Consider the following 115,343-nt stretch of genomic DNA (forward strand, 5'->3'; position numbering starts at 1 on the left):
GTAGGAAAAGAACCGGGCTGCATCAGAGACCGTGCAGAGATCACCACCGTAGACGGCCGTAACACCGATAGAAGCAAGCCGCAGACGGGCGAGCAGGTAGATATTTGCCAGGAAGCGCTCAGGATGGGTCGGGCTGGGGACAAACGCCGAATCCGCCCCAGCATCGCTTTGCAAAAATGCTGCCCTCACCTCCGGCCCGACCTCGAATGCATCCGGACCAATGGCTGGTCCAAGCCATGCCATGAGCTCTGCCGGCGGGCAGCCCATCGCCGCAACCGTTTGCTCGATCACCCCGGCGCACAGTCCCCGCCAGCCCGCATGCGCGGCGGCAACACAGGTACCGGCACGATCACACAGCAGTACCGGCAGACAATCCGCGGTGAGGATGCTGCAAACCAAACCTGGCTCCGCAGTGACACTGGCATCGGCAGACACACCGGCCGGTACCGGCAACCGAACGACCTGGGTACCATGAACCTGCCGTAGCCAGCCAAAGGCCGTTTCAGGCAGCCCCAGCTCCGTCGCCAGTCGCGTCCGATTAATGGCGACATCAGCGGCCTTGTCGGCCACATGATCCCCCAGATTCAACGACGCCCAGGGAGTCTCACTCACACCACCCTGGCGGGTGGTGCATCCCGCATGGACATGGGGCGGCGCAGGCCAGTCAGGGCGGATCAGCGGGAGATTACAGGGCATCCCGCTCCAGCGCCTCCCGATGCTGCCTCAGCGCCGCCAGCAGTCCGGTGAAATCCGCGGGCAGGTCGGTTTCCCAGCTCAGTACCTCGCCTGTCGCCGGGTGCTCCAGGGTCAACCGGCGAGCGTGCAGCGCCTGGCGCTGAAAGGCCGCCAGTACGTCCCGTAATTCCTCTGTGGTGCCTGGAGGCAGTCGCATACGACCGCCGTAAAGCGGGTCTCCCACCAGAGGGTGTTTGATGTGTGCCATGTGCACGCGAATCTGGTGAGTTCGGCCACTCTCCAGCTGGCAGCGCACGTGGGTGTGGGCAGCAAAGCGTTCCACCAGGCGATAGTGGGTGACTGCGGGCTTGCCGGCTTTTACCACCGCCATTTTCTTGCGGTCACGGGGGTGACGACCAATGGGCGCATCGACGGTGCCGCCACCGGTAATCGTGCCGACCATCACCGCCTCGTACTCTCGCCCCATGGTGCGATCCTGCAACTGCTCCACCAGAGAGGTATGCGCAATCAGGCTGCGAGCCACCACCATAATGCCCGAGGTATCCTTGTCGAGCCGGTGCACAATTCCGGCCCGGGGCAGCTTGTCGACCTCGGGAGCGTAATGCAGCAGTGCATTGACCAGAGTGCCATCGGCATGGCCCGCTGCCGGGTGCACCACCAGCCCCGCCGGCTTGTTGATGACCAGCAGGTGTTCGTCTTCGTAGACCACATCCAGCTCAATGGATTCCGCCTGCCAGCTGACCTGGACCTCAGGCTCGGCGTCCAGTTCCAGCCGGTCGTCCAGCATGACCTTGTCCCTTGGCTTGCAGGCCCGTCCATTCACGGTGAGCTGACCGGATTTGATCCAGCTCTGCAGACGGGAGCGGGAATGCTCAGGCATAAGCTCGGCGGCGACCTGGTCCAGACGCCGGTCACTGAGCTCGGGCGGGACGGTGTGAGATTCGGTGATGCGGTTTTCTGCGGTCATTCAGGACTCGATTCGATGGATTGGCATAGGAGGGTTACATTACGTCTTGGTCACGGAGACCGAGGACCGGCCAGGCCCCTGCACAAGACGTGGCAACCCCGTTACAATGGCCAACCTCGCGAGGTTGTGCAAGCAGCACCCCGCAAGGAGACCCGGCGACCCGACCGGCAGGACGGGCGTTGGCCAGTCAATCATTATACGGGATTCCGGCATGAGAACAGTTGTTCGCGCCCTTCTTCTTACCATTCTGGCGGTGATGCTCAGTGCCTGCGCCACCAATTCCAAAGAAGCTCAGGTGCTGCCGGAGGAAACTTATTACGACAATGCCCGTAGCGCCATGAACTCGGGCAACTTCACCGAGGCGGAGCGCAACCTCGACTTTCTGGAAACTTACTATCCCTTCGGCCGCTACGCCGAGCAGGCGCAGCTGGACCTGATCTACGCCCGCTACCAGAACCTGGACCTGGAAGGGTCCCGAGCCGCCGCTGATCGCTTCCTGCGCCTGAATCCCCAAAGCGATCACGCCGACTACGCGCTGTACATGCGCGGCCTGGCCTCCTACAACCTGGACCTGGGGCTGGCCGGTCGCTATTTCCCAATTGATGTCAGCGCCCGGGACCCCGGCGAGCAGCGCCAGGCCTTTCGCGACTTTTCCACCCTGATCAACCGCTACCCGGACAGCGAGTACGCCGCCGATGCCCGTCAGCGGATGATCGCCATCCGCAACCGGCTGGCGGAGCTGGAACTGGAGGCTGCCCGCTACTACATCACCCGGGAGGCCTATCTGGCGGCCAATAACCGCGCCCGCTACGTGCTGGAGAACTTCTCCACCACACCCGCGCTGGAAGACGCCCTGATCATCATGGCAGAAACCTTCCGCTTTATGGGACTGGACGATGCGTCCAGCGACGCCATCCAGCTGTTGGCCATCAATTTCCCCGACAGCGAAGCCTTCTCCGCCGACATGAAGTTCCAGCCCAGCCTGCTGAAACGGCAGAATCGCTCACTGCTGAACGTGGTAACCTTCGGTTTACTGGGTGGCGACTAACGCCTGAACGCGGTGGGAAGGGCTGGCCGGGCCCTCTTGCTGGCTTTACAGAGAAGAAACCACAGGCGGGCCTTTCCCGCCTGTCGGGTCAACGCAGCAGACTTAACGCAGTCGACTCGCCAAACGGACCGTCATTTCCCGATCTTCCATTTGTTGGTGATGGGATAACGCCGATCCTTGCCAAAGCCCCGCTCGGTAATCCGTACGCCAATGGGCGCCTGCCGGCGCTTGTATTCGTTGATGTCCACCAGCCGCGCGACCCGCTCCACATCCGCCCGCTCAAAGCCCGCGGCCACAATGGCGTCAGCGCTGTAATCCCGCTCTACGTAGAGGTTGAGAATACGGTCGAGTACATCGTAGTCCGGCAGGCTGTCCTCGTCTTTCTGATCCGGCGCCAGCTCCGCTGACGGGGGCCGGGTGATGACCCGCTCCGGGATGACGGCTGACACGGTATTGCGGTAACGGGCCAGACGGAAGACCAGGGTCTTCGGTACGTCCTTGAGTACGTCAAAGCCACCCGCCATATCGCCGTACAGGGTGGAATAGCCAACCGCCATTTCACTCTTGTTCCCGGTGGTGAGTACCAACGCACCGAACTTGTTGGACAGCGACATCAGCAACACGCCCCGCAGCCGGGCCTGCAGATTCTCCTCCGTGGTGTCCGGCGACGTGCCCTCGAAGGGCGCTGCCAGGGTCGCCATAAAGCTGTCGTACATCGGCTCGATGGAGAACACATCGTAGTGCACGTTGAGGGCCTGGGCCTGAGATTCGGCATCCTCCAGACTCATGCTGGAGGTATAACGAAATGGCATCATCACCGCCCGCACCCGCTCCGGCCCCAGGGCATCGACAGCCACCGCCAGGGTCACCGCGGAATCGATACCGCCAGACAGGCCCAGCACCACCGACTTGAAGCCGTTCTTGTTCACGTAGTCCCTCACCCCCAGCACCAGCGCCTGGTAGACGTTCTGCTCCAGTGATGGCTCCGGCAGGGCCGGTTGGGACAGGGGCTGGCAATGGTGCTCCACCAGGAACGTCACCGGATAAAGCCCTTCGGTAAACTGCGGCGCTTCCATCGCCTGCTCGCCCGAGTGGTCGAATACCATCGAGCCGCCATCAAACACCAGTTCATCCTGCCCACCCACCAGGTTGACGTACACAATGCTGACCTGGTTTTCACGGGCTTTACGCTCAAGCAGGGCCTTGCGACGGGCCTGCTTGTCAATGTCATAAGGCGACGCATTGAGGTTGAGGATCAGCTTGGCACCGGCGGCGGCGGCATCTTCAACCGGACCATCGCGCCAGACGTCTTCACAGACAGTGACCCCCACCGGAATGCCTTTGATGGCGGTCAGGCAGATCTCGCCGCCGGCGGCGAAGTAACGTTTCTCGTCAAACACCTGGTAGTTGGGCGGACACTGCTTGTAATAGCGACCGCGAACCTCGCCGTCAGCAATCACCAACGCGGCGTTGTACAGCAACCCGCCTTCCCGCCACGGCGTTCCGATGACAATTGCAGCAGGCAGGTCCGCCGCCAGCAGTGTTTCCAGAGCCTCATCCAGACGAAGGTCCAGACTGGGCCGCAACAGCAGGTCTTCCGGTGGATAACCGGTGAGGCACAACTCAGGAAACACCACCACATCCGCGCCATGGTCCTGAACTGCCCGCCGGGTGGACTCGATCACCAACCGGGTATTCCCGGGGATGTCTCCCACCAGGAAATCAATTTGCGCCATCACCACGTTGAGGGTGCCGGCCTGACCTGCGGCGGATTCCTGCTCGCGGGACTGGGACATTGGAGTGCTCCTGTAACTTGTTGCCGATTAACGGCTATTATACCCCGCAGCTTGCACCAATTTCCTCACGACCACGAATATCATGATGACTGTCGAACAGCCCCTGACCGAGCCTGGCAACCCTGGCCAACGCCACCTCACAGCCAACAGCGTGAAACTGTTCCGGGTATTCAATCACTACCGGCTGGCCATCAGCGTACTGCTGGTGGGTCTGATGTTCCTCGATCCCTCGGAGTTCGGCACCCAGTTCCAGATGCCCGGCTACTACCAGGTCGGCGTTTTCAGCTACCTGTCGCTGAATGTGTTCCTGGCCCTGGTACTTCTGGCCGGATTTCGCCCCCATCCCCGGCACGTCATCCTGTCCATTCTGCTGGATATCCTGTTCATGCATGCCTTCCTGCTGTTCTCGTCGGGCATTTCCAGCGGGCTCGCCAATCTGGTGATCGTTTCCGTGGCAGCGGGCAACATCATGACTCCGAGCCGCATCGGCATCCTGTATGCAGCGCTCGCCACGATCTGCTCACTCGTGATGTCGACATGGTCGGTCCTTACCCTTGATGCCAATCCCGATAGCATCGTACGCGCCGGCATTCTCGGCGTCGTCTATTTCGCCGTTGCCCTTATCCTGCAGAACATCACCCTGCGGCTGACCCGTAGCGAGGCACTGGCCACCTCCCGTGCCCACAGCCTTCAGGAAATGGAGCACATCAACCAGCAGATCATCCAGCGCATGCGTACCGGGATACTGGTGGTCGATCGCTTCGGGCAGATCCGCCTGGCCAATGCCGCGGCGGAGGAGCTGCTGTTCGGCGTCACCGGCCAGCAGGACAAAGCCCCCTCCCCCAGGGGGAAAACGCTCCCCGTTCCGCTGCGGCAGCGCCTGGAACGCTGGCTCAACGACCCGGGCGCGCGGTCAGAGCCGTTCCAGGCCAGCGCGACATCGCCGCTGCTGCAGGCCAACTTCACTCAGCTCGACAAGCAACAGGGTGAGCATGTGCTGATTTTTGTCGAGGACATCAGCAAACTCACCCAGCAGGCCCAGCAAATGAAGCTGGCGTCCCTGGGGCGGCTCACCGCCGGCATAGCCCATGAAATCCGCAATCCTCTGGGCGCCATCAGCCATGCGGCGCAGTTGATGGCGGAGAGCAAGGAGCTCGATACTGGCGACCGCAAGATGCTGGACATCATCCAGCGCCATTCCCGGCGGGTAAACGGCATCGTCGAGAACGTGCTGGATCTCTCCCGCCGACGCCAGGCCAACAGTGAGCTGATTGAGATCAAAGACTGGCTCTCGACGTTCATGGAAGACTATCGACAAACGGTGGACAAAGACGGCGGAGAGCCTGCCAAGATCCAGATTGACGTGGACGACGCGCTCCCCCCCGCCCGGTTTGATCCCAGTCAGATCGAACAGGTGCTGGTCAACCTTTGCGACAACGGCCTGCGGTACTCCCAACGACACACCGGTCACCGGTCGCTGTTGCTGCACGCCGGCAAGACCGCAGACGGCGAACGCAGTTATCTGGACATCTGCGATGACGGGCCCGGCATCAGCGACGAACACCGCAGCTCCATCTTTGAGCCATTCTTCACAACCGATAAGAGTGGCACCGGGTTGGGCCTTTATCTGGCCCGGGAACTGTGCGAGGCTAACCAAGCCCACCTGTCGCTGCTGGATAGGGAGCCTCCCGGCTGCTGTTTCCGGATCACCTTTTCCCATCACCGGCGACTGATTTAGTGGTCCCTGCGGCGCCCTGAAGCCATTCGCCGCAACAACCAAAGCAGGCATCAACCAAACAGACACGGGCATCAAGAGACTCAATGACCAATCAGACGGCCCTTATCGTCGACGACGAACCGGATATTCGCGAACTGCTGGAAATCACCCTGTCCCGCATGGGGATCACTACCTGGACCGCCGAAAATGTGACCTCGGCGAGGGCGTTGCTGGAGCAACACCAGCCCCAACTCTGTCTGACCGACATGAATCTGCCAGACGGCGACGGTATCGAATTGGTGCGCTGGATTCAGCAACACTCTCCCTGCACCCCCGTTGCCGTCATCACCGCCTACGGCAGCATGGACACTGCCATCGAAGCGCTCAAGGCTGGCGCCTTTGATTTCGTCTCCAAGCCGGTGGAACTGCCCCGGTTGCGCGACCTGGTGAACAGCGCCCTCAAACTCTCGTCCTCGGCACCAGCCGAGGAATCCAGCCAGGACGACCCGGGCCTGATCCTCGGGCAGTCGCAACGCATCCAGCGACTGCGAAGCCAGGTCCGCAAGCTTGCCCGCAGCCAGGCACCGGTGTTCATCAGCGGTGAATCCGGCAGCGGTAAGGAGCTGGTGGCCCGCATGATTCACCTGCAAGGGCCTCGCAGCGAAGGCCCCTTCATTGCGGTGAACTGTGGCGCCATTCCCTCGGAGCTGATGGAGAGTGAGTTCTTCGGTCACAAGAAAGGCAGCTTCACTGGCGCCATCGACAACAAGGATGGCCTGTTCCGTTCTGCCCAGGGTGGCACGCTTTTTCTGGATGAAGTCGCAGACCTGCCCCTGCCCATGCAGGTCAAGCTGTTGCGGGCCATTCAGGAAAAAGCGGTGCGACCAGTGGGCGATACCCGCGAAGTGCCGGTAGATATCCGGGTGTTAAGCGCAACCCATAAAAACCTGCCGGAGCTGGTTGCCGAGGGCAGTTTCCGTCAGGACCTGTTCTATCGTATCAATGTGATCGAACTGGCGGTTCCGCCCCTGCGGGAACGGGCCGAAGACATCGAGTTGCTGGCACGGCACATCCTCGAACGTATCGCGCGGGATTATGAGTGCCCGCCGGCCACTCTGACCAATAACGCCATCGCCAGCTTGCAGAAATACCACTTCCCCGGCAATGTCCGGGAACTGGAGAATATCCTGGAGCGGGCCTACACCCTGTGCGAAGACGATCGCATTGACGCACCGGACCTTCATTTCGGCAATGGCGCCGAGGCGCCGGCGTTTCAGCCGCATTCAGCGTCTCAAGACACCGAGACACCGACAGCCCCGGACCTGCCGGAAGGCGAGATGGATCTGGAGGGGTTCCTCGAATCTGTCGAGAAACAGGCCATCGAAAAGGCCCTGGAAGCCACCCGCTGGAACAAGACCGCCGCGGCCAAGCGCCTGGGGATCAGTTTTCGGGCGTTGCGGTACAAGCTTAAGAAGTTGGGGATGGATTAGCCCCTCATCGCGCGTCGGAAGGCGCCTATCACCGAGCATAAGACAAGGATGTCATTATGAATACTGGATATCACCAAGGATTAACTCTTGTTGAGCTACTATTAGTTGTATCTATTCTCTCTATTACACTTGGCATTGGCATTCCATCAATCACACAATTGATAGAGAAAACTCACCGGCAGGATTCCCTTTACCAATTACTCAACGGCCTGAGCTTTGCGAGAACCGAAGCCATAACCCGAGGCACTGTTGTAACACTCTGCCCACTGGATAACAAAAACCAGTGCTCCAATAACTGGAACCAACCGATCACTGTATTCTCAGACCCATTGAAAAAACGAGAGCTTAGCGATGCAGACGCAATTCTTCGCATTATCGAGCCGCCAAAATCTGGAAAACTTTATGGCAGGACGGGTATTAGGCGACACTTCGGGTTTCGCCCTACAGGTATGGCACGCGAAAGTATTGGCCATTTACTCTGGTGCCCAAACGATCGGCTTGCGGAAAAAGCCTTTCAGATCAGGATCAACATGGGCGGGCGCCCGTTAATTGCGGAGGACGCTGACGGGGATGGCATCGTTGAAGACACCTATGGGCAAAATATTCGCTGCCCATAGGTTTCCACTAGCAAGGTAGCCTAAGATTAATCATCCCAGTTAACCCAGTTGGTGCCATCTCGCTGCCATTCGCGAACACCATTGGAAAATAGACGAAGATTTCCATCTCCAGCTTGAGCGCCTTTAGGCGTGGCCACAAGGGTGTAGCTATTTCGGGTAGCTGCACCTATCGTTAAGTCGTAGAACTTCGTCGAACCCTCTAGGGGCGCCTCTGTCGCAAAAATATCTGGCACCCCCGTGTCGGCACCGTTTCTTGCGGCCCCCAGATAGCTGTTGCGGTTGTCAGTGTAGTATCGTTCCATCGCCACACCAAAGGCTGTGAGCGCCGCCTGCGCATCAGAACGGCGCCCTTTTTCAACAGAGCTCTGATAAGCAGGGAAGGCCACTGCAGCTAGAATGCCTGCAATCGCAACGACAATCATAATTTCTATCAGGGTGAAGCCCCGACTCTGAGCGGGCCTGGCTCTTGCCAAGCCCGCAACTGCGTTGTTCAACATAGCACTTTCCCGCGACTAATCAAGGAGTTCGTGCCAACCAAGACGCCGGGTGCTAGCGTTACTAGACCGCAGGTCTGTCAAGATCGGAGTTTTATTCGCGTTACTATCCGGGGCATACAGCAGGTTATCGATGAAAGACAGCCCGGTAATAATACCGTCTCCATGATACATACCCGCCCAGCCTTCGTCGTTAGCATCCAGTATGCCATCATTGTTGACATCAATAACCGGCTTGACACTGGTAGCGCCATCGAACGCCAGCGCAGTCAGGAATGAACTGCCCCCTCCCCCACAGGGGTCACCGCTTGTCGGAATGGTTGATGAAAAGACCACAAAGTCCCCTCGCACCGCTGGAGATACGGCAACACGCTCACCAGATGTTGGCAGGTCAACGTACCATCCAAACGAGGTGTTCCAATCCAACTGCCCACCATCAGTCTTACGAACAGGACGGGCTTCCCCATCAACCGTGACCGTACCGGTAGAAACTGTCCTCTCGGTCAGGTCATCGCGACGCAGTCGATTACCACTGGAATCTGCTGCGGACCCGCGGTCGTTAATGCCATAGAAACTCTGGCTGGGAGGCGTCGCACCCGCTGCTGGGATATCAGAGGCCTCAAGATACCTACCGGTGCCGAAGAACACCAACAGATTCGGCGAACCCAAGTCTTTTTTAACGGTATTGCGAGCAACGTCCGGCTGCGCAGAAATCGGTTGAGCATTCCCCAGACTGTCTTTGGCCACAAACAGCGGATCACCGCCGTAAAGCACGCCCCAGTTTGAACGACCACCAGTCAGGTCGATGGCCCACAAACGGCCTTCGAGATCACCAGCATAAGCCCTGTCAGCAACACCATCACTCTCATCGTTGGACAAGGAATCTTGATAGTCGGCAAGTCGGGCCGGCGATAGACCATCCCCGGATGCCACTTCAATAAACTCATAGTTAGCTGGATCTCCGATATCCACCACAAACAATCCGTTCTTTCCGCTAGGGGCATTATAGCCATTGCTGAAAACCGCACTCCAACGATAATCATCAGCACCCCAATTAATCAATGCAATCTGCACAGCATCCGTCATATTGCCCAGATCGCTATTGCCAGAAAACTCCCACATAACGGTGTTACCCGCATTCGCTGCCGAAAACTGGGATGGATCAGTCACGTCCAGGGCAAATATGCCGGGAGTAGCCCCCCGAGAACCGCCAATTACAATTGAACGCCAAGCACCGTTCACATAAACGTCAGATGTATTTAATGGTAGATCCACATAACTTTGAAAATCCAAGTTTGGATTGGTTAACGCACTCAACCCCTTGTCCGCATCAGAGGAATACAGGAAGCTGGGAACGTAACCTAGGATCTCCTCGCCAGTCTCCGCATTGAACCCATGGAGCATGCCATCGTTAGCGCCGACGTAGACCGCCTTCGCACGGCTCGCTTTGTCGACCTTAAAGGTACTGTAGGGGGAGCCTCCAAACATGCTCTGGTCAGGCCAGATACGATTCGGCTCGCCAACATAGACCGGGGAAGAATTGACTATCGCTCCCAGGCGACTCTTGCGTTCCCGAAACTCCACTCCCTCTGCCTTCTTCACATCATTGCCCACGATAAACGACCAGCGGGCTTTACCCAGCGCTTCGGAACCTCCTGCCTTTAAGTCATCTTTCTGGGCTGCAGTCAGGTTTGCCCAGTCAAATTCAACGCCGCCACTTCCATTATTTGTCAGAATCAAGCGCGGACTGGCCGTAAGATCACGAGCGTCGAGCTTCGTCGCAGCATCCCATTTCAGACTGCTCACCACTCCATCTTTATCAATGGCCTCAGCCCGAAGCGTGCCAGTCCAGATCTGAGACGTAAACTGCGCACTGAAGATGTAGCCACCGCTCTTGAGCGAAGTGGTGTTGAAACTAACATTGGAACCATTACCCAGCTGTTGCTGAACATCTCGCATCGCCTTCTTTAACGACGACACAAGAGCGGTTGTGGATTGGGCATCATAATACTCGCCCTTCCCATTAACCGCAGCGTGATAGAGGTCGTCAATTTGCTCATCTCCCGAACCAGAAAGGGTCAATGAAGACCAGTCTGGCGGTGACTTATGTGCGTCAGCAACGTTAAAGTGGCTGATGCCAGCATACTTCTCCCCCTTCATCCCCAAAGCAACCGTATAAGTGTTCATATGGTGCTCGGTATTACAATCCATTTGAGCGGTTTCAGCACCAGTGCCACACTCTGGCGGCGTACGGACTGCACCATCGGGAATGATTGAACCATTAGTCCGCAAGCCCTGGTAATAATAGTAGGCAATATCCGCAAGCGTATCCGAGTTGCTATCGCCAAACGGCGCCGACGCATTTTGATCCGCATTACCGGCGTCGGTGCTTCCGGGATGCCCGTTAGCAAACCCATCGGTAAAGAGCAGTGCAAAGTTCTTACGACATTCCAGGTTGCCTCCACGCACAGCGGACTTCGCATACTCTTTACCAACATGCTGTAGAGCTTTTCGGGTCGGCGTCCCTCTTCCAATATAACTTCCATCATCGAACAGGGCGTACTGGTCATTGAGAAAACTTCCAATACCACCTGCCGTATTTGCAGAGTACATTCTCGAACTCATGTAATACCGGTCGTTCAACCCCGTAGCTCCCAATCGCAGATCCTCGAGGCCCTCAACTGATTGCGACACTGCGGCTCGAATCGCCTGATGACGGCGTCGATAATACGAGAACCAGTTGGCAAAATTGGTTTGCTGGGAAGCCAGTGAATCTCCGGTCAACTTTTGCACCAGAGCTTCATTTCCAGCCACCAGCTCCAACCTCAGAAGACAGGCACCATCCCGGGCCAAACCCCACTGCCGGTTTTCAAACAGGTTGCCATTCTCATCTCTATAACGGTATTTAGCGTGATCGCTCGTCCAGCTGCTATACCAGTTTTCTGCCAACGTCTTGCACGACAGCGTTTCCTCAACCGTCTCAGGTACGGTGACGATGCCTCGCTTCTTAGTTTGCCAACGACCTTTTATGCAAAGGCTGCGATCCCAACGATGAACACGCCAACCCGACGGGCAGTCCGCATATTCCGTATGCTCAGGAGTAACCTTTTCAACCACACCCAAGTCGGTCTTTAAAAAGACCGTTGCCGGGATATTGTCCGTGCCAACCTCCAGCTCGTCCTTGGCCGTCAAGTCTGCGGTTTCCGAGCTGTTACCAAACCCCGGATCTAGTTTGGCATTGGTAATCGACTGATCGGAAAAGTTTCTGGAACCTGCGGACGTCCAGGGGATGTATTCCGCAGAGGGGTCATAATATTGAAGGTTATAGGAAGGCGAATAAAAGAAATAGGTATTTCGCTGCATGGAATATATCGGGCGATCATGGTACAACCTTTTCCCAGATTTGTAACCAGATTGATATCCTGGATCGAACAAGTAACCCTGATTCCAAGAGCCGGTCATACCACTTTGCTGAGGAACTAGCAGTTCCCAATCCATACTTCCGGAGTCATCGATTGCGAATATCACATTGTGTTCAACCGGCGCATCGATAAATAGTGGTCGGTCGACCACTACCGTCGTAGACCAACCTGCCACGGGCCAGGCCAAAAACAGAGCCACGAGACCACTTTGCAAAACTTGGCGAAAAACGTTTCGAACTGTCATAACTCTTCTCCGCGAAACCGCTCTTACATTATTACTCGGTACGAAGGACATAAGCTTCCACCGCTCGACCGGCCTGTCCCGAGGCGCCCCGACTGAAGGCCACAATCCGATACACCCGTCCGTTCGCCGTGACCTGCTGACTACCGTCTTCAACATCCCCCGTGCCCACACCAAACTTGCCCTGGGTAAGAGACGACGACACCGGAGTCTGCTTAATAAAGAACCTGGGAGCCTCCGCCAATAGAGCCTCACCGGCGCTATCCCTGGGCATCAAGCCTCCCCGCGTTCCGTTCCCGTCCCCCCCACCAGAAGGCGCGACCCAGGTTTGAGGGTTCAATAAGTCAGTGGGTGGAGTGTCCGCTTCACTGTAAAGGCCCTTCGTGTTGTCAAAGGTCGGCAGAGTCGCCCCATTCAGCAAACTCTCGGCATCCCTCAGTGCAGCTTCGGCACCCTCCAGGGCAATCTGGGCGTCTCGCTGGGAAGACACCATCCGCTCTTGGGTTGAGGTTCCCTGCATGCTCGACAGGGCCAGCACAGTCAACACCAGCAATATGACCAGACTGACCAAGAGGGCAGCTCCCCGCTGTTGAGAGGGGGAGTAGGATCGTTTATTAATCATCGGCAGCTCTCTCCTTACGGGGCAGCAGACAGCAGACGATTCCGTATGCTGTAAGTTGATGTGTATACCCTGTAGTAATGGCGATCATCGGCGTTAGCAGGCGTCCAATTATTGCCGCCAGAACAGTCGGTCCATGCCGGAAAGCAGGCATCCTGAAGAGACCCTGCCACCCTGTCCTCAGGGCTTCTCACCAGTAGACTTACCCTTACAGCCTTTACATAGGTCGCTGAGGTATTGTTGATCGTCGCAAGATTGGCCGCATCTACAGCGGTCCAGGAATTGATAACGTTGTCACCCTGCGGGCCGGATCCAACCTGCATCTGCATATCAATAACGTCAGCGACGATCTCCTGACGGTTGATCAGGCCTCCCCCACCTATGCCTTCATAAACCAATGAGCGGCGACCATTATCATCTCGGATATAAAACCGCTCCGAAAACGGAACAAAAATGTCACCAGTGTTGTAAGTATCAGGAAAGCAGTTGGCGGAATTACTGCCATTCGGACAGGAGCCAGAAGTATTCTTGATATTGCCCGGCACGACCGAGCTGCCGGTGTTGTGTTGCAGCTTTAACGATGTTTCATTAACACCCGAGAGCTGAAACACCACACCATTGTTACAGTCGGTCAGTAGGGCCACGCCACCGGTATCCAACAATCCCGCTGGCAAGCGCGAAACATCAATGACGGCGGATGAGGCGTTCATGCCCGTCATACTGATGCCCGGGCTCCTAGCCCCCTTTAACTGAATGACCGCAGTACCTGCTGCGGCATCCGTACCGTCACCAATATCAAACTGGACTGCGTCCGGGCTCGAGAAGTCATGAATGGCAGGATCATAGCCAGCATGACTTTCGTCGAGAACACTATCCACATCGGCGAAGTTCAAGCACCCCCAGTAGTCGGCGCTGCGGATTGTTCGCCCCAGGATATCCTGCGCCAGACGCCCCGATTCCTGTATGCGCCCAATCTCTTCAGCCATTCGAAACGAATCGCTGCTGCTTACAAACAACCGGGCGACACCGAGAGTCAATAGCAGGCCAAGCCCTGACGCAACCACCAGCTCAACCAGCGTTAGGCCGGACTGTTTAGCTATTCCATTCATTATTACAACCTCGTGATTAATGTATAGCTGGAGGTCCCCTCGCCGGCAGCACTACCCGAGGCAGCATCCAGATACATAATCCGCTCCGGCCAGGTTATTGTTACGGTGAACTCTTCACCACCTGAACCCAAACTGGTTTCAAACGTGGCACCGGGAAGGGTATAAGACATCGCTTCACACCATCCCTCAAACCTACCAGTCAGAGACCCACAGGATGCTGTCGTGCCGCCACTTGTCACGAAATCAGCGGGAGCCCCGGTTCTCGCCAACTCGGTCAGCTCCTGCGCGAACAAAGTAGCTTGGGTACGGAGTTCAGCATTGTTTATATTCTGAAGTGACAACAACTGGATAGCAGCAGCCCCCAACAAGCCAATACCAAGTATCAGCACGGCGACCATCACCTCAACCAGAGTAAAACCTTGTTGCTGACTTTGTTGCATGGACGTTGTACAAAATGTCACAACTTACTCTCCTTACGGACACGTTGCGCCGGTGTTGTTATTGACACGCATCTGTCCACCAACGTTAACTCCAATATCAATAGCGTCTGTTCCCGTCTCGCCGCATACCCGATAGTCAAACTGCTGACTTGCCATTCCCCGCCCATTGAATAGTAAATCTGCGGCCGTGGCAGGCGTGATCTGACTCACGGCTATTGTGCCAGGCAGATCGTTGGTGCTACGTAATAGCTGCGTAGCTGTAGCTGTCCCGGCCTTGCAGGCAGTGATCGAAGCCTGAACACAAACCGAATAGCCAGCATTGGTATCACTGGTATCACGTGCATACACAGCCACAGCATTACCTCGCCGGATCGCTTCTGAGCGGGCGAAATTGAGAAGACCAACCATGTCATTAACTGCTGCAGCCCGCTGGTTGGTATCAATCATTCGGCCAAAATTCGGCACGGCGATTGCGGCTGCGATACCAACCAGTACCACAACGACCATCAGCTCGATCAACGTAAACCCATGATGCGCTCTATAACTGCGCATAAGCCAGCTCCCTAGGATATCTATACAGTTAAAGGATAAAGACACATAAAAAAACCGCCAGCTGTCTTCGACAAGTGGCGGCCTGAAGCCGACGAACGGAACACCGGCCTGTATAACGAGAACGCGGTCACACCTCCACCGCATCAATCCGCAACTCTTTGGGCATGGAGAACACGATGTTCTCCTCCCGTCCAGCTACCTCTTCGGGTAGCTCACCGCCCAGATCCTGCAGGCGTTTGACCACATCCTTGACCAACACTTCCGGAGCCGAGGCGCCAGCGGTGACGCCGATGGCCTGCTTGCCCTGAAGCCATGCCGGGTCGATCTGGCCGGCTTCGTCCAGCAGGTAGGCCGGCGTGCCCATGCGTTCGGCCAGTTCCCGCAGGCGGTTGGAGTTGGAGGAATTGGGAGAGCCCACCACCAGCATCAGGTCGCAATCACCCGCCAGCTGTTTGACCGCATCCTGGCGGTTCTGGGTGGCGTAGCAGATGTCGTCCTTGCGAGGCCCTTCAATATCGGGGAAACGGGCCCGCAGGGCGTCGATGACCCGGGCGGTATCGTCCATCGACAAGGTGGTCTGGGTGACGTAGGCCAACCGGGACGGGTCCTGCACCTGCAACTGCGAAACGTCGGCGTCATTCTCGACCAGGTAGATGGCGCCACCGTTGCTGTCGTCGTACTGGCCCATAGTGCCCTCCACTTCGGGGTGGCCGTGGTGGCCGATCAGCACACACTCGCGACCGTCGCGACTGAAGCGCATCACTTCCATGTGGACCTTGGTTACCAGTGGGCAGGTGGCGTCGAAGACTTTCAGGCCACGCTGTTCCGCTTCCCGCTGCACGGCCTGGGAGACGCCATGGGCACTGAAGATGACGAGATGATCATCGGGTACTTCGTCCAGTTCGTCGACGAAGATCGCGCCGCGATTGCGAAGGTTTTCCACCACAAAGCGGTTATGCACTACTTCATGGCGAACATAGATCGGAGCGCCAAACACGTCCAACGCGCGGTTGACGATCTCGATGGCGCGATCAACGCCGGCGCAAAAGCCACGGGGGTTGGCGAGTCGGATCTGCATGCTGGGTTCCTGCAACGGCTGGGATCGGGTTGGCGGCTCAGTGGGTCGGCTGGGCCGGTTCCACATCGAGGATTTCGACCTCGAAGATCAGTGTACGCCCTGCCAGAGGGTGGTTGAAGTCCACCGTGACCTGGTCACCTTCCACCTTGCTCACCACGCCCGGCAGCTCGGACTGGCGGGCATCGGCAAAGGAGATCATGACACCGGGCTCGAGCACCATGTCAGCGCTGAAATCCGAGCGCTGGAACATCTGCACGTTACTGGGGTTATGCTGTCCGAAACCCTTTTCAGGCGGTACCTCGAAGTCACCGCGCTCGCCGGCGCTCATCCCCATCAGGTAGGCCTCGAAGTTCTCCGGCAGATTGTCATCGCCAATCTCCAGACTGGCGGGCTCCTTGTCGAAGGTGGTATCGATCACCTGTCCATCGGTGAACTTCAGGGCGAAATTCAGGGTGACCCGGGTCCCCTTGTCAACGGCAAGGCCTTTCATGATCAGTCTCCACTCGCTCCGGCGTCGTCCGCCGGCTTGCGAAACATATCCAGGATCATCATTGCCGCGCCAATGGTGATGGCGGTGTCCGCCAGGTTGAACGCGGGGAAGTGATAGTCCTGCCAGTAAAAGTGCAGGAAGTCGACGACATAGCCGTGGACCACCCGGTCATAGACGTTCCCCAGGGCGCCCCCAAGGATCAGCGCAATGGCCACCGCAATCCAGGTTTCATCACGCTTGAGGGATTTCAGCCACAACACCAGGCCAACGCTGACCCCCAGGGCCAGTATCACAAAGAACCAGCGCTGCCAGCCCGCAGCATCAGCCAGAAAGCTGAAGGCCGCGCCAGTGTTGTGCAGCAGGGTCAGGTTGAACAGCGGAAACACCGGCACCGGGTCCGCGTAGGTCAGCAGCGAGCTGGCCAGGGCCTTGGTGCCCAGGTCCAGCGCGATGACCAGCACCGCCAGCCAAAGCCAGCGGAGCTGAATGCCCACATCCTCAGACGGGGCCGGTTGGGTCTTGCTACGCTCGGTCATGAGCTGGTCCATCAGGCAAAGGAGCGGGCTTCACCCTGCCCTTCCACGTTAGTGACACAACGACCGCACAGGTCACTGTAACGGTCATCCTGACCCACATCCTCACGATGGTGCCAGCAGCGCTCACACTTGCTGTGCCCGGCCGGTGTAACCTTGACCAGCAGGCCTTCGTGACTGGTCTGCTCCGCGCCAGCGGCGTCAGAGACCGGACGGATGCTGGCTTCCGAGGTAATCAGCACGAAACGCAATTCCTCACCCAGGCGCCCCAGGTCCTCAGCCAATTGGCCGTCACAGAACAGTGTGACCTCGGCACTCAGAGAGCCCTTGATTTCACCACGGCCGCGAGCCTCTTCCAGGCACTTGTTGACCGCTTCCTTGACGCTGTAGATCTCGCGCCAGTAATCGCGCCCCAGCTCGGCGTCTTCCGGCAGCGCCACCAGGCCCTGGTACCAGGTTTCATAGAATACGCTGTCTCCCCGCTCACCCGGCAAGTGCTGCCAGATCTCGTCGGCAGTAAAGCTGAGGATCGGCGCAATCCACCGCACCAGCGCTTCCGCAACGTGATACAACGCGGTTTGACAGGAACGACGGGCGAGGCTGTCCGCCTGGGTGGTGTACTGGCGATCCTTGATGATGTCCAGATAGAAGCCACCCAGGGTTGCTTCACAGAAGTTGTAGACCTTCTGGAACACCCGCAGGAACGCGTAGTTCTCGTAGTCCTCGTGCAGCTCCTGTTGCAGCTGCAGGGCGCGGTCGACCATCCAGCGGTCGAGGGCGATCATATCCTCTGGCGCCACGGCATGCCGGGCGGGCTCAAAACCGGTGAGGTTACTGAGCAGGAACCGGGCCGTATTACGGATGCGACGATAGCCGTCGGCGGTCTGGCGCAGCACGCCCTTGGTGACGGTCATCTCACCGCTGTAATCGGTGGAGGCCACCCACAGGCGCAGGATATCGGCACCCAGTTCGTTCATCACGTCCTGGGGCGAGATGACGTTGCCCAGTGATTTCGACATCTTGCGGCCATCACCGTCCACGGTGAAGCCGTGAGTCAGTACCTGACGATAGGGCGCCACGCCATTCATCGCGATGGACGTCTTGAGAGACGACTGGAACCAGCCCCGATGCTGGTCGGAACCTTCGAGGTACAGGTCCGCCGGGAACTTGCCAAGCTCTTCCCGCTGGCGCAGCACCGATTCGTGGGTCACACCGGAGTCGAACCAGACATCCAGCGTGTCGGTCACTTTCTCGTACTGGTCGGCGTCGGCACCCAGCAGCTTGCCGGCATCCAGCTCATACCAGGCGTCGATGCCACCGGTCTCGACCTCCTTCGCCACCGCCTCGATCAGGTTGGCGGTGTCCGGATGCAGCTCCTGGGTCTGCTTGTGGATAAACAGGGTGATCGGCACCCCCCAGGTACGCTGACGGGAGATACACCAGTCCGGCGACTGCTCGAACATGGCCTCAATCCGGCTCTGCCCCCAGGCCGGAACCCAGCGCACACCTTTGATGGCTTCCAGCGCGTCGGCCCGCAGGTTTTCCTTGTCCATGCTGATGAACCACTGGGGCGTGGCACGGTAGATCAGCGGCGTCTTGGTCCGCCAGCAATGGGGATAGCTGTGGTTGAACTTTTCAGTGAATACCAGCTTGCCTTCACGCTCGATGGCCGCTTTTACCGGGCCATCGGCCTTATAGACGTGAATACCGGCAAATTCGCCGGCGGCATTGGTGTAGGTGCCATCCGCCTGAACCAGGTTGAGGGTGTCGAGGCCATACTGCTGGCCGACCACGAAGTCCTCCATACCGTGGTCCGGAGCGGTGTGCACTGCGCCGGTACCGGCGTCAGTGGAGACGTGATCCCCCATCACCACCGGTACCTGCTTGTCATAGACCGGATGCTTGAGCGGCAGGTTTTCCAGCTCCGAGCCGGTGCACGTAGCCAGGATCTCGTACGCTTCCAGCGACCAGCGGGCCATGATGCCTTCGACCATGCTGGCAGCCAGGATCAGCAGTTCCGGACCGGCGCCCGTGTCCACCTGCACCAGGGCATAGTCGAGGTCGGCGTTGAGCGCCACCGCCTGGTTCGCGGGGATGGTCCAGGGGGTCGTGGTCCAGATCACCACCGACACATCGCCGTCGCCACGATCAGCTCCAAATACCTTCAGGGCGCTGGCCCGATCAACCGCGGTGAAGCGGACGTCGATCTGGGTCGAGGTCTTGTCCTGGTATTCCACTTCGGCTTCCGCCAGTGCCGACTGTCCCACAACACTCCAGTAAACCGGTTTGAAGCCACGGACCAGGTGCCCCTTGGCAACGATCTTGCCAAGCGCCCGGATAATGCCGGCTTCCACCTTCGGGTCCATGGTCAGATAGGGCTTGTCCCACTGTCCCATCACCCCCAGACGAATGAAATCGGTCTTCTGGATCTCGATCTGTTTGGCAGCGTAATCACGGCAGGCCTGGCGGAACGTGGCGTAGTCCACCTTGACACCGGCCTTGCCGATGTCCTGCTCCACCTTGTGCTCAATCGGCAGACCATGACAGTCCCAGCCCGGCACGTAGGGCGCATCGAAGCCCATGAAGCTGCGGGACTTGATGATCATGTCCTTGAGAATCTTGTTGAGCGCATGCCCAATGTGAATGCTGCCATTGGCGTAGGGAGGGCCATCGTGAAGGATGAACTTGTCACGCCCGGCGCGTTGCTCGCGGAGGGTGCCGTAAACATCCAGGTCCTGCCAGCGCTTGAGCATCTCCGGCTCGCGCTTGGCCAGGTTACCGCGCATGGGAAACGCGGTTTCAGGCAGATTCAGGGTATGCTTGTAGTCGCTCATGGTTACCTGTGGCTTGTTACCGGTAAAAGTTACCTTTCGGGGTTCGCCTGCTGTTCCAGCCAGTGGCGGGCATCCAGGAAATCCCAGCTAATCTGGGTCTTGAGATCGTCCACCGAGTCAAACTTGACCTCATCCCGGAGCGGGTGGCAGAAACGGACATCCAGGCGCTGGCCATACAGTGTGCCAGCAAAGTCAAAGAGGTGCACTTCCAGCGACGGCTGACGGCCGTCCACGGTGGGCCTGAGGCCAATATTGGCGACGCCGTCGAAACATTCACCGTCAGCAATACAGGCTTCGACAACGTAGACGCCCCGTAACGGCGGCTGCCGCCGGAGCCGGATATTGGCGGTGGGGGCATTGATCTGACGCCCCAGTTGACGGCCATACACCACCTTGCCGGCAATGCGGTAGCCTCGTCCCAGCAGCTGTTCCGCCAGCGCCAGATTGTTATTGGCAAGCGCCGCCCGCACCGCGGTGCTGCTGACCCGTTCACCATCGACGGTGACGGTCCGGGTATGCTCGACACCAAACCCCTGTGCCTGCCCCACCCGATTCAGCAACGCAAAATCGCCGGCACGGTCACAGCCAAAACGGAAATCGTCCCCGACCACCAGATGCCGTACACCCAGGCCCTGGATCAACACGTCTTCGATGAAGCCCATGGCGGAATAGCTGCGGAACTGCTCATCGAACCCCAGACAAAGCACAATGTCTATGCCAGCTGCCAGCAGGGCTTCGACCTTGTTGCGGAACTCGGTCAATCGGGGCGGCGCATCGCCCGCCTGGAAAAACTCCCGCGGCTGGGGTTCAAACACCATGGCCACGCCCGGCACATTGAGCTGGCGGGCCTGCTCGCGCACCTGATCGATAATGGCCTGATGCCCCAGGTGAACACCGTCGAAGTTGCCGATGGTGGCAACACAGCCGCTCGCCAGGGGTGACGACGCCTGCTGCGACAGCCTGTGCAGGTTGGCCAACCCCCGAATCAGCTGCATCAAATGCCTACTCCCATCTACGTTTTGGTGTGTTCAACGCCGCCAGACAGCCGGTGCTCGCTCACCCAGGAAAAAGTGGTTCGGAGCCGGGCAGTTGTCTGGCGATAAAACGAGCGATTATACCTTACCTGTGGCGGAAATGCCTTACCCGCACCCCGGCCAGAGCAAGGGCAATGAAATACACCACCACCCCGGCCCCAACCAGCACCGCCATCTGACCGGCACGGGCCAGTCCCGGCATCGCCAACCACTCCGAAACCGATGGATTGAGGCACAGAACCAGCACCGCCAGCGTGCCATTGGCCACCAGCAACTGGGCACCGAAGCGCCACCAGCCTGGCTGGCTCACCCAGGCCCCTTCCCGTTTCAAGCCACGCCACAACAGACCGGCATTGAGCCAGGCTGAGAGGGAGGTTGCCAGGGCCAAACCGACGTGAGCCATAGGCATAATCAGCGCCAGGTTGAACACCATATTAGCCACCATGGCAATCACCCCGATCCTGACCGGCGTGCGGGTATCCTGGCGGGCAAAAAAGCCGGGCGCCAAAACCTTGATCAGCATGAACGCCAGCAGCCCGGCGGCGTAGGCGCGCAGACTCGCCCCCGCCATCATCACGTCCCGGTCGGTCACCTCACCGTAGTGGAACAGGGTTGCGATCAGCGGCTCGGCCAACAGCGCCAGCGCCAAAGCTGCAGGCGCCCCGATCAGCAACACCGCGCGCACGGCCCAGTCGAGCGTGGCCGCAAACTGGTCCGCCGATGCCGCGGCATGCTTGCGGGACAGGCTCGGCAGAATCACCGTCGCGATAGCAATGCCGAACACCCCCAAGGGCAACTCCGACAGCCGGTCGGAGTAGTACAGCCAGGACACCGAACCGGTCTGCAGCAATGACGCCAGCACCGTATCCAGCAATAGATTGATCTGGCTTACCGATACCCCAAACAGGGCCGGCGCCATCAACTTCAAAACCCGGCGCACGCCCTCATGGCGGTAGTCGACCCGCGGCCGCGGCAACAACCCCAACCGCATCAGGAACGGCAACTGGAAGAACAGCTGCAGGGCGCCGGCAATGAACACCCCCCACGCCAGGGCCAGGACGGGCGTTTCCATCACTGGCGAGAGAAACACCGCCGCGCAGATCATCGCCAGGTTCAGCAGTACCGGGGTGAAGGCAGGGATCGCAAAACGGTCGTAGCTGTTGAGGATGGCGCCGGCAAAAGCGGTGAGCGAGATCAGCAGCAGGTAGGGAAAGGTGATCCGCAGCATATCGCTGGCCAGGCTGAACTTCACCGGCTCGTCCAGAAACCCCGGCGCAAACACCGCCGTCAGCGCAGGCGCGCCGATGACCGCCACCAGTGTGACGCCCAGCAGCACCAGCCCCAGGGTACCGGACACCGCATTGACCAGGCGGCGAACCTCGGTGATGTCCCGGGTTTCCCGATAGGACGACAGGACCGGCACGAAGGCCTGGGAAAACGCGCCTTCGGCGAACAGACGGCGCAGGAAATTGGGAATCTTGAACGCTACAAAGAAAGCGTCGGCCCCGGTACCGGCACCAAAATAGCGGGCAATGACCATGTCCCGCACCAGCCCCAACACCCGCGACAGCATGGTCATCATACCGACCAGGCCGGAGGATCGCAGCAACCCCGGCGCCGCTGCGCGCTGCTTGTCCTGACTGGAATGCTCCTGATCGGCGCTCATCGCCTGCCCTCTCTTGCCATCGCCGGTCCGCTCACCAGCCCTCCTTCCGGGATCGCTATTGGCAACCCCTGTTCACAGTGGCCGGCGAGTTTATCACAGCACCGCCCGGGCGCACGGTGAATCGGGCGCCAGCCTTGACTTTTGGGGGCATTGGCGGCATAGTTCCGCGTCATTTATTTTGACGCGCTGTTGGTTTGGCGCGCACGCACTATTCACGATCGTTTTCAGCAACGAACAACCGATTTTCAGGAGTTTCACGGTGGCAAATACCCCACAAGCCAAGAAGCGCGCTCGTCAGAACGAGAAGAACCGCAAGCACAACGCCAGCCTGCGTTCCATGGCGCGCACCTACCTCAAGAAAGTAAACGCCCAGATCGAAGCTGGCAGCTACGAAGGCGCCCAGGCGGCCCTGAAGGAAGCCCAGCCGGTCATCGACAGCATGGTCAACAAGGGCATCTTCGCCAAGAACAAGGTAGCCCGCAGCAAGGCTCGACTGAACGCCAAGATCAAGGCTCTGAAAGCCTGATTCGCGTTCAGCGCCCACAAAAAAACCGGCATCTGCCGGTTTTTTTGTGGGCGTCAGACCGCTACGACGGGTCGACACCACACTCGCAACGGTCACCAGCGCTACACGATCACCATATTGTCCCGATGAATCATCTCCTCGTCAGAGATGTAGCCCAGTACGTCAGCAATCCGGTCGCTGGAGCGGCCAGCAATGGCCCGAGCCTCATCGGCATCGTAGTTGATCAGTCCGCGCGCCACTTCCTGCCCACTCTCACTGACGCAGGACACCATCTCACCACGACGAAAACGCCCTGACACGCCTCGCACACCAACCGGCAACAGACTGCGCCCGCCGCGGCACAAGACCTGCACCGCGCCATCATCCAGAATCAGCTGCCCGCGAGTCTTGAGATGGCTGGCCAACCACTGCTTTCTGGCCGCCAACCGCCCCTGCTCCGGCAACAACAACGTGCCCAGCGACTCGCCCGCCGCCAGTCGCGACACCACACCGTCAATGCGACCACCGACGATCACCGTAAACGCCCCGGAACGCGCCGCCAGCCGCGCCGCCCGCACCTTGGTCTGCATACCGCCCCGACCAAGCACGCCCGCGCCGCCAGCCGCCATCGCGTCCAGCTCCGGGTCATCCGCGCGTCGCTCGGACACCAGCCGGGCATCGGCATGCTTGCGGGGATCGCGATCAAACAGACCCTGCTGATCGGTGAGGATGATCAGCCCATCCGCCTCCACCAGGTTCGCCACCAGCGCACCAAGCGTGTCGTTGTCGCCGAAACGGATCTCATCGGTCACCACGGTGTCGTTCTCGTTGACGATTGGCACCACACCGAAATCCAGCAACGCCCGCAGCGTGCTGCGCGCGTTCAGGTAGCGCTTGCGATCCGACAGGTCGTCATGGGTCAGCAGAATCTGGGCGGCGTGACGACCATGGCGACGGAACTGCGCTTCCCAGGTCTGCACCAACCCCATCTGGCCAACCGCTGCCGCAGCCTGCAACTCATGCAGCTGCTGCGGACGGGCACGCCAGCCCAGCCGGCTCATGCCCTCGGCTACCGAGCCGGAGGACACCACCACCACCTCCACGCCCGCAGCGATCAGCTCGGCTACCTGGTCCACCCAGCGCGCAAGGGCCTCGACATCCAACCCTTTACCGTCGTTGGTCAGCAGGGCACTCCCAATCTTGATCACCAGGCGGCGGGCCCGGGACATCTGTGAACGCTCAGTCATGGTGAAACGGTTTACTCCGGCGCATACACCACTTCAACGTCGTAATCGTCGTCGTCAAAGTCGTCGTCATCATCGTCATCGTTCTTTCTGGCCGCCCGGCGGGCTGCCCGCTCGGCCTCTATCCTGGCGCGAGCCTCTTCATCCATCTGCGCCCGGCGCTGACGCTCCTGCTCCGCAACCTCCGGATTCTGGGACTCCTCTTCCGCCCGTGCCTCGATCCAGCGCATCACCGCCTGAGTCAGCGGCTTGGTGCCCTCGCCGCTCAACGCCGAGATCCGGAACACCGGGCCCTGCCAGTCCAGCTCGTCAATGATTGCCTGACAGTGGGCCTCGCGATCCTCCTCAGCCACCATGTCGACCTTGTTGAGCACCAGCCAGCGCTCACGGTTCGACAGGGTTTCGCTGAATTTTTCCAGCTCTGCGGCAATCGCCTGAACACTCTCTGCCGGAGATGAGCCATCGTAAGGCGCCACATCCACCAGATGCAGCAGCAGTCTCGTCCGCACCAGATGCTTCAGGAAACGAATACCCAGACCCGCGCCCTCGGCCGCGCCCTCGATCAAACCGGGGATATCGGCAATCACAAAACTCTGATGCGCCTGAACGCTGACCACACCGAGATTCGGCACCAGGGTCGTGAATGGGTAGTTGGCCACTTTCGGACGCGCCGCAGACACCGAGCGGATGAACGTGGATTTGCCGGCATTGGGCATACCCAGCAGCCCTACATCCGCCAGCACTTTCAACTCCAGGCGCAGGTTACGGGCCTCGCCCTCACTGCCCGGCGTGGTTTGCCGGGGCGCCCGGTTCACCGAGGACTTGAAGCGGGTGTTGCCCAATCCGTGAAAACCACCCTGAGCCACCTTCAGACGCTCACCGGCCCGGGTCAGATCACCCAGCACCTCATGGGTATCCATATCCACCACCGTGGTCCCCACCGGCACCGGCAACACCATGTCCTCGCCCTTGCTGCCGGAGCAGTTACGGCCAGCACCGGGCTCACCGTTCTGAGCCTTGTATTTACGCTGAAAACGGTAGTCGATCAGGGTATTGAGGGCGTCATCAGCCTCCAGATACACCGAACCACCATCGCCGCCGTCGCCACCATCGGGACCACCCTTGGGGACGTACTTTTCCCGCCGGAAACTGAGACAGCCGTGACCGCCCTTGCCAGCCTCCACGATGATGGTGGCTTCATCTACAAACTTCATGACCTAACCCTCGGCGCCAGCGGCGCACAAACTAAAAAGCCCCGCAGCCTCAAAGAAGCAATGCGGGGCTCCGAATCACTCTGATAGCCATGCTACCAAAGCGACTCACGGTTCGACAGAACCTGAGATCGCCGCTGCTTACGCAGCCGGAACGATGCTCACGAACTTGCGGTTCTGCGGACCCTTGGTTTCGAACTTGACCTGACCGTCCGCTTTCGCGAACAGAGTGTGGTCTTTGCCCAGGCCAACGTTGCTGCCGGCGTGGAAACGGGTGCCGCGCTGACGAACGATGATGCTGCCTGCAGAAACAGCTTCACCACCAAAGCGCTTGACACCAAGTCGTTTCGACTCGGAATCGCGACCGTTACGGGTACTACCTGCTGCCTTCTTGTGAGCCATTGTAAGCCTCCTGTGTCCAGGTCAGTTAAGTGCCGTAGGCCTTAACGATTAACCTTTGATGCCTGTGATCTTGACTTCAGTGAACCACTGACGGTGGCCCTGACGCTTCATGTGGTGCTTACGACGACGGAACTTGATGATCTGAACCTTGTCGTGACGACCGTGACTGACAACCTCGGCAGTCACCTTGGCGCCATCAACCACCGGCGCACCCACCTGGACATTGTCGCCGTCGGCAACCAGCAGAACGCGATCGAATTCGACCGTACCACCGGTTTCAACTTCCAGCTTTTCCAGCTTCAGGGTTTCGCCTTCTTTCACACGGTGCTGCTTGCCACCGCTAACAATTACTGCGTACATGGATGATCTCCGCTGTATACCCATCCCTGCTCTTATCCACCTGGTTCTAAGGGAAGCACTTTGGCAACCCTATAGCAGGGAGCGCAGGTTGGGATGAGTTGGGGCGCGAGATTGTACGAAAAGCCACCGCACAATACAAGCATATTTGGCCGTTAAACGCCGTGACTGTCATCCCCCGTCCAGGGTCTCCAGCCGGCCGGGCCGAACCGCCGCCAGCGGCGCAATGGCCGGCCTCGGCCCAAGTTGACACCCACCCCGCCAATACCTAGCATTGCGGCGTCCTGCCCGCTTTCTTACCAACCATGTTCACCGGGCATGTAGCTCACCAATCAGATGGAAACCAGTCCCATGACAGCCCAGAGAATTTACGACACCGTCGCCGACGACTTCAGTGACGTCAATGATCTCATTCTCCGCCGGCTGTCGTCGGACGTACCGCTGGTGGAGAAGATTGCCCAGTACATCATCGAGAGTGGCGGCAAGCGACTACGGCCTCTGCTGGTACTGCTGTCGTCCCGGGCGCTGGGTTACGACCAGCAGGATCACCTCAAGCTGGCGGCGGTGATCGAGTTTCTCCACACCGCCACCCTGCTCCATGACGATGTGGTGGACACCTCCGATCTCCGTCGCGGTCGCTCCACCGCCAACGCCAAATGGGGTAACGCCCCCAGCGTCCTGGTAGGGGATTTCCTCTATGCCCGCGCCTTCGAGATGATGGTGGAGCTCAAGAGCCTGCCGATCATGGACGTGCTGTCCCACGCCACGGCCGTGATCGCCGAGGGCGAGGTTCTGCAGCTGATGAACGTCAAGAACCCGGATGTCAGTGAGGCGCAGTACATGGAGGTAATCCATAATAAGACCGCCATGCTGTTTGAAGCCGCCTCCCACAGCGGCGCTCTGCTGGCCGGAGCCGCCACCGAACAGGAGACTGCGCTGCGTGACTACGGCAAGCATCTGGGGCTGGCATTCCAGCTGGTGGATGATGTGCTGGACTACCGCGGTGACGCCGAAGCCATGGGCAAGAACGTCGGCGATGACCTGGCCGAGGGAAAACCAACGCTGCCACTGATTCACGCCATGGCCAATACCAGCGATGAGGGCCGGCAGTTGATTCGCCAGGCAATCCGCAAGGGCGGTCTCGACGATCTGCCCACGATCCTCGGTCTGGTGAACGACTCCGGAGCGCTGGAGTACACCATGGACAGGGCCCGCCAGGAGGCTGACAGCGCCCGTGCCTGCCTGGCCCAGCTGCCGGACACCCCCCATCGCGAAGCGCTGCTGCTGCTGACCGACATCGCCGTCGCCCGGGTCAGCTGATCGCGGGCACTTTTCTCGCCAGCACCATCCGCGGTCGGTCCGCTCAGCGTGCCGGGAAATCCGGGCCCAGGGCTCGCCGACCGTGCAGGGTGCGCAAGTCGACCGCCGGTCCAAGCGGCACCACCTGGGTCGGATTGATGGTGCGCTGACTGACATAGTAGTGTCGCTTGATCTGCGCCAGGTCCACCGTCTCCGCCACACCCGGCACTTGGTACAGGTCCCGCAGATAGCCTGACAACTGGGGATAGTCGGCAATTCGCTGACGGTTGCATTTGAAGTGGCCGACATATACCGGGTCAAACCGCACCAACGTAGTAAACAGTCGCCAGTCCGCCTCGGTGAGCCGGTTTCCCACCAGATAACGCTGGGCTGATAGCCTCCAGTCCAGCTTATCCAGGGTCTCGAACAGGGCACTGAACGCCTGTTCGTAGGCCGCCTGGGTGGTGGCAAAGCCAGCCCTGTATACGCCATTATTCACCGCGTGATAGACCTGCTCATTTACCGCATCGATTTCCGCCCGCAATGACTCTGGGTAGAAATCCAGGTCCTCACGCACACCCTCAAGACCATCGAAGGCGCTGTTCAGCATGCGGATAATCTCCGCCGATTCATTGCTGACGATGGTCTCTCGCTGACGATCCCAAAGCACCGGCACCGTCACTCTGCCGGTGTAGTCCGAGGCGGCCCGGGTGTAGATCTGGTGCATGTAGCGGGCACCATAGAGATGATCCTGATGAGACGGGTCACGCGGCTGGAACTGCCAGCCGTTTTCCAGCATGTCCGGGTGCACCACCGATACCGAGATGTGGGGCGCCAGTCCCTTGAGCTGGCGGAAGATCAGGGTACGATGGGCCCACGGACACGCCATCGACACATAGAGATGGTAACGCCCGGACTCAGCCTTGAAGCCGGCGTCCCCCGCCGGCCCGGCGTGACCGTCCGCGGTTACCCAATGACGGAAACGGGCCTGCTCACGCTCGAAGCGGCCGCCGGTTTTTTCGGTGTCGTACCAGCGATCCTGCCATTGTCCATCGACCAGCAGCCCCATAACATTTCCTCCTGTTCCGAGCACGGTGTGCAGTTATTCTGAATTCGTGAAGTATGATGAAGACAGCATAACGAGGGAGCTGCAAGGCTCTCAAACAAGCAGTTCTGGCCAACTTCATCAGAAAAACTGAACATGCATACCAACATCACCATCGACGCCCTCAAGGTGCTTGACGCCATCGACCGCAAGGGCAGCTTCGCCGGCGCCGCCAATGAGCTCTATCGGGTCCCCTCTGCCATCAGCTATACCGTGCAGAAGCTGGAGGAGGATCTGGGGGTAGCGATCTTCGACCGCAGCGGTCACCGTGCAGCCTTAACATCCGCGGGCCGTTACCTGCTGGAGGAAGGCCGAAGCCTGCTGGAAGCCGCTGAGGCGCTGGCGCACACCACCCGCCAGGTGGCTCAGGGCTGGGAAACCCGACTCAAGATTGCATTCAACTGTCTGCTTCCACTGGAAGCCCTGTTTGGCGCCATTCGCGAATTCCATGCCCTGGGCGTTCCAGTGGAGATCCAGGTTCTGGAAGAGGTGTTTGCGGGTACCTGGGATGCCCTGCAAAGCCGGCGCGCGGATCTGGTGGTTGGCGCCGACAACTTCAGCAAACCGGCCGGGCAGTTCACAACCCACCGGCTTGGGCGAATGCCCTTCGTCTACGCAGTGGCGCCCAACCACCCGCTGATTCAAGCCAGGCAACCATTGCAGGAAGCCGATATCGAACAGTTCCACGCCGCCGTGGCCGCCGATTCCACCCGGCAATTGCCCGCTGGCAGCGCCGGCATTTTCCGCCGTCAGCGCTCACTGACGGTGTCCAATCTGGATCAGAAAATCGCTATCCAGGAGGCTGGACTGGCGGTTGGCTGGCTGCCACTGCCACGGATACAGTCACAGCTCCAGGAAGGCCGCCTGGTGGCACTGGAGGTTGAAGACACCCGCCAGGATGTCGAACTTTTCCTGGCCCGCCACAGCGACGACAAAGGTAAGGCCCTGACCTGGTTCTGGGAGCGCCTGGCCAACGACGAAACCCTCTTAGCCTGGGTTACGGGTTAGCTATTAAGATGTCTGCACCAACGGAGGGAGCACGGCACTGAAGCCAAGCTCCCCGGACTGTGCGCGGTTTATAATGCCGCCGAATCAATCAAGGGAGCCAACCATGAGGCAGCTTTCCGAACTGGATGCATCCTTCCTCTATCTGGAATCGGACACCGCCCCCATGCACATCGGCGGTATTTACCTGTTCGATGCCCGGGAGCGGGAAGAGCCGCTGGCCTTCAGTACGTTTGTGGCCTATCTGCGCAGCCGCCTGCATGTCGTGCCGGTGTTTCGCCAGAAGCTTCGGGAAATTCCCCTGCGCCTCGGCCTGCCCTATTGGGTCGACGATCCGGACTTCAGCATTGAGCGCCACCTGGCCTATGTGAACCTGGGTGAGCATGGCCAACTGGCCAACCTCAAGGGCCTGGCCGCCCGAATCCTGGAAGAACCGCTGAAGCGCGATCGCCCACTGTGGCACATCACCTTCGTCGATGGCTTCCGCTACGACAACAGCGACCCGGACAGCGAGGGGTTCGCGCTGATCGTCAAACTGCACCATGCCGCCATTGATGCCTTCAGCGGCGAAGAAATTCTGGGCAAACTGCTGGAGTACAGCCCGACGCCCAGTCCGATCCACCCGCCCCAACCCTGGGAGCCCCGGCCGGAACCCTCGGAAGAGCGGGTCTACCTGCAGGCGGGGATGAACCTGGTGCGCAAACCGTTCCAGTTCGCCAGCCTCGCCGCCACTGCCGCCGAAGCGACCGCCCGCGGCCTGGTGCAGAAGCAGCTGCACAAGCTGCCACTGCCCTTCCCGCTGTTCACCGCGCCGCACAGCCCGTTCAATCGGCAGATCACCGCCAACCGCAAGATCGTCTCCACCTCGCTGTCACTGGCACGTTTAAAAGCGCTGAAGGCCAACCTTGGGGACGTCACCCTGAACGACGTGGTGCTGGGACTTTGTGCCGAGGCACTGCGGCGCTACATGGAAAACTGCAAAGCGGATGGCAGTCGTTCCCTGGTGGCAATGACCCCAATCTCGGTTCGCTCCAAGAGCCTGCGGCGGGCAACCGGCAACCAGATGTCGGCGATGCTGCTGGACCTGGCCACCAACGAGCCCGACCCGGCCCGGCGCATCCAGCGCATTCACTGGAACGCCGTGGCCTCAGAACCCTACCAGGAAGCCATCGCGGCAGATCGGCTGACGGAGCTGGTACCCTCCACCATGTTGGCGCTGTCAGCTCGGCTGTACTCGGAACTGCAGATCGCCCAGCGTTATCAGCCGGTATTCAACGTGCCCATCACCAACGTCCCTGGCCCCCAGGTGCCGTTGTACCTTCAGGGCGCCCAACTGATGTCGCAATACAACACCGCACCGCTGTTCGACAGCATGGGCCTGGTGATTGTTGCTGTCAGCTATCAGGGCCTGCTCACGGTGAACTTCACCCTGTGTCCAGACGTCGTGCCCGAAGGGGACTCCCTGGCCGAACTGATGCATGAAAGCCTGAGCAGTATTGAAAAAGCCGCCAGCGAGCTGCCGCCGGAGCGGAACGAGCCGGACTTGCAGCAGGCGCCGCAGGGCTCTCTGGTGGAGGGTGCATTAACGGTGATGGAAGGGGTACTAAAGAAAACGGTACGCCGGTTCAGGACCGACTGACGCCGGAGAGACCGATCGGCCTCCCCGGCTGCCAGGCTGACATACTGCCGAAGGGAAGCAGGTTTTGGCTAGTCAAATGCCCAGCGCAGGAACTCGCGCTTGTCTTCGGCGCTGGCGCGCTCCCACAGCACCTTCATCGCTTCCAGTGCCGGCAGGTCACCACCTGGCATTGACTGAGGCGCTGTGCTGACCGGCGCACCCGCAACAGGGGCTCCCGCAGGAGTGGTCGCGGAAGGCGCGCCTGCTACCGGCATCGCGGGCTCATAGCGGCCACTGGTAGCAACGATGGCACCACCGGTGTTGCTGATCTGAGCACGAAAGTTCCGGCTCAGGGCCTCCGCCTGACGGCGTGACCCCGGCTCCGGCAACACAAACTCGTACTGCTCGCCAGCACGGGCGTTGATGATCACCTGCTGGGGCTGGGTTTCAATCACCGCCACTTTCGACTCGCCGTTCTCAACCCCAGCGCCTTTGGCCCAGATCGTCTTGTATTTGAATACCACGACATTGCGCCCTGGCAGGAGCTCGTAATCCAGTGCCAGGTCGTCCATCAGGAAGTTGCCGACATCACGACCATTGACCTGGCTTACCTGGATCTCACCAGGCGTCCGCAGGACCGCCACCGCCTCTGCGTCCGCGGCAGCGCCTTCCCAGGTCTGGATCCTGGTCAGCGTCGAGCTACAGCCTGCCACCACCAGTGCCAGCAGGCCGGCCATCAGGAATCGCAAGGATCGAAGGGCTCCGGAAACGGGGCGAAAACTGCTCAACTGGATCATGAAATGCCTCTGTCTGGTATGGACAGCCCATGGCGGAACGTCGGCTGCCTAACGTTTGGCCGGACTCTGTACCGGCCGATGAGAAAGGCATTCTGACGACAGCCCCCGCAGAGTTCAAGAGAGTCCAGGGCGGAGCCCGGACAACGGTCACTGCCAACGCCTTCACAGTTCTGGGTAATTAAGGGGTGGCAGCCATTCAGCAGCCGGGAGAATTGTAAAAAAGTGTTGAATTTGGCCCGAATTGTTTTAATTTTATACAGACCGTTCATGTAAAACTGACGCAGCTCCAGAACGTCGTCACCGCAGTAGGCACAGGAGGCCTTATGGACATTCAGCACCGGACGGGCGAGGAAGGCCCGGTCCCATTTCGCAGCAGCCGGTTTTTCTGCGTCGGTAGTCGCTGGTACTTTACCACTCGTGAAGGTTTCGACAGCGGACCCTTTGCTTCCCGCCAGCGGGCCGAACAGGGCCTGGAACGCTTTCTCAACGTGGTTCGCTTGTTACCGGAAGAGCCCTCGCTACACTGAGCATCGAGGTCAGGACCACAACGGCAACAGCCAGCCATCCACCAGGGCCAGCACGCCCAGGGCCATCGCCCCTGCGATCACGTCATCGAACATGATGCCCAGGCCACCAGGCATGCGCCGGTCGAACCAGTTGATCGGCCAGGGCTTGAGCACGTCAAAGAAGCGGAACAGCAGGAACCCAAGCAGCACCCCGGTCAGGCTTTGTGGAATCAGCCCCAAGGCAATCCACATTCCGACAAACTCATCCCACACGATACCACCATGGTCATGGACCTTGAGATCGTCGGCGGTGCGACCGCACAACCAGATTCCCACCACGAACGCCAATGCCACGACGGCCCAGTAGCCCCAGGCCGGCAGCCAGCAGATCAACAACCAGAATGGGATAGCCGCTACGCTGCCCCAGGTTCCCGGAGCGCGTGACGCGGCACCGCTGCCGAACCCGAAGGCCAGCAGGTGCACCGGGTCCCGCAGGAACCCCGGGGGCAACAGCAGCGGAGGCTCATCGATGGAGTCCGGCCCCGACTGTGGGTTGTGGGGATCGCTCATGGTTGCGCTCCAAAATGGTCGTAGCCAGTGGCCGGCAGGGTGATACCTGGCGGCAGGCCGTTCAGGTCAATCCCGGTCTTGTCACGGGTGCGACCGATCACAGTAAGTTCCGCCCTCACCGCATCGGGCAAATGATGCCAGTCGTCCCGAGCCATGGTCAGGCACAGCTCGTAGTCATCACCGGCAGTCAGTGCCAGTGCGACGGCCTTCTCACCCACCACCTCCCGTAACGCCGGAGATACTGGCAAAGAGCTCGCATCCAGGTCTGCACCGATGCCGGAGGCCGCCAGAATGTGCCCCAGATCCGCCATCAGACCGTCGGACACATCAATCGCCGCCGTGGCCCAGGGACGCAACGCCTGCCCTAGAGCCAGCCGCGGCTGAGGCCGGTGGTACCGCGTCAACAGCTGGCGAACCGGCTCGGAGGGCTGGAGGACATCCAGATAGTCGAGGGCAGCACCGGCCTCTCCCAGGGTGCCGGAGACACAGATCAGTTGATCCACACCCGCACCGCTGCGACGCAGCGCCTGGCCCGCAGGTACGGTGCCATGCACTTGCAGGGACAGCGTCAGGGGACCACGGGTGGTGTCGCCTCCGGCCAGGCTCAGCCCGAACGCCCGAGCCGCTTCCCCCAGCCCCTGGCAAAACTCGCCCAGCCAGTCCTGATCGGATTCCGGCAGGGTCAGGGCCAATGAAAAACACGCCGGTTCTGCGCCCATCGCCGCCAGATCACTGGCCGCTACAGCCAGACTGCGCCATCCCAGGTGGCGGGGGTGATAACCCACGGGAAAGTGACGACCTTCCACCAGGGTATCCACCGAAAACACCAGATCGTGCCCCGCTGGCAGTCGCTGGATGGCACAGTCATCCCCGGGCCCAAGCAAAACTGCCGCTGACCGGGTTTCCCCCGCCAGCGGCAGTATCAGCTTTCGAATCAGCTCAAACTCGCCCATGACTTAGCGCGAGCGGGTTTCCGCCAGCCGCAGCCGTCCGCTCAATTTGTCGAGGATGCTGTTGACGAACTTGTGGCCCTCGGTGCCACCGAAGCGCTTTGCCATCTCAATGCCCTCATTGATCACCACCCGGTAGGGGACATCAATACGGTGCTTGAGCTCATAGGCGCCAAGGCGGACGATCGCCAGCTCAATCGCATCCACTTCCGCCAGGGGGCGGTCCAGCAGGGGCTCCAGCAGCCGATCGAGCTCGTCCTGTTCGCGGTGAACCCCACGCAGCAGGTCCCGAAAATAGGCGGTATCGACCTTGCTCATGTCGTTGTCCACCATGAATTCGGCTTCGATGTCCGACACCGGGGTCTTGCTGAAATGCCGCTGATACAGGGCCTGCATCGCCAGCGCTCTGGCACGGCGACGATCACCGGCCTTGGGTTGCCCGGCCGGTTTGGGGGATGTCTGGTCGCTGTCGCTCATCACTCACCCAGCTTCTTGAACAGGCTCACCATCTCCAGAGCGGTGATGGCAGCCTCGGCACCTTTGTTTCCGGCTTTGGTGCCGGAGCGCTCAATGGCCTGTTCGATGGAATCCACCGTCAGCACCCCGAAGGTCACCGGCACGTCGGTTTCCAGACTGACCGCGCCCAGACCACTGGAGGCTTCACCGGCCACGAAGTCAAAATGCGGCGTACCGCCGCGGATGACCGCACCCAGAGCGATGATGGCGTCATGACGACCGGTCTCCGCCACCCGCTTGACGGCCAGCGGCATTTCATAGGCGCCCGGTACGCGGACCAGGGTAATGTCTTCATCGGCAATACCGTGGCGGCGCAGGGTATCGATCGCCCCTTCCACCAGACTCTCGACCACAAAGCCATTGAACCGGCCAACCACCAGGGCGTAACGGCCCGAACACTCGGTGAAATCACCTTCCACTGTTTTAATCTCTGCCATGATCGGCTCCTTGCTGGCCCGCCCATCGGCGCAGCCTGTACTATCGGTTTAAGCGAGTGCGAGAACGCCCGGAGGCATCCTCAGCTCGCGGTGTAAGGTACGTATTCCACCACTTCCAGGTCGAAACCGGAGATGGCGGAGAACTTGATGGGGGCGCTCAGCAAACGCATCTTGCCGACACCGACATCCCGCAGGATCTGCGAGCCGGTACCGACCGTGAAATAGACGCCGGACTGTCCCTTGCTGGACGGTGAGGCACCCTGGCCGAAGAACTCGTGGATACGATCTTCCAGGTCGTGACTGTCGGCGGCGCTGTTCAGCAGCACAACCACACCATTGCCGGATTCCGCCACCGCTTTCATGGCGTGGTGCAGCGGCCAGCTACGCGAGCCCTCGCGATGGGCTCCCAACAGATCCCGCAGGGTGTCAGTGATGTGTACCCGCACCAGCGCCGGCGTCTCCGCCTCAATGTTGCCTTTCACCAACGCCAGGTGCGTGCCGCCCTGAATGCTATCGCGGTAGGTCCGCAGGCTGAATACGCCAAACTCCGTATCCAGGTCGTATTCCTCCACGCATTCGATGGTGCGCTCGTTCATGGTGCGGTAATGGATCAGGTCGGCGATCGTACCAATCTTCAGGTCATGAGCCTCGGCAAAGGCCTCCAGGTCCTCACGGCGAGCCATGGAGCCATCGTCGTTCATGATTTCACAGATCACCCCGGCCGGCTCGGCGCCAGCCAGCGACGCCAGGTCGCAGGATGCCTCAGTATGGCCTGCACGACTGAGCACACCACCGGGGTCGGACATCAGCGGAAAAATATGCCCCGGCTGAACCAGGTCCGTCGGTTTCGCATCCTTCGCCACCGCCGCCTGAACGGTGCGCGCCCGGTCAGCGGCGGAGATACCCGTGGTCACCCCTTCGGCGGCTTCGATGGAGAGGGTGAACTTGGTGCCGAATCCGGAGGCGTTCTTTTCCACCATCAGCGGCAGCCCCAGCTGCTGGCAGCGCTCACGGGTCATGGGCATGCAGATCAGGCCGCGACCATAGCGGGCCATGAAGTTGATGGCCTCGGCGTCGCAGAACTCGGCGGCCATCACCAGGTCACCTTCGTTCTCACGGTCCTCATCGTCCATCAGGATCACCATTTTGCCCTGACGGATGTCCTCGATGATGTCTTCAATCGTGTTCAGTGCCATACCGTTTTTGCACCCTCGTTGACCCTTCGGGCATGTGGCCCACCGGGTCCTGAAATTGGAAAGGAATTTACCGGGGAATCAGGATCAGCCGCTGGTCGTCGCCCACCTGGCGTTGGTCCTTGACTGTCCACTGGATCTTGTCCGCCATCCGCTCAAGGGGAAGATTGGCGGTGGGTCGGCCGGTGCTGCCCAGGAAGACCGGCGCCTGGTACAGCCAGAGCTCATCCAGCAGCCGTTCATGGACAAAGGTTCCCGCCAGGGTGGGCCCGGCCTCCACCAGCAGGTCATTGATGCCCAGCTCGCCCAGAGCGTCCAGGGCTTCCCCCAGGTCAATGCCGTTGTCCTTCCAGCGTACCCCCGCCACACTGACGCCCAGTGCGGAAAGGTCCTGCGCGGGTGCGGTCACCAGCGCTTCCGACGAACAGAACAGCCGCACATTGCCACCGTGCAGGATCTTGGCATCGCAGGGCGTACGGGCATCCCGGTCGGCGATGACCCGCAGCGGCTGCCGGGACGGCTCGGTGGCATCACCGATGTCACCGAGCTCACTGCGACGCACGGTCAGAGACGGATCGTCGGCAAGCACCGTGCCGACACCGGTCAGGATGGCGTCGCTGATCGCCCGCAGACGCTGGACGTCCTGGCGCGCCGCCGCGCCGGTGATCCACTGGCTTTCGCCCGAGGCCATGGCGGTCCGACCATCCAGGCTGGCCGCCATCTTGACCCGCACATAAGGCCGGCCACAGTGCATCCGTTTCATGAACCCGGGGTTGAGCTGCCGGGCCTGTTCAGCCAGCACCCCTTCCGTCACCCGGATACCGGCGTCCCGCAGCATTGCCAGGCCACGCCCAGACACAGCGGGGTTGGGGTCCATGGTGGCAACCACCACTTTAGCAACGCCGGCGTCAATCAGCGCCCGCGCGCACGGCGGAGTGCGCCCGAAATGACTGCAGGGTTCCAGCGTGACATAGGCGGTTGCGCCCCTGGCCGCCGGCCCTGCCTTGCTGAGCGCATGTATTTCGGCGTGAGCCTCACCGGCTCGCTCGTGCCAGCCTTCTCCCAGGATGTCATCACCTCGGGCAATGACACAGCCAACCCGGGGATTGGGATGGGTGGAGTAGCGACCACGCCACGCCAACTGGATGGCCCGGGCCATGAGCCGCACCTGTCGGGTGTCCGTCATGACTGTCCCTTGTCGGTATCCGCCAACGCCTTGGCGACATCCACCGGGTCGGGACCGTCACCACCGTTCACCGACAGCCGTTCGATCTCTTCCTTGAATTCATTGATGTCCTGGAAACTTCGATACACCGATGCGAACCGAACGTAGGCGACCTTATCGAGCTGTCTCAGCTCCGTCATCACCTCTTCGCCCAATTGCATCGACTTGATTTCCCGCTCACCGGTGGCCCGCAACCGGAACCTGATCCGGTTGAGCGCCGCCTCGATTTCCTCGATGCTCACCGGCCGCTTTTCCAGCGCTTTCATGATGCCGGAGCGAAGCTTGTCTTCATCGAAAGGTTGGCGGGTGCCGTCCTGCTTCACCACCCGAGGCATCACCAGTTCGGCGGACTCGAAGGTGGTAAAGCGTTCACGGCAGGACAGGCACTCCCGTCTACGGCGCACCTGGTCACCCTCGGCGACCAGCCGCGAGTCGATCACCTTGGTGTCGGCTTCACCACAGAACGGACAATGCATGATTGACGAGTCTCCAGATTGCCCGGGGCAGGCATCAGGCCTGCCACCGGATTACGGACTTAACCGGCGTAGACCGGGAAACGGGCGCACACAGCTTCCACCTGGCCGCGAACCCGGTCGATAACAGCCTCATCGTCCAGATTATCAAGAATATCGCACATCCAACCGGCCAGTTCACGGCACTCGGACTCACCGAAACCACGGGTAGTCACGGCAGGAGTACCAATCCGCAGACCCGAGGTGACAAACGGCGAACGCGGGTCGTTGGGGACGGCGTTTTTGTTCACGGTGATGTGGGCGCGGCCCAGGGCGGCGTCGGCATCTTTACCGGTGATGTCCTGTTTGATCAGGCTGACCAGGAACAGATGGTTGGTGGTGCCACCGGAGACCACGTCAAAACCGCGCTCAACGAACACTTCCGCCATGGCCGCCGCGTTCTTGACCACCTGCTGCTGATAGGCCTTGAACTCATCACTCATGGCTTCCTTGAAGCACACCGCCTTGGCGGCGATCACGTGCATCAGCGGGCCACCCTGGCCGCCTGGGAATACCGCGGAATTCAGCTTCTTCTGGATGTCCTCGTCGTCGCACGCCAGGATCAGGCCGCCACGGGGACCACGCAGGGTCTTGTGGGTGGTGGTGGTCACAACATGGGCGTGAGGCATCGGGTCCGGGTACACGCCTGCAGCCACCAGGCCAGCAACGTGGGCCATGTCAACAAACAGGTAGGCGCCCACTTTGTCGGCAATCTCGCGGAAGCGGGCAAAGTCCAGCGGCTGGGAGTAGGCGGAGAAACCGGCGATGATCATCTTCGGTTTGTGCTCAACCGCCAGCGCTTCGACTTCGTCGTAATCGATCAGGCCGGTTTCCGGGTTCAGACCGTACTGGACAGCGTTGTAGATCTTGCCGGAGAAGTTGACGCTGGCGCCGTGGGTCAGGTGACCGCCGTGTGCCAGGCTCATGCCCAGCACGGTATCACCCGGCTTGACCAGGGCCATGAACACCGCAGAGTTGGCCTGGGACCCGGAGTGAGGCTGCACGTTGGCGTAAGCGGCCCCGAACAGCGCCTTGGCACGGTCAATCGCCAGCTGCTCGACCACGTCAACGTGCTCACAGCCACCATAGTAACGCTTGCCCGGATAACCTTCGGCGTACTTGTTGGTCAGGTCGCTGCCCTGGGCTTCCATCACCCGCGGGCTGGTGTAGTTCTCGGATGCGATCAGCTCGATGTGAGCTTCCTGACGCTTGCTCTCCGCCTGCATGGCGTTCCAGATTTCGTCGTCAAAACCGGCGATCTTCATTTCACGATTAAACATGGATGCGCTGCCTCTGTGTGCTGCGTCTGCCCTGCAGACAAATGAACGTAAAGCGGGCCGGGAACCGGCAATGGCCTCACGGCACCGGCTCCCCCGGGGAAAAAGGTCGGACATTCTACCGCATCAACGCCCAAAAAATCACCTTTTCAGGCCCTGGGACACTGCCGGGGCACGCAAGTTTCCACAATTGCCTTCGCAGGACCGTTTCGCTACCTTACAAGCCTGATCACAGCCACGCCTCGGCCCCGCATCTGTCTGCCTGGGGCCATCCGTATCGAGGCTTTCAACCAGAGGACACCGCCAGTTATGGCACAGTACGTATACTCCATGAATCGCGTGGGCAAGGTGGTTCCACCCAAGCGCGAAATCCTCAAGGACATCTCCCTGAGTTTTTTTCCGGGCGCCAAGATCGGCGTTCTTGGTCTCAACGGCGCGGGTAAGTCCACCCTGCTGAGGATCATGGCCGGCGTCGACCAGGATTACATCGGTGAAGCCCGCCCTCAGCCGGGCATCAATGTCGGCTATCTGCCCCAGGAACCGCAGCTGGACGACAGCAAGACCGTCAAGGAAGTGGTTGATGAGGCAGTCTCCGGCATCCACGATGCCCTCGCCGAGCTGGACCAGGTGTATGCCGCCTATGCCGAGCCCGATGCCGATTTCGACGCCCTGGCCAAACGCCAGGGTGAGCTTGAGGCCTATATCCAGGCCAGCGAAGGGCACGACATTGAGCGCAAACTGGAAGTTGCCGCCGACGCCCTGCGTCTGCCCGCCTGGGACGCCAATGTCGGTAACCTGTCCGGCGGTGAGCGACGCCGGGTCGCGCTCTGCCGCCTGCTGCTCTCCAGCCCCGACATGCTGCTGCTGGACGAGCCCACCAACCACCTGGACGCCGAGTCCGTGGCCTGGCTGGAGCGCTTCCTGCACGATTACACCGGCACCGTGGTGGCGATTACTCACGACCGCTATTTCCTCGACAACGTCGCCGGCTGGATTCTTGAGCTGGACCGCGGCCAGGGCATTCCCTTCGAAGGCAACTACAGTCAGTGGCTGGAAAACAAAGAGAAGCGCCTGGAGATGGAGTCCAAGCAGGAAGCCGCTCACCAGAAAGCCGTCAAGCATGAGCTGGAGTGGGTACGCAGCAACGCCAAGGGCCGCCAGTCCAAGAGTAAGGCCCGTCTGGCCCGCTTCGAGGAGATGAGTTCTCAGGAATTCCAGAAACGCAACGAAACCAACGAGCTGTACATCCCGCCCGGACCGCGCCTGGGTGACAAGGTGATCGAGGTGGAAGGCATCAGCAAGTCCTTCGATGGTCGCCTGCTCTACGAAGACGTGTCGTTCCGGGTACCGCCCGGGGCCATTGTCGGCATCATTGGTGGCAACGGTGCCGGTAAGTCCACACTGTTCCGGATGATTGCCGGCAAGGATCAGCCCGATCACGGCAGCATCACCGTGGGCGAGACCGTTGAACTGTCTTACGTTGACCAGATGCGTGATCTGGACGGCGACAAGACGGTCTGGGAAGAGCTGAGTGACGGCCAGGACATCATCAAGGTCGGCAACTATGAAACGCCGTCCCGTGCCTACGTTGGCCGCTTCAACTTCAAGGGTACCGACCAGCAGAAGCGGGTCGGTGATCTCTCTGGTGGTGAGCGCAACCGTCTGCACCTGGCCAAACTGCTCAAGGAGGGAGGCAACGTCCTGCTGCTGGACGAACCGACCAACGATCTGGATGTGGAAACCCTGCGAGCACTGGAAGAGGCGCTGCTGAACTTCCCGGGCGCTGCTCTGGTGATCTCGCACGACCGCTGGTTCCTGGACCGGGTCGCCACCCATATCCTGGCGTTTGAGGACGACGGCGAGGTGGTCTATTTCGAGGGCAACTTCAGCGAGTACGATGAAGACCACAAGAAGCGCAAAGGCGACTCTGCCATGGTCCCCACCCGCATGAAGTACAAGAAGCTGGCCTAACGGTCGCTCAACCAATCCGGGGCCACTCAGGCCCCGGAGTCATTGCCAACCCCCATCCCTTCTTCCGCAAACAACAGGGCCCGCTATGGCCAAGACCAAGACCGCCTATGTCTGTACCGAATGCGGTGCCGACTATTCCAAATGGATGGGCCAGTGCACCGCCTGCCAAGCCTGGAACACCATCAGCGAAGTCCGTGGCGTTGGCAATACCGGCAAAGCCAACCGGGGCGCCCGTTTTGACGGTTTCGCCGGCAGCCTGAGTGAAGTCCAGACCCTGGATGCCGTCAGTCTCACCGAGCAAAGTCGCATCAGCTCCGGCATGCAGGAGCTGGACCGGGTTCTCGGCGGCGGCCTGGTGGAAGGCTCCGCGATCCTGATGGGTGGGCATCCTGGTGCTGGCAAGAGCACGCTGCTGCTGCAGACCGTCTGCCACCTGGCATCCCAGGTACCGGCGCTGTACGTCACTGGCGAGGAGTCGCTGCAGCAGGTTGCGATGCGTGCCAGGCGTCTTGGTCTGGCGACTCAGGACCTGAAGATCCTGTCGGAGACCAGTGTCGAGCGCATCGTTCAGATCGTCGAAACCGAACATCCCCGCATTCTGGTGGTGGACAGTATTCAGGTGATGCATGTCGGCGAAATCGAGTCAGCACCCGGCAGTGTTTCTCAGGTACGGGAGAGTGCGGCTTTCCTGACCAGGATGGCCAAACAGACCGGTACCATCCTGTTCCTGGTCGGCCACGTCACCAAGGACGGCAGCCTGGCCGGCCCCAAGGTGCTGGAACACATGATCGACTGTTCGATTCTGCTGGAAGGTTCCAGTGACAGCCGGTATCGCACCTTGAGGGGAATCAAGAACCGGTTTGGCGCGGTTAATGAGTTGGGCGTGTTTGCCATGCTTGAGCAGGGCCTGAAGGAAGTGAAAAACCCCAGTGCCATCTTCCTCAACCGGGGCGAGGAGGCCGCTCCCGGCAGTGTGGTGATGGTGGTGTGGGAAGGTACCCGGCCCATGCTGGTGGAAATACAGGCACTGGTGGACCTGGCCCAGGGCGGTTATCCACGGCGGGTCGCAGTGGGGCTGGACCAGAACCGGCTGGCCATGCTGCTGGCGGTGCTGCATCGCCATGGCGGCCTGCATGTGGCGGATCAGGACGTGTTTGTCAACGTGGTCGGCGGCGTGAAGGTCAACGAAACCAGTGCGGACCTGGCCTTACTGGCAGCCATTGTGTCGTCATTCCGCGATCGTGCGCTGCCCCAGGATCTGGTGATCTTTGGCGAGGTTGGGCTGTCTGGCGAAATCCGGCCGGTGCCCAGTGGCCAGGAGCGAGTCTACGAGGCTTCAAAGCACGGCTTCACCCGGGCGCTGGTACCCAAAGCCAATATGCCTCGCAAGCCCATTGATGGTATGAAAGTGATACCGGTCACCAAGCTCAGCGATGCCCTGACGGCTCTGGATGAGCTCTAGCAAGGTTCTGGCAGCTCACTCAATCAGGTGGGCAAACTCCCGTTCCAGCAGCTCGGGATCTCCCAGGTTAAGCTCAACCAGACGTTTAAGGTGGCTGGCGCTCTCCAGATCGATGTACTGACACTGGAACCCCAGCCGCTCGGGTTCGATGTGGCGAAGTTCGACCGCCATCACAATAGCGGTATTCTCGCCGTTCAGCTGGACGACCAGTTCACTGGGCTGGTTGAGGGGCACATCCCAGTCATCCGGGCGGGCAACAAGCACCCCTTTCAGCGAAATATCCAGCACCTTGGTTGCCCAGACCCTGTCCTGACAGAACAGCTCGCAAGGCGCGTCAAATTCGATTCGGTGGAATCGACGCTTTTCAGTGGTTTGGTCGGTCAAGCAGGCACCTCATTGTTCAGCGATAGGGACGTGGCCGGACGCCCCGGAAAACACTCGGGGCCTCCTTAAATATAGTCCGCTACCGCTGAACAACAAGCGGTCAGCCCTGGTGGTACTGCCCGCTGAGCTCCACGACCGCTTCAATGAACGCGCCGGCGTGGGCAGGGTCGACATCTGGTGTGATACCGTGACCAAGGTTGAAGATATGGCCGCTGCCCTGACCAAATCGAGAGAGGATATCCGCCACTTCCGCCCGGATACGGGCCGGCGGCGCGTACAGCATCGCCGGGTCCATATTGCCCTGCAATGCCACGCGATCTCCGACCCGGGCACGGGCCTGGGCAATGTCGGTCGTCCAGTCCAGCCCCAGCGCATCGGCTCCGGTGTCAGCCATACTTTCCAGCCACTGTCCGCCATTCTTGGTAAACAGAATCACCGGGATACGACGACCGTCCTGCTCACGAATCAGACCATCGATGATCTGTTTCATATAGGCCAGTGAGAACTCCTGGTAGGCCCAGCTGCTCAACGCGCCACCCCAGGTATCGAAAATCTGCACGGCCTGAGCGCCGGCCCGAATCTGTTGATTGAGGTAGTCGGTGACGGCGCTTGCCAACTTACTCAACAGCGCGTGCATCACCTCCGGTTCGGAGTACATCAGCTTCTTCGCTTCCCGGAAGTCCTTGGAAGAGCCACCTTCCACCATGTAGGTTGCCAGCGTCCAGGGGCTGCCGGAGAAGCCGATCAGAGGCACCCGACCGTTCAGGGCCCCGCGGATGGTGGACACGGCGTTCATCACGTAATCCAGGTCAACGGCGGAATTCAGATCAGGCAAGGCGGCGACGTCGGCGGCACTGCGAACGGTATGACGGAACTTTGGGCCTTCGCCAGTCTCGAAATACAGCCCCAATCCCATGGCGTCGGGAATGGTAAGAATGTCGGAGAACAGGATCGCAGCATCCAGTGGAAAGCGCTCCAATGGCTGCAGGGTAACCTCACAGGCCAGCTCCGTGTTCTTGCACAGGCTCAGGAAATCACCAGCCTTGGCTCGCGTCGCCCGATACTCCGGCAGATAACGCCCGGCCTGCCGCATCATCCACACCGGGGTTCGATCCACTGGCTGCCGCATCAGCGCACGTAGGAAACGGTCATTCTTTAACTCTGTCATAGTTTCATCCCGGTGGTTGGTCCCATGGTCAATGGCCTGCAATGATAGCGTTTCTGGCCCGCAAGTAGGAGGGGGCCATGCACCTGTGCTTTACGGTAAAGGCCGGCTATTTGATTCAAAGCGTTGATGCTCTACCCGGCGCCGACTCGACAATACTGGCCAGTCTTCGGTCGCCCGCTTTTCTGCAGATGATTTTCTGCAGGCAATAAAAAAACCCCAACATCGAAGATGCTGGGGTTTTCGGTATTAAGAGCCTGACGATGACCTACTCTCGCATGGGCAAGTGCCACACTACCATCGGCGCAGGTCTGTTTCACTTCTGAGTTCGGGATGGGATCAGGTGGTTCCAGACCGCTATGGTCGTCAGACAAAAAGGTTGATCACTGGGAAGGATGAGAAAGCGAGATATTGATTTCAGGTTATCCGCAATTGTCTTGGGTGTTATATAGTCAAGCCGCACGAGCAATTAGTACTGGTTAGCTCAACGCCTCGCAGCGCTTACACATCCAGCCTATCAACGTCCTGGTCTTGAACGGCTCTTTAGGAGGCTCGAGGCCTCGGGGAGATCTCATCTTGGAAGGGGCTTCCCGCTTAGATGCTTTCAGCGGTTATCCTGTCCGAACATAGCTACCGGGCAATGCTTCTGGCGAAACAACCCGAACACCAGAGGTTCGTCCACTCCGGTCCTCTCGTACTAGGAGCAGCTTTCCTCAAATCTCCAACGTCCACGGCAGATAGGGACCGAACTGTCTCACGACGTTCTAAACCCAGCTCGCGTACCACTTTAAATGGCGAACAGCCATACCCTTGGGACCGGCTTCAGCCCCAGGATGTGATGAGCCGACATCGAGGTGCCAAACACCGCCGTCGATGTGAACTCTTGGGCGGTATCAGCCTGTTATCCCCGGAGTACCTTTTATCCGTTGAGCGATGGCCCTTCCATACAGAACCACCGGATCACTATGACCTGCTTTCGCACCTGCTCGACGTGTCTGTCTCGCAGTTAAGCGGGCTTGTGCCATTACACTAACCGCATGATGTCCGACCATGCTTAGCCCACCTTTGTGCTCCTCCGTTACGCTTTGGGAGGAGACCGCCCCAGTCAAACTACCCACCACACAGTGTCCTCATCCCCGATAAGGGGACCAAGTTAGAACCTCAAACATGCCAGGCTGGTATTTCAAGGTTGGCTCCACCAGAACTGGCGTCCTGGTTTCAAAGCCTCCCAGCTATCCTACACAAGCATGCTCAAAGTTCACTGTGAAGCTATAGTAAAGGTTCACGGGGTCTTTCCGTCTAGCCGCGGATACACCGCATCTTCACGGCGATTTCAATTTCACTGAGTCTCGGGTAGAGACAGCGCCCCCATCGTTACGCCATTCGTGCAGGTCGGAACTTACCCGACAAGGAATTTCGCTACCTTAGGACCGTTATAGTTACGGCCGCCGTTTACCGGGGCTTCGATCAAGAGCTTCGCACGAGTGCTAACCCCATCAATTAACCTTCCGGCACCGGGCAGGCGTCACACCCTATACGTCCACTTTCGTGTTTGCAGAGTGCTGTGTTTTTAATAAACAGTCGCAGGGGCCTGGTATCTTCGACTGGCTTCTGCTCCACCCGCAGGGGTTTCACATACAACCAGCGTGCCTTCTCCCGAAGTTACGGCACCATTTTGCCTAGTTCCTTTACCCGAGTTCTCTCAAGCGCCTTGGTATTCTCTACCTGACCACCTGTGTCGGTTTGGGGTACGGTCTCGAATCACCTGAAGCTTAGAAGATTTTCCTGGAAGCATGGCATCAATGACTTCATTCCCTAGGGAACTCGTCGTCGCATCTCGGAATTGAGGACCCGGATTTGCCTAAGTCCTCTTCCTACTTGCTTAAACCGGGACAACCGTCGCCCGGCTCACCTAGCCTTCTCCGTCTCTCCATCGCAGTGATCCAAGGTACGGGAATATTAACCCGTTTCCCATCGACTACACCTTTCGGTCTCGCCTTAGGGGCCGACTCACCCTGCGCCGATTAGCGTTGCGCAGGAACCCTTGGTCTTCCGGCGTGGGGGTTTTTCACCCCCATTGTCGTTACTCATGTCAGCATTCGCACTTCTGATACCTCCAGCATGCTTCTCAACACACCTTCGCAGGCTTACAGAACGCTCCCCTACCCCGCATACAAAGTATGCAGCCGCAGCTTCGGTGACCAGTTTGAGCCCCGTTACATCTTCCGCGCAGGCCGACTCGACTAGTGAGCTATTACGCTTTCTTTAAAGGGTGGCTGCTTCTAAGCCAACCTCCTAGCTGTCTGAGCCTTCCCACATCGTTTCCCACTTAACTGGTACTTGGGGACCTTAGCTGGCGGTCTGGGTTGTTTCCCTCTTCACGACGGACGTTAGCACCCGCCGTGTGTCTCCCGGATAGTACTCACTGGTATTCGGAGTTTGCATGGGGTTGGTAAGTCGGGATGACCCCCTAGCCCAAACAGTGCTCTACCCCCAGTGGTATTCGTCCGAGGCGCTACCTAAATAGCTTTCGGGGAGAACCAGCTATCTCCGGGCTTGATTAGCCTTTCACTCCGATCCACAAGTCATCCCCTGGCTTTTCAACGACAGTGGGTTCGGTCCTCCAGTGCCTGTTACGGCACCTTCAACCTGCTCATGGATAGATCGCCCGGTTTCGGGTCTAATCCCAGCAACTATACGCCCTATTAAGACTCGGTTTCCCTACGGCTCCCCTAGACGGTTAACCTTGCTACTGAAATTAAGTCGCTGACCCATTATACAAAAGGTACGCCGTCACAGAACAAGTCTGCTCCGACTGCTTGTACGCATACGGTTTCAGGGTCTATTTCACTCCCCTCACAGGGGTTCTTTTCGCCTTTCCCTCACGGTACTGGTTCACTATCGGTCAGTCAGGAGTATTTAGCCTTGGAGGATGGTCCCCCCATGTTCAGACAGGATATCACGTGTCCCGTCCTACTCGATTTCACTGAACTCAGGTTTCGGATACGGGGCTATCACCCACTATGGCGGCTCTTTCCAGGGCCTTCTCCTACCAGTCGTCCAGCTTAAGGGCTGGTCCCCGTTCGCTCGCCGCTACTTAGGGAATCTCGGTTGATTTCTTTTCCTCGGGGTACTTAGATGTTTCAGTTCCCCCGGTTCGCCTCTTACACCTATGGATTCAGTGTAAGATACCGACCCGAAAGTCGGTGGGTTTCCCCATTCAGAGATGTCCGGATCACAGCTCGTTTGCCAGCTCCCCGAACCTTATCGCAGGCTTCCACGTCTTTCATCGCCTCTGACTGCCAAGGCATCCACCGTATGCGCTTAGTTGCTTGACTATATAACCCCAAGACAACTGTGTTCGTGCTATCGATCTGTTGGCGGACCAGCAGAGGACAGAACGAGACAGTTTCCTTGAAGCGATAGAACAACCACTTCAACGACAACACCGGATAACGCTTGAAATCGCTATCACTTTGAGCGTATTGATCCTGGAGATAAATTGGATCAATACGTCTCGATATTGCTTTCTCATCCGAATTGTTAAAGAGCAATTCTGACCCAGTGATCAGAAAGAAGGATTTCATCAAAGTGAAACACTTGTTTCTGCACACTGACACAAGTCAGTAGGTTATGGTGGAGCTAGGCAGGATCGAACTGCCGACCTCCTGCGTGCAAGGCAGGCGCTCTCCCAGCTGAGCTATAGCCCCATATCGAACCACACACCAAGCGGACTTCGATAATGCTGACGCCGCACTCGGAAAATCGTTCAGATCTAGGCGCTTTAAAGCGTAGCGTGCGAGTAGCACGTGAGCTTTGAAGCAACGACGAGCTGAGCGATTTTGGTGGGTCTGGGTGGACTTGAACCACCGACCTCACCCTTATCAGGGGTGCGCTCTAACCACCTGAGCTACAGACCCAATTATCACTAAATCTTGTGCCACCTGAGCTGCGTTGCAGTCTTCGTTCGCTCGGTCACGTACTTCAGTACGCTCCCTCACTCTCTCAGCCTGCGCCTTGTCAGCTGTCACAACCTTTAGCGCTAATTCTCTGCTTCCCACTTACTTTTCAGCAAGCGATCACAGGGAACGGGTCTGAAAGACCCTATTGCTCTCTTCGCAAGTTAACCAAGTAATTCGTGTGGACTCTGACCGAGGCTTCGGTTTCGTTTAAGGAGGTGATCCAGCCGCAGGTTCCCCTACGGCTACCTTGTTACGACTTCACCCCAGTCATGAACCACACCGTGGTGATCGTCCTCCCGAAGGTTAGACTAACCACTTCTGGTGCAATCCACTCCCATGGTGTGACGGGCGGTGTGTACAAGGCCCGGGAACGTATTCACCGCGACATTCTGATTCGCGATTACTAGCGATTCCGACTTCACGGAGTCGAGTTGCAGACTCCGATCCGGACTACGATGCGTTTTGTGAGATTAGCTCCCCCTCGCGGGTTTGCAGCCCTCTGTACGCACCATTGTAGCACGTGTGTAGCCCTGGCCGTAAGGGCCATGATGACCTGACGTCATCCCCACCTTCCTCCGGTTTGTCACCGGCAGTCTCCCTAGAGTTCTCAGCCGAACTGCTAGCAACTAGGGATAGGGGTTGCGCTCGTTACGGGACTTAACCCAACATCTCACGACACGAGCTGACGACGGCCATGCAGCACCTGTCACTGCGTTCCCGAAGGCACCAATCTATCTCTAGAAAGTTCGCAGGATGTCAAGGCCAGGTAAGGTTCTTCGCGTTGCGTCGAATTAAACCACATGCTCCACCGCTTGTGCGGGCCCCCGTCAATTCATTTGAGTTTTAACCTTGCGGCCGTACTCCCCAGGCGGTCTACTTAGTGCGTTAGCTGCGCCACTAAGACTTCAAGAGTCCCAACGGCTAGTAGACATCGTTTACGGCGTGGACTACCAGGGTATCTAATCCTGTTTGCTCCCCACGCTTTCGCACCTCAGTGTCAGTGTTGGTCCAGGTAGCCGCCTTCGCCACTGGTGTTCCTTCCTATATCTACGCATTTCACCGCTACACAGGAAATTCCACTACCCTCTACCACACTCTAGCTTGCCAGTTCGAAATGCCGTTCCCAGGTTAAGCCCGGGGCTTTCACATCTCGCTTAACAAACCACCTACGCGCGCTTTACGCCCAGTAATTCCGATTAACGCTTGCACCCTCCGTATTACCGCGGCTGCTGGCACGGAGTTAGCCGGTGCTTCTTCTGTAGGTAACGTCAAGCCTCATGGGTATTAGCCATAAGGTTTTCCTCCCTACTGAAAGTGCTTTACAACCCGAAAGCCTTCTTCACACACGCGGCATGGCTGGATCAGGGTTGCCCCCATTGTCCAATATTCCCCACTGCTGCCTCCCGTAGGAGTTCGGGCCGTGTCTCAGTCCCGATGTGGCTGATCATCCTCTCAGACCAGCTACGGATCGTCGCCTTGGTAGGCTCTTACCCCACCAACTAGCTAATCCGACTTAGGCTCATCTAATAGCGCAAGGTCCGAAGATCCCCTGCTTTCTCCCGTAGGACGTATGCGGTATTAATCCGGGTTTCCCCGGGCTATCCCCCACTACTAGGCAGATTCCTAAGCATTACTCACCCGTCCGCCGCTCGTCAGCGGGTAGCAAGCTACCCCTGTTACCGCTCGACTTGCATGTGTTAAGCCTGCCGCCAGCGTTCAATCTGAGCCATGATCAAACTCTTCAGTTTAAATCAAGCAGATGCCGAAGCATCTAATTTTTGCTCAAGACAAAACTCAAATTCATCACCCTCAAAGAGGGTTCTGACAGGTCACTGTCTCGATATTTCGTATCCGAAATACCTCAGCCAGCGCCCACACGAATTACTTAGTTAACTTTTTAAAGAGCGTTGGGCCGTTGCCCGATCAAGGCCGCGTATTCTACAGTGAACCGCGAGCTTGTCAACCGTTTATTTTCAGTGGCTTTCGAAGCTTTTCGAAACCGCCGAAACCTCCCGGCTACCTCATCAAGGTGGCGCGCATTTTACAGCGTTGAACCACCTTGTCAACCGCTTATTTGAAGATCTCTCAAAACCGAAAACTTCAAAAAAACCAAACGGTTGCCTTTCGATTCCGAGCCCGCCTGACCGGCTTGCCCCTCGAAAGAGATGCGCATTCTACAGACCTCCTGCAAACCGTCAACAGCTTTTTCCAAACTTTCTGCAGAGATCTCGGTTTACCCGTACATTCTAGCTCCGATTGCCCGCCATTTGAACAGAAAGTGCGCTGCGATGACCAGCAAGGAGATCGGTACCAGCGTAACGGCCAACGGCACCTGGGCCGGAGCCGTCAAGACCAGCGATTCTTTCGCCATCTCATAAAAAAGGCGGTGACCCATACCGGCTCACCGCCCTTGCGCTGCGTCTAAACCCGAAGCTTAGAACCTTCGGTGAACCACGGCCTAGACATCAAGATAATCGAGAATCCCTTCCGCAGCCTGGCGCCCCTCCCAAATGGCAGTCACTACCAGATCAGAACCCCGCACCATATCGCCACCCGCAAAGATTTTGGGGTTGCTGGTCTGGAACGGGAACTCGCCACCTTCGGCCGCCGTTACACGACCGGAATCGTCCGTGGCAACCTCATGCTCCTCAAACCAGTCTGACGGGCTGGGACGGAAACCAAACGCCACCAGCACCGCATCCGCTGGAATCACCTCTTCACTCCCCGGCACCACTTCCGGACGCCGACGACCGTTCTCGTCCGGCTCCCCCATCCGGGTCTGTACAACCTTTACGCCTTCAACCTGGTCTTCCCCGATGATTGCGATCGGCTGGCGATTGAAGAGGAACTTGACGCCCTCTTCTTTAGCATTGGCAACCTCACGGCGAGAACCCGGCATGTTCTGCTCATCCCGACGGTAGGCACAGGTCACGCTCTCGGCCTGCTGCCGGATCGAGGTGCGGTTACAGTCCATGGCGGTGTCACCACCACCGAGCACCACAACCCGCTTGCCCTTCATGTCGATGAAGTCGTCCGCCGACTTCTCAAAACCCAGTCGACGATTGACGTTGGAGATCAGGAACGGCAGCGCATCGTACACGCCCGGCAGATCCTCGCCCGGGAAACCGCCCTTCATATAGGTGTAGGTGCCCATGCCCATGAAGACGGCGTCGTATTCATCCAGCAGCTCCTGCATCTGGACATCCCGACCCACTTCGGTGCTGAGGCGGAACTCCACGCCCATTTCCTCGAACACCTGACGGCGACGGCTCATCACCGACTTTTCCAGCTTGAACTCGGGAATACCAAAGGTCAGCAGGCCACCAATCTCTGGATAACAGTCAAACACCACCGGCTTGACTCCGTTACGAACCAGGATGTCGGCACAGCCAAGACCCGCCGGTCCGGCGCCAATAACCGCGACTTTCTTGTCCGTCCAGCGAACGTGGGACAGATCCGGCTTCCAGCCCAGGGCAAAAGCCGTGTCCGTAATGTACTTTTCCACCGACCCGATGGTCACGGCACCAAAGCCATCATTGAGGGTACAGGCGCCTTCACACAGACGATCCTGCGGACAGACCCGGCCGCATACTTCCGGCAGTGAGTTGGTCTGGTGACAAAGCTCCACCGCTTTCATCACATTGCCCTCGGACACCAGCTTGAGCCAGTTGGGGATGTAATTGTGGACCGGGCACTTCCACTCGCAGTAAGGGTTACCGCAAGCCAGGCAGCGATGAGCCTGATTGGCGGCATCGTCCGGCTTGAAAGGGTGATAGATCTCGGCAAATTCTTTCTTGCGCTTCTTGGCCGGCACCTTGCTCGGATCAACACGGCCAACCTCGACAAACTGGAAGTCGTTGCTCAAACGTTCTTTCATCTGGTTGCTCTCATCAGCTCAATTTCGACATCGGGCCGGCACCGGGCCGGCCCATCCCCCGGATTGTTCTCCGTCCTACTCCGGACGGGCCCGGGTGCTGGCCAGCAGGCTCCTCAGGTTGGCAGCCTTGGGCTTAACCAACCAGAAACGGCCAATATAGTCGTCGAAATTGTTAAGAATGTGCTCGGCCCAGGCGCTGCGGGTTTCCGCCACATGCTCACGGATCACCCCACGCAGGTGGTTGCGGTAAGGCTCCATGTCCTCACTGGAAATCCGCTGAATCTCCACCAGCTCGTGGTTGTACTTGTCCACGAAGGTGTTTTTCTCGTCCAGCACGTAGGCAAAACCACCGGTCATACCGGCACCAAAGTTGTGACCGGTGGCACCCAGAACGGTAATCAGGCCACCCGTCATGTACTCGCAGCAGTGATCGCCCGCACCCTCGACCACCGCGTGGGCGCCGGAGTTACGCACCCCAAAACGCTCACCGGCGGTACCCGCAGCGAACAGCTTGCCACCAGTCGCGCCGTAGAGGCAGGTGTTGCCCACAATGGAGGTTTCCTGGGTGTTGAAGCTGCTGCCCTGCGGCGGACGGATCACCAGCTTGCCTCCGGTCATGCCTTTACCGACGTAGTCGTTGGCATCGCCTTCCAGGTACAGGTGCAGGCCACAGACGTTCCAGACCCCGAAACTCTGGCCGGCGGTGCCGGTCAGCTCCAGCGTGATGGGCGCGTCGATCATGCCCTGGTTGCCGTGCACTTCCGCAATCTCACCGGACAGTCGAGCACCGATGGAACGGTCGCAGTTGGTGACACGGTAGGACCAGGTCCCGCCCTGGCGATTGGCGATGGCATCCGCCATGTCCGCCACCATCTGCTCAGCCAGCTTGCCCTCATCAAACGGCAGGTTGCGCTCTACCTGGCAGGTATGCGGCTTGTCAGCCGGGATCAGGTCGTTGCCCAGCAGCGGTGTCAGATCCAGCTTCTGCTGGCGCTGGGTATCCCCAGGCAGACGCTCCAACAGATCCACTCGGCCAACCAGCTCTTCCAACGTACGAACACCGAGCTTGGCCATCCACTCGCGAGTCTCCTCCGCAACAAAACGGAAGAAGTTCATCGCCATCTCGACGGTGCCGCGGAAATGCTCCTCGCGCAGGTGATCATTCTGAGTGGCAACACCGGTTGCACAGTTGTTGAGGTGACAGATTCGCAGGTATTTACAGCCCAGGGCGACCATCGGTGTGGTACCAAAGCCAAAACTCTCAGCCCCGAGGATTGCCGCCTTGACCACGTCCAAGCCCGTCTTGATGCCACCATCCGTCTGCAGGCGGATCTTGCCCCGCAGGTCGTTGGCACGCAGCGCCTGCTGGGTTTCGCTCAGGCCAAGTTCCCAGGGCGAACCGGCGTAGCGGATTGAGGTCAGCGGGCTCGCTGCGGTACCGCCGTCATAACCGGAAACGGTAATAAGGTCGGCGTAAGCCTTGGCCACACCAGCGGCGATGGTACCAACCCCCGGCTCGGAGACCAGTTTGACGGAAACCAGGGCCTTCGGGTTGACCTGCTTGAGGTCAAAGATCAGCTGCGCCAGATCCTCGATGGAGTAAATATCGTGGTGCGGTGGTGGCGAAATCAGGGTGACGCCCGGTACCGAGTAACGCAGCCGGGCAATCAGATCATTGACCTTGCCGCCAGGCAGCTGACCGCCCTCTCCAGGCTTGGCGCCCTGTGCCACCTTGATCTGCATGACCTCAGCGCTGCGGAGGTACTCCGCAGTCACGCCAAATCGACCGGAAGCAACCTGCTTGATCTTGGAGCGACGCTCGGTGCCGTAGCGAGCCGCGTCTTCACCGCCCTCACCGGAGTTGGAGCGACCGCCAAGTGTGTTCATCGCCACGGCCAGTGCCTCATGGGCCTCCGGCGACAGTGCACCGAGAGACATGGCGGCAGAATCAAAGCGCGGGAAGATGGCCTCCACCGGCTCAACGTCAGCCAGTTTGATGCCTTCGATATCGCTACGGAATGAAAGCAGATCCCGCAGCGTCGCTACCGGTCGCTCGTTCACCAGCGCGGCATACTCACGGTACTGACCATACTCTCCGCTGATCACCGCATCCTGCAGCGTCCGGACCACATCCGGGTTAAAGGCATGGTATTCCTGACCGTGGATATACTTGAGCAGGCCACCCTGTGAGATGGGCTTGCGGGGCTTCCAGGCAACGGCAGCCAGCTGTTCCTGGTCCTGCTGGAAATCAAAGAAGCCAGCCCCCTGGATCCGACTGGGCACACCCCGGAAACACAGGTCCACCACTTCATCAGCGAGACCAATCGCCTCAAACAGCTGGGCACCGCGATAGGAGGTGATGGTGGAGATGCCCATCTTGGACAGGATCTTCAACAGCCCCTTGTTGATGCCCTTGCGGTAGTTGTTCTTGGCTTCGATCGGGTCCATCAGCACTTCGCCAGTGCGGATCAGATCGTTCAGCACCTGGTACGACAGATATGGATAAACCGCTGTGGCACCAAAGCCGAACAGCACAGCGAACTGGTGCGGGTCACGAGCCCAGCCGGTTTCAACGATCAGGTTGGAATCGCAACGTAGCCCCTGGTGAACCAGGTGGTGGTGGACCGCCGCGGTCGCCATCAGGGCATTGACCGGCAGCTCACCCTCGCACAGGTCCTTATCGGTGAGCACCAACAGAACCTTGCCATCCCGGACGGCCTGGGCGGCTTCGTCGCAAACGGTACGGATGGCCTGCTCCAGCCCCTGTTCAGGACGGTAGCTGAGACGAATACGAGCCACTTCGAAGCCCGGACGCTCATTGTTGACGATGCGCAGGAACTTCGCCGGTGACAACACCGGCGTGGACAGAATGATCCGGTCGGCGTGGTCAGGCGTCTCTTCAAAGACGTTGCGTTCCGCCCCCAGGCAGGTTTCCAGCGACATCACGATGGATTCGCGCAACGGATCAATCGGCGGATTGGTAACCTGGGCGAACTTCTGACGGAAGTAATCGCCAACATGACGCACCCGGCTGGACAGCACCGCCATCGGCGTGTCGTCACCCATGGAGCCAACGGCTTCCTGGCCGTTCTCGGCCAGCGGACGCAGCACCTGGTCACGCTCTTCGTAGGACACCATGAACATTTTCTGGTGTACCAGCAGTTCGTCCGAGTCCATCAGCCGGAATTCCGGCGTGGCCTGGTTCAGCGTTGCTTCGACTCGAAGGCCGTTTTCCCGCAGCCACTGCTTATAGGGCTGGGCTTTCTTCAACCGATCATCGACGTCTTTGGTATGCAGGACATCACCGGTCGCAGTGTCAATCGCCAGCATCTGCCCTGGCCCCACACGGCCTTTGGCGACAACATCATCCGGCTCATAGGCGTAAGTGCCAATCTCGGACGCAAGGGTAATAAAACCATCTTTGGTCATGACCCAACGGGCCGGACGCAGGCCATTGCGATCAAGCATGCACACGGCGTAACGGCCATCGGAGATAACCAGACCGGCCGGGCCATCCCAAGGCTCCATGTGCATCGAGTTGTACTCGTAGAAAGACCGCAGGTCAGCGTCCATGGTGTCCACATTCTGCCAGGCCGGTGGAATCATCATGCGCGCGGCACGGAACAGGTCAACACCGCCGGCCAGCAGGATCTCCAGCATGTTGTCCATGCTTGAGGAATCGGAGCCGGTCAGGTTAACCAGCGGCTGCAGGGTCTGCAGATCCGGCAGGTTGGGCGAACTGAATTTTGCGGCCCGGGCAATCGCCCAGTTCCGGTTGCCGTCCACGGTATTGATCTCACCGTTGTGGGCGAGATAGCGGAACGGCTGGGCCAGCGGCCAGCGCGGCATAGTGTTGGTAGAGAAACGCTGGTGGAACACACAGATCGCCGTTTCCAGCTCCGGATCACCAAGATCCCGGTAGAAGTTGGGCAGATCCACCGGCATCATCAACCCTTTGTAGGACAGGGTCCGGTGAGAAAGACTGCAGATGTAGAATTCGCCGTCGTCCACCATGTCGCGTTCGGCATAACGTCGGCCCACAAACAACGCAATGGCAAAGTCTTTTTCTTCTTTGCCGGCGGGCTCCACGAAGACCTGTTCAATACGCGGCAGGCAATCCAGCGCCATGGGCCCCAGGCAGCTGTTGTCTGTGGGTACTTCCCGCCAGCCAAGAATGTCCAGACCCTGCTCGGTCAACCGCTTCTCGACCGCGGCACGACCTGCCGCAGCCTTGCTTTCATCGGGGTTCAGGAAGACCTGGCCAACGGCGAACAGGTCGCCCGGGGTCTTGCCGAACGCCGCATGCGCGGCCTTACGCAGAAATGCGTCCGGGCTCTGGATCAGCAGGCCACAACCATCGCCGGTCTTACCGTCCGCCGCAATCCCACCGCGGTGGGTCATGCAGGTCAGCGACTCGATGGCAGTTTGCAACAACTTGTGGCTGGTCTCGCCCTTCATATGGGCAATCAGACCAAAGCCGCAGTTGTCCCTGAACTCATCGGGATGATACAAACCTGTCATCATAAGCGTTCTCTCGCGTATAAATGCTTTTCAATCAAAGAGTTAAGGCGAAAAAGAGCACCCGATCACCCTTCGACACTGAAAATGGGGGCTGGCTATTTTACACACGTAGAAATACGTACTCAAACGGAGTTGCAGTTTTAAGGCAACTCCGTTCCATCAGAATAGCCCGCCAGGCGTTGGTATCACTGGGATTGAAGGCATTTTTCGGACCAACCCGAAAATGGCAGCACAATACCCGGATATTGATCACAAACACCGTCGGGAGACAGGAAAATCGACTAAATCAGACTGCTTTTCAGCTCGGTCTGCCGCCCGGACGGAAGCAGCAGGGAATGAGGATCAGATATCGCCCAGAGTCCGAATCCAGGGCTCTTCCTGGAGCAGACTGGCAGGAAGTTTGGCCAGGGCTGCCCGGGCTTCCTCGCGGCTGCCAAACTCTCCGTAAAAAACTACAAACCAGTCTTTTCCGGATCGCAGAGTTCGGGTGTAGCGCAGACCATTAACACTCGGGTGCATCTCGATGAAGCGCAACGCCGTGCGCTCTTCATACCCCGCAATGTACTGAGCAGTAAATGTCTCCTTACCACTCAGTTCCTGCCGAGGAAGGAAGTAGGCCGGAGCCACCGGTTCGAAAGCCGGCATGGCTCTGGCTCTGGCTCTGGTAACAGTTTCCGGGGAAAACGCTTTTGTCGTCAAGGGCGAGGGCTCTTCTGTCGCCTCAAGCGACAGCGCATTCGGGTTATCCGGCCCCAGGGTAATGCTTCGACGGACAGGCTCCTGTACGGGCTCTGAAGCGACGCCTTCAGACACCACCTGGTCATACTGCCGGGACACCAGCCACCAGGATACGCCCAGCAATAGCAACGCCAACGCACTCCAGCGCAAAGCCCCAAGCCCCGGCAGCCCCAACGGCGGCGACCGGCGCGGCTGCGCCATATCAAGCCAGATCGCGGGGGCCACGCGCTTAAGTCGGCCAAAGCTGCCCTGGCTCAACTCAGCCAATTGATCCAGCTTGCTACCGGAAAGCAGACTGTCGGGATCACCGCCCACACTAACCAGACGCGGCGAGAGAAACGCCTTGATGTCCGCCGGTGTCAACGGCGGCAGGCGCAGCAGGTGCAGGCCAGCGACGTCACCTTCCACGCCAGTTCCGGCTTCGTTTGCCCCCAGGTTGGCGAGCAGGGCCTCTCCGCCGGTCAAAACCGGAACCGCAGCCAGGGAGGCGTCAGCAGCCCGAAAACTGTGCAGCAATCGCTTGAGCAATGGAGAGGGCACCTGGTCAGCATTGTCCAGCAGCAGCACCTGTCGGCGTCCCTTTCGGGTGGCGGCTTCAGTCCACTGGAAGAACCCCGATAGCGCGGTCGTTACGTCGGTAAACTGCTCTAGCGGCTGGCGGGAAATGGCAAGGAGATGGCGAACCAGCGACTCGTCACCGGTCAGTGCGGCGGCTTCAAGGTAGTGAAAGTCAAGACGACCGGATTCACTGCGAACCAACTCGGCAAGCAGCCGGGTTTTCCCGGAACCTCGGGCACCGACCACCGCGAGAGCAAGATCGCCGAACCCACATAGATGACGCAGGGTTTCCAGTGCATGCTGACGGCGAGCCTCGCCATAGAAAGGGGCCTCGATGGCCAGTGGATCGTCGCTCAGGCCATAGCGGTCCTGCAACCGGGCAAACAAGCCACCGGTTTCCAGTCCGTTCATACCCTTGTCACCGGACGTCATCCCCAGGCACCTGTCTGTCAGTCAGCCGTTTGGCAGAATGAAAGGAGGGTTTGCTGCAAGGCATCGGCATCAATGTCAGCGGTTACCACTGCGTCCCCCAGAGCGCGCATCAGTATCAGGCGAAGACTGCCGTCGACGTTCTTCTTGTCCACGGCCATCAGTGTCCTGAAATCGTCCGGGGTCATTCCCCCTGGTACCGTCGTGGGCAGTCCGGCTTTTTGCACCAGCCGCCGAACCCGATCATCGTCTTCCGGGGAAATCATACCCATCCGGCGTGACAGGTCCGCAGCCATCACTATGCCGCTCCCCACCGCTTCACCGTGTAGCCAATTGCCGTAGCCGGCGAACGTCTCGATGGCATGGCCGAAGGTATGACCAAGGTTGAGGATAGCCCGCAAGCCTCCCTCACGCTCATCCTGCGCGACCACCTCTGCCTTGCAGGCGCAAGAGCGGTAAATCGCCTCAGCAAGGGCCACAGAGTCCAACCCCATCAAACGATCCATCTCGGATTCCAGCCAGGCCAAAAACTCGACATCTCGAATCAGCCCGTACTTGATGACCTCAGCCAGTCCCGCTGAGACTTCCCGCGGGGGCAATGTCGCCAGCGTTCTGGTATCGATCAGCACCACCTCTGGCTGATGAAACGCACCAATCATGTTCTTGCCCAGCGGGTGATTGATGCCGGTCTTGCCACCCACCGACGAGTCCACCTGAGAGAGCAAGGTGGTGGGGATCTGGATAAAAGGCACTCCCCGCTGGTAGGACGCCGCAGCAAAGCCCGTCATGTCACCAACCACACCGCCGCCCAGAGCCACCAATGTGGTCTTACGGGAGTGTCGACGCTCGAGCAGCGCATCGAAAATCCGGTTCAGGGTTTCCCAATTCTTGTAACGCTCACCATCCGAAAGGATTACAGTATCCACCGCCTTGCCGGCAAAGCAGCGGCGCGCAGCGTCAAGGTACAGCGGCGCGACGGTCTCATTCGTGACAATCATTACCTGATTGCCTGCAACGTAGCGCCCCAGATCACTCACCCCCAGCAGACCATCGCCGATAAGAATAGGGTAACTGCGATCGCCCAAATCAACCTGCAGCTGCTGCTTTGACTCAGTCATTCTTTCTCACTTCCTTTTTAACCTGACGACGATGACGCGGAGTTCTGGGATTGAGTTTGTTCATCAACTGACGAACCACCAGGCGAGGGCTCTTTTTATCCGTCAGCATGACAATATCGGCGAGTTTGCGATAGATAGGATCTCGAAGGGCAAACAGGTCTCGCAGCACCGCCTCGGGATTATCGTTCTGCAGCAGAGGTCGATTGCGATCCTTCCGGGTCCGCTCAACCTGTTGTTCGATGGATGTGCAGAGGTACACCACAACGGCCCGATGCTTGAGCAGGCTGTGATTGCCGGGCGCCATGACTGCACCGCCCCCCGTCGCCAGAACCGTGCCGTCCTGCTCCGCCAGTTCTGCCAGCATCGACGATTCCCGCTGACGAAACCCCTGCTCGCCCTCGACATCAAAAATCCACGGAATGTTGGCTCCGCACCGTTCCTCGATCATACGATCGGAGTCTAGGAAACGATACCCCATTTCCCGGGCCAGCAATCGGCCAATGGTGCTTTTTCCCGCACCCATCGGGCCCACTAGAACTACTCGCTTCGGCAACGCCATGACTCTCGCTCTCACCACATTCGGCGGGTGAGAATAGCACAGGGCGAAATTTTGTATAACGCTGCTAACCAATGGGCAGGCACAGAAAATAAAAAAGCCGCCAGGATTGGCGGCTTTTATCATCAGCGGATGAGGTCGTTCTTCATAATCTTCGGGGTGATGAAGATGAGGAGCTCGCTGCGTTCATCGGTCTGAACAGTTCGCTTGAACAAGCGACCCAAGTATGGGATATCCCCCAGGAATGGTGTCTTGGTTGTGGTCGTCGCTGTCTCAGACTGAAAAATACCGCCAAGCACAACCGTTTCCCCATTGCCAACCAGTACCTGAGTTGTCACCTCATTGGTATTGATTGAAGGGATGCCGGCCGTTACCTCGCCCCGGGAATCCTGGTTTACGGTAAGATCCATGATGACCTTGTCATCCGGGGTAATCTGCGGAGTAACTTCCAAAGACAGCGCTGCCTCCTTGAAAGAAACCGAGGTCGCACCGCTGGATGAAGCCTCCTGATAAGGAATCTCTTCGCCAGACTTGATTTTCGCAGTCTGCCGATCAGCGGTTACAACCCGAGGCTGGGAAACCACTTCGGCCTTACCATCAGAAGCCAGGGCAGAGATCTCCATATCAACCAGGAAGTCGCTGCTGCCAAAGCCTATCGCAAAGGATGACGCGCCATCGCCAGTAACACCGAGGTCAACGCCCAATGCACCGGGGAATGTAATGGTTCCAGAACCGCCTCCGGCAGCCTGACGCGCCTCTTCTACGGTACCAAGCGACCCACCAATAGAAACCACATTGTCGCCATTAACATCGTAGGCAGCTCCACCCCAGCGAATCCCCAGATTCTCAGCTACATTGGTTTCCGCCCGAACAATCCGCGCCTCAATAGACACTTGTCGAACAGGAATGTCCCAGGTGCTGATCAATCGGCGCATTTCTTCCAGCTTCTCAGCCGTTTCTCTTACACTGATGGTATTGGTTCGTACATCTGATGAAATGAAGCCTCGCTCTGAAATCAGCTCCTCATCCTCACTGATCAAAGCAACGATATCTGCGGCCTTCGCATAATTGATCTGGATAATATCCAGTCGAACTGGCGCCAGCTCAGCAATCTGTTTGTTGGTCTCAAGCTCCAGCTTCTCCCTGGCTGCGATTTCATCGGCTGGCGCAACAAGCAGCACATTGCCAATCTGACGCTTATCCAATCCTTTTGTTTTCAGGATCAAGTCCAAAGCCTGGTCCCACGGAACATTCTGAAGTCGGAGAGTGATACTTCCAGAGACTGTATCACTGGCAACAAGGTTGAGTCCGGTGAAATCCGCAATCAACTGGAGGACAGATCGAACCTCAATATTCTGGAAGTTTAACGACAGTTTCTCGCCCGAGTAAGGGAACTTTTCCTCACGACGAGTCTGAGCCTCCTCTTCCGTGAGCTGCTCGACGCTCACCACAAACTCGCTACCGGATTGATAAGCGATATAGTCGTAGTCACCCTGAGGGCGGATTTCCACAACAGCGGCGTCTCCTTCTGAGTAGGTGTCCACCCGCGTTACCGGCGTTGCAAAATCAGTAACATCCAACCGACGACGGAGTTGCTCCGGTACCGAAGTGTCGGCAATGGAAAGCTTGATTTTGCCCCCAAGCTCCGAGAGGTCGACGGAACTGTTTGAATTCCCCAGTTCAACGACAACACGCCCTTCGCCATTCTCCCCACGACGGAAATCAACGCCAGCTAACCCTCGACCGGCACTTGTCCCCTGCCGAGACGAGGCCGCCGAAGCTGACTCTGATGAACGAGCAACAGAGCCCCCAGCGGCTGCACCATCATCGCCACCAATAACCAGAACGAGGGAGTTCTCATTACGGGACGCCTGGTAGGGGCGCAGCTCAACCAAGTTAAAAATCAGCCTAGTCCGATCTTTTGTTTCCACGACAGTCATACTGCGCGCATTCCCGTTTCCAAGGGACAATGAGCGCGACTCCAGACCGCTGTCAGTGTCTTGGAGATCAATAGCTATCCTGGCCGGGCTTTCAATTGTGTAGCCCGTCGGCTCCGGAGGCTGACCGTCAAACTGAAGTGTGACCTCCGTTCGTTCCCCCGGGAGCGCCGAAAACGAGACATCTTCCAGAGTAACCGCTTGTGCCAGGCTGGACATGAATCCGAGCGTTACTGCACCGGCAAATACGTTGACTTTTCTGAACATCGCGAGCCTCGACCCCAAACTTAATAATTTGTGCATTGATTCCTGTCTAATCATTTTTGCCGCTCCCTAGCCCTCGCTCTGCTCCAGTGACAGGGAACGGGGCCTCTCTACCCAGCCTCCCCGGCCATTAGGAACGATCTCTATCAATTCAATCCGACTTTCGCTGACACCAATGATTCGACCATAGTTCGTACCGATATAATTGCCAGCTTGAACCCTATGGATGCCGCCTTCCCCATCAGAGATTAAAGCAAACTGGTCTCCGCCATCTCCTCGCAACGTACCCACCATATCAAGCTCATTGAGATTAAAGTTCTCAAGAACTTCCCTAGGTCGATCGAGATCTGGCTCTACATTTGACTGGGGCTGCTTTTCCATCATAGTCAACTGAACATCAACAGGAACCTCAAAGGGAGATCGCCGGTCGGCCGAAGTGTAGCTAAAAGCCTCATAAGCTTTGAACTCGGGCAACGGCTCTACATAACCTCTCGGTTTTGATCTAGTTTCGGCCATGAAACGATCCAAATCACCAAACCCACCATTCTCAGAGCAGGCGACAAGCATTGGCAAAAGGACAACCATCACGGAAGCTCTCGCGATAAAATCTACCAACATAGTCAACCTCCTGCCCGATAACGGTACGTGCGAGCGGTAACCTGCATCGCCAGCTCTTCACCATCACCACCCACGGGCTGAATCGTTAGATCATGAAGCGTCACGATACGAGGCAGAGCGGCAACGCTACTCACAAAAGTAGCCAGCTCATGATAGGTCCCAGAGACACGAATATTGATGGGGAGCTCCGCATAAAAATCGCGCTGCCGCTCAGATTGCAGCTTGACTTCCTGAAGCGAAAGACCGCTACCTAGAGCGGTATTCGTTATATCCTCCAGCAATCCTGGAACCTCCGTGTCGCTCGGAAGCTGCTGGACCAGAGCAGAGAATGTTTCTTCCATCTCCTCCATCTGATTTTTGAATATCTGCAGGTTCGCAACCTTATAAGCCTTGCTTTCATACTGCTGCTTAAGTTCAGCCTCTTTGGCCACGACCTGATCAAGCCGAGAATACTGATCCTTCACAAAAAACCAGTACCCACCTCCAAGAATGAGGCCAAAAACCAGCAATACCACAATCCCTTTTATTGGTGCTGGCCAAATACCGGCATTATTGACATCCAAGTCATTAACATCGAACTCGTTAAGGCTCTTCAGGGAGTCCGCTAAACTCATTCCTCCCCCTCCCCTTCAGTCTTTGGCGATTGCTGCTTAACAGATAGATTGAATTGACTATAACCTGCCTTGCTACTTCCTTCGGAGGAGACGTTAGAGAGATTCGGAGAAGTAAACCACTCTGACCCATCAAAGGACCGCATCAAACCAGAAACTCGGCTATTGGACTCCGACATACCAACAAGCTGTAGCGTATCTCCTCGCCGCACAAGACTTCGATAGTAAACCCCATCGGGCAAGGTCCTGACCAATTCATCAAATACACGAACGATCACTGGGCGCTTACCCTGCAAATCCTGTATGACTTGCATTCTCGCCAGCAACTCGTCTCGCTTACGTCTTAGGCTCTCTATTTCTTTAATCTGAGAGTCAAGATCCTTCATCGCCGTTTCCAAATAGGCATTACGAGACTGCTGGTTGGCAATTCGGCTCTCCATGTCAGACTTCCACAAAAAAGCCAACCCAGCAGCAATGATGGCTGCGCCAAGAATCATCACCACAAACTGCTGCTGCTTCTCCGCCCGCAGTTCCTCACGCCAGGGTCTGAGGTTAATCTTTGCCATCAGTCAAAGCTCCTCATTGCCAGGCCGCAAGCAATCATCAGTGACGGCGCGTCATTACCGAGTGCCGATGCATTGACCCGGGAGCCTACCGCCATATCCGCAAACGGGTTGGCCACCAGGGTCGGAGTGTTTGTCTTCTCTTCCACCATTTCCGTCAGTCCCTGAATCGAGGCAGTACCGCCAGCCAGGACCACGTAGTCCACGGCATTGTACTGGCTTGCACCGAAGAAGAACTGCAAGGCCCGAGCGACCTGTTGCACCACCGCCTCGCGGAACGGGGTCAGCACCTCCGACTCATAGTCATCGGGCAGACCGCCCTGCTTCTTGGCCAGTCCGGCCTCCTCCAGAGACAGGCCGTAACGGCGCTGGATTTCCTCGGTCAACTGCTTGCCACCAAAAATCTGCTCGCGGGTATACACGGTGTGACCATCCGCCAACACACTCAGTGTGGTCATCGTTGCGCCTATGTCCACCACGGCTACCACCAGCTCTTCGCCATGGGACTCGAGCTGGGATTCAATCAGAGTGTAGGCCCGCTCCAGAGCGTAGGCTTCCACGTCCACAACCTTGGTGGTCAGAGAGGCGATGTCCAGAGCATCCTCACGGACATCCACATTCTCTTTCCGGCAGGCAGCCAGCAGAACATCGACCTGATCCGGATTGCTCTCGGACGGTCCCTGAACCTCAAAATCAATCGCCACTTCGTCCAGCGGATACGGAATATACTGATCCGCCTCAAGGGCAATCTGGTCTTCCATCTCAAATTCGTTAAGGCCACCGTTCATCTGGATCACCTTGGTGATCACAGCTGAACCGGACACCGCCACCGCCGTCTGCTTGACGCTGGTGCGGGACTTGGCAGCCACCTTCTTGACAGCCTCTCCTACGGCCTCAACATCGGTGATGTTCTTCTCCACCACCGCATTGGCCGGGAGCGGCTCAACGGCGTAGCTCTCGACCTTGAAGCGATCCCCCTGCTTAGAGAGTTCAATCAACTTCACCGAGCTGGAGCTAATATCGACACCCAGTACTGCACTGGATTTTTTTCCAAACAATCCGAACACGCGCTCACCCTATACCTGGCTAGATGCACCCGGTTACGTATCTTTTAATTTAGAGAATTTCTGTCTGTTTCCGTCTACAATGCGATCTCTTCTTCCTTGGGACGAATTGTACCGGAGAGAGAGCGTTCTCATCCTAAAGCAATTTCTCAAATGATAGACCTATATCCAACAGTTGTCAGAAAAAAATGTCCCGATTACTCCGAATCTCCCGATCTCTCACCTGGCTGTTTTTGCTTGGGCTCAGCGCATCAGCAATCATGGCTGCCAGCTTCTACCTCTATCTGAGGCCTGGCCTTCCGGAAGTGGAACAGCTTGCGGACATCAAACTTCAAACTCCGTTGCGGGTCTACAGCGCAGACGAGAGATTAATAGCAGAATTCGGTGAAAAGAGAAGGGCACCCATCACAATCGAACAGATACCAACAATTCAGTTACATGCGTTCCTGGCGGCCGAGGATTCCAATTTTTACAGCCACATGGGCGTCGACTTCAAAGGCCTGCTGCGGGCTGCGATTGAATTGGTGACCACCGGCCACATCCAATCCGGGGGCAGCACCATCACCATGCAGGTTGCAAAAAATTACTTTTTGTCACGCGACCGAACCTTTATTCGCAAGTTCAACGAGATACTGCTCGCTGTTCAGATAGAGCGTGAACTTGAGAAAAACGAGATTCTGGAGCTCTATCTGAACAAGATCTATCTGGGCAATCGGGCTTACGGACTCCAGGCCGCTGCCCAGGTCTACTACGACAAAAAGGTGAAGGAGCTCAGCCTCGCCCAGATGGCCATGCTCGCCGGCCTGCCCAAGGCGCCGTCCGCCTACAACCCCCTGGTCAACCCGGAACGGGCACGCATTCGTCGCAACTGGATTCTGGGCCGCATGCAAGAGCTGGGCTACATCTCTGAAGACGCCTACCAGCTGGCCAGCAATGCCGAGCTGACCGCCAGCTATAACGCACCGGCAACCGAGGTCGACGCGGACTACGTCGCGGAGATGGCCCGCGCTGAAATGGTCAAGCGCTTCGGCGACGCCGCCTACACGGACGGCTATGTAGTGACGCTGACGGTGGACAGTCGCAAACAACAGACCGCAACAGAGGCCCTGAGAAACGGCCTGGAAGCCTACGAGGAACGGCACGGCTACCGTGGACCGATCGGCACCATTGAGGACCCAAGCCAGCCTGAAGCCACCCTGCTGGCCGAACTGAGCAATTACCCCCGCATAGAAGACCTGTCCCCGGCCCTGGTCCAGCAGGTCAATGATGAAGACAATCAGGCTCACCTTCTGGTCCGCGGACTGGGCGCTGCCACCCTGGCCATGGACACCATGGCCTGGGCCAGCCGCCACCGCACCGTCAACTACACCGGCCCCAAGCCATCCAAACCTTCCGATGTCGTCTCTCCCGGCGACGTGATTTACGTAAAAGAAGTCAGAGCAACCACTGCGCCAGAGGCAACGGCAGATGACAGCACTTCACAAACAAGGCCCAACAAGCCGACGGTTGCTTTGGCGCAACTCCCGGAAGTTCAGGGCGCACTGATTTCACTGGAAGCGGAGACCGGCGCCATCGAAGCCCTCTCCGGCGGCTACAGCTTTGGCCAGTCAAAGTACAATCGCGCGATCCAGGCCACCCGGCAACCAGGTTCCGCCTTCAAACCATTCCTGTACCTGGCCGCCCTGGAAAACGGCATGAGCCCGGCCACCGTCTTTAACGACGCCCCGATCGTCTTTGATGACGATCAACTGGCCTCCGCCTGGCGCCCAAAGAATTCCTCCGGGCAGTTCTATGGCCCCACCCGCCTTCGAGAAGCCCTTTACCGCTCCCGGAACCTGGTTTCAATTCGACTGCTCAGGGACCTTGGCATCGACACCACCATGAATTTCCTGGAGCAACTGAGAATCCCCACCGGCAATATGCAACGGGACCTGTCGCTGGCGCTTGGCAGCGGGCTTCTGACCCCGCTGGATGTCGCCAGAGGGTTTGCGGTCATTGCTAATGGCGGCTATGACGTCACCCCCTACTTGATTCAGCAGGTTAAAGATGGTCAGGGCAAGGTGGTGTATCAGGCCCCCGAGGTGGTTCACTGCAACTGGCGCTGCCCGGAACATGACCCTGAACACCCCGGCATTCGCTACGCCCAGCGACTGGCCGACCCGAAAGCGGTTTATCTGCTGCACTCGATGATGCGGGACGTGGTCCGTCGCGGCACCGGTCGTCGCGCACTGGCGTTGGGACGCAGCGACATTGCCGGCAAAACGGGCACTACCAATGATCAGCGGGACACCTGGTTCTCCGGCTTCAACCATCGCATCGCCACCACCGTCTGGCTCGGCTATGATCAGCCCACGCCCATGGGACGGGGTGAGTACGGCGGCTCCACCGCCCTGCCGGTGTGGCTCGAGTACATGAAAGTGGCGCTCGAGGACACGCCCAGCGCCTTTATGCCTCAGCCCAACGGGCTGGTCAGCGTGCGCATCGACCCCAGAACCGGACAACGGGCGCTGCCCGGTCAGGAAGGCGCGGTCTTTGAGGTTTTCCGCGAGGAGAATGCACCGCCGCCCCTGGAAACAGCCAACGGCAGCCACGGTAACGGCAACCACCTGCCTCAGGAGCTGTTCTAACCAGAACAGCTCCGCACCGGCCTTTCCGTCCGCAGATGCAGGACACAAAAAAACCGGCGACCCGAAGGTCGCCGGTTTTTTTGCAATCGCTGCTGTAGCCGATTACTTGATGTCGTCCATAGACTTGAGCGGGTAATGCTCAGGATAAGCATTACGAGCAACGCCGGAGTCCACGGCTGCACGCGCAACAGCGGCAGGCACAACTTCCAGCAGTCGCACATCCATCGGCTTCGGAATGATGTATTCCTTGCCAAACTCGAAGTTCTCGACGCCATAGGCTTCGCAGATTTCCTGCGGCACCGGCTCTTTGGCCAGCTCACGGATGGCGTTAACCGCCGCCACTTTCATTTCCTCGTTGATTGCGGTTGCACGCACGTCCAGCGCACCACGGAAAATGAAGGGGAAGCCCAGTACGTTGTTTACCTGGTTGGGATAGTCTGAACGACCGGTAGCCATGATCAGATCATCCCGTGCCGCCAGAGCAACTTCCGGACTGATTTCCGGGTCCGGGTTGGAGCAGGCAAACACGATCGGGTTTGGCGCCATTTTTTTCAGCTGGTCAGCCGACAGCAGATCCGGACCGGAAAGCCCCAGGAATACGTCCGCGCCATCAATCGCATCGTCAAGGGTACGACGATCCGTCTCGTTGGCGAACATCGCCTTGTACTGATTCAAGTCGTCACGGCCAGAGTGGATCACACCCTTGCGGTCCAACATGAAGATGTTTTCGGACTGGATACCGCAGCTGATCAGCAGCTTCATGCAGGCGATCGCCGCAGCGCCCGCACCCAGACAAACCACTTTGGCTTCTTCGATCTTCTTGCCCTGAAGTTCCAGAGCGTTGATCATCCCCGCCGCCGTTACGATGGCGGTGCCATGCTGGTCATCGTGGAAGATGGGCACGTTGCACTTTTCGATCAGGGCACGCTCGATTTCGAAGCATTCCGGTGCCTTGATGTCTTCCAGGTTAATACCGCCGAAGGTATCGGCAATACGCTCAACCGTCTCAATGAACGCCTGGGGACTCTCGGAGTCAACCTCGATATCAAACACATCAATACCGGCAAAGCGCTTGAACAGGACGCCCTTTCCTTCCATTACCGGCTTGCTCGCCAGAGGGCCAAGATTGCCAAGCCCCAGAATCGCGGAACCGTCAGAGATAACCGCCACCAGGTTGCCCTTGGCTGTGTATTTGTAGGCGTTCTCTGGGTCTTTTGCGATCTCGCGGACCGGCTCGGCAACCCCGGGACTGTACGCCAACGACAGGTCGCGGGAAGTCTGGGTCGCTTTGGTGATTTCAACACTCAGCTTACCAGGCCGCGGGTGGGCGTGATATTCAAGGGCTGCTGTTTTCAGATCTTGAGACATTGCCACTGTTCCGTTTGTCACGTTAAAAGGACGGAGATACGTTGTTTCAGGCCTGCCACCCCACTGTTTCAATCAGTGTTATACGGTGACGACAGCTCTCGGGAGCCGGGCCCAGTATACTCTCAATAAGCCTCCGCCAGGCCCCAAGCCCAACGGAGCGCGCCATTATGGCGCGATCCCCACACGCAAACAAGGGCCCACTGAACACAAATCAACCACCCGCTATGCCATTTTCGCCCGTGCATTCGGGTTTGAAAAATGCATAAAAAAAGCGCCCCGAAGGGCGCTTTTCACGATCCGTGTTTCGATCAGGCTTTCTTGCCGCCGATACGACCACCGAAACGCTTCTGGAAACGGTCGATACGACCACCGGTGTCCATAACCTTCTGCTTGCCGGTGTAGAACGGGTGGCACTGGGAGCAAACGTCCAGCTGCAGATCCTGACCGATGGTGGAACGGGTCTTGATGACGTTACCGCAGCTGCAGGTAGCGGTAATGTCGGCGTACTTGGGGTGAATACCTTCTTTCATGGCGAACCTCTAAATAGGCAATGCCGCTACCTGATCAAGCTGCCAGGCACCGCATTTGAATCCATTGAAAAGACCGGGCACAATCAAGCGCCGGCCGAACAGACCGCGAATCTTACTTGCATCCGCAAGTCAAGGCAACCACTCCAGCGGTCTGCCTTACGTGCTCCGTATAGGCACTAGCCGTAACTGGAGCGACATCGCCCCGCTCTCCTGGAGCCCACGTGACCGCCACTGCCCGCATAGCCCTTAACCGCCCACTAAGGCGCCTGTTCGATTACCAGATTCCCGATGGCTGTCGTATCAAGCCCGGTCAGCGAGTCCAGATTCCCTTTGGTCGACAGTTCGCTACCGGCCTGGTGGTGGACACCAATGTGACGCCGCCAGCCAACATACAACTCAAGCCCCTCAAACGCGCACTGGAGCCCTGGCCAGCACTGCCCGCTGAAACCCTGAAATTACTGACCTGGGCTGCCAACTACTATCAGCATCCGCTGGGCGAAAGTCTGTTCATGGCCCTGCCTCCGGCCCTGCGAAGGGGGCAACCTGCGGCGCTGCCGAAAGAGACGTTCTGGCGGCTCTCCGGGCGAGAGCACTCTTTGCCCAAGCAGGCTCACCGCCAACAGGCCCTGCTGGATTGGCTTGCCAGCGAGGGCAAACCACAAGCAACCCGGGATGTGCTCGCCGCCGGCTTTTCAAGATCCCAGCTCAAAGGGCTGGCGGGAAAAGAGCTGGTCACAGAATGCGAGCCGCCGGAACGCACCGACTCGGACCCCCTGACATCCCCGCTGCCGCCACTGACTGAAGCTCAGCAACTGGCGTTTGCAAAACTGCCTCCAGTAGACGGGAAGTTTCACTGCACCCTGCTCTACGGCGTGACTGGCAGCGGCAAGACCGAGCTCTATCTGCATTACCTGCAAAATAACCTGACGGCAGACGACCAGGCACTGGTACTGGTCCCCGAGATCAACCTCACCCCCCAGACGGTTGCCCGCTTCCGGCGGTATTTCGGTGACCGTATCGAGGTCTGGCACTCCGCCCTGAATGACGGACAGCGATTGGCAACCTGGCTGAGAATCCGCGAGGGCAAGCCGGTGATCGTGATCGGCACCCGGTCGGCGGTACTCCTTCCTTTTATTAAGCTGCAAACCCTGATCGTGGACGAAGAACACGACAGCTCCTACAAACAGGGGGAAGGCTTTCGCTATTCCGGCCGGGATCTGGCGGTGTTCCGCGGGCACCTGAACCAATGCCCGGTCATCCTCGGTTCGGCCACGCCCTCACTGGAGTCCTATGCCAACACGCAGAACGGAAAATACGGCCTGGCACGACTGGAACAACGGGTTGGCAGCGCCACCGCCCCGGAGGTCCGCCTGTTGGACATCCGCAGCCGCCCCCTTGAGGGCGGCGTGTCACAACCAGCACTAAGCGCCATCCGCCGCTGCCTTGATAGTGGCCAGCAGGCTCTGGTGTTCGTTAATCGCCGCGGATACGCCCCGGTCATGATGTGTTTTGACTGCGGCCACCTGATGGAGTGCCCCGATTGCGACAGCCGGCTGACCTACCATCAGCGGGATCGCGCCCTGCGCTGCCACCACTGCGATTACCAGCAGGCGGCACCGACGGTTTGCCCGAGTTGCCAGAGCGAGGCCTTCAAGCCCATCGGCCAGGGCACCGAACGCACTGAAGACACCTTGACCAGCCTGTTTCCCGATGTGCCGGTCATCCGGGTCGACCGCGACAGCACCCAGCGCAAAGGCAGCATCCAGTCCATTCTGGAACGGGTAAACAGCGGCGATCCCTGCATCCTGGTCGGCACCCAGATGCTGGCCAAGGGCCATGACTTTCCGAAAGTCACCCTGGTGGTAGTGGTCAATGCGGATGGCGGCCTGTTCAGTGTCGACTTTCGCGCCCCCGAACAACTGATACAGACCCTGTTGCAGGTGAGTGGTCGCGCGGGCCGCAGTCGCGACCCGGGCACGGTATTGGTACAGACCTGCCACAGTGATCACCCCCTACTGAATTCGCTACAACAGGGGCGTTATCTGGACATCGCCCAGCAGCTGCTGACCGAGCGGGAAGCTGCCCAACTACCGCCGTTCCGCCCCATGGCAATCATCCGAGCAGAAGCTCCGGAAATGTCAGAAAGCCTCGCCTTCCTTGATCAAATAAGAAACACCCTGACGCAGGACGCCCTGGAAGTCTGGGGCCCACTGCCGGCCCTGATCGCCCGAAAAGCGAAGCGACACCGGGCCCAGTTAGTTGTATTGTGTGAACAACGCCGGGGCATTCGCGAGGCGCTGAAGGCAGCGTGCCAGCAGGCAGAACAGTTGCGCACCGGCCGCGACTTCCGCTGGCAGATCGACGTGGACCCCCAGGAAACCGCTTGACGACTGCGCCAGCAGCGTCAAAAAATTGGTTACAATTTTTTTCTTAAGTTAGACGAGCTAGGCACTTGGCCAGGCAGGCCATGTGCTATGATTTCAGCAAACTAAGTGGCACTCTTGCTAAACTGCCTCAATTTGCGGTTCTCGTGCAGGGAATGCGTGAAATGTATAGCCGAAATTCGGAAAGTGGAGAAACAATGATGTCAGGGAAATTCCTTGCGCGTGCGTCGGCCTTCTCGCTGACGCTGTTTTTGGCGGCCTGCGGTGGGGGAGATGGCTCATCATCCCTGGCGGGCGGTGGCGACGATGGAAACGGTGATGACTCCAATGGCACCAGGGTTGGGACCGTGCAGCTTCTAACCTCATCAACCCAGATCGGCTCTTCAGAGAGTTCGTCGTCCACACTGACAGCTCAGGTAAAGGACAATAACGGTATTCTCCTCGAAGGCATCGATGTGCAGTTCTCGGTGAACAATAACGGCACCCTACAAGTCGAGAGAGGCACCACAGATGCCTCTGGCACGGCGGTGGCAACACTGAGCCCTGCAGGAGACCGGCGAAACCGGACCGTGACGGTTGATGCTCGCTCTGGCAATAAACAGGACAGCGTTGACGTTGCCATAACAGGCACAAGCTTGGCGATTGAAGGCCCCTCCTCTATTGGATTTGGCGACACAGCAACCTATCGAGTGCTTCTGAACGACTCGGAAGGTAATCCCATCCCGGGAGTGGCAATTCAAGTGTCGACCAACATCACATCAACAGAGTCTGCCAGCCTGACCACCTCACAGAGTGGAGAAGTTGAGGTCTCTCTGACGGCAGCCCAATCTGGCGGCCAAGACACCATGTCCGTGTCTGCGTTTTCTGGAGAAAGCCGTATAGCCACGACGAAACCTATCACGATTTCAAGTGACGGATTTGCATTTGCCGCACCTTCGGTCGGCTCTGAACTGAAGATTAACGAGCCTCACACCCTTGCTGTTCGCTGGCTCCGAAATAACGCGCCGGTGGCTGACGGCTCACAGGTCAAGTTTTCTTCTACCCGCGGCACAATTTCTCCCAGCAATGGTACAGCCCCGACGTCAAATGGCGTTGCAAGTGTAACCATTAGCTCAACAAGTGCCGGCCCGGCGATCATTACGGCCAAAGATCCCGGCTCTGGCCTAGCAACGGAGCTTGCGCTTGAGTTTATTGCAACCACACCTAACGCCATCAACGTCCAAGCGAATAAAACGCAATTGGATTTCAACGAATCCACCGAGATTGTTGCCACTGTACGTGATGCCAATAACAACCTCGTCAAAGGCCAAGCGGTGAACTTCGTTGTTACCAGCGATGGCAGCAACGGCTCTCTGTCAGCCTCAGAAGCGGCTACTGACTCCCAAGGCAGAGCTCGTGTTGTCTACACTGGCGGAAGCGCAGACAGCGGTAAAAACGGCGTCGTTATTAGGGCGACTGCGGGCAACAACCTTACAAGCACGGTCAGCTTAACCGTTACTCGACAGGCATTACGCATAGCTCTCGGAACAGGCAATCAAGTGGTTGAGCCTGACTCAGTGAGATACGAAGACCCATTTGTCGTTATTGTCACAAACGCCAATGGATCACCAGTCGAAGCTGAGGTAGAGCTTAGTGTGCTGCCAACTGCATACAAGAAAGGCGGTTACATAAATCAGGAATTAAAGGACGGCGAACTGGAAGACCTTGAGAAATGGAGGCAAGTCGTAACGACAACTTGCAGCGCCGAAGACACCAACCGTAACGGCATTCTGGATAACGGCGAAGATACTAACCAGAACGGAACACTAGAACCTACGTATTCAGCCGCCACCAGTTCACCGAGCGTGACCACCAGCGCAGACGGTTCTGCAGACTTTTTTATCGTCTACCCGCAAAGCCACTGCAACTGGGTTGAAGTGGAGCTGACAGCCGCCGTAAAAGTGGGCGGCACAGAGAGCATTGAGAGAAGCAACTTCACTCTCGGGTGCGCTGAATCTGACCTGAGCGATATCGACATACCACCTCCCGGTGGCGTCAACGGCCTCTACGGAACCGTCGGTTCCTGCAGCACGGATCAATAGTCAGCAAGCAGCAATCTGAAAAAGCCTAACCCATCCGGGTTAGGCTTTTTCACTGCCTAGGCTCCATTGAGTCTCCCCTTCCTTTCCGCGATAATACGCCCTTCCCCTTTGAATCAACCCCCGGCGGTTATTCGCCCAGACTTCAAAGTCACTTCGTTGAATTGAGCTTCCGATCGCATGAAAGACACTGTTACTGAGCTGCTCTCATCTGCCCTGGCGACCCTGCAATCCGAAGGCACCCTGCCTGCGGAGCAGACGTTCTCGCCCCAGGTTGGCAACACCAAGGACAAATCCCACGGCGATTACGCCTGCAACATCGCCCTGGTAGCGGCCAAGGCCGCAGGCTGCCCACCGCGACAGCTGGCGGAAGCCCTGGTGGAACGCCTGCCGCAGAGCCGGGCCGTCGACAAGGTCGAAATTGCAGGTCCGGGGTTCATCAACTTCTTCATGAGCACCGCGAGCGCATTCAGCGTGGTGGAAACCATTCTGGAGCAGGCTGGCGAGTACGGCCGCAACCAGAACGGCAAGGGCGAATCGGTACAGGTGGAGTTCGTCTCCGCCAACCCCACCGGCCCTCTCCATGTTGGCCATGGTCGTGGCGCGGCGATTGGGGATTGTCTGTGTCGGCTACTGGAAGCAAGCGGCTACAACGTTACCCGGGAGTTTTACTACAACGACGCCGGCGCCCAGATCAACAACCTGGCGCTGTCGGTACAGGCACGGGTGAAGGGCTTGACCCCGGACGATAGCAACTGGCCAGCCGATGGCTACCGGGGTGATTACATTGTCGACGTAGCCAAGGCTTACCTGGCAGGCGACACCGTGACCGCCGATGACCGTGAAGTCACGGCCAAGGCCGATGCCGACGACCTGGACGCCATCCGCGAATTCGCCGTTGCCTACCTGCGGCGGGAGCAGGACCTCGACCTGAAAGCCTTTGGCGTCGAGTTCGACGTCTATTTCCTGGAGTCCTCGCTTTACCAGGAAGGCAAAGTCGAGGCCACCGTGGAACGCCTGACCGCCAACGGCTACACCTACGAACAGGATGGCGCCCTGTGGCTGCGCACCACCGAGTTCGGCGATGACAAAGACCGGGTAATGCGTAAGAAAGACGGTGGCTACACCTACTTCCTGCCGGATGTGGCCTACCACCTGGACAAGTGGCAGCGTGGCTTTACCACCGTCATCAACGAACAGGGCGCAGACCATCACTCAACGGTCACCCGCGTCCGCGCCGGTCTCCAGGCCCTCAAGAGCGATATTCCCCAGGGCTGGCCGGACTATGTACTGCATCAGATGGTGATGGTGACCCGCTCGGGCCAGGAGGTCAAAATCTCCAAGCGCGCCGGCAGCTACGTCACCCTGCGCGATCTGATTGATGAGGTTGGCCGGGACGCCACCCGCTTCTTCCTGGCAGCACGCCGGGTGGATTCCCAGTTGACCTTCGATATCGACCTGGCCCGCTCCCAGACCAATGAAAACCCGGTCTACTACATCCAGTATGCGCATGCACGGATCTGCAGTGTGCTTCGCAAGCTCGCCGCCGAAGGCGTTGAGCGCGGCTGGAACCAGTGCCAGGGTGATCTCTCCCGGCTGACACTGGACGAGGAGAAAGAGCTGGCCAACCAGCTGGCGCGTTATCCCGAGCTGATCGCCAACAGCGCCGCTACCCGCGAGCCGCATCACCTGACGCACTACCTGCGCGAGCTGGCCGGCCAGTTCCACACCTACTACAACGCCCACAAAGCGCTGGTGGAGGATGTCGAGCTGCGGGACGCCCGCCTCAGCCTCTACCTGGCGATTCGGCAGGTCATCGCCAACGGGCTGGAGCTGTTGGGCGTCAGCGCCCCGGAGGAGATGTAACCCTCCGCCAGGCCAGCGTACGCTGATAACCGAGACCCATCCGCATGTCGCGAGACTACGCCAGGAAAAATCGCCCCAAGCCGTCGCCAACCTCCGGCGGCGGCAAATCGGGCAAGGCTCGCAAGCCCCCCGCGAAACCTTCACCCGGCCACCGCCAATCGGGAGGACTCTCTGTGCGCTGGATACTGTCACTGGCCGCCGTCGGCGGATTCATTGGCTTTATTGTTTACCTCAACAGCATTGATCCCGCCACGACCAGCGCGCCGCCAAAGGCCACGGCAGTCCCTTCGGCGCCCGCTGCTGCCAAACCGGCGACCACCGAGCCAGCCAAGCCACGTCAGCAGGAGGAACCGCAAAGCTTCCGGTTCTACGAAATGCTGCCAGACTCCGAGGTGGTGCCGCCGGATGTGGAAGAGTATGCGCCCGGCCCCGCCCGCCAGCAGTACGACTATCTGGTCCAGACCGGTTCCTTCCGCAAGCCCGAGGACGCCGAACGCCAGCGGGCCCAGATTGCCTTCCAGGGTATGCGGGCCCAGGTGAGCCGGATCGATCTGGACAGTGGCTCCACCTGGTACCGCGTCAACGTTGGCCCGTTCACGTCCCGCACCAAGATGAACGCCGCGCTGGACAAGCTGGTGTCGATCAACATCCAACCGCTGGTGCGAAAGATTCCCAAGGAGGGCTAAGCCCTCCCCGGGCCAATTGCCCCCGACAAATCCACGCCTCGGCTTGAAATTCGCGGTGTTGCCTCCATAACTCCCGGAACTGCTTTTCACCCCGGCAAAGGGAGCCAACATGACTACGATTCTTTCCGTACGGCGCGATGACGAAGTTGCCATGGGCGGCGATGGCCAAGTATCCCTGGGCAACACCGTCATGAAGGGAAACGCGCGCAAGGTACGGCGACTGTATAACGGCCAGGTACTGGCCGGATTTGCCGGCGGCACCGCGGATGCCTTCACCCTGTTTGAACGCTTCGAAGCCCAGCTGGAAAAACACCAGGGTAATCTCACCCGGGCTGCCGTCGAACTGGCCAAGGACTGGCGGACCGACCGCGCCCTGCGACGACTGGAAGCCCTGCTGGCGGTTGCCGACAAGACCGCTTCCCTGATCATCACCGGCAATGGCGATGTTATTGAGCCGGAACAGGGCCTGATTGCAATCGGCTCCGGGGGCGCCTTTGCCCAGGCAGCCAGCCGCGCACTGCTGGAAAACACCGAGCTCGGTGCCAGGGACATAGTCGAGAAAGGCCTGGATATCGCCGCCGACATCTGCATCTACACCAACCACAACCGCACCCTCGAAGTGCTGGCCACCAACAACTGAGCCGGAGCCACACCATGTCAGCCATGACTCCCCGTGAGATTGTCCACGAACTCAACAAACACATCGTTGGCCAGGCCGAGGCCAAACGGGCGGTGGCCATTGCCTTGCGCAATCGCTGGCGTCGGATGCAGCTCGATGCAGACCTTCGCGACGAGATTACCCCCAAGAACATTCTGATGATTGGCCCCACCGGCGTCGGCAAGACCGAGATTGCCCGTCGCCTGGCCAAGCTCGCCGACGCGCCTTTCCTGAAAGTGGAAGCCACCAAGTTCACTGAGGTTGGCTACGTTGGCCGTGACGTCGAATCCATCATTCGCGACCTGGTGGACGCCGCCGTTAAGATGCTGCGTGAAAAGGAAATGAAGCGCCACGAAAACCAGGCGCTGGATGCTGCGGAGGAGCGCATCCTCGACGCCTTGCTGCCACCGGCCCGGGATTTCCAGGAAGACAGCAACCGCAGCGGCAACGACTCCTCCACTCGCCAACTGTTCCGCAAGAAACTGCGCGAGGGCGAGCTGGATGACAAGGAAATCGAGATCGATCTGGCGAACAGCAGCGCCGGCGTTGAAATCATGGCGCCCCCGGGCATGGAGGAGATGACCTCCCAGTTGCAGAACATGTTCTCCAGCATGTCCTCAGAACGCCGCAAGACCCGCAAACTGAAAGTGTCTGACGCCCTCAAGCGGGCAAAAGACGAGGAAGCGGCCAAGCTGGTCAACGAAGAAGAGATCAAGCAGAAGGCGATCCAGGCGGTGGAGCAGAATGGCATCGTCTTTCTGGACGAAATCGACAAGGTGGCCAAACGCTCAGAGAACGCCTCGACCGACGTCTCCCGGGAAGGGGTCCAGCGCGACTTGCTGCCGCTGATTGAAGGCAGCACGGTGAGCACCAAATTTGGATCGGTGCGCACCGACCATATTCTGTTCATCGCTTCCGGTGCGTTCCACCTGTCCAAGCCCTCAGACCTGATTCCCGAGCTTCAGGGCCGGCTGCCGATCCGGGTGGAACTGGAAGCCCTCACGCCAGAGGACTTCAAACGCATCCTCACCGAGCCGGACGCCTCCCTGGTGCAACAGTACGAAGCGCTACTGGGCACCGAGGGTGTCAGCCTGAAGTTCACCGATGAGGCAATCGCACGCCTGGCGGAAGTGGCCTGGAAGGTGAACGAGAGCACCGAGAACATCGGCGCCCGCCGTCTCCATACAGTGCTGGAACGACTGCTGGAGAGCCTCTCCTTCGACGCAGGCGACAGCGTAACCGAAGCGTTCGAAGTCACCGCCGCCTACGTGGACGAGAAGCTCGGCGACCTGGCGGAAGATCAGGACCTGAGTCGCTACATCCTCTGATGGCGCCTCGAATCAGCACGGGAGCGGGCCACCAGGCCCGCCCCGATCTGCACGCCCCAACCTCAGGGAGTCTTGTCCCGTGACCGACCAGCGCCCCACCGACATCCGCATCCGCAAACGCAGCCGACGGCTGGAACTCCACTACGCCGACGGCCATCAGCTTGCCCTGCCCTTCGAACTGCTGCGGGTCTACTCACCGTCAGCCGAGGTCCGCGGCCATGGCATGGGCCCTGGCGTCCTGCAAACGGGAAAGCGAGACGTCGCCATCACCCAGGCGGAGATGGTGGGCAACTACGCCCTGAAACTGAGTTTCGACGATGGCCACGATTCCGGACTGTTCACCTGGGACTACTTGCAGGAACTGGGACGGCAGCAGGAACAGTACTGGCAACGCTACCTAGCGCGCCTGGCCGCCGAGGGTGGCAGCCGTGATCAGTAACCTGACGGCTCAGCTGGGACGCTACAGCGCCTTCTGAATCATATCGGAAACACCATCCAGACCAGCGCCAATCACCGAGCGCTGGCCCTTCTGCCGCTTCTTGGCCACGTACAACGGCAGCATCTCGCCATACAGGCTGGTGCTGATCGTACGCTGCTCATCCTCCAGCCGGTCCCGGCGTAACCGTATACCATAGCGCAGCAGCTTGGGTTCCAGCTCATCGGCCCGGGCCAGCAGGTCACGGCGGGTCATCTGGTAGGCATGTTCACAGACCATACGCCGGGACTGGAAGCTGAATACATTGGAAAAGAACAATTTGGCGTCGTCCCGGGTGGGCTCGAACAGCAACAGATCCTTGTCGGGATAATCCCGGGTGTACTGGGCAATGCCCGCCTGCATCCGCGAGTACACCATAGTGCGGAACATCTGGGACAACAGGTTGGGCATGCCGGAATGGGTCAGGGTGCCCGGACTCATACTCCCGGCGCGGACCGCCGCACTGGCATCAATCGGCACCTGGGGATTTACCGCAAACACCAGGTCGGCGCCATCCTCAAACGCCACCGACGCATGCAACGCCTTACGCAATGTGCCATCGACGTAATAGCGGCTGTCAATGGAAACCGGCACGTAGATGCCCGGTGCCGCCGTGCTCGCCTGGATTGCCCGGGAAATGGGGACGTGATCAAAGCCGGGCGCACCGAAACACACCGCTTCAGTGCTTTCCACGTCTGTCGCCACGATGTAGAGGCTGCGTTTGAGTTGGCGAAAATCGTTGGCTCGCCCCAGCATGGTGAAAGCGCTCTGCAGATAGTCGTGCAGGCCTTCATTGTCGAACAGACCGGAGGGCGCCGCCTGGGCCAGGATGGTGAGAGCCTCCAGCAGGCTTTGATCGTAGGGATTATTGACGAAACGGGAAAGCGCCGTGGTGACCAGGCGCGGCACTGATAGCAGCCGGCGGCCTATTTCCTTCAACGCCGGGCGATAAAATACATCGGGATGGAACGGATGCACTTCCGCCTCGTTGCGCACAAAGATCCGGCACAACTGGGCAGTGGTCACCTGGTTCGCCAGGTTGGCAGCGACAAACGAACCGGCGTTGACCCCCACGTAGACATCAACGTCATTGAAATCCAGCCCATCCAGCGCCTCGTCGAGGGCTCGCAGGGCGCCGATCTCATAGATACCACCAAGCGGACCGCCGCCGCCCAAGGCCAGGCCGATGCGGGGCTTGGGTTTGATTTCCGTTCTTGTTGCCACCATCGCCGTCCATCCAAAGGGTTACGGTTGCAGAGTTGCTCGATCAACCTTACCAGCCACATTTAGAGTGCACACCCTATTTGCGGGCCAACTTCGCCCTGACGTGGTGCGCCAGGGGATCAGGACTGCTCCAGCAGCACCGAGGCGGAGGTTCGGCCCGGCCGCAAGTAGCGACCAAAGCCGGCACTGCGCAGCGACAGATCGACACAACTCTTGATGACGTGGGGGGAATCCAGCAACAGCACGTCTTCCAGCAGCTGCGCCGCCCATTCCCGACTCAGGCTCCGCAGCACGGATTTGACCTTGGGCAAACTCGCAGCGTTCATCGACAGGGCGTCGTAACCCATGGCCATCAGCAACACGGCACCACCCGGGTCCCCGGCCAGTTCGCCACAGATACTGACCGGCTTGCCTACGGCGTGGGCGTCATGGGCAATCCGCACCAGCGCCTGCAGCACCGCCGGGTGGTAGGAGTGGTACAGCTGGGCCACCCTGGGGTTGTTGCGATCCACCGCCAGCAGGTACTGGGTCAGGTCATTGGAGCCCACGGACAGGAAATCCACCCGGTCGGCCAGCTCCCGCACCTGGTAGACCGCCGCTGGCACCTCTACCATCACCCCTACCTTGGGCATGTGGATGTCGTAGCCCTCTTCCCGGACTTCGTGATAGACCCGATAAATCAGGTGCAGAGACTCCTCCACCTCCGAGATATTGCTGACCATGGGCAGCATGATCTGGAGGTTGTTGAGCCCCTCGCTGGCCTTCAGCATTGCGCGGACCTGGACCAGGAAAATCTCCGGATGGTCCAGCGTCACCCGGATACCCCGCCAACCCAGGAACGGGTTTTCTTCCTGGATTGGAAAGTAGGTCAGCGCCTTGTCCCCGCCAACGTCGAGCGTACGCATGGTGACCGGGTTGGGGGCAAACGCCTCCAATTGCTCCCGGTAGTACTCCCGCTGTTCCTGTTCGGAGGGGAAACGGTCCTTGATCATGAACGGCACTTCGGTTCTGTAGAGTCCGATTCCTTCAGCGCCATGGCTGAGCGACCGCACGACATCGGTCATCAGCCCGGTGTTGACCAGCAACGACACCCGGTGGCCATCGGTGGTCTCACAGGGCTTGTCCCGCAGCACTTCCAGGCCACGGACCAGCTCGTCCTCCTCGTCGCAGATCTCCTGGTAGAAGGCTCGCAGGTCTGTCGACGGCGTGGCATAGATCTGGCCCTCGAAGCCGTCGACAATCAGCTCCTTGCCATCGAGCTGGTTGACGGGAATATCCACGAGCCCCATGACCGTGGGGACCCCCATGGCCCGAGCCAGGATGGCAACGTGGGAATTTCCGGAACCGCGCACCGACACCAGACCCACCAACTGCTCCCGCGGCACTTCGCCCAGCATCGCCGGGGTCAGTTCCTCGCTTACCAGCACGGTGCGATCGGGATAATCCTGCTCCTGCTGGTCACCCTCCTGGAGGTGGGACAGGAGGCGCCGTCCCAGATCACGGATGTCCACCGCCCGTTCCCGCAGGTACAGGTCGTCCATCATCTCGAAGTGACGCACGTACTGCTGCACGACCTGTTTCAGGGCGCCCTGGGCCCACAAGCCTTCCCGGATGCGATTGTTCACTTCCGCCGGCAGGGCGTTATCGCCCAGCATTCTCAGGTACACCTCGAACAGCGCCTGCTCTTCCGGGCGCAACTGGGAAGCAAGGCGCCGGGCCACCCGCTCAATATCCTCGCGGACCGCAGTGACTGCGCCGGCAAACAGCTGCAATTCCTGATCGATGTCTTCGGTCTGCTTCTCCGGCACCACATCCAGGTCGGCGGCGGGATAGACCACCACGCCCTGGCCAATCGCGACCCCGGGCGCACCGGCAACCCCGCTGAAACTGACATCACGGGCCTCTTCGCCGGTCAGGGACAGACCACTGATCGCGCCGGTCGCTTCGCTGTGGGCAATCACCCCCGCCAACTGGGCGGAGACTGTCACCAGGAACGCTTCTTCGCCCTCGTCGAAACAGCGGGAACTCTCGCGCTGTTGTACCACCAGCACACCCAGTACCCGGCGGTGGTGAATGATCGGCACCCCCAGGAACGATCGGAAGCGTTCTTCACCGGTTTCCGGGAAATAGCGATAACGGGGGTGGGAGGTGGCATCTTCGAGGTTGATGGGCTCTTCACGAGACCCCACCAGCCCGATCAAGCCTTCGGAGTGACCCAGGCTGACCTTGCCCACCGCTTCGCGGTAGAGCCCTTCGGTCGCCATCAGGATATAGCGGTTGGAAGACGGGTCCAGCAGGTAAACCGAGCATACCTCGGTCTCCATGGCGTTCTGCACCCGCGAAACAATAATCTCCAGCGCCTCCTGCAGGTCCCGGGCGCTGTTCACTTCTTGTACCAGATTTCGCAGTATGCCTAGCATCGCCGGCTCAGTCCGTCATCATGAATGGGTATGCTCCCGGAGCCCTGCTTCACCGCGACGAAACCGCTCCAGGTCATGGAACAGTCGTGGTGCCAGCTCCCTGAGTGCGCGTCGGTAAACCTCGCGTTTAAAGGAAACCACCTGGCCCAGAGGGTACCAATAACTTACCCACTGCCAGCCATCAAATTCCGGAGAATCGGTTCCATCGACACGCACCTGCGCGTCCGGCGAAAGCATCCGCAACAGGAACCACTTTTGCTTCTGGCCTACGCAGACCGGGTGCGAATTGTGTCGCACCATGCGTCGCGGAAGCCGATAGCGTAGCCAGCCCCGAGTACAGCTGATGATCTCGACATCGGCCGCACTGAGGCCCACTTCTTCCGCCAGTTCCCGATATAACGCCTCTTCCGGTGACTCATCGTGCTTGATGCCACCCTGGGGAAACTGCCAGGAATCCTGCCCAATTCGCCTTGCCCAGAGGACTTCCCCCCGGTGGTTCGCCAAAATGATTCCGACGTTGGGCCTGAAACCATCTGCATCGATCACGGCACAGCCCTCTGATTCATCTGTACTCGACGCTCCGGACCCGCCCTGCCCCTGACCGGGGTGGCAACTGGCACCGGAGCCTGAGAACAAGCACTCCCTAGAGTGCGGTTCTTGTCGGTAAAAATTGTCCAAGTTAGCTTCATTCTTACAGAAAGCCCAGGATTCGGCAAACCACGCCGGCCCCTGCAAAGGCCGTGATACACTGGCGGTTTGCCGCCGGCATGGCAGCCACCAATCATCCGAATTCAAACCAACCGAAGGAGTACCCGGTGACTCTCGCCATCTTTGACTTGGACAAGACCCTGCTCGCGGGTGACAGCGATCACGCCTGGGGGGAGTTCCTGGTGGAACAGGGCATTGTCGACGCCGAACTTTACCGCCGTGAGAACGACCGCTTCTATCAGGAGTACCTCAGCGGCCAGCTCGATATCGAGGATTACCTGAGTTTCGCCCTGGCCCCACTGGCTGCCCACGATATGGCGCAGCTCCAGCAATGGCGTGAACAGTTCCTGGCAGAAAAGATCCGGCCCATGATGCAGACCAAGGCGACCGATCTGATCGACCAGCACCGCAATCAGGGCCATACCCTGATGATTATTACCGCCACCAACCGTTTCATCACCGAGCCCGTCGCCGGGTTACTGGGCATTGAGCACCTGATCGCCACCGACCCGGAGCTGCAGGATGGCCGCTATACCGGCCGGGTAGCTGGCACGCCCAGTTTCCGCGACGGCAAGGTCAGCCGGTTGAACAGCTGGCTCGACGAACACAGTGCCAATCTGGAGGGCGCCTGGTTCTACAGCGATTCCCACAATGACCTGCCACTGTTGCGCCAAGTGGCCAACCCGGTGGCGGTCGACCCGGACCCGGAACTCCAGCGCACCGCCCAGCAACAGGGCTGGCCGATTCTGTCACTGCGAGACTGACGGACCCGCGACATGACCCTACGTCCCGCCACGATTGCCCTGGCCACCGTCTTGCTGGCGGCGTGCAACCCGCCCGCGGAGCCTCCGCCAGCCCAACCGGGCTCATCCGCCGCGCCCACGCCCGAGGTGAGTGCCCGCAGCGACAGGGCCTGCCAACTGGCGACCGATCTGGAGCAGCAGATCCGGCACTTCGTCTCAGAACCTGAGACAGCCCGCCTGATGGATGTCCGCGCGGCCTGGCGACAGGCCCATGAGCAGTATCGTCTGGTCTGGTCCGACTACCAGCAGGCAGGGTTAACGCTGCCCCAGCACGGCGATGACCGGGACACCCTGGATGCCTGGCCGATGCTCCCGGGGTACCTGGATCAGGTACCAGGCTATCCCAAGAGCGGCCTGGTACACGCCGACCTCGCGCTGTCGCAGAGCTTTCTGGCGCTCGAACACCAGTCCACCGACTTCCACTATCTCACCCGGGGCTTTCATCCTATCGAGTTTCTGCTGTGGGGGGAGCCGGCAGAGGCCGCTGCCGACCGGATAAAGCATTTCGTCAGCCCGGAGCCGGCACCGGCCATTGACGCAGCCCAGCGGCGAAGACAGTTATTAGGGCTGATGGCGGAGGACCTGACCGCACAGCTGCAGACCGTGTGCCGCCCTTCAGAGCAGGGAAAACTGAGCCAGGCGCTGGCAAGTCAGGAAACGGTGATCACGCTGACCACCGTCGCCAACGACGTCGATCACGGAGGCTGGTCACAGCAACCGGCCGCCGATGGTGGCGCGGCGTCAGAAGAAGCCGGTCAGTGAACGGACGAAGCAGGCCTTTATGTAATCGGTTTCCGGAATGCCGGGGATGGTTGGGTGATCCGGCGCCTGATGGCCCTGCTCCAGCAACTGCACAAAGCGGTCAATCTTGCGGCCACTGCCACGAATGATGTCCACCAGTCGGTCCTGGGACAGGTGCATGGAACAGGACGCCGACACCAGAACGCCGTCCCGGGCAAGTAACCGCAGTCCAAGCTGGTTTAGACGGGCGTAAGCCTGCTCACCGGCTTTCTGGTCCCGGCGACGGGGAATCAGCGCTGGCGGATCAAGCACCACCACATCGAATTTTTCCTTCTCCGCCGTCAACGCCTTAAGGGCATCAAAGGCGTCACCTTCCAGTGTGTCGACGACGGTGTCGAACCCGTTCAGTCCGGCGTTGTGATGAACCGCCTCGATGGCCACCGGAGAACTGTCGATACAGGTCACAGCGCTGGCGCCAGCGGCGGCAGCCTGAATGCCCCAACCACCGACATAACTGAACACATCCAGCACACGCTTGCCGGCAACATAAGACTGCAGCCGCTGACGGTTCATCCGGTGATCGTAGAACCAGCCGGTTTTCTGGCCACCTGCCAGGGGTACCTCAAAACGAACGCCATTCTCGATGACCGACAGGGTCTGTTGTTCCGGCCCATGGGCCTGCTCAATGTAGCTCTCCAGCCCTTCCACCGAGCGCATCTTGCCGTCGTTCTTGAGCACAATGGCCGCCGGCTGCACCAGGCGCTGGATTGCCCGAACAATGGCGTCCTTCATGGATTCCATGCCGGCGGTGGAAATCTGCACCACCACGGTGTCGCCAAAACGGTCCACCACCAGCCCGGACAGGCCATCGCTATCGCCAAACACCCAACGGTAGAAGGGCTCAGCGAACAGCCGCTGACGCATCGACAGGGCGGCCTCCAGACGCTGGGTCAACCGCTGGGGCGTCATACCATGAGCCGGGTCGCGACTGATCAGCCGCCCACAGATAAGAGCATGGGGATTGACGAACAGGGTACCCAGCGGCCGGTCAGATGCCGACCGCAACTCGGCCTGGCTTCCAGCCTCAAAGTCCGTCAACGGCGAACGCCGGGTATCCACCTCGTTGCTGTAAACCCAGAGGTGACCCGCCTTGATACGACGCTCAGCGCCCTTGCGGAGATAGAGAACCGGAAACTTCATCACTGCACCTGCTTCATCAAAAGAGCGCGGATTATACACAACCCCACCCCATCGGTGGGGTTGGAGCGGTAGGCAAACACCGTTACAGACTCACCGGTCACTGTAACGGTGCTGCTGCGTCTGTGAGATTAGACTGTGAAAGCCGACAGCGTCGAGACATCAACCATGCCGCCACAACTAACGGACGAACAGATCCAGCATGTTCTGCAGGGTATCCGGGTACCGCCCCAGCCCCAGATTCTGGTAGACCTGCAGATGGAGCAGGCCATGCCCTCCTCCGACAACAGCCAGATCGCCCGCCTGATTCGCCAGGATGTTTCGCTGTCCGGGATGATGCTAAAGTTCGTAAACTCACCATTCTACGGCCTCAAGAACAAGATCACCTCCATTGAGCAGGCCCTGGACCTTCTCGGACCAACCACGGTGGTCAATATCGTCAATGGTCTGTCCATCAAGGGCGAGATGTCCGACGAGGCCATCGTCCGCCTGACCCGGTTCTGGGACACGGCGACCGACATCGCCATGGCCTCCGCCACCATCGCCAAGCAGATTGGCGCCCGCAATCCGGACGAAGCCTACGCCCTCGGCCTGTTCCACAACGCCGGCATACCGCTGATGCTGACCCGCTTCCGGGACTACGAGGATGTGATGATCGAGGCCTATGGTCAGTCCGAGACCGCCATCACGGACACCGAGAACCGCTATTTCAACACCAACCATGCAGTCGTGGGCTATTACACCGCAAAATCCTGGAACCTGCCCCGCCATATCTGTGAAACGATCGCCGAGCACCACGGTAGCGACCGCATCTTCTGCAACGGCGATAGCACCCAAGGCCAGAAGAAAACCCTGCTGGCAATCCTCAAGATTGCCGAACACCTGTGCGGCAACTACCGCATTCTGGGGCAACAGTCAGACGATTATGAATGGCGGCGAATTGAAAAGGGCGTGCTGGAATACGTGGGGCTGAGTTCGTACGACCTGGAAACCATGGCCGAGAACTTTCGGGACCTGGGGATCGAGATTCACGGGCACTGACCCCGATCAAGACAAACGAGCACCCGGCATAATGAGAACCAGAGCCCGGACGCATCGACGCCCGGGCATCTAGGGATTACTCCTGCTCAGCCACTTTCTCGGCGTAAGCATCGGCATCCAGGAGACTGTCCAGCTCACCGGTATCCGCCAAACGGACCTTGAACAGCCAACCGTCACCATACGGATCTTCGTTCACTTTCTCCGGCTCGTCTTCAAGACTCTCGTTGATCGCCAGCACCTCGCCGGTGACCGGGCTGAAGACGTCCGAAGCGGACTTGACAGATTCCGCCACACCGGCTTCCTCTCCGCCGTTAACGGTCGCACCAACCTCCGGCAGACCGATGTAGACAACGTCACCCAGCTGTTCCTGGGCAAAGTCGGTGATGCCGACGGTAGCGGTTCCATCCCCCTCGTCCCGAACCCACTGATGCGTCTCGATGTATTTTACGTTGGCAGGCATTTCGCTCATTTTTGGTGTTCCTTGGCGTGCTTTTTCGCGCAGTTTACCCGAAGTTACCGGAAAGACTCCACGCTACCGGCGCTTAATCAGAGGCTCCCTTAGCCCCCGGGCTCATACCCAGGAATGCCAACATGGCAGGCACTACCCGCTCCAGCCGCTGAAAACGGTGATCACCGCCAGGCTGAATCCAGCTGGGCACGCCCCGGTAATAGGCCAGAGCGTCCCGATAATCGAGGGTTTCATCACCGGTTTGTAGCAACAATAGCAGATTCTCGGGGAGGCTCAGGCACTCGGGCTCCAACGCCTTCAAAGCAGCCATATGAGCTTCGGTCAGGGTGTAGTGTTCGTCGGTATAGGGGTTGTGCTGGGGACCCAGATAATCCCAGAGCAGATCGTAGGGGCGCACCGCCGGGTTGATCAGCACCGCCGGCACACCGAACCGTTGGCTGAGGGCGGTTGCGTAGAAGCCCCCGAGGGAACTGCCAATCAGCCCCAGCGACTGCCCCGCACGTGCCTGAATAATGTCAGCCGCCCGCGAGTATGCCTGATCCGGATCAAACCCCAGCTCCGGTACGATCAGCTCAAGGTCGGCATGGATCTGTGGCAGCCAGGCACGCAGTTCACTGGCCTTTTGTGACCTGGGGGAGCTGTTGAATCCATGCAGGTAGAGAATGGTCGCGGACAACGTCAGTACCCGGTGCTGTCGAGATCAATGGAAAACTCGAAGTCCTCGGCCCGCACCACATCGGTGGCCAGATCACCATCTGGATGAAGTTCGAACCAACGGTAACCCGGCGCCAGGTCTGCCACTGCAAAATCGGCCGACCCCGCCGCGAACTGAATGCAGGTGGATGGCGACGCCAGCAGGCGCACGCCCCCGCGTTGCTGGTCCAGGGGCTGATGAATATGCCCCCACAGCACCACTTTGACCTGGGGAAAACGGTCAACGATGGCCCAGAAAGCCTCCCGGTTCCTGAGACCGATGTTGTCCATCCAACGGGAGCCCACATCCACCGGATGGTGATGCAGGGCAATCATGGTTGGCCGCTCCGGCGACCGGGCCAGGGCCCGCTCAAGAAACGCCAGCTCGCAGTCGGAGAGTTCACCATGTACGTGTCCCGGCACCGAGGAATCCAGCAGCAGGAACTGCCAGCCGCCCATCGCAAGCTGCTTCTGGCCGCCGACCGCGCCGGCCGCATACCCCAGCACCACCGCATCATCATGATTGCCCGGCAGCCATAACGCCGGACAAGCAAACTGCGCCAGGCGCTCAGTCAGCACCTGATAGGCTTCAGCGGAACTGTCCTGAGCCAGATCACCGGTTGCCAGGATAAGATCCGGCTCCCGTCCATCCGCCTGCACTTGGGCGATGACAGCATCCAGACTGTCTCGGGTATTGACCCCCAACAGCTCCCCGTGCGGGTCCGCCATCAAATGGGGGTCCGTCAGCTGCAGCACCTGCAAGGGACGATTGGGCTTTGATTGGGTCATGACACCTGGCTATCCGGCAGAGCGTACTACCACCTTGCAGTACGTTTCAGACCGAGGTTATTGACTTTATTGGCAAGTTTCCTGAATAACGGTCACATTCTGTTCAATGTGGCGCCTGTAGCGCCTTAGCCTTTAGGCTAATACGATCCGTCCGGAAGCACCAGAGCGCCACCCTGCTCCTGAGGCCAGAGAGGAACCCGGCGTTAAAGGATCTAGGGCGCCTCGCGCCTGGCAGGCCCCAGATTGAGCTCAAACGGCGTATGGCCAAACTTGAGGCAGTAATCGAGCCAGTCCGCCAGAAAGCTGTTGACCTGTACCTTTTCATCCGGGTGATGCATGTAGCGATTGGGGTAGTCGTTGACCGGCGCAATACGGCGGTCACGGTAGCAACTGATCACCTCCGCCAGGCTGGCATCGTGGTATACCCGCACCGTCAGTTGCGGGTTGTTGAGCCACCGACCACTGTTGTGGACCTGCTCCAGGTAGAGGGTTTCGGTGTAGCGGGCCGCCTGAAGGACTTCGATACGTACCCGGCCCAGATAGAGATCGCCGCGGTGCAACTCGAACTCCGACACCGGGCGTTCATCCTGCTCCAGATGGCGCAGACGCTGCAGGCGCCGATAGTTGCCCTCTCCCAGCGCGCCCAGTCGCCGCAGGTCTGGCACATAACGCTTGGGCTTCATTACCCACTCGGTCATCTCAGGCCCAGGCCTCCCGCAAACGTTGGTGATTGAGCTGCAACCATTGCAGACCAATGATCGCAGCAGCGTTGTTGATCCGGCCGTCCGCCACCATGGCCAGCGCCTCGGCCACAGGCACGACATGGACCCGGATATCCTCGTGCTCTGCCGCAATGCCATGGAGCCCGCCCGCACGGGAGGCGTCCACCCGGCCACAGAACAGGTGAATCATTTCATCGGTGCCACCGGGGGACACCAGATACTCACAGATTTTTTCCAGTGTCTGGAAGCTCAGGCCAGCCTCTTCATCGCCTTCGCGCTGGGCCACCTGCTCTGGAGTTTCTCCCACCTCGTTCATGCCCGCCACCAGTTCCAGCAGCCAGGGCGACTGGTCGCGACCGATCACACCGGCACGGAACTGCTCCAGCAACACCACCTCGTCCCGCTGGGGATCGTAAGGCAGCACGCAGGTGGCATCTCCCCGCAGGAAGAGCTCGCGGGTGAACTGAGGCATCCGGCCGCCATCAAAACGGGGATGGCTGAGCCACAGTTTATCCATCCGGAAGAACCCCTGATAGACCGTCTCCCGACGATCCACAGTAACATCCTGCTGGCCAAACCGGGCGGAGCCGGCACCTTGTTGCTGGGACATGAACAAACCTGTTGAGCGATGGGGACGAAAAAGACCGGCCTGGCTTCGCCAGACCGGTCTTGTCTGAAAACAAACGATAGCCGGACCCTGCCCGGCATTGCAAGGCAGGGTCTACACCTTGGCCAGCTACACCTTGTCGTAAAGCTTGCTACCCGAGGCCCGGAACTGCTCGGACATTTCTTGCATTCCCACGTCGACCGCCTCAGCTTCAGCGACGCCCTTCTCAGCAGCGTAGTCCCGGACCTCCTGAGAGATCTTCATGGAGCAGAACTTGGGGCCACACATGGAGCAGAAATGCGCCACCTTGGCGGAGTCCTTGGGCAGGGTTTCATCGTGGTAGGCACGGGCGGTGTCCGGGTCCAGACCGAGGTTGAACTGGTCTTCCCAGCGGAACTCGAAGCGGGCCTTGGACAGCGCATTGTCACGCACCTGGGCACCAGGATGGCCCTTTGCCAGATCGGCCGCATGGGCAGCGATCTTGTAGGTGATGATGCCGGTCTTGACATCGTCCTTGTTGGGCAAGCCCAGGTGTTCCTTCGGGGTGACGTAGCACAGCATGGCGCAGCCGTACCAGCCGATCATCGCCGCGCCGATGCCAGAGGTGATGTGGTCGTAGCCCGGCGCAATGTCGGTGATCAGCGGCCCCAGGGTGTAGAACGGCGCTTCATCACAGCACTCCAGCTGCTTGTCCATATTCTCCTTCACCAGGTGCATGGGCACATGGCCGGGGCCTTCGATCATGACCTGAACGTCGTGCTTCCAGGCGATCTTGGTCAGCTCACCCAGGGTTTCCAGTTCGCCGAACTGGGCGGCGTCGTTGGCATCAGCGATAGAGCCGGGACGCAGGCCATCACCAAGACTGAAGGACACGTCGTAGGCCTTCATGATCTCGCAGATTTCCTCGAAGTGCTCATACAGGAAGCTTTCCTGATGATGCGCCAGACACCATTTCGCCATGATCGAGCCGCCCCGGGAAACAATTCCGGTAACCCGGCTGGCGGTCAGCGGTACATGGTGCAGTCGCACGCCGGCATGGATGGTGAAGTAGTCAACTCCCTGCTCCGCCTGCTCAATCAGGGTGTCGCGGAAGATTTCCCAGGTCAGGTCCTCAGCCACACCGCCCACTTTCTCCAGCGCCTGATAGATCGGCACGGTACCGATCGGCACCGGCGAGTTACGGATGATCCAGTCCCGGGTTTCATGGATGTTCTTGCCGGTGGACAGATCCATGATGGTGTCCGCACCCCAGCGAATGCCCCAGGTCAGCTTCTCCACCTCTTCTTCAATCGAGGAAGTAACGGCGGAGTTGCCGATGTTGCCGTTGATCTTCACCAGGAAGTTGCGGCCGATGATCATCGGCTCGGTTTCCGGATGGTTGATGTTGGCAGGGATGATGGCACGGCCACGGGCCACTTCGTCACGGACAAACTCCGGGGTGATTTCCTCCGGCAGCGAAGCTCCCAAGGGTTGTCCCGGATGCTGGGCCCTCAGCAGGCCTTTTTCCCGGGCCTCCTGCAGCTTCTGGTTCTCGCGGATGGCGATGTATTCCATCTCCGGTGTCACGATGCCCTGGCGGGCATAATGCATCTGGGTCACGTTCTGGCCGGGCTTGGCCCGCAGCGGCTTGCGCTCGTCCATGAAGCGGAGCGGGTCCAGCTGTGGGTCCTGCATGCGGCGACGGGTAAAGGCGGAGGTGTAGCCCTCAAGACGCTCGACATCACCACGCTCTTCAATCCAGCCGGCACGCAGTGGCGCCAGGCCTTTGCGCAGATCGATCGTTGCTTCGGGATCGGTGTAGGGGCCGGAAGTGTCGTAGACCACCACTGGCGGATTGGCTTCGCCACCCATTTCGGTAGGCGTATCGGAGACCTCAATCTCCCGCATTGGCACCCGGATGTCGGAACGGCTGCCTTCCACGTAAATCTTGCGGGATTTGGGGAGTGGCTTCACGGCGGCGGAATCAACCTTCGCCGAATCACTCAGGTAATCTGGTATCGTCGTCATCAGAGCGCCCCTGCTTGTGTGATTGTCATTGGGTCGCGTATGACGGCGCCTGCCCGCCATGGCCGGAGCCCTGGGCAGTGCGAAGATCTTGCCTCGAATCCCTACGCCGGTATTAACCGGTTCAGGTCAGCGGGTTCTGCCAAGCAATCTCAGCCAGCCGTAACTATGGCCAGCACCCCGTCAAGACGCGATATTTTGTAGCGGTACACCCTTGAAAGAGTGCCCGCTGCAAGTGTAGAGATCATCCCCAATATTGTCCATAATGACCGCGCCTGCCCGTTCAGGACCCACTGTAAGGATTTGAGCTTTCAACAGATTTGGCCGGGCGTTGATAATGATTCAGGAGATGACATGAAAAAACGACTGCTCTCGGGACTGATCGGCCTGCTGGTGGCGCAGCCGGCACTGTCCGTGGATCTGATGGAGACGTACCAGAAGGCTCTGTCCTACGATTCCGGCATCGCCGCCGCCCGAGCCACCTACGAGGCCCAGCAGGCCAACGTGGATGTCAGCCAGAGTACCCTGCTGCCACAGATTGGCGCTTTTGGCTCCGCAGGTTACACCGACCAGGACGGTCCCAACGTCGATAACGGCTCCCGTACCCTGTCCTACGGTGTGCAACTGACCCAGCCGGTGTTCCGGGCCGACAACTGGTACCGCTACGATGCCAGCCAGTTCCAGAGCGAATCGGCCCGAGCCCAGTACAATCTGGCGCAGCAGCAACTGATGCTGGATGTCGCCACCGCGTATTTCAATGTCCTGCGGGCCACCGACAACCTGACCACAACCCGGGCCGCCGAAACCGCCATCCAGCGCCAGTACGAGCAAGCCCAGGAACGCTTCGATGTTGGCCTGATTGCCATCACCGAAGTCTATGAAGCCCGCGCCAGCTACGACACCGCCAAGAGCACCCGCATCGCCGCTGAGAGCAACGTCGACATTGCCCGTGAGCAACTGGCCCGTCTCACCGGTGAATTCACCGAAGACCTGGAGAATCTGGAACAGACCTTTCCGCTGAATCGGCCGCAGCCAGGCAACCCCTCCGACTGGGAAAGCACCGCACTGGAGCAGAACTGGCGCATCCAGTCAGCCCAGTACGACCTTGATGCCAGCGAGTCAACGCTGAAAACCGCCAAAGCCGGCCACTACCCGACGGTCAACCTGGAAGCGGCCTATGGCGATGCCGATGTGGACGGCGCCATGACACCCCAGCGTGACGGCTCCACCACCGAGTCATCCATCAGCCTGACCGTGAACGTCCCCCTGTACATGGGCGGTGGCACCGAGGCTGGCGTGCGTCAGCAACGCTCGCTGGTGGACGTTGCCCAGCAAAGCCTGGAAACGGTGCGGCGGGATGTACGGGTGAATACCCGCAGCCTGTTCCGTACCGTCAACACCAACATCGAGTCCGCCGCTGCGCTGGAGCAGAGCATTGTCTCCCGCCGCAGTGCCCTGGACGCGACCCGGGCCGGTTACGAGGTCGGCACCCGTAACATCGTCGAGGTACTAGATGCCGAGCGCGCCTACTACGTAGCCCTGCGTGACTATGCCAACGCTCGCTACGACTACGTCATCAACTCCCTGAGCCTCAAGCAGGCCGCCGGCACTCTGAGCCCACAGGATCTGATGGACCTCAATAACTGGCTCAGTGCCACTGCACCCGGCATTGAGGCACTCGCCAACGACGACAAAACCCACGACCCGATGGCGCAGTAAGCTCTACCCGAAAACAGTAAGCTCTGCTCAACAAAAAGGGATGCTCTCGGGCATCCCTTTTCTGTTTTTTTACGAAGCCCAGCCATCGTCAACGCATCCCACGCCATTCGCACGCTGCTCAGGCCGCCCCGGCACCCTCCTCTTGGGCGCGGCTGATAATGCCATCCACCACCCGGTTCAACGCCCCTCGGTTCGCATCCACCACCGCCAGCGCATTGCGGCCCGCCAGCTGTGCGGTCGCCGGCTCCCGAATAAATTCGGCCAACCGCTGGTGCAAAGCCTCGCTGTCTGCCACTACAGACAATCCTGCACCCTGTTGCAGATGGCCATAAATCGTCTCGAAGTTGAACACATGGGGCCCGGACAAAACCGGGATGCCCCAGGCAGCCGGCTCCAGCGGATTATGCCCACCCCGTTCGATCAGCGATCCGCCCACGAAAGCCAGATCAGCCGCACCATACAGCATCAGCAGTTCCCCCATGGTGTCACCGAGGTAAACCTGGACACCCGAGCCGTCATCGTTCCTGGAACGGCGCGCCAGCGTCAGCCTCTGGCTCTGGATCAGTCGGGCAACCGACTCAAAACGCTCGGGATGGCGGGGCACAATCACCAGCAGCGCCTTGGGAACGTCCTCCAACAACCGCTGATGTGCGGCCAGGATCTGCTGATCCTCGCCATCGTGGGTGCTGGCGGCAATCCACATCGGCCGATCCTCACCGAGCCGGGTTCGCAGGGCTCGGGCCTGTTGTCGAACCACATCGGTAATATCAACATCAAACTTGATGCTGCCGGTGACCGACACCGTTTCCGGCTTGGCGCCGATGCGCAGGAACCGGTCCGCATCGTCCTGCGCCTGGGCCGCGATCCAGCGGATGCTGGCCAACAGTGGCGTCACCAGCGAGCCGATCTTGGCGTAGCCCCTGGCCGAACGCTCCGACAGGCGGGCATTGATCAGGAAAATCGGCACTTGCCGCCGACGGGTCAGGGCAATCATGTTGGGCCACAGCTCGGTTTCCATGATCACCAGCGCGCGGGGATTGATGCGGTCGACAAAACGTCGCACCGAACCTGGCGTGTCGTAGGGGGAATAGGCGTACTTGACCTGGTCGCCGAAGATGGCCTGGGCCCGCTCAAGGCCGGTGACCGTCATTGCCGTCATCAGGATGGTGGCATCGGGATTACGCCGTAACAGCGTCTTCACCAACGGCGCCGCAGCGATTGTTTCGCCGACAGACACCGCATGAACCCAGATCACCGGCTCCCGGAACCGCTGCACCAGGCCAACCCGCTGCAACCAGTGCTGCCGGATCTTGGGGTTGTCACGCCCACTCCACCACAGCCTCACCAGCACAAATGGCAGGGCCAGGCGAAAAACCAGGGAGTAGAAAAAGTGCAGCATGTTGATCCTGTCCTGAAAGGCCAGCCTGGACGATAACCGGCAAAATGGGCGTTCACAGCCCGGGCATTCTACCGGAATGGCCGGGCTGTGACCCGCCCTGCCCCGGTCCATCATAAAGAACCGGACTTGCCTCACATCACTCGAGAAGCGTTTGACTGTAGCCAATAACGGCGACCCTGTTAGAATTCCGGCCAACCCTGTTATGAGCCGAACTATGACAGCCAGACGCCAAAAGAAAATCCGCGACACCCGTTACAGCCACTACCTGTCACCTCGCTGGTGGCCCACCTGGGCACTCGTGGGACTGATCTGGCTGGCGGCACAGCTGCCCATCAGTTGGCAGTGGCAACTGGGCAGGGCGCTGGGCGAAATCGCCTATCGGCTGCTTCCCCGTCGTCGCCACATCACTGAAACCAACATTCGCCTGTGTTTTCCGGAGCTGTCGGCGGAGCAGCAGCAAGCGCTGGTAAGGAAGAGCTTCCATTCAAACGGCATTGGCATCATGGAGATTGGCTTGGCCTGGTTCCGCAATCCGGAACGCTTCCGCGCCATCACCCGGGTCCACGGCCTGGAACACGTTGAGACCGCGCTGGCCCGGGGCCAGGGAATCCTGCTACTGGGCGGCCACTACAGCACGCTCGATCTTGGCGGCAGTCTGGTGTCGCTGTTCATCGATGCCGACGTCATGCAGCGGGACCACAACAACCCACTGATGAACGCGGTGATGACCCGGGCCCGGGAGCGCCGCTACGGCGTTGCTCTCGGCGCCAAGGACCTGCGGGGACTGCTGAAACGGCTGAAGCAAAATCGCATTGTCTGGTACGCCACAGATCAGGACTATGGTCGCAAGGGCATAGTGTTTGCACCGTTTTTTGACGTCCCCGCCGGCACCATCACCGCCACGTCCCGCATTGCCGAACGCAGTGGCTGCACCGTGCTGCCTTTCAGCCACTTTCGGCGCGACAGTGAGGTCGGTTACGACATCTATTTTCATCCACCGCTGGCGAACTTCCCGTCCGGTGACGACCTCGCCGACGCCTCCCTCGCCAACCTCACCATTGAGCGGGAAATCCGGCGTTTTCCGGACCAGTACCTGTGGATGCATCGCCGCTTCAAGACCCGGCCATCGCCGAATGACCCCGACCTGTACCGGGAAACCGCACAATGACCACCGCAGCCACCGCCAAAACGCCGGTGGTCTGGCTGCTGACCGACGGCAAACCCGGCCACCGCAATCAGCTGCGGGGACTGGCCAGCCGACTGCAGGTGTTGCTGGGCGCGAGCCTCTACTGGCTGTCGACTCCCGAGATCGCAGTGAGTTTCTGGCAGGCCCTGAGAGCACGGGCTCCGGACATTGACGCCCCCAGCCCGCACCTGATCCTGGCGGCGGGCTCCGGTACCCACCGCCTGCTGCTGGCGCTGCGGCGACAACCGGGATGCCGCACGGTGGTGCTGATGAAGCCGGCGTTCCCACGACGCTGGGTCGACGCCATGATCCTGCCCCAGCACGACCGGGTACCCGCCAGTAAACGGGTATTCACCACCCTTGGCGCGCTCAACGCCATAACCCCCCTGGGCCAGCTTACCGGCAAACCCGAAGCGCTGCTGTTGATTGGCGGCCCATCGAAACACTTTGTGTGGGACAGCGACACCATTCTCGACCAGGTCCGCACCCTAATACAGCGTTACCCGGACTGGCGCTGGACCCTGGCCAACTCCCGTCGTACCCCGGCACCACTGAGCCATGCCCTGAACGCGCTGGAAGGCGTTCACATCACCTGGGTCGACCACCAACAGACAGATGCTGACTGGGTGCCTCAACAACTGGCCCGTTCGCGGGCGGTCTGGGTCACCCCGGACAGCAACTCCATGGTGTTCGAAGCCTTGACCGCGGGGGTGCCAACCGGGCTGTTCTCCTTGACGGCAAAGCCGGGCAGCCGCCTGGCAGCCGGCCTCGGTGCCCTGGTGACAGATGGTTATGTTACGCTCTGGGACCAGCAGGCAACGCTGATGTCATCTTCCCCCCGGCGCCCACCGCCCCTGTGGGAAGCCGATCGCGCCGCACGCTGGCTGATCCAGGAGGTTCTCGGGAGTCAACTATGAGAGTTCTGCAGGTATTGCCGGCACTGGAAAGTGGCGGCGTGGAACGGGGTACCGTGGAGTTCGCTGCCGAGCTGGTGCGCCAGGGGCACGAATCCCTCGTGCTGTCCGCCGGCGGTCCGCTGGTGGAGCTGCTGCATCGCCAGGGTTCCCGGCACATCACCATGCCGGTACATCGCAAGTCACTGGCCTCTTTCGGTCAGATCCGGCCAGTACGCCAATTGCTGAAAGAGCTGCAGCCGGACATTGTCCACGTCCGTTCCCGAATGCCGGCCTGGATCGTCCGGCTGGCCTGGAAAGGCCTGCCTGCCGACCAGCGTCCGGCACTGGTGTCGACCTTTCACGGCATGTACTCGATCAACCCCTATTCCGCCATCATGGCCAAGGCCGACCACATCATTGCGGTGTCCGAGTGCGTGCGGGACTACGTCCTAAACCACTACCCGGTGGACCCGGCCAAACTGACGGTGATCCAGCGCGGAGTCGATGTGGATGCGTTCAGCGGGCCAACACCTGACCCACAATGGCAACAACGCTTCTTCCAGACCTACCCTCACCTGGTGGGTAAACAGCTGATTTTGATGCCAGGGCGGATCTCCCGCTGGAAAGGCCAGCTGCTGTTCCTCGATGTCATCGCTGACCTGGTGCGCCGGGACAGCCGTTTCCACGGCGTTATCGTGGGCGGCCCGGAGGCCGGCAAGCAACGGTTTATGCGGGAACTGGAAACCCACTGCACTGAGCTCGGGCTGGACAGTGACATCAGTTTCCTGGGGCAGCGCTCCGATATTGCCGAGCTCTATCGCATTGCCACCCTGGTCTGTCACATGTCCACCAAACCGGAGCCCTTCGGCCGCACGGTCACCGAAGCGCTGGCCGCCGGTACGCCGGTGGTCGCCTTTGATCGCGGCGGCGCAGCGGAAACCCTGAAAGCCTGCTTCCCAGACGGCCTGGTACCACCGGACGACCTGCGCAGTTTTGCCGAGCGGGCTATGGAGCTGACACAACGGACGTCCCACAGCATCCAGCTTCCGGAACGGTTTCGACTATCGGCGCAAACCTCGACCACAATCGCTATCTATCAGCAACTGCTGGCAAGCCAGCGCGGTCGCTGACCATGGCCAGCCCACTGCAGATTGCCCAGGTCGTCGCTACCCCCGGCACCACCTGGGGCGGCATGGAGCAGCACACCGCGGACCTGTGTGCCGGTCTGAGCCAACGTGGACATCGGGTCACCGTGCTGGCCCACCCGGACTACCGTGCGGAGTTTCAGACGGTCGCCGAGTTCCTGCCAGTCCCGACCCAGCTGGGACGTCGCCACCCGCGACTGTGGTGGTTGCTGCGAAAGCGGTTACTGACCCTACAACCCCAGATTTGCCATGCCCAGGGCAACAAGGCCGCCCAACTGTGCCGCCATGGCCTGCGATTGTGGCCCGGGAATGTCCCCCACCCACGGCTGATCGGCACGGTGCATGGTCACAAGTCGTCGATGAGCGCCTTCCAGAATCTCGACGGCGTGATTGCCGTCAACGATGCACTCGCTCGGGCCCTGCCCGAGAACCGGGTCCGGCGCATCTACAACGGCCTGCCCAACCCACCGCCGGGCCCTCCCGGTCTTGCCATTCCCGCCACCCGTCCACTGCTGCTTGCGGCAGGGCGGCTGGAACCGGTCAAACAGTTTGACCGGCTGATTCAGGCCTGGGCGCAGCTGACACGACAGGGCGCACCGGGCTTACTGGTGATCCTTGGCGAGGGCTCGCAGCGCCCCGTCCTGGAACGCCTGATAACAACCCTCGGTATGACGTCACGGGTCCTGCTGCCGGGTCGGGAACACAACCTGAGCCCCTGGTATCGGGCAGCGGATGCCTGTGTGGTGAGCTCCTCCCGGGAAGGCTTTGGCTACGTCATCGCCGAGGCGTTGATGGCGGGCTGCCCGGTGCTGTCGACGCCGGTCGGGATCGCACCGGCGCTATTGCCTACCGACGCCCTTAGCACGGGCACCACCACCGATGAGCTGGCTGCCCTGCTCCAGCACCACTGGCAGCACCGGCAAGGCTTGCGACAGCACCAACAGCAAAGCATGCGGCAGTCTCGTCAGACCTTCACCCTGGAGGCCATGGTCCGCGAGACCGAGCGCTACTATTTCGAGATGCTTGTTTGAGCTGCTTGTTTGAGCTGGAGGGAACCGCCTAAAACTTCGTAGCACTCGTTCGAACCGGCTGGAACCGGCAAGCGGCATTGAACGGGTGAGCAGCTTCAAACAGGGCAGTGGTTAAGCGCTTGAACCGGGAAACGTTTGCGCGGTTGCCAGCGACGCCAGCACCTGCTCGGCCACCAGTTGATGACCAATAGCTGTCAGATGGGTGCCATCCGCCATCAACGCCTGTTGCCGCTGTTGCCAGAGGAGATCGTAGGTGGCCACATAAACCACGTGGTCATAACTGGCCGCCACCTCCGCAAGAATGGCGTTGTAACGCTGGATTCTGGGGTTCCGGGGCAGGTCCATATTGGGAGCGGTGTCGACCAGCACAAACGGGGTCTGCGGTGCAGATTGCACCAGCGCTTCCAGGCGCTGGCGATACTCCGCCTCAGGCACCTGCTCGACCGCGCCCAGACGCTCATGCCAGTGCCACTGACGCGCCCGCTTCTTGAGCTTCTTGACCAGCTTGCGGGCGAGCTTGCGCAGCGGGTTATCCGGGTAGTACAACACGTAGGGAGCACCCCGGAAGGTCAGCCAGGAATCCACCAGACCGTACTGCACCATAGCCAGATCGCAGCCCTGTGGAGGGTGGCTGATGGCGTACCGGCCCAGCTCCCGGGTGGTGCTCATGGTGTGGCCGCAATTGGTCAGGGTGAGGCCAAGGCCTATGGCAACCCGTTCCGGCCACAGCGCCAGCGGCGCCTCCCGCAGACCTTCGGTATTGCAGTCTCCGTAGGCAATGCAGCGTCGTGTCATTGGGTACTGTGCTCCTATCTATCACCCCATCCTATCCCCCATCAGGCCATCACCTTGTCCAACCACCACCGGGAGCGTCGGCAAAGCTCCGGCTTGCGGCAGGGATGCCTGATTCCCGGACGTGGAAACCGGCACAATCATCACCGGAGTCGCCGACGTGATAGGGTACCATCTCTGTCCCAGCACACCACCGAGCTCACGCACCAACACCATGATCGATCTGACCGGGCACACGCCCTTTGCCGCCGGCTACAACCGCCACTGCTACCAACATCCCGACCAGCCGGATATCTGCCTCAAGGTGCTGATCCCGGCCAACATTGAACGGCGCTTCCAGCGTCAGCCGCTGGCAAAAAAACTGCTGGGACGAAGCCGCCTGGATGACAACCGCCAGGAAATCAGGGCCCATCAACAGCCGGCCATTCGCCACCTTCTGAGCGTAGGCCAGGCATCCACGGTCTGGCAGCACCTGCCCCGCTTCGACGGCACCGTCGACACCAGCCTGGGGCCGGCTAACGCCAGCGAACTGGTGAGAACCGCTGACGGCCAGCCGGCACCAACCCTCGAAACCCTGTTGGCCCAGGGCCAGTGGCAACCGACGCTGATCGAGGCCTGCGACCGCTTCCAGCAATGGTTAATGCGCTACGGCATCCTGACCCGCAACCTGTTGCCTCACAATCTGGTGGTGACCGATCGCAGCGGCCGCCAGGAGCTGCTGCTGGTGGATGGCCTCGGTGCACCCACACTGCAACACCATCTGGCAACGATACCGGCACTGCGTCAACGCTATCTGGAACGCAAACTTCAGCGGTTTCACCGCCGCATCCAGTGGGAACTGGCCGGTCGCCCGACTCGCTGGCAGGACGCTGAAAACAGCTAGTGTCCCGTCTGGTTAATTCATTGACTTACTGAGCCACTGACAACCCGAAGAGCTAGGCGTACTGGTGACGGTTTGGTGGCTCCAAATCGAGACAGTACAACGACGCTGTTCGGGTTGTCAGTGGCTCCCGAAGGGCTTGCCTCTGAGGACTCTGAGACAAGCAGTAAGTTAACGAATTAACCAGACGAGACACTCATGTCCGGTTCGGTCAGTTCGCCGCCCAGTCCTGGCCCAGACACGCTTGCCGGGCCCCTGCGTAAGTGGTAGCTTGCCCGGCTACTGTTTCCTTGCAAACCGGGATTCTCGCCACCGTGGCCATCACCAAAACCTCATTGCTCATTACGCTACTGAAACTCGCCGGTAAGCTGCCGCTGCGCCTGGCACAGCGGATTGGCATGACCCTGGGTTGGCTGGGCTGGGTGTGCCGCACGGAATCCCGCCGTGTCACCGAGATCAATCTGGCCATGTGCCTGCCCGAGCTTAGTGACCAGGAGCGCCAGGCGCTGGGCCGCGTCAGTCTGCAGCAGACCGGCGCCACGCTGATGGAAATTCCGCTGATGTGGGAATGGCCAGTGGAACGCTGTCTGTCGCTGATCACCGAGATTGAAGGTGAACATCTGTTGGCTGACGCCCAGGCCAACGGTGAGGGGCTGATCCTTCTGGCACCACACCTGGGCAACTGGGAGCTGGCGGGCCTGTACTTCTCGTCCCGTTACCAGATGGCGGCACTGTACAGCCCGCCACACCTGCCGGAATTCGAGGACTACATGATTCAGGTCCGGGGACGCCTGGGCTCGGAACTGGTGCGGGGCGATCGTCGCGGCCTTGCCCGGATGACCGCACTGCTGCGTCAAGGGGGCATCGCCGGCATCCTGCCGGATCAGTCACCCCGTGGCCAGGGTCGTGCCATGGCGCCCTTCTTCGGCGTTGAGGTGCGGACCATGACCCTGGTCAGCAAGCTGATGCAAAAGACCGGGGCCCGCGCCCTGCTGACCTACGCCGAACGCTTGCCGGACGGCCGTGGCTTCCGGCTGGTCATCCGTGACGTTGAAGCCGGGCTGGCCGATGCCGACCCGGTCATGGCCACCACCGCCCTGAACCGTTCAATCGAGCAGTCAGTGCGCCGGGTACCGGAGCAGTACCAGTGGGAATACAAACGGCTACGTCACCGTCCTAGCGGCGAGGTCAATCCATACCGGCCCCACAAGGTTTGCTGACAGCCGGCTCCTCAAGCCGGTAAGAAGCGGCCCACACACGAGGCACCGTAACCCTGTATAATCCGCCTGGCGCCCTGTTCGGCGCCCCGCAATTCACTGTCAGGCAGAAACCATGCACCCGCAAAATCCCGGTGTGGTGATCACCACCTACAATTCCCCGCTCTGGCTCAGCAAGGTCCTGATGGGCTATGAGGTCCAGTCCACCCCGGATTTCCGGGTGATCATCGCCGACGACGGCTCCACCGACGACACCCGCCAGGTGATCGAGACCTTCCGAACCAGGGGCCGTCTGACCATCGACCATGTCTGGCACGAGGACCAGGGCTTTCGCAAATGCCAGATCCTCAACAAGGCCATTCGTGAGACCGACTGTGACTATTTGATCTTCACCGACGGTGACTGCATTCCTGAACCGGACTTCATCGCGACCCATGTGCGTCTCGCCCGGCCAGGTCATTTCCTGTCAGGCGGTTATATCAAGCTCACCATGCCGGTCTCGGAGTTGATCGGGGAAGATCACATCCGCTCTGGTGAAATATTCCGTGCCGACTGGCTGGTGCAACACGGCCAACCCAAGAACCACAAGCTCTGGAAACTGGCCGACTCCCAGCGATTTCGGGACTTCATGAACTGGGTGACACCGGCAGCGGCGAGCTGGAACGGCATGAACAGCTCCACCTGGACCGAAGACCTGCGAGCAGTGAATGGTTTCAATGAAGACATGCAGTACGGTGGTCTGGATCGGGAACTGGGAGAGCGGCTGTGGAACTACGGCCACAAATCCATCCAGATCCGCTACAGCACAGTATGCCTGCACCTGGATCACGCCCGTGGTTACTCCAAGCCTGAGATCTGGGCCCGTAATCGCGCCATCCGCAAGGCGGTGAAACAGCAACGCATCACCTGGGCGCAACACGGTATCGAACCACCGGCCGCGGGCACCAACGAACAACCCAAGGGCCAATAGTCCACCATGCGAACCCTGGTCATCATTCACAGCCTCAAGATGGGCGGTATGGAACGGGTAGCTGTCAACCTGGCGGACGCGTTCGCCGACGCCGGCCACGACAGCCACCTGATCACCTGCCGTCGACGGCCGAGGGACCTCGTACCTTCAACCCCTGAAGTACAGCTGCACCAGTTTGACCAGTTCCAGGCCCTGCTGAAATCGGTAATCGGCACCCCGGTGTTCCTACTTTCACGGCTGCTGCTCGGCGTCCTGCTCCCCAAGTCCCACTTCATCTGGACCGGCTGGCTTACCGGCTGGCTGCTGAAACGTCGTATCCGCCAACTGGAAAAGCAGCACGGTCGATTCGACCGGATCGTTTTCCGTGGCCTGGGTACCTTCAAGTATTTCTGGTCGTTCCGGGACCCACGCAACATCTACGTGCTCGAGAACGTGATTCACCACGACCGTCCGGCCTGGCAAAAACGGCTGGAATGGAAGCTGGTGTTTGATCAACGTCACCTGGTGTGCGTGTCGTCCGGGGTCAAAGCCTCCGCTGAAGCCGCCTTCAGCCAGGGTGGGATCGAGCCCCTGAGCCTACGGGTTATTACCAACCCCTGTCCGGAACAGCAGATTCGCCAGCGAGCCTCAGAGCCGTTGCCGGCCATACCCGACGGGCCCTTTATCCTCAACGTCGCACGCCTGGTGCCCCAGAAGGGCCATTCACGACTGCTGGAGGCCTACGCCAAAGCCCTGCCGGCGCATAAACTGGTGATTGTCGGTGAAGGTCCCTGTCGCCAGGCGCTGGAACAACAGGCACAGAGCCTGGGCATTGCCGACCGGGTGCTGTTCGCCGGCCAGCAGACCAATCCCTACGCCTGGATGGCCCGCGCCGACCTGTTTGTGCTGTCGTCTGAGTTTGAAGGACTGGGCATTGTGCTCACCGAGGCATTGGCCTGCGGTACACCGGTCATTTCCGTCGACTGTCCGGGCGGGATTCGCGATGTCTTCAAGGGCGACCTTGAAGCCTATCTCTGCCCGATGAATGCCGACGCCCTCGCGGATCTGATCCGGAAAACCCTGGCACAACTGCCTATTGAGGTAAAACCAAGCTGGCTGGCGGACTTCCAGCCATCAGTTATCGTTGATCGCATGCTTGCCGACCCGGCGGAGGGAGCAACAACACCATGATGCCGTCCCCTCAGCTGGGCCATCTACGTCTACTGTTCATCAAAACGAGGCTCGATGCAGCCGAGTTTGATTTGATTCGCCGTCTCCACGAGCTCGGTCTGACCCTGAAGGTTATCTGTCAGCCACAAGGCGATCATCAGCGTCAGTTCCTGCAAGAGCAGGACCTGCTCATCGAGCCGCGGCGAAGGCGCGGCAAACTTGACCCGCTCTTCATCCGGCAGATCCGTGGCATCATTCGCCAACATAACATCAACCTGATCCATGCCACCGATTCCACCTCGCTGGCCAATGCGATCTGGGCGAGTTACTTCACCGGCGTGCGTCTGATTGGCTACCGCGGCACCAGTGCACGGATTCGCAAGAGCGATCCCACCTACTGGCTGGGCATTCTGCATCCGAAGGTCAAGCTGATTCTGTGTGTCAGCCGGTCGGTATACGATTACATGAAAACGGTGGTAGAAGAATCCCGACTGCGGCTCAACTACAAGGGCTTTGACGCCAATTGGGTCGATCCCCGGGCACCGCTGCCAGACGCCTTTCCGGTCGACCCCAAACAGCACTTTGTGGGGCTGTTTATGGGCAACAGCAAGGGCCGTCCCCATAAAGGGCTGGAGGTTCTGATCCAGGCTTTTCACCAAGTGTCCGACCTGAACAGCGTGCTGGTGGTGCTGGGCAACTTCAGTCAAGAGGCCGCCAATCTTGCCAAGCAGGGGCCAAACCGGGAGCGCATTTACCTGATGGGAGAGCAGATCGACGCCGTCCAATGGCTGGCCCAGGCCGATCTGTATGTCCAGCCATCGCTCCAGGAGGGCCTGCCCCGCTCCGTCAAGGAAGCCATGGCCCTCTCACTGCCGATCATCATCACGGATATTCCCGGACCGACCGAACTGGTGGAACACGGCTCATCCGCCCTCGCCGTTCCCGCCAACCAAGCTGAACCGCTGGCCCGGGCCTGGGATCGGCTCGCCGCCGACCCGGCCCTGAGACGACAATTGGGCCGCAACGCCCGAACCCGGCTGGATCAGAACTTCTCAGCGCGATGCTTTGTCGATAACACCATCATGGCTTACTTGGACGTTTTACCGCCTGAGTCTTGAATTGGCGGGAAATGACAATATAAAGACGCTACCAAACTACGAGAGAGAGCGCTGTGAACGACCTCCAGCCCAGTCCACCGGACTGGTCGCCTGAGGAGATTCGATTCCTGTCCGACATAGGGGCAATCGACCATCCAGGCCAGATTGAAGATGTCGAGCTGATCAAGCGACGCTGGGTCTACAGGACATTGCGGGAGGTATTCCGCACTCCGAATGGCTTTATCCTCAAACGGTACGCCAATGCCCCGGGCCGCAACGATATGCGACGGGTCTGGCAACGCGAAGATGGCGCTCTGCGGGAGCTGGCGGGGCTCCCCGTGCCAAACACCAGCGGCTTCATCCAGTTCCGCAATCACTGGGGCAAGCAGTCGATTCTGTACGCCCGTAGCATGGTGCCGGGATCACCAATCACGGACATCAATCAGCCATTGCTGGAAAAGATCGGTCACCTGCTTGCCAGCTTTCACCGGCGCGGCATCATCACCCAGGACGCCAGCCCGGACAATTTTCTGCTGGAGGAAAATACCTATCAGACCCTGTGGTTCATCGACTTCGGCCGCGCCCGTCATTACCGCTCCGCCAATGCCCTGTACTGGACAAGTATCGGCAAGGAGTTTGCTTTGTTGCAGTACCACTTTGGTCTCAGCAGCGCGCAGATGGCCTCCCTGCTTGCCGCATACTGGCAGCAGAGCTCCCATTCCCAGCTGGCGCAAGCCTTCATCCTCTGGCGCTTTCACCGCCTCCAACGCCGATACGTCAGGCGCGCACACACCCGTTTACTGAGCATGACCGACGTTACCAAGCCGTAACCGATTCCGCATCAGCAGAGCAATTCTCAGTCCATATCGCCCTGTCTCCGACTGGGGGAAGGCGGTATAATTGCGCCTCATTGATTTGAGCGCGGCTGGGCAGTCGCCGTCACGTTGCTCACCTCCCGATCCCTCAACCGTTGAACCGTCGCATGTCGCAGCAGCGCCCCCACCAGTTTTCCGTCATTGTCACCACCAAGAATCGGGATCAGTACCTGAAGCAGGCTCTGGACTCTATCCTTGCCCAGACCCGGGCGGCTGCCGAGGTGGTGATCGTGGACGATGGCAGTGATGTTGCCGTGGCGGACCGGCTCCCCGGCAGCGAGCGCTTCCGACATGTTCGCCACGAAAACAGCCTGGGGGTTTCAGCGGCCCGCAATGCCGGTGCCCGGGCCGCCCGCAGCGACTGGCTAGTATTTCTGGATGACGATGACTGGCTGGCTGACGATTTTCTGGAGCATATAACGGCCTTCCTCGAGGGTGCCTGCAAGCCGACCGCCTTTATCTGGTCAGGCAAAACCAAGGTGTTCGAACGCAAAGGCAAACGGGTTCCGGTCCTTCTGCCAGCAGTGCCAACAGATCACCCACCCTCTCCTCAGGACTGGGCCAGCCTGATGGACGTCACCTGTTCAGGCATGGCCTTCAACCGGGAGGCATTCCTGGCAGCCGGTGGTTTTGATGAGCAACTTACCATGACCGAGGACCGGGATCTGATGTTCCGCTTGCTGGCAGCGGGCGTTGTGGGATTCCCTTGCCCCTCGGCCAACCTGTTCTTCCGGATTCATGATGGCTCCCGCCTCAGTAACGAAGGCCATCGCAGGGTTGGAGCCGAGTCCGATCTCACCGTGCTCCAACGCCATCAGACCTTTCTGGATAAGCATCCGGTCCTGGCCGAACGCTTCATGGGCCGGGTGGCAAAACGACTCTGGGCCGCCGGCTACTACGATGAAGCCATCGCCATCAACCGACGGCTATGTCACATTACGCCCGGGTCACAAAGGGGCCGCAGACGGCAGTTTTTATGGGCTTTGCAGCGGCGTTTCAGACCTCAGATCAAACAGCTGAGCGGATTCCTCTGACACTCGCCGTGCCGGGAAAGGACCCAGACATGACTGATCGAATACTGAAATTGAAACTGCAACTGAAGCACTGGCTGAGATACCGCTATCACCGCCGCTTGCGGAACTCGTTCCGAAACCAGCCGTTCAACGAACGCGATATGCTGTTCGTACACGTGCCCAAAGCGGCCGGCACGGCTGTCATAGCGTCCCTGTTTGGCCGCTCTGCCGGCATGGGCCATACCACGGCGAAAAAGTATCTCCAGATCTTCGGTGGCGCCCACTTCTATTCCAAGTACCGGTTTACGTTCGTACGCAACCCCTACGATCGCCTGGTGTCTGCCTACGAGTACCTGTGTCGGGGCGGCAACAACTCCTACGACCTGATGTTCAAGCAGCGCACAATGGACAGGTTCTCCGATTTCGATGACTTCGTGCTGAATGGGCTACGCCACGACCCTGCGGTGCAGAACCACGTGCATTTCCGCCGTCAGACCGATTTTCTGTACATCGGCAGCAGCCTGGCGGTGGACTTTGTCGGCCGCTATGAGAACCTCGATAAAGACTTTTCATACCTGGCTGCCATCGCTGGCGTTTCCGCCACCCTGGAGCAGAAGAACCCCAGCCAGAGATCCCGCACGGTATCGGATTACTACCAGAACCCGGAGGTCCGTCAGGCCGTCCGCGAGTTCTACCAGCGCGACTTCCAGGCCCTGCAGTATGACGACGCTACCCTGTAAGCACTGAATGCACCAACGGACCCGCGATGCCTGAGATCCAGCACACGAGCCCCAGGACCATGCCCAACGCCCTGCCTATCTATCTGGTATCACTGGACAAGGATCATCAGCGCCGAGAGCAGCTGGCGACAATGCTGCCCAGCCACCACCAACAGTTCCGGCGCATCAGTGCCGTCGATGGTCGAGAGCTGCCCGCAAGGGAGTTCTTCAGGCTGGCGTTCGGGGCCATGAAACAGGGGCATCGGCTGATGCTGCCAGGGGAGGTCGGTTGTTCATTGAGCCACATTCAGGCCCTTGAGCAGTTCCTCGATTCAGGCGCCCGCGCAGCCCTGATTGTTGAGGATGACATTATTGGCACCGATGAAGACCTCAACGCCACTCTCGCACTGTTGCCTGAGCTGCCGGAGAACGGTGTGCTGATCTGCGGTGGCCAGGAGGGCATGCCAGCGCGCAAATTTCTGTTCGGCAAAGCCACGGAAACGCCGGGGCTGTTCCGCCTTGCCCGCTATTCCCATGCTTACGTCTTCCGGACCTGCTGCTACGCGGTGACCCGGTCGAGCGCCCGCCGTATTCTGGACGCCCACGCCGAACACCTGAAACTGGCGGATGCTTGGGGCAGCTTCTTTCGCCACACCAACATCGACATTTACTTCGCCAACCTGTTAGCGCACCCGGAAGATCTGGACAACAGCCATCTGGAGCAGGAGCGGGCACTGTTCAACACCGCCGGTTCAGTCCGAAAACCGTCGTTCCTGAACTGGCTGGCCCATCGCCTGCAGCGACTGAAGCGGAAATGGGGCGCCCTGATGTGCCGACTCAAGGGCTATCAGCAGCTGCTTCCCCGGCGTCATTAGCCCTCCTCTTCCCGGCATAGGACATGGACAACGCACACCCCATCACCAGGGTGTAAAGGTTCAGGCCATGGTCGTCACTGAACAGCAGGCCATAGACCAGTGAACAGCACATGACGAACCCAATACTGGTCACCGAGAACAGATAGAAACCAATCTCCATGCCGCCGCCATGATAGGCCACGCGGCAACGCCAGAGCACCCAGCCGAACAGGCCGACGAGAAGCAGCATGCCACCCACGCCGTAGCTGATACCAGCCTCAAGGTAAGAGTTGTGAAGCTGCCGATAGCCGCGGAATTGTGGTGACTCCTGAGCCGCCTGCTCCAGAAAGTAACGGGCCGAGCGATAGCCCCAGCCGGCCACTGGCCGTTCGGCTATGCGCTCTATCCCCAGCTGCCAGAACTGGACCCGCAATCCCCAACTGCTGTTCGGTATCTCGAGCCCCTCATCGCCGGAGGTAACTGCATCAATCACGCCCGCTTCCGACTGAAACCGCTGAACGTTGCTACCCAGCAGCCCGGACTGGACCACCACCACCCCAATCGCAACCAGCAGACACAGCCCACCCAGCCAGTAGCGGAGAGGCAATCGCCGCAAGCGAGGCAGACTCCGCAGGGTCAGAACGGCCATAGCCGCCAGCATCAGCACCAGAGCCAGCAGCACGCCCCGGGTTTGTGTCATCAAGATGAGCACAGCAGCGTAGGCCATCAACCCAACCCATAACCCCAGGCGCAGCCAGGAAAACGTTGGAGAGGCGACCAGAGGCCTGACAAAGGCCATCAGTCCCAACATCACGACCGAGAAGTAGAGGGCCGTGCGGATGGGATTCAGACCAAAACCGACACGGCCTCCCGCCAGGCCGAGGCGAAAGTCGGCCCAGCCGTTGCCAAGTACCCAGGGCATCAGCAGTATCAGCACCGCGGCGCTCCCCAACAGCGCCGCCACCCATCGGCGTTGGCCGGCGAGCGCCAGTGCCAGGAACAGGAATAGGAACTTGTCGAGGAAGTCCTCAAGCGTGGGGCCGCTGCGGGCGAGATCGGGAAAATCCAGCATCAGCAAGGCCCAGGTAATGACCAGTTGCAGGGTGACAAGCCCCAGCAACCAGGGTGCCCCGCCTCCACGGGCCAGCGGGCTGTAACGGACGAACCCCACCAGCCCTATGGCCAGGAAGGTAATATCAATCAGTTTGGGGCGCTCGAGGGGTGTAAACAAAACCAGTGCGTAACCAAAGGCGGCTACCACAAAAAGCCAACCCAACCAGCGCGGCAAACGGGGTGCCAGAGGATTGTGCCACAGCTCACTGGACAGCATCTTACTCATACCTTTATCAGTCACCGCGCACTCGTCACTCCGGGATATCCATGACCACCGGATGGCAGGCCAGGAGCTGCAATTATGAACAGTCAGAGGCGTAGGCTTCGGTCAGAGCCTGCCAGAGCCCTCTCCGATCTTCCTCAGAGAGATCCCGGCATCGCTTCTCGACGGATCGCCGAAGCCTGCGGATATTGTTTGCCTGCCAGCCGCCACCGGATTTCTGTCGCAGGCGGCAGCGATCGAAGTCGATCAGGTAGACCCGTTCGCCGGACACCAAAATGTTGTCGACATTGAGATCGACATGATCCAGGCCAGCATCATGGAACCGGCGAATCGTGGCACCGACCTGAGCCCAGAGCGCCTCCTCACGGTAGCGGGGACTGGCTGGCAGCGGCACCGCCCCGGGAATACGCCGAATCAGGATAGCGGCCTGATAGAGCCAGGAGGAGCGCCGCTGGCAGAGCGCGGCCACCGGCTCAGGAACCGGTAAGCCCCGAACCTGCAACGCCATCAGCAACTGGAACTCGGCAAACGAGCGGGCCTGCCGCTGCGAGGAATACAGATAGCTGCGCCTGGACAGTTTGGCCGGCAAACCACCCCGGCGGTAATGCCGCAACACCCAGTCCTCACCAGCATGATGGACAAACCAGGCACCACCACGCCCGCCGGTACTCACCGGGCGGGCCTGGTCTTCCCAGAAATCAGGATCAAACCAGTCGGTCGTGATCTGCTGCGCCACGTCAGCGCGGGCCAGTATCGCCGCGCGCTGATCAGGCAGCTGGATTTCTCGCGCAGGCGACGAGTCGTTTCGGGTCATGGTGCTCACAGGTATAAATGCCCGAACGGTCCGGGACGCCTTTTCGGGAGTGCGTTAAAATGGCGCCCAGTTTAGCAACGAACCCTGGGCCGCCGCCACAGCGCGGGCCAGGCCAGCACGGAACCCACTGTCTATGAAGTCCATTTGCATACTCCGCCTGTCCGCCATTGGTGACGTGACCCATGTGGTTCCCGTCGTCCTCAGCTTGCAGGAACAATGCCCGGGCATTCAGATCACCTGGATCATCGGCAAAATCGAGGCCCGTCTGGTCGGCGACCTGCCGGGCGTTGAATTTATCGTGTTCGACAAGAAGGCGGGGCGTCAGGCCTACAGCGATCTGCGCCAACAGCTCAAAGGCCGCCGTTTCGACGCCCTGCTGCACATGCAGGTGGCGTTTCGTGCCAACCTGGTTGCCGCCTGCATCCCGGCGGACATCAAGATCGGTTATGACAGGGCCCGCAGCAAGGACCTCCACAGCTTATTTATCAACCGTCGCATTCCCGCCACTCCCAAACAGCACGTACGCGACTGCCTGGCGAGCTTCCTGGAGCCTCTGGGGTTACAGCCGGCGCCGCCCAGATGGGCGTTCTCCCTCAGTGATGAGGATCATGCCTTTGCCCACGACCAGCTGGCCCACGACCGGGTCAACCTGGTGATCAGTCCCTGCGCCAGCCACATTCTCCGAAACTGGTCAGCCGAGCGATACGCCGCCCTGGCGGATTACGCCATCCAGCACCACAACGCCAATGTGATTTTGGTGGGCAGCCCGGCTCCCTTTGAAAAGGCCATGTGCGAGCAGATTGCAGCCGCGATGAAAGAACGTCCTCACAATATCTGCGGCCAGGACACCTTGAAGCAACTGACGGCGCTGCTCAGTCATGCCGACTTGCTGGTTGCGCCGGATACCGGCCCAGCCCATATCGCCAGCGCGGTGGGCACCGATGTGCTTGGACTCTACGCAGGCAGTAACCCACAACGCTCCGGCCCCTACCAGTCTCTGGCGTGGTGCGTTGACCGCTACCCCCAGGCGCTGGAGCAGAACTGCGGCAAAACGGTGGAGCAGGTGCGCTGGGGCACCAAGACCGAATATGAAGGGGCAATGGATCTGATCACCGTCGAGGACGTCACGGCCACACTTGACCGCTGGATGGCAGAGCGTTTTCAGGGGCCCGGAAAGCCCTACGCCAAAGCCCCCGAGGCGTCGTAAGAGGAGTGCCGCCGGAGCTGGCTCCGGCGGTCACTGTCAGGGCTGATCAGCTACGGGCGGTGTAGTCCTGGTAGGACTTTTCTTCCACAAACCGCGAGCCCAGAGCCAGGTTGATGTCTTTCTTGATCGCGGCACGCTTGTCGTTGGTGACGTAGACCGCCCGCGCCAGTTCGATGAAGCGGTCGCCGAAATCCTGGGCCGCCTCCTGGTCACGGATGTCATCCTCGATTTCCCACAGCTGCTCATTCACCATTTTAAGCTGCTGCCGCAACTCGGCGATGGCGGCCTGGTCAGCAACCGCTTCGTCCCAGGTCCGGCTCAGCTCTTCCAGCTCCAGCCGCACGTTCTTGACCTTGGTCTCATCCGCAATGCGCTCGGACTTGATCTCCAGAATGGTGATCTTGTCGAGAACCTCGCCGAAGGAGACCGGCACCTTGATTACATCAGTCATGGGATGCTTCCTGAATTTGGGGTTCGTACCGTTGCTTGAAAGCCGCCATTCTAGCAGGAAAGCCCAAACCGGGGCATGGGCTTACCGGATGGTAAGCCCGGCAAAGTCTAGGTCAGCATGATCCGCCGCCACAGAGTCTGGATGTAACGGCGTTCGCTGGGAAACGCCTCGCCATCCACCTGGCTATTGAGGTTCTGCAAAGCGCGACGGTGGATGGTGGAGCGCAGGTTGATGAAGGCTTCACGCAGTCGCTCAGTGTCGGCCACCGGCAGCACCCCCGCCCGGCCCAGTTCCTCCAGCTGGCGAATGTTATCGGACCACTGGGTCAGTTCTGGATGATCCGCGCTGTAGGCCAGCACCAGATACTGAACCAGAAACTCAATATCGACGATCCCGCCCCAGTCGTGCTTGATGTGAAACACCGCAGGCGGCTCTCCCGCAACCGTACGGGTGCCCAGGCTCGCCCGCATTTTCTCCCGCATCTCAACCACTTCCCGGCGCAGTTGGGCGCGATCCCGAGACTGGCAGAGAATGCCGTGACGCAGCTCCTCAAACGCCGCCAGGGTCCGCGGGCAACCTGCCACTCCCCGGGCCCGGGCCAGCGCCTGATGCTCCCAGGTCCAGGCGTCCTGATGCTGGTAACGATCAAACGCCGACAGGGTGCTGACCAGCAGCCCGGAATTGCCAGAGGGCCGCAACCGCATGTCCACCTCGTAGAGCTGTCCCGAAGGCGTCTGGGTACTGAGTATGTGCACGATACGCTGGCCCAGCCGGGTGTAGAACACCGCGTTGTCGATGGCACGATCACCATCGGTCGACTGTTGCGGATCGGCATCGTGGATAAAGACCAGATCCAGGTCCGAGGTGTAGCCCAGCTCGATCCCCCCCAGCTTGCCGTAGCCGACCACCGCAAAATCGGTGTCGCAGGCGCTCCCGTCCGCCCGTTGCGGATAACCATGGCGACTGACCAGATTGGCAAAGGCCACATCCACCACATGATCGAGCACCACCTCGGCAATCCAGGTCAGGTAGTCGCTGACTTTCATCAGCGGCAGTGTGCCTCGCAGCTCCGACGCCGCCACCCTGAGCACATGGGCCTTCTTGAAGTGGCGCAGGGATTCCATCTGCTCTTCCAGATCCTCATAGGGAATCCGCAGCATCTGCTGACGCAGGTCGTCCTGCAGCTCGCTCTTGGCCGGCGGGTGATAAAGGCTTTCGGCGTTCAGCAACTCATCCAGCAGCAGCGGCGTCTCTGCCAGCAGGCGGGCGATCCAGGGGCTCTCGCTGCACAGCTTTACCAATTGCCAGCGCGCGCCCGGGTTCTCCAGCAACAGCACCAGGTAAGCCGTTCGCCGCAGCACCGCCTCCACCAGCTGCATCACCCTGGCCAGAGTCTCCGACGGATTGTCCACCTGGGTCACCGCCTCCAGCAGCACCGGCATAAACTGATTCAGGCGCTGACGCCCCTGGGTCTGCATGGTCTGGGTCGGGCGCCCCTGCCGCAGTTCCTCCAGAACTTTCAGAGAAGCCTCGGGCGCCTCGTAGCCATGCTCGGACAGCCAGGCCCCGGCCGCCTCCGCATCCAGCTCACCGAGCCACAGTGACGCCCAGCCTTCGTCGAGAGTCTCGGTGGTTTCAGCGTCCTCGTCGAGCGTGATGATGTCGGCGAAATGCCGCGCCACTTTCTCGCGGTGTGCGTTCAGCTCGTCCAGGCAGGTCTGCCAGTCATCGAACCCCAGAATCAGCGCCACCCGGGCCTGATCGATCCCGGTGTCGGGCAGCAACTGGGTCTGCTTGTCGGCGAT

General features: G+C 59.6%; 96 protein-coding genes, 2 tRNA genes, 3 rRNA genes, 1 pseudogene and 1 riboswitch (2 of these 103 running past the window's edge). Of the genes and pseudogenes, 37 read left to right on the plus strand and 65 right to left on the minus strand.

Features of this window, described 5'->3' with window-relative positions:
* Positions 1 to 696 carry the 5' portion of a peptidoglycan editing factor PgeF gene (gene pgeF / locus J2887_RS17005; protein WP_227172275.1) on the minus strand. It extends 51 nt beyond the left edge of the window, so 696 of the gene's 747 nt are visible here — the first part of the coding sequence; the start codon lies at positions 694 to 696; the stop codon falls past the left edge of the window.
* The gene (rluD, locus tag J2887_RS17010) at positions 686 to 1,663 is read right to left on the minus strand and encodes a 23S rRNA pseudouridine(1911/1915/1917) synthase RluD (protein WP_227172276.1); all 978 of its coding nucleotides are present in this window, start codon (positions 1,661 to 1,663) and stop codon (positions 686 to 688) included. Before rluD ends, pgeF begins: the two co-directional genes overlap by 11 nt.
* 211 nt (positions 1,664 to 1,874) lie before the next feature.
* Between rluD and J2887_RS17015 the strand changes: the two genes are divergently transcribed.
* Positions 1,875 to 2,711 (plus strand): outer membrane protein assembly factor BamD, encoded by an 837-nt coding sequence (locus tag J2887_RS17015; protein WP_227172277.1) that lies wholly within the window; start codon positions 1,875 to 1,877, stop codon positions 2,709 to 2,711.
* A gap of 131 nt (positions 2,712 to 2,842) precedes the next feature.
* On the opposite strand, the gene J2887_RS17020 is transcribed toward J2887_RS17015, so the two are convergent.
* Entirely contained in the window at positions 2,843 to 4,507 is a 1,665-nt protein-coding gene (locus tag J2887_RS17020) for an NAD+ synthase (RefSeq protein WP_227172278.1), read from the minus strand.
* Positions 4,508 to 4,589: 82 nt separating this feature from the next.
* Between J2887_RS17020 and J2887_RS17025 the strand changes: the two genes are divergently transcribed.
* The 3 genes from J2887_RS17025 (at position 4,590) to J2887_RS17035 (ending at position 8,331) form a co-directional block, all read left to right on the plus strand.
* Entirely contained in the window at positions 4,590 to 6,245 is a 1,656-nt protein-coding gene (locus J2887_RS17025) for an ATP-binding protein (RefSeq protein WP_227172279.1), read from the plus strand.
* An 83-nt stretch (positions 6,246 to 6,328) separates the two neighbouring features.
* Positions 6,329 to 7,714, plus strand: coding sequence for a sigma-54-dependent transcriptional regulator (locus tag J2887_RS17030; RefSeq protein WP_227172280.1), 1,386 nt, complete (start codon positions 6,329 to 6,331; stop codon positions 7,712 to 7,714).
* A 56-nt stretch (positions 7,715 to 7,770) separates the two neighbouring features.
* Positions 7,771 to 8,331 (plus strand): GspH/FimT family pseudopilin, encoded by a 561-nt coding sequence (locus tag J2887_RS17035; protein WP_227172281.1) that lies wholly within the window; start codon positions 7,771 to 7,773, stop codon positions 8,329 to 8,331.
* Between the two features lie 26 nt (positions 8,332 to 8,357).
* Here the strand turns inward: J2887_RS17035 and J2887_RS17040 are convergent, their stop codons facing one another.
* The 13 genes and pseudogenes from J2887_RS17040 to murJ form a co-directional block, all read right to left on the minus strand.
* Positions 8,358 to 8,828, minus strand: a complete 471-nt coding sequence (locus tag J2887_RS17040; RefSeq protein WP_324197224.1) for a type IV pilin protein — start codon at positions 8,826 to 8,828, stop codon at positions 8,358 to 8,360.
* Positions 8,829 to 8,843: 15 nt separating this feature from the next.
* Entirely contained in the window at positions 8,844 to 12,491 is a 3,648-nt protein-coding gene (locus J2887_RS17050) for a pilus assembly protein (RefSeq protein ID WP_227172282.1), read from the minus strand.
* A 31-nt stretch (positions 12,492 to 12,522) separates the two neighbouring features.
* Positions 12,523 to 12,762, minus strand: coding sequence for a hypothetical protein (locus J2887_RS17055; RefSeq protein ID WP_227176194.1), 240 nt, complete (start codon positions 12,760 to 12,762; stop codon positions 12,523 to 12,525).
* Between the two features lie 171 nt (positions 12,763 to 12,933).
* Positions 12,934 to 13,110: pseudogene (locus J2887_RS21870) on the minus strand (PilX N-terminal domain-containing pilus assembly protein); the annotation flags it as partial.
* Positions 13,111 to 13,124: 14 nt separating this feature from the next.
* Entirely contained in the window at positions 13,125 to 14,216 is a 1,092-nt protein-coding gene (locus tag J2887_RS17065) for a PilW family protein (RefSeq protein WP_227172283.1), read from the minus strand.
* A 2-nt stretch (positions 14,217 to 14,218) separates the two neighbouring features.
* On the minus strand, positions 14,219 to 14,677 hold the full coding sequence (gene pilV, locus J2887_RS17070; RefSeq protein WP_227172284.1) for a type IV pilus modification protein PilV: 459 nt from the start codon (positions 14,675 to 14,677) through the stop codon (positions 14,219 to 14,221).
* A gap of 12 nt (positions 14,678 to 14,689) precedes the next feature.
* A complete protein-coding gene (locus tag J2887_RS17075; protein WP_227172285.1) occupies positions 14,690 to 15,208 on the minus strand; it encodes a GspH/FimT family pseudopilin in 519 nt (172 codons plus the stop codon).
* Between the two features lie 127 nt (positions 15,209 to 15,335).
* Positions 15,336 to 16,286: a 4-hydroxy-3-methylbut-2-enyl diphosphate reductase gene (gene ispH / locus J2887_RS17080; protein WP_227172286.1), complete on the minus strand. Its 951-nt coding sequence runs from the start codon at positions 16,284 to 16,286 to the stop codon at positions 15,336 to 15,338.
* A 37-nt stretch (positions 16,287 to 16,323) separates the two neighbouring features.
* Positions 16,324 to 16,776 (minus strand): FKBP-type peptidyl-prolyl cis-trans isomerase, encoded by a 453-nt coding sequence (fkpB, locus tag J2887_RS17085; RefSeq protein ID WP_227172287.1) that lies wholly within the window; start codon positions 16,774 to 16,776, stop codon positions 16,324 to 16,326.
* 2 nt (positions 16,777 to 16,778) lie between these two features.
* A complete protein-coding gene (lspA, locus tag J2887_RS17090) occupies positions 16,779 to 17,312 on the minus strand; it encodes a signal peptidase II (RefSeq protein WP_227172288.1) in 534 nt (177 codons plus the stop codon).
* A gap of 11 nt (positions 17,313 to 17,323) precedes the next feature.
* Complete coding sequence (gene ileS, locus J2887_RS17095) at positions 17,324 to 20,143, minus strand: isoleucine--tRNA ligase (RefSeq protein ID WP_227172289.1); 2,820 nt, start codon at positions 20,141 to 20,143, stop codon at positions 17,324 to 17,326.
* Between the two features lie 29 nt (positions 20,144 to 20,172).
* Positions 20,173 to 21,138, minus strand: coding sequence for a bifunctional riboflavin kinase/FAD synthetase (gene ribF, locus J2887_RS17100; protein ID WP_227172290.1), 966 nt, complete (start codon positions 21,136 to 21,138; stop codon positions 20,173 to 20,175).
* 124 nt (positions 21,139 to 21,262) lie between these two features.
* The gene (gene murJ, locus J2887_RS17105; RefSeq protein WP_227172291.1) at positions 21,263 to 22,843 is read right to left on the minus strand and encodes a murein biosynthesis integral membrane protein MurJ; all 1,581 of its coding nucleotides are present in this window, start codon (positions 22,841 to 22,843) and stop codon (positions 21,263 to 21,265) included.
* A 259-nt stretch (positions 22,844 to 23,102) separates the two neighbouring features.
* On the opposite strand from murJ, the gene rpsT reads away from it, so the two are divergent.
* Positions 23,103 to 23,369 carry a 30S ribosomal protein S20 gene (rpsT, locus tag J2887_RS17110; protein WP_227172292.1) on the plus strand — a complete coding sequence of 89 codons (267 nt, stop codon included), beginning with the start codon at positions 23,103 to 23,105 and terminating at the stop codon, positions 23,367 to 23,369.
* 101 nt (positions 23,370 to 23,470) lie between these two features.
* On the opposite strand, the gene proB is transcribed toward rpsT, so the two are convergent.
* From proB to rplU, 4 genes are all read right to left on the minus strand, one after another.
* Positions 23,471 to 24,595, minus strand: coding sequence for a glutamate 5-kinase (gene proB, locus J2887_RS17115; protein WP_227172293.1), 1,125 nt, complete (start codon positions 24,593 to 24,595; stop codon positions 23,471 to 23,473).
* Positions 24,596 to 24,606: 11 nt separating this feature from the next.
* Positions 24,607 to 25,806 carry an Obg family GTPase CgtA gene (gene cgtA, locus J2887_RS17120; protein WP_227172294.1) on the minus strand — a complete coding sequence of 400 codons (1,200 nt, stop codon included), beginning with the start codon at positions 25,804 to 25,806 and terminating at the stop codon, positions 24,607 to 24,609.
* A gap of 138 nt (positions 25,807 to 25,944) precedes the next feature.
* Positions 25,945 to 26,205 carry a 50S ribosomal protein L27 gene (gene rpmA, locus J2887_RS17125; protein ID WP_227172295.1) on the minus strand — a complete coding sequence of 87 codons (261 nt, stop codon included), beginning with the start codon at positions 26,203 to 26,205 and terminating at the stop codon, positions 25,945 to 25,947.
* 48 nt (positions 26,206 to 26,253) lie between these two features.
* Positions 26,254 to 26,565, minus strand: a complete 312-nt coding sequence (gene rplU / locus J2887_RS17130) for a 50S ribosomal protein L21 (RefSeq protein WP_227172296.1) — start codon at positions 26,563 to 26,565, stop codon at positions 26,254 to 26,256.
* A 348-nt stretch (positions 26,566 to 26,913) separates the two neighbouring features.
* Here rplU and ispB point away from each other — a divergent pair, with 348 nt between their 5' ends.
* Positions 26,914 to 27,882, plus strand: coding sequence for an octaprenyl diphosphate synthase (gene ispB / locus J2887_RS17135; protein WP_227172297.1), 969 nt, complete (start codon positions 26,914 to 26,916; stop codon positions 27,880 to 27,882).
* 43 nt (positions 27,883 to 27,925) lie between these two features.
* Here ispB and J2887_RS17140 read toward each other — a convergent pair whose 3' ends face one another.
* Complete coding sequence (locus J2887_RS17140; protein WP_227172299.1) at positions 27,926 to 28,930, minus strand: glutathione S-transferase family protein; 1,005 nt, start codon at positions 28,928 to 28,930, stop codon at positions 27,926 to 27,928.
* 132 nt (positions 28,931 to 29,062) lie between these two features.
* Between J2887_RS17140 and J2887_RS17145 the strand changes: the two genes are divergently transcribed.
* Both J2887_RS17145 and J2887_RS17150 read left to right on the plus strand, forming a co-directional pair.
* Complete coding sequence (locus J2887_RS17145) at positions 29,063 to 29,974, plus strand: LysR family transcriptional regulator (RefSeq protein WP_227172300.1); 912 nt, start codon at positions 29,063 to 29,065, stop codon at positions 29,972 to 29,974.
* Positions 29,975 to 30,077: 103 nt separating this feature from the next.
* A complete protein-coding gene (locus tag J2887_RS17150; protein ID WP_227172302.1) occupies positions 30,078 to 31,610 on the plus strand; it encodes a WS/DGAT/MGAT family O-acyltransferase in 1,533 nt (510 codons plus the stop codon).
* A gap of 68 nt (positions 31,611 to 31,678) precedes the next feature.
* On the opposite strand, the gene J2887_RS17155 is transcribed toward J2887_RS17150, so the two are convergent.
* Positions 31,679 to 32,386, minus strand: coding sequence for a DUF2057 family protein (locus tag J2887_RS17155; protein WP_227172306.1), 708 nt, complete (start codon positions 32,384 to 32,386; stop codon positions 31,679 to 31,681).
* A gap of 323 nt (positions 32,387 to 32,709) precedes the next feature.
* On the opposite strand from J2887_RS17155, the gene J2887_RS17160 reads away from it, so the two are divergent.
* Positions 32,710 to 32,913 carry a DUF6316 family protein gene (locus J2887_RS17160; protein WP_227172309.1) on the plus strand — a complete coding sequence of 68 codons (204 nt, stop codon included), beginning with the start codon at positions 32,710 to 32,712 and terminating at the stop codon, positions 32,911 to 32,913.
* A 9-nt stretch (positions 32,914 to 32,922) separates the two neighbouring features.
* Here J2887_RS17160 and J2887_RS17165 read toward each other — a convergent pair whose 3' ends face one another.
* The 8 genes from J2887_RS17165 to glyA all read right to left on the minus strand — a co-directional run bounded on the left by J2887_RS17165 (position 32,923) and on the right by glyA (position 39,575).
* Positions 32,923 to 33,462: a phosphatidylglycerophosphatase A gene (locus J2887_RS17165; protein WP_227172310.1), complete on the minus strand. Its 540-nt coding sequence runs from the start codon at positions 33,460 to 33,462 to the stop codon at positions 32,923 to 32,925.
* Entirely contained in the window at positions 33,459 to 34,415 is a 957-nt protein-coding gene (gene thiL / locus J2887_RS17170; protein ID WP_227172312.1) for a thiamine-phosphate kinase, read from the minus strand. The genes J2887_RS17165 and thiL overlap by 4 nt, the downstream gene beginning before the upstream one ends.
* Positions 34,416 to 34,418: 3 nt before the next feature.
* Positions 34,419 to 34,889, minus strand: a complete 471-nt coding sequence (gene nusB, locus J2887_RS17175; protein WP_227172313.1) for a transcription antitermination factor NusB — start codon at positions 34,887 to 34,889, stop codon at positions 34,419 to 34,421.
* Positions 34,889 to 35,365, minus strand: coding sequence for a 6,7-dimethyl-8-ribityllumazine synthase (gene ribE, locus J2887_RS17180; protein WP_227172314.1), 477 nt, complete (start codon positions 35,363 to 35,365; stop codon positions 34,889 to 34,891). Before ribE ends, nusB begins: the two co-directional genes overlap by 1 nt.
* 80 nt (positions 35,366 to 35,445) lie before the next feature.
* Positions 35,446 to 36,561 carry a bifunctional 3,4-dihydroxy-2-butanone-4-phosphate synthase/GTP cyclohydrolase II gene (ribBA, locus tag J2887_RS17185; RefSeq protein WP_227172316.1) on the minus strand — a complete coding sequence of 372 codons (1,116 nt, stop codon included), beginning with the start codon at positions 36,559 to 36,561 and terminating at the stop codon, positions 35,446 to 35,448.
* Positions 36,562 to 36,628: 67 nt separating this feature from the next.
* Complete coding sequence (ribD, locus tag J2887_RS17190) at positions 36,629 to 37,744, minus strand: bifunctional diaminohydroxyphosphoribosylaminopyrimidine deaminase/5-amino-6-(5-phosphoribosylamino)uracil reductase RibD (protein ID WP_227172319.1); 1,116 nt, start codon at positions 37,742 to 37,744, stop codon at positions 36,629 to 36,631.
* Positions 37,741 to 38,259, minus strand: a complete 519-nt coding sequence (gene nrdR, locus J2887_RS17195) for a transcriptional regulator NrdR (RefSeq protein ID WP_227172320.1) — start codon at positions 38,257 to 38,259, stop codon at positions 37,741 to 37,743. Before nrdR ends, ribD begins: the two co-directional genes overlap by 4 nt.
* Before the next feature lie 59 nt (positions 38,260 to 38,318).
* On the minus strand, positions 38,319 to 39,575 hold the full coding sequence (gene glyA / locus J2887_RS17200; protein WP_227172322.1) for a serine hydroxymethyltransferase: 1,257 nt from the start codon (positions 39,573 to 39,575) through the stop codon (positions 38,319 to 38,321).
* A gap of 306 nt (positions 39,576 to 39,881) precedes the next feature.
* Between glyA and ettA the strand changes: the two genes are divergently transcribed.
* Positions 39,882 to 41,543 (plus strand): energy-dependent translational throttle protein EttA, encoded by a 1,662-nt coding sequence (ettA, locus tag J2887_RS17205; protein WP_227172324.1) that lies wholly within the window; start codon positions 39,882 to 39,884, stop codon positions 41,541 to 41,543.
* A gap of 85 nt (positions 41,544 to 41,628) precedes the next feature.
* Entirely contained in the window at positions 41,629 to 43,005 is a 1,377-nt protein-coding gene (gene radA / locus J2887_RS17210; protein ID WP_227172326.1) for a DNA repair protein RadA, read from the plus strand.
* A gap of 15 nt (positions 43,006 to 43,020) precedes the next feature.
* On the opposite strand, the gene J2887_RS17215 is transcribed toward radA, so the two are convergent.
* The 17 genes from J2887_RS17215 to J2887_RS17295 all read right to left on the minus strand — a co-directional run bounded on the left by J2887_RS17215 (position 43,021) and on the right by J2887_RS17295 (position 65,373).
* On the minus strand, positions 43,021 to 43,389 hold the full coding sequence (locus J2887_RS17215) for a PilZ domain-containing protein (protein WP_227172331.1): 369 nt from the start codon (positions 43,387 to 43,389) through the stop codon (positions 43,021 to 43,023).
* Positions 43,390 to 43,489: 100 nt separating this feature from the next.
* A complete protein-coding gene (hemE, locus tag J2887_RS17220) occupies positions 43,490 to 44,557 on the minus strand; it encodes a uroporphyrinogen decarboxylase (RefSeq protein WP_227172334.1) in 1,068 nt (355 codons plus the stop codon).
* Between the two features lie 252 nt (positions 44,558 to 44,809).
* A 5S ribosomal RNA gene (gene rrf / locus J2887_RS17225) occupies positions 44,810 to 44,925 on the minus strand.
* Positions 44,926 to 45,002: 77 nt separating this feature from the next.
* A 23S ribosomal RNA gene (locus tag J2887_RS17230) occupies positions 45,003 to 47,892 on the minus strand.
* Positions 47,893 to 48,188: 296 nt separating this feature from the next.
* A tRNA-Ala gene (locus J2887_RS17235) sits at positions 48,189 to 48,264 on the minus strand.
* 133 nt (positions 48,265 to 48,397) lie between these two features.
* Positions 48,398 to 48,474, minus strand: a tRNA-Ile gene (locus tag J2887_RS17240).
* Between the two features lie 250 nt (positions 48,475 to 48,724).
* Positions 48,725 to 50,264, minus strand: a 16S ribosomal RNA gene (locus J2887_RS17245).
* Together the 16S, 23S and 5S rRNA genes with 2 tRNA genes alongside form the textbook arrangement of a ribosomal RNA operon.
* A 710-nt stretch (positions 50,265 to 50,974) precedes the next feature.
* The gene (locus tag J2887_RS17250) at positions 50,975 to 52,393 is read right to left on the minus strand and encodes an FAD-dependent oxidoreductase (protein ID WP_227172336.1); all 1,419 of its coding nucleotides are present in this window, start codon (positions 52,391 to 52,393) and stop codon (positions 50,975 to 50,977) included.
* A gap of 75 nt (positions 52,394 to 52,468) precedes the next feature.
* Entirely contained in the window at positions 52,469 to 56,917 is a 4,449-nt protein-coding gene (gene gltB / locus J2887_RS17255) for a glutamate synthase large subunit (protein WP_227172338.1), read from the minus strand.
* A gap of 339 nt (positions 56,918 to 57,256) precedes the next feature.
* On the minus strand, positions 57,257 to 58,621 hold the full coding sequence (locus J2887_RS17260; protein WP_227172340.1) for an SPOR domain-containing protein: 1,365 nt from the start codon (positions 58,619 to 58,621) through the stop codon (positions 57,257 to 57,259).
* A 38-nt stretch (positions 58,622 to 58,659) separates the two neighbouring features.
* Positions 58,660 to 59,757 carry a 3-dehydroquinate synthase gene (gene aroB / locus J2887_RS17265; protein ID WP_227172342.1) on the minus strand — a complete coding sequence of 366 codons (1,098 nt, stop codon included), beginning with the start codon at positions 59,755 to 59,757 and terminating at the stop codon, positions 58,660 to 58,662.
* A complete protein-coding gene (gene aroK, locus J2887_RS17270) occupies positions 59,750 to 60,316 on the minus strand; it encodes a shikimate kinase AroK (protein WP_227172344.1) in 567 nt (188 codons plus the stop codon). Before aroK ends, aroB begins: the two co-directional genes overlap by 8 nt.
* A gap of 122 nt (positions 60,317 to 60,438) precedes the next feature.
* Positions 60,439 to 62,517 carry a type IV pilus secretin PilQ gene (gene pilQ / locus J2887_RS17275; protein WP_227176162.1) on the minus strand — a complete coding sequence of 693 codons (2,079 nt, stop codon included), beginning with the start codon at positions 62,515 to 62,517 and terminating at the stop codon, positions 60,439 to 60,441.
* Positions 62,518 to 62,583: 66 nt separating this feature from the next.
* Entirely contained in the window at positions 62,584 to 63,132 is a 549-nt protein-coding gene (locus J2887_RS17280) for a pilus assembly protein PilP (protein WP_227172346.1), read from the minus strand.
* Positions 63,133 to 63,134: 2 nt separating this feature from the next.
* On the minus strand, positions 63,135 to 63,746 hold the full coding sequence (locus tag J2887_RS17285) for a type 4a pilus biogenesis protein PilO (protein WP_227172347.1): 612 nt from the start codon (positions 63,744 to 63,746) through the stop codon (positions 63,135 to 63,137).
* Entirely contained in the window at positions 63,743 to 64,309 is a 567-nt protein-coding gene (locus J2887_RS17290) for a PilN domain-containing protein (RefSeq protein WP_227172349.1), read from the minus strand. Before J2887_RS17290 ends, J2887_RS17285 begins: the two co-directional genes overlap by 4 nt.
* Complete coding sequence (locus J2887_RS17295; protein ID WP_227172350.1) at positions 64,309 to 65,373, minus strand: pilus assembly protein PilM; 1,065 nt, start codon at positions 65,371 to 65,373, stop codon at positions 64,309 to 64,311. Before J2887_RS17295 ends, J2887_RS17290 begins: the two co-directional genes overlap by 1 nt.
* 185 nt (positions 65,374 to 65,558) lie before the next feature.
* On the opposite strand from J2887_RS17295, the gene J2887_RS17300 reads away from it, so the two are divergent.
* Positions 65,559 to 67,997, plus strand: coding sequence for a penicillin-binding protein 1A (locus tag J2887_RS17300; protein ID WP_416381871.1), 2,439 nt, complete (start codon positions 65,559 to 65,561; stop codon positions 67,995 to 67,997).
* A gap of 102 nt (positions 67,998 to 68,099) precedes the next feature.
* On the opposite strand, the gene J2887_RS17305 is transcribed toward J2887_RS17300, so the two are convergent.
* Positions 68,100 to 69,365, minus strand: coding sequence for a malic enzyme-like NAD(P)-binding protein (locus J2887_RS17305; protein ID WP_227172352.1), 1,266 nt, complete (start codon positions 69,363 to 69,365; stop codon positions 68,100 to 68,102).
* Positions 69,366 to 69,673: 308 nt separating this feature from the next.
* Positions 69,674 to 69,895 carry a 50S ribosomal protein L31 gene (rpmE, locus tag J2887_RS17310; protein WP_227172354.1) on the minus strand — a complete coding sequence of 74 codons (222 nt, stop codon included), beginning with the start codon at positions 69,893 to 69,895 and terminating at the stop codon, positions 69,674 to 69,676.
* A 221-nt stretch (positions 69,896 to 70,116) separates the two neighbouring features.
* Here rpmE and J2887_RS17315 point away from each other — a divergent pair, with 221 nt between their 5' ends.
* From J2887_RS17315 to J2887_RS17345, 7 genes are all read left to right on the plus strand, one after another.
* Positions 70,117 to 72,282 carry a primosomal protein N' gene (locus J2887_RS17315; RefSeq protein ID WP_227172355.1) on the plus strand — a complete coding sequence of 722 codons (2,166 nt, stop codon included), beginning with the start codon at positions 70,117 to 70,119 and terminating at the stop codon, positions 72,280 to 72,282.
* 80 nt (positions 72,283 to 72,362) lie between these two features.
* Complete coding sequence (locus tag J2887_RS17320) at positions 72,363 to 74,360, plus strand: Ig-like domain-containing protein (RefSeq protein ID WP_227172356.1); 1,998 nt, start codon at positions 72,363 to 72,365, stop codon at positions 74,358 to 74,360.
* Positions 74,361 to 74,537: 177 nt separating this feature from the next.
* Complete coding sequence (gene argS, locus J2887_RS17325) at positions 74,538 to 76,223, plus strand: arginine--tRNA ligase (protein ID WP_227172358.1); 1,686 nt, start codon at positions 74,538 to 74,540, stop codon at positions 76,221 to 76,223.
* A gap of 173 nt (positions 76,224 to 76,396) precedes the next feature.
* The gene (locus J2887_RS17330; RefSeq protein ID WP_316974650.1) at positions 76,397 to 76,909 is read left to right on the plus strand and encodes an SPOR domain-containing protein; all 513 of its coding nucleotides are present in this window, start codon (positions 76,397 to 76,399) and stop codon (positions 76,907 to 76,909) included.
* Positions 76,910 to 77,018: 109 nt separating this feature from the next.
* Entirely contained in the window at positions 77,019 to 77,549 is a 531-nt protein-coding gene (gene hslV / locus J2887_RS17335) for an ATP-dependent protease subunit HslV (protein WP_227172362.1), read from the plus strand.
* 14 nt (positions 77,550 to 77,563) lie between these two features.
* Entirely contained in the window at positions 77,564 to 78,895 is a 1,332-nt protein-coding gene (gene hslU, locus J2887_RS17340) for an ATP-dependent protease ATPase subunit HslU (protein WP_227172364.1), read from the plus strand.
* A gap of 79 nt (positions 78,896 to 78,974) precedes the next feature.
* Positions 78,975 to 79,334: a gamma-butyrobetaine hydroxylase-like domain-containing protein gene (locus tag J2887_RS17345; RefSeq protein WP_227172366.1), complete on the plus strand. Its 360-nt coding sequence runs from the start codon at positions 78,975 to 78,977 to the stop codon at positions 79,332 to 79,334.
* Positions 79,335 to 79,355: 21 nt separating this feature from the next.
* Here J2887_RS17345 and J2887_RS17350 read toward each other — a convergent pair whose 3' ends face one another.
* From J2887_RS17350 to J2887_RS17360, 3 genes are all read right to left on the minus strand, one after another.
* Positions 79,356 to 80,597: a patatin-like phospholipase family protein gene (locus tag J2887_RS17350; RefSeq protein WP_282450695.1), complete on the minus strand. Its 1,242-nt coding sequence runs from the start codon at positions 80,595 to 80,597 to the stop codon at positions 79,356 to 79,358.
* A gap of 116 nt (positions 80,598 to 80,713) precedes the next feature.
* The gene (gene ptsP, locus J2887_RS17355) at positions 80,714 to 83,014 is read right to left on the minus strand and encodes a phosphoenolpyruvate--protein phosphotransferase (protein WP_227172367.1); all 2,301 of its coding nucleotides are present in this window, start codon (positions 83,012 to 83,014) and stop codon (positions 80,714 to 80,716) included.
* An 18-nt stretch (positions 83,015 to 83,032) separates the two neighbouring features.
* Entirely contained in the window at positions 83,033 to 83,560 is a 528-nt protein-coding gene (locus tag J2887_RS17360; RefSeq protein ID WP_227172369.1) for an RNA pyrophosphohydrolase, read from the minus strand.
* Positions 83,561 to 83,829: 269 nt separating this feature from the next.
* Here J2887_RS17360 and J2887_RS17365 point away from each other — a divergent pair, with 269 nt between their 5' ends.
* Both J2887_RS17365 and J2887_RS17370 read left to right on the plus strand, forming a co-directional pair.
* Positions 83,830 to 84,486, plus strand: coding sequence for an HAD family hydrolase (locus J2887_RS17365; RefSeq protein ID WP_227172371.1), 657 nt, complete (start codon positions 83,830 to 83,832; stop codon positions 84,484 to 84,486).
* A gap of 12 nt (positions 84,487 to 84,498) precedes the next feature.
* Positions 84,499 to 85,287: an imelysin family protein gene (locus tag J2887_RS17370; RefSeq protein WP_227172372.1), complete on the plus strand. Its 789-nt coding sequence runs from the start codon at positions 84,499 to 84,501 to the stop codon at positions 85,285 to 85,287.
* Here J2887_RS17370 and J2887_RS17375 read toward each other — a convergent pair.
* Complete coding sequence (locus J2887_RS17375; protein ID WP_227172373.1) at positions 85,267 to 86,466, minus strand: class I SAM-dependent rRNA methyltransferase; 1,200 nt, start codon at positions 86,464 to 86,466, stop codon at positions 85,267 to 85,269. The genes J2887_RS17370 and J2887_RS17375 overlap by 21 nt on opposite strands.
* Positions 86,467 to 86,631: 165 nt before the next feature.
* Between J2887_RS17375 and J2887_RS17380 the strand changes: the two genes are divergently transcribed.
* Positions 86,632 to 87,504 (plus strand): HDOD domain-containing protein, encoded by an 873-nt coding sequence (locus tag J2887_RS17380; protein ID WP_228752885.1) that lies wholly within the window; start codon positions 86,632 to 86,634, stop codon positions 87,502 to 87,504.
* 76 nt (positions 87,505 to 87,580) lie between these two features.
* Here the strand turns inward: J2887_RS17380 and gcvH are convergent, their stop codons facing one another.
* The 6 genes from gcvH to thiC form a co-directional block, all read right to left on the minus strand.
* Complete coding sequence (gene gcvH / locus J2887_RS17385; protein WP_227172377.1) at positions 87,581 to 87,973, minus strand: glycine cleavage system protein GcvH; 393 nt, start codon at positions 87,971 to 87,973, stop codon at positions 87,581 to 87,583.
* Positions 87,974 to 88,046: 73 nt separating this feature from the next.
* On the minus strand, positions 88,047 to 88,649 hold the full coding sequence (locus J2887_RS17390) for a YqiA/YcfP family alpha/beta fold hydrolase (protein WP_227172378.1): 603 nt from the start codon (positions 88,647 to 88,649) through the stop codon (positions 88,047 to 88,049).
* 2 nt (positions 88,650 to 88,651) lie between these two features.
* Complete coding sequence (gene cpdA / locus J2887_RS17395; RefSeq protein ID WP_227172380.1) at positions 88,652 to 89,455, minus strand: 3',5'-cyclic-AMP phosphodiesterase; 804 nt, start codon at positions 89,453 to 89,455, stop codon at positions 88,652 to 88,654.
* Positions 89,456 to 89,667: 212 nt separating this feature from the next.
* Complete coding sequence (locus tag J2887_RS17400; RefSeq protein ID WP_227172382.1) at positions 89,668 to 90,153, minus strand: DUF1249 domain-containing protein; 486 nt, start codon at positions 90,151 to 90,153, stop codon at positions 89,668 to 89,670.
* 1 nt (position 90,154) lies between these two features.
* Positions 90,155 to 90,787: an NUDIX domain-containing protein gene (locus J2887_RS17405; RefSeq protein ID WP_227172385.1), complete on the minus strand. Its 633-nt coding sequence runs from the start codon at positions 90,785 to 90,787 to the stop codon at positions 90,155 to 90,157.
* Between the two features lie 126 nt (positions 90,788 to 90,913).
* Complete coding sequence (gene thiC / locus J2887_RS17410; protein ID WP_227172387.1) at positions 90,914 to 92,791, minus strand: phosphomethylpyrimidine synthase ThiC; 1,878 nt, start codon at positions 92,789 to 92,791, stop codon at positions 90,914 to 90,916.
* A gap of 80 nt (positions 92,792 to 92,871) precedes the next feature.
* Positions 92,872 to 92,981, minus strand: a riboswitch (TPP riboswitch).
* Between the two features lie 161 nt (positions 92,982 to 93,142).
* Between thiC and J2887_RS17415 the strand changes: the two genes are divergently transcribed.
* The gene (locus J2887_RS17415) at positions 93,143 to 94,507 is read left to right on the plus strand and encodes a TolC family outer membrane protein (protein ID WP_227172391.1); all 1,365 of its coding nucleotides are present in this window, start codon (positions 93,143 to 93,145) and stop codon (positions 94,505 to 94,507) included.
* Positions 94,508 to 94,625: 118 nt separating this feature from the next.
* On the opposite strand, the gene waaA is transcribed toward J2887_RS17415, so the two are convergent.
* Positions 94,626 to 95,906 carry a lipid IV(A) 3-deoxy-D-manno-octulosonic acid transferase gene (gene waaA / locus J2887_RS17420; protein ID WP_227172395.1) on the minus strand — a complete coding sequence of 427 codons (1,281 nt, stop codon included), beginning with the start codon at positions 95,904 to 95,906 and terminating at the stop codon, positions 94,626 to 94,628.
* A 214-nt stretch (positions 95,907 to 96,120) separates the two neighbouring features.
* Between waaA and lpxL the strand changes: the two genes are divergently transcribed.
* The 4 genes from lpxL to J2887_RS17440 are packed head-to-tail and all read left to right on the plus strand — an operon-like array spanning position 96,121 to position 100,164.
* Positions 96,121 to 97,074 carry an LpxL/LpxP family Kdo(2)-lipid IV(A) lauroyl/palmitoleoyl acyltransferase gene (gene lpxL, locus J2887_RS17425; RefSeq protein WP_227172398.1) on the plus strand — a complete coding sequence of 318 codons (954 nt, stop codon included), beginning with the start codon at positions 96,121 to 96,123 and terminating at the stop codon, positions 97,072 to 97,074.
* Complete coding sequence (locus J2887_RS17430; RefSeq protein WP_227172401.1) at positions 97,071 to 98,009, plus strand: mitochondrial fission ELM1 family protein; 939 nt, start codon at positions 97,071 to 97,073, stop codon at positions 98,007 to 98,009. The genes lpxL and J2887_RS17430 overlap by 4 nt, the downstream gene beginning before the upstream one ends.
* Positions 98,006 to 99,118, plus strand: a complete 1,113-nt coding sequence (locus J2887_RS17435; protein WP_227172403.1) for a glycosyltransferase family 4 protein — start codon at positions 98,006 to 98,008, stop codon at positions 99,116 to 99,118. The genes J2887_RS17430 and J2887_RS17435 overlap by 4 nt, the downstream gene beginning before the upstream one ends.
* A gap of 2 nt (positions 99,119 to 99,120) precedes the next feature.
* Positions 99,121 to 100,164 carry a glycosyltransferase gene (locus J2887_RS17440; RefSeq protein ID WP_227172405.1) on the plus strand — a complete coding sequence of 348 codons (1,044 nt, stop codon included), beginning with the start codon at positions 99,121 to 99,123 and terminating at the stop codon, positions 100,162 to 100,164.
* A 111-nt stretch (positions 100,165 to 100,275) separates the two neighbouring features.
* On the opposite strand, the gene J2887_RS17445 is transcribed toward J2887_RS17440, so the two are convergent.
* Positions 100,276 to 100,959, minus strand: a complete 684-nt coding sequence (locus J2887_RS17445) for an SGNH/GDSL hydrolase family protein (protein ID WP_227172408.1) — start codon at positions 100,957 to 100,959, stop codon at positions 100,276 to 100,278.
* Between the two features lie 211 nt (positions 100,960 to 101,170).
* On the opposite strand from J2887_RS17445, the gene J2887_RS17450 reads away from it, so the two are divergent.
* The 9 genes from J2887_RS17450 (at position 101,171) to J2887_RS17490 (ending at position 109,751) form a co-directional block, all read left to right on the plus strand.
* The gene (locus J2887_RS17450) at positions 101,171 to 101,839 is read left to right on the plus strand and encodes a YrbL family protein (protein ID WP_227172411.1); all 669 of its coding nucleotides are present in this window, start codon (positions 101,171 to 101,173) and stop codon (positions 101,837 to 101,839) included.
* A gap of 311 nt (positions 101,840 to 102,150) precedes the next feature.
* Complete coding sequence (locus tag J2887_RS17455) at positions 102,151 to 103,056, plus strand: lysophospholipid acyltransferase family protein (RefSeq protein WP_227172415.1); 906 nt, start codon at positions 102,151 to 102,153, stop codon at positions 103,054 to 103,056.
* A 112-nt stretch (positions 103,057 to 103,168) separates the two neighbouring features.
* A complete protein-coding gene (locus J2887_RS17460) occupies positions 103,169 to 104,023 on the plus strand; it encodes a glycosyltransferase family 2 protein (RefSeq protein ID WP_227172419.1) in 855 nt (284 codons plus the stop codon).
* 6 nt (positions 104,024 to 104,029) lie between these two features.
* Positions 104,030 to 105,193, plus strand: coding sequence for a glycosyltransferase (locus J2887_RS17465; protein ID WP_227172420.1), 1,164 nt, complete (start codon positions 104,030 to 104,032; stop codon positions 105,191 to 105,193).
* Complete coding sequence (locus J2887_RS17470; RefSeq protein WP_227172421.1) at positions 105,190 to 106,290, plus strand: glycosyltransferase family 4 protein; 1,101 nt, start codon at positions 105,190 to 105,192, stop codon at positions 106,288 to 106,290. Before J2887_RS17465 ends, J2887_RS17470 begins: the two co-directional genes overlap by 4 nt.
* Positions 106,291 to 106,343: 53 nt before the next feature.
* Positions 106,344 to 107,099, plus strand: coding sequence for a lipopolysaccharide kinase InaA family protein (locus J2887_RS17475; RefSeq protein ID WP_227172422.1), 756 nt, complete (start codon positions 106,344 to 106,346; stop codon positions 107,097 to 107,099).
* A 152-nt stretch (positions 107,100 to 107,251) separates the two neighbouring features.
* Positions 107,252 to 108,178 (plus strand): glycosyltransferase family 2 protein, encoded by a 927-nt coding sequence (locus tag J2887_RS17480; RefSeq protein WP_227172423.1) that lies wholly within the window; start codon positions 107,252 to 107,254, stop codon positions 108,176 to 108,178.
* 29 nt (positions 108,179 to 108,207) lie between these two features.
* Complete coding sequence (locus J2887_RS17485) at positions 108,208 to 108,897, plus strand: sulfotransferase family protein (RefSeq protein WP_227172424.1); 690 nt, start codon at positions 108,208 to 108,210, stop codon at positions 108,895 to 108,897.
* Between the two features lie 59 nt (positions 108,898 to 108,956).
* Entirely contained in the window at positions 108,957 to 109,751 is a 795-nt protein-coding gene (locus J2887_RS17490; RefSeq protein WP_227172425.1) for a glycosyltransferase family 25 protein, read from the plus strand.
* On the opposite strand, the gene J2887_RS17495 is transcribed toward J2887_RS17490, so the two are convergent.
* The gene (locus J2887_RS17495) at positions 109,714 to 111,069 is read right to left on the minus strand and encodes an O-antigen ligase family protein (protein ID WP_227172426.1); all 1,356 of its coding nucleotides are present in this window, start codon (positions 111,067 to 111,069) and stop codon (positions 109,714 to 109,716) included. The two genes, J2887_RS17490 and J2887_RS17495, sit on opposite strands and share 38 nt — an antisense overlap.
* A gap of 73 nt (positions 111,070 to 111,142) precedes the next feature.
* Positions 111,143 to 111,880, minus strand: coding sequence for a 3-deoxy-D-manno-octulosonic acid kinase (locus J2887_RS17500; RefSeq protein ID WP_227172427.1), 738 nt, complete (start codon positions 111,878 to 111,880; stop codon positions 111,143 to 111,145).
* 133 nt (positions 111,881 to 112,013) lie between these two features.
* Here J2887_RS17500 and J2887_RS17505 point away from each other — a divergent pair, with 133 nt between their 5' ends.
* Complete coding sequence (locus J2887_RS17505; protein ID WP_227172428.1) at positions 112,014 to 113,087, plus strand: glycosyltransferase family 9 protein; 1,074 nt, start codon at positions 112,014 to 112,016, stop codon at positions 113,085 to 113,087.
* A 46-nt stretch (positions 113,088 to 113,133) separates the two neighbouring features.
* Here the strand turns inward: J2887_RS17505 and J2887_RS17510 are convergent, their stop codons facing one another.
* Complete coding sequence (locus J2887_RS17510; protein ID WP_227172429.1) at positions 113,134 to 113,538, minus strand: DUF6165 family protein; 405 nt, start codon at positions 113,536 to 113,538, stop codon at positions 113,134 to 113,136.
* 107 nt (positions 113,539 to 113,645) lie between these two features.
* Positions 113,646 to 115,343, minus strand: partial view of a bifunctional [glutamate--ammonia ligase]-adenylyl-L-tyrosine phosphorylase/[glutamate--ammonia-ligase] adenylyltransferase gene (glnE, locus tag J2887_RS17515; RefSeq protein WP_227172430.1) — the 3' portion only. 1,206 nt of this gene lie beyond the right edge of the window; the window shows 1,698 of its 2,904 coding nt (coding positions 1,207-2,904); its start codon lies off the right edge, out of view; the stop codon is at positions 113,646 to 113,648.

Source organism: Marinobacter sp. CA1 (assembly GCF_020546665.1).
Taxonomy (GTDB): Bacteria; Pseudomonadota; Gammaproteobacteria; order Pseudomonadales; family Oleiphilaceae; genus Marinobacter; species Marinobacter xestospongiae.

What these genes read in the sequence shown, in the direction of transcription:
- J2887_RS17465 (WP_227172420.1), top strand. Translation starts at nt 104,030, where the DNA reads ATGCGAACCCTGGTCATCATTCACAGCCTCAAGATGGGCGGTATGGAA.
- J2887_RS17250 (WP_227172336.1), bottom strand. Translation starts at nt 52,393, where the DNA reads ATGAAAGAACGTTTGAGCAACGACTTCCAGTTTGTCGAGGTTGGCCGT.
- hslV (WP_227172362.1), top strand. Translation starts at nt 77,019, where the DNA reads ATGACTACGATTCTTTCCGTACGGCGCGATGACGAAGTTGCCATGGGC.
- J2887_RS17450 (WP_227172411.1), top strand. Translation starts at nt 101,171, where the DNA reads ATGATCGATCTGACCGGGCACACGCCCTTTGCCGCCGGCTACAACCGC.
- radA (WP_227172326.1), top strand. Translation starts at nt 41,629, where the DNA reads ATGGCCAAGACCAAGACCGCCTATGTCTGTACCGAATGCGGTGCCGAC.
- J2887_RS17300 (WP_416381871.1), top strand. Translation starts at nt 65,559, where the DNA reads ATGTCCCGATTACTCCGAATCTCCCGATCTCTCACCTGGCTGTTTTTG.
- J2887_RS17145 (WP_227172300.1), top strand. Translation starts at nt 29,063, where the DNA reads ATGCATACCAACATCACCATCGACGCCCTCAAGGTGCTTGACGCCATC.
- cgtA (WP_227172294.1), bottom strand. Translation starts at nt 25,806, where the DNA reads ATGAAGTTTGTAGATGAAGCCACCATCATCGTGGAGGCTGGCAAGGGC.
- nrdR (WP_227172320.1), bottom strand. Translation starts at nt 38,259, where the DNA reads ATGCATTGTCCGTTCTGTGGTGAAGCCGACACCAAGGTGATCGACTCG.
- proB (WP_227172293.1), bottom strand. Translation starts at nt 24,595, where the DNA reads ATGACTGAGCGTTCACAGATGTCCCGGGCCCGCCGCCTGGTGATCAAG.
- J2887_RS17155 (WP_227172306.1), bottom strand. Translation starts at nt 32,386, where the DNA reads ATGATCCAGTTGAGCAGTTTTCGCCCCGTTTCCGGAGCCCTTCGATCC.
- aroB (WP_227172342.1), bottom strand. Translation starts at nt 59,757, where the DNA reads ATGACTGAGTCAAAGCAGCAGCTGCAGGTTGATTTGGGCGATCGCAGT.
- J2887_RS17430 (WP_227172401.1), top strand. Translation starts at nt 97,071, where the DNA reads ATGACCACCGCAGCCACCGCCAAAACGCCGGTGGTCTGGCTGCTGACC.
- J2887_RS17065 (WP_227172283.1), bottom strand. Translation starts at nt 14,216, where the DNA reads ATGAATGGAATAGCTAAACAGTCCGGCCTAACGCTGGTTGAGCTGGTG.
- J2887_RS17015 (WP_227172277.1), top strand. Translation starts at nt 1,875, where the DNA reads ATGAGAACAGTTGTTCGCGCCCTTCTTCTTACCATTCTGGCGGTGATG.
- argS (WP_227172358.1), top strand. Translation starts at nt 74,538, where the DNA reads ATGAAAGACACTGTTACTGAGCTGCTCTCATCTGCCCTGGCGACCCTG.
- hslU (WP_227172364.1), top strand. Translation starts at nt 77,564, where the DNA reads ATGTCAGCCATGACTCCCCGTGAGATTGTCCACGAACTCAACAAACAC.
- J2887_RS17290 (WP_227172349.1), bottom strand. Translation starts at nt 64,309, where the DNA reads ATGGCAAAGATTAACCTCAGACCCTGGCGTGAGGAACTGCGGGCGGAG.
- J2887_RS17020 (WP_227172278.1), bottom strand. Translation starts at nt 4,507, where the DNA reads ATGTCCCAGTCCCGCGAGCAGGAATCCGCCGCAGGTCAGGCCGGCACC.
- J2887_RS17280 (WP_227172346.1), bottom strand. Translation starts at nt 63,132, where the DNA reads ATGTTGGTAGATTTTATCGCGAGAGCTTCCGTGATGGTTGTCCTTTTG.
- J2887_RS17490 (WP_227172425.1), top strand. Translation starts at nt 108,957, where the DNA reads ATGCCCAACGCCCTGCCTATCTATCTGGTATCACTGGACAAGGATCAT.
- ettA (WP_227172324.1), top strand. Translation starts at nt 39,882, where the DNA reads ATGGCACAGTACGTATACTCCATGAATCGCGTGGGCAAGGTGGTTCCA.
- J2887_RS17025 (WP_227172279.1), top strand. Translation starts at nt 4,590, where the DNA reads ATGATGACTGTCGAACAGCCCCTGACCGAGCCTGGCAACCCTGGCCAA.
- ispH (WP_227172286.1), bottom strand. Translation starts at nt 16,286, where the DNA reads ATGCAGATCCGACTCGCCAACCCCCGTGGCTTTTGCGCCGGCGTTGAT.
- J2887_RS17320 (WP_227172356.1), top strand. Translation starts at nt 72,363, where the DNA reads ATGTGCTATGATTTCAGCAAACTAAGTGGCACTCTTGCTAAACTGCCT.
- J2887_RS17405 (WP_227172385.1), bottom strand. Translation starts at nt 90,787, where the DNA reads ATGTCCCAGCAACAAGGTGCCGGCTCCGCCCGGTTTGGCCAGCAGGAT.
- J2887_RS17505 (WP_227172428.1), top strand. Translation starts at nt 112,014, where the DNA reads ATGAAGTCCATTTGCATACTCCGCCTGTCCGCCATTGGTGACGTGACC.
- fkpB (WP_227172287.1), bottom strand. Translation starts at nt 16,776, where the DNA reads ATGAAAGGCCTTGCCGTTGACAAGGGGACCCGGGTCACCCTGAATTTC.
- J2887_RS17040 (WP_324197224.1), bottom strand. Translation starts at nt 8,828, where the DNA reads ATGTTGAACAACGCAGTTGCGGGCTTGGCAAGAGCCAGGCCCGCTCAG.
- pilQ (WP_227176162.1), bottom strand. Translation starts at nt 62,517, where the DNA reads ATGTTCAGAAAAGTCAACGTATTTGCCGGTGCAGTAACGCTCGGATTC.
- J2887_RS17260 (WP_227172340.1), bottom strand. Translation starts at nt 58,621, where the DNA reads ATGAACGGACTGGAAACCGGTGGCTTGTTTGCCCGGTTGCAGGACCGC.
- J2887_RS17510 (WP_227172429.1), bottom strand. Translation starts at nt 113,538, where the DNA reads ATGACTGATGTAATCAAGGTGCCGGTCTCCTTCGGCGAGGTTCTCGAC.
- J2887_RS17160 (WP_227172309.1), top strand. Translation starts at nt 32,710, where the DNA reads ATGGACATTCAGCACCGGACGGGCGAGGAAGGCCCGGTCCCATTTCGC.
- J2887_RS17285 (WP_227172347.1), bottom strand. Translation starts at nt 63,746, where the DNA reads ATGAGTTTAGCGGACTCCCTGAAGAGCCTTAACGAGTTCGATGTTAAT.
- J2887_RS17035 (WP_227172281.1), top strand. Translation starts at nt 7,771, where the DNA reads ATGAATACTGGATATCACCAAGGATTAACTCTTGTTGAGCTACTATTA.
- J2887_RS17350 (WP_282450695.1), bottom strand. Translation starts at nt 80,597, where the DNA reads ATGGTGGCAACAAGAACGGAAATCAAACCCAAGCCCCGCATCGGCCTG.
- J2887_RS17480 (WP_227172423.1), top strand. Translation starts at nt 107,252, where the DNA reads ATGTCGCAGCAGCGCCCCCACCAGTTTTCCGTCATTGTCACCACCAAG.
- aroK (WP_227172344.1), bottom strand. Translation starts at nt 60,316, where the DNA reads ATGGCGTTGCCGAAGCGAGTAGTTCTAGTGGGCCCGATGGGTGCGGGA.
- J2887_RS17150 (WP_227172302.1), top strand. Translation starts at nt 30,078, where the DNA reads ATGAGGCAGCTTTCCGAACTGGATGCATCCTTCCTCTATCTGGAATCG.
- nusB (WP_227172313.1), bottom strand. Translation starts at nt 34,889, where the DNA reads ATGAGCGACAGCGACCAGACATCCCCCAAACCGGCCGGGCAACCCAAG.
- J2887_RS17305 (WP_227172352.1), bottom strand. Translation starts at nt 69,365, where the DNA reads ATGTCTCAAGATCTGAAAACAGCAGCCCTTGAATATCACGCCCACCCG.
- J2887_RS17165 (WP_227172310.1), bottom strand. Translation starts at nt 33,462, where the DNA reads ATGAGCGATCCCCACAACCCACAGTCGGGGCCGGACTCCATCGATGAG.
- ptsP (WP_227172367.1), bottom strand. Translation starts at nt 83,014, where the DNA reads ATGCTAGGCATACTGCGAAATCTGGTACAAGAAGTGAACAGCGCCCGG.
- J2887_RS17380 (WP_228752885.1), top strand. Translation starts at nt 86,632, where the DNA reads ATGCCGCCACAACTAACGGACGAACAGATCCAGCATGTTCTGCAGGGT.
- ispB (WP_227172297.1), top strand. Translation starts at nt 26,914, where the DNA reads ATGACAGCCCAGAGAATTTACGACACCGTCGCCGACGACTTCAGTGAC.
- ribF (WP_227172290.1), bottom strand. Translation starts at nt 21,138, where the DNA reads ATGCAGCTGATTCGGGGGTTGGCCAACCTGCACAGGCTGTCGCAGCAG.
- rpmA (WP_227172295.1), bottom strand. Translation starts at nt 26,205, where the DNA reads ATGGCTCACAAGAAGGCAGCAGGTAGTACCCGTAACGGTCGCGATTCC.
- gcvH (WP_227172377.1), bottom strand. Translation starts at nt 87,973, where the DNA reads ATGAGCGAAATGCCTGCCAACGTAAAATACATCGAGACGCATCAGTGG.
- thiL (WP_227172312.1), bottom strand. Translation starts at nt 34,415, where the DNA reads ATGGGCGAGTTTGAGCTGATTCGAAAGCTGATACTGCCGCTGGCGGGG.
- J2887_RS17440 (WP_227172405.1), top strand. Translation starts at nt 99,121, where the DNA reads ATGGCCAGCCCACTGCAGATTGCCCAGGTCGTCGCTACCCCCGGCACC.
- cpdA (WP_227172380.1), bottom strand. Translation starts at nt 89,455, where the DNA reads ATGACCCAATCAAAGCCCAATCGTCCCTTGCAGGTGCTGCAGCTGACG.
- lpxL (WP_227172398.1), top strand. Translation starts at nt 96,121, where the DNA reads ATGACAGCCAGACGCCAAAAGAAAATCCGCGACACCCGTTACAGCCAC.
- J2887_RS17140 (WP_227172299.1), bottom strand. Translation starts at nt 28,930, where the DNA reads ATGGGGCTGCTGGTCGATGGACAATGGCAGGATCGCTGGTACGACACC.
- J2887_RS17415 (WP_227172391.1), top strand. Translation starts at nt 93,143, where the DNA reads ATGAAAAAACGACTGCTCTCGGGACTGATCGGCCTGCTGGTGGCGCAG.
- thiC (WP_227172387.1), bottom strand. Translation starts at nt 92,791, where the DNA reads ATGACGACGATACCAGATTACCTGAGTGATTCGGCGAAGGTTGATTCC.
- rpmE (WP_227172354.1), bottom strand. Translation starts at nt 69,895, where the DNA reads ATGAAAGAAGGTATTCACCCCAAGTACGCCGACATTACCGCTACCTGC.
- glyA (WP_227172322.1), bottom strand. Translation starts at nt 39,575, where the DNA reads ATGTTTAATCGTGAAATGAAGATCGCCGGTTTTGACGACGAAATCTGG.
- ileS (WP_227172289.1), bottom strand. Translation starts at nt 20,143, where the DNA reads ATGAGCGACTACAAGCATACCCTGAATCTGCCTGAAACCGCGTTTCCC.
- gltB (WP_227172338.1), bottom strand. Translation starts at nt 56,917, where the DNA reads ATGATGACAGGTTTGTATCATCCCGATGAGTTCAGGGACAACTGCGGC.
- J2887_RS17370 (WP_227172372.1), top strand. Translation starts at nt 84,499, where the DNA reads ATGACCCTACGTCCCGCCACGATTGCCCTGGCCACCGTCTTGCTGGCG.
- J2887_RS17495 (WP_227172426.1), bottom strand. Translation starts at nt 111,069, where the DNA reads ATGAGTAAGATGCTGTCCAGTGAGCTGTGGCACAATCCTCTGGCACCC.
- waaA (WP_227172395.1), bottom strand. Translation starts at nt 95,906, where the DNA reads ATGCTGCACTTTTTCTACTCCCTGGTTTTTCGCCTGGCCCTGCCATTT.
- J2887_RS17050 (WP_227172282.1), bottom strand. Translation starts at nt 12,491, where the DNA reads ATGACAGTTCGAAACGTTTTTCGCCAAGTTTTGCAAAGTGGTCTCGTG.
- lspA (WP_227172288.1), bottom strand. Translation starts at nt 17,312, where the DNA reads ATGACCGAGCGTAGCAAGACCCAACCGGCCCCGTCTGAGGATGTGGGC.
- rluD (WP_227172276.1), bottom strand. Translation starts at nt 1,663, where the DNA reads ATGACCGCAGAAAACCGCATCACCGAATCTCACACCGTCCCGCCCGAG.
- J2887_RS17400 (WP_227172382.1), bottom strand. Translation starts at nt 90,153, where the DNA reads ATGACCGAGTGGGTAATGAAGCCCAAGCGTTATGTGCCAGACCTGCGG.
- J2887_RS17055 (WP_227176194.1), bottom strand. Translation starts at nt 12,762, where the DNA reads ATGCCCAGGGATAGCGCCGGTGAGGCTCTATTGGCGGAGGCTCCCAGG.
- hemE (WP_227172334.1), bottom strand. Translation starts at nt 44,557, where the DNA reads ATGACAGAGTTAAAGAATGACCGTTTCCTACGTGCGCTGATGCGGCAG.
- murJ (WP_227172291.1), bottom strand. Translation starts at nt 22,843, where the DNA reads ATGAGCGCCGATCAGGAGCATTCCAGTCAGGACAAGCAGCGCGCAGCG.
- J2887_RS17445 (WP_227172408.1), bottom strand. Translation starts at nt 100,959, where the DNA reads ATGACACGACGCTGCATTGCCTACGGAGACTGCAATACCGAAGGTCTG.
- J2887_RS17075 (WP_227172285.1), bottom strand. Translation starts at nt 15,208, where the DNA reads ATGCGCAGTTATAGAGCGCATCATGGGTTTACGTTGATCGAGCTGATG.
- J2887_RS17030 (WP_227172280.1), top strand. Translation starts at nt 6,329, where the DNA reads ATGACCAATCAGACGGCCCTTATCGTCGACGACGAACCGGATATTCGC.
- ribBA (WP_227172316.1), bottom strand. Translation starts at nt 36,561, where the DNA reads ATGGCACTGAACACGATTGAAGACATCATCGAGGACATCCGTCAGGGC.
- J2887_RS17435 (WP_227172403.1), top strand. Translation starts at nt 98,006, where the DNA reads ATGAGAGTTCTGCAGGTATTGCCGGCACTGGAAAGTGGCGGCGTGGAA.
- ribD (WP_227172319.1), bottom strand. Translation starts at nt 37,744, where the DNA reads ATGACGGACACCCGACAGGTGCGGCTCATGGCCCGGGCCATCCAGTTG.
- J2887_RS17460 (WP_227172419.1), top strand. Translation starts at nt 103,169, where the DNA reads ATGCACCCGCAAAATCCCGGTGTGGTGATCACCACCTACAATTCCCCG.
- ribE (WP_227172314.1), bottom strand. Translation starts at nt 35,365, where the DNA reads ATGGCAGAGATTAAAACAGTGGAAGGTGATTTCACCGAGTGTTCGGGC.
- rplU (WP_227172296.1), bottom strand. Translation starts at nt 26,565, where the DNA reads ATGTACGCAGTAATTGTTAGCGGTGGCAAGCAGCACCGTGTGAAAGAA.
- J2887_RS17470 (WP_227172421.1), top strand. Translation starts at nt 105,190, where the DNA reads ATGATGCCGTCCCCTCAGCTGGGCCATCTACGTCTACTGTTCATCAAA.
- J2887_RS17485 (WP_227172424.1), top strand. Translation starts at nt 108,208, where the DNA reads ATGACTGATCGAATACTGAAATTGAAACTGCAACTGAAGCACTGGCTG.
- J2887_RS17375 (WP_227172373.1), bottom strand. Translation starts at nt 86,466, where the DNA reads ATGAAGTTTCCGGTTCTCTATCTCCGCAAGGGCGCTGAGCGTCGTATC.
- J2887_RS17500 (WP_227172427.1), bottom strand. Translation starts at nt 111,880, where the DNA reads ATGACCCGAAACGACTCGTCGCCTGCGCGAGAAATCCAGCTGCCTGAT.